At 52.0% G+C, this 115,343-nt stretch carries 107 protein-coding genes and 8 pseudogenes; 58 read left to right on the forward strand and 57 right to left on the reverse strand.

Features of this window, described 5'->3' with window-relative positions; genetic code table 11:
* The 9 genes from AB4Y96_RS15855 to AB4Y96_RS15895 form a co-directional block, all read right to left on the reverse strand.
* Positions 1-423: aldehyde dehydrogenase family protein (locus tag AB4Y96_RS15855; protein WP_441918405.1), on the reverse strand; the 423-nt coding region annotated here is incomplete at its 3' end.
* Positions 420-1,706, reverse strand: coding sequence for a 4-aminobutyrate--2-oxoglutarate transaminase (locus tag AB4Y96_RS15860; protein WP_441918406.1), 1,287 nt, complete (start codon positions 1,704-1,706; stop codon positions 420-422). The genes AB4Y96_RS15860 and AB4Y96_RS15855, both read right to left, overlap by 4 nt.
* 70 nt (positions 1,707-1,776) lie before the next feature.
* A complete protein-coding gene (locus tag AB4Y96_RS15865) occupies positions 1,777-2,379 on the reverse strand; it encodes a biotin transporter BioY (RefSeq protein ID WP_441918407.1) in 603 nt (200 codons plus the stop codon).
* Positions 2,380-2,487: 108 nt separating this feature from the next.
* On the reverse strand, positions 2,488-3,840 hold the full coding sequence (locus tag AB4Y96_RS15870; protein WP_441918408.1) for a purine-cytosine permease family protein: 1,353 nt from the start codon (positions 3,838-3,840) through the stop codon (positions 2,488-2,490).
* 68 nt (positions 3,841-3,908) lie between these two features.
* Positions 3,909-4,880, reverse strand: a complete 972-nt coding sequence (locus AB4Y96_RS15875) for a biotin-dependent carboxyltransferase family protein (protein WP_441918409.1) — start codon at positions 4,878-4,880, stop codon at positions 3,909-3,911.
* Positions 4,870-5,745 carry a 5-oxoprolinase subunit B family protein gene (locus AB4Y96_RS15880; RefSeq protein WP_441918410.1) on the reverse strand — a complete coding sequence of 292 codons (876 nt, stop codon included), beginning with the start codon at positions 5,743-5,745 and terminating at the stop codon, positions 4,870-4,872. Before AB4Y96_RS15880 ends, AB4Y96_RS15875 begins: the two co-directional genes overlap by 11 nt.
* On the reverse strand, positions 5,745-7,139 hold the full coding sequence (locus tag AB4Y96_RS15885) for an acetyl-CoA carboxylase biotin carboxylase subunit (protein WP_441918411.1): 1,395 nt from the start codon (positions 7,137-7,139) through the stop codon (positions 5,745-5,747). The genes AB4Y96_RS15880 and AB4Y96_RS15885 overlap by 1 nt, the downstream gene beginning before the upstream one ends.
* On the reverse strand, positions 7,136-7,378 hold the full coding sequence (locus tag AB4Y96_RS15890; protein ID WP_441918412.1) for an acetyl-CoA carboxylase: 243 nt from the start codon (positions 7,376-7,378) through the stop codon (positions 7,136-7,138). Before AB4Y96_RS15890 ends, AB4Y96_RS15885 begins: the two co-directional genes overlap by 4 nt.
* Positions 7,379-7,381: 3 nt before the next feature.
* Complete coding sequence (locus AB4Y96_RS15895; RefSeq protein WP_441918413.1) at positions 7,382-8,182, reverse strand: 5-oxoprolinase subunit PxpA; 801 nt, start codon at positions 8,180-8,182, stop codon at positions 7,382-7,384.
* Between the two features lie 280 nt (positions 8,183-8,462).
* Between AB4Y96_RS15895 and AB4Y96_RS15900 the strand changes: the two genes are divergently transcribed.
* From AB4Y96_RS15900 to AB4Y96_RS15910, 3 genes and pseudogenes are all read left to right on the forward strand, one after another.
* Positions 8,463-9,368, forward strand: a complete 906-nt coding sequence (locus AB4Y96_RS15900; protein ID WP_441918414.1) for a LysR family transcriptional regulator — start codon at positions 8,463-8,465, stop codon at positions 9,366-9,368.
* Between the two features lie 163 nt (positions 9,369-9,531).
* A pseudogene (locus AB4Y96_RS15905) lies at positions 9,532-10,728 on the forward strand (IS701 family transposase); the annotation flags it as partial.
* 237 nt (positions 10,729-10,965) lie between these two features.
* A pseudogene (locus AB4Y96_RS15910) lies at positions 10,966-11,663 on the forward strand (IS5 family transposase).
* A 177-nt stretch (positions 11,664-11,840) separates the two neighbouring features.
* Here the strand turns inward: AB4Y96_RS15910 and AB4Y96_RS15915 are convergent.
* Both AB4Y96_RS15915 and AB4Y96_RS15920 read right to left on the reverse strand, forming a co-directional pair.
* Positions 11,841-12,143, reverse strand: a complete 303-nt coding sequence (locus AB4Y96_RS15915) for a putative quinol monooxygenase (RefSeq protein ID WP_441918415.1) — start codon at positions 12,141-12,143, stop codon at positions 11,841-11,843.
* Between the two features lie 53 nt (positions 12,144-12,196).
* Positions 12,197-12,592 carry a helix-turn-helix transcriptional regulator gene (locus AB4Y96_RS15920; RefSeq protein ID WP_441918416.1) on the reverse strand — a complete coding sequence of 132 codons (396 nt, stop codon included), beginning with the start codon at positions 12,590-12,592 and terminating at the stop codon, positions 12,197-12,199.
* A 1,104-nt stretch (positions 12,593-13,696) separates the two neighbouring features.
* Between AB4Y96_RS15920 and AB4Y96_RS15925 the strand changes: the two genes are divergently transcribed.
* The 6 genes from AB4Y96_RS15925 to AB4Y96_RS15950 all read left to right on the forward strand — a co-directional run bounded on the left by AB4Y96_RS15925 (position 13,697) and on the right by AB4Y96_RS15950 (position 17,861).
* Positions 13,697-14,020 carry a DUF736 family protein gene (locus AB4Y96_RS15925; protein WP_441918417.1) on the forward strand — a complete coding sequence of 108 codons (324 nt, stop codon included), beginning with the start codon at positions 13,697-13,699 and terminating at the stop codon, positions 14,018-14,020.
* Between the two features lie 74 nt (positions 14,021-14,094).
* On the forward strand, positions 14,095-14,274 hold the full coding sequence (locus tag AB4Y96_RS15930; RefSeq protein WP_441918418.1) for a hypothetical protein: 180 nt from the start codon (positions 14,095-14,097) through the stop codon (positions 14,272-14,274).
* A 95-nt stretch (positions 14,275-14,369) separates the two neighbouring features.
* Positions 14,370-14,522, forward strand: coding sequence for a hypothetical protein (locus AB4Y96_RS15935; RefSeq protein ID WP_441918419.1), 153 nt, complete (start codon positions 14,370-14,372; stop codon positions 14,520-14,522).
* A 595-nt stretch (positions 14,523-15,117) separates the two neighbouring features.
* Positions 15,118-17,076: a ParB/RepB/Spo0J family partition protein gene (locus tag AB4Y96_RS15940; protein ID WP_441918420.1), complete on the forward strand. Its 1,959-nt coding sequence runs from the start codon at positions 15,118-15,120 to the stop codon at positions 17,074-17,076.
* Positions 17,051-17,440 carry a type II toxin-antitoxin system prevent-host-death family antitoxin gene (locus AB4Y96_RS15945; RefSeq protein WP_441918421.1) on the forward strand — a complete coding sequence of 130 codons (390 nt, stop codon included), beginning with the start codon at positions 17,051-17,053 and terminating at the stop codon, positions 17,438-17,440. The genes AB4Y96_RS15940 and AB4Y96_RS15945 overlap by 26 nt, the downstream gene beginning before the upstream one ends.
* Complete coding sequence (locus AB4Y96_RS15950; protein ID WP_441918422.1) at positions 17,433-17,861, forward strand: hypothetical protein; 429 nt, start codon at positions 17,433-17,435, stop codon at positions 17,859-17,861. The genes AB4Y96_RS15945 and AB4Y96_RS15950 overlap by 8 nt, the downstream gene beginning before the upstream one ends.
* 242 nt (positions 17,862-18,103) lie before the next feature.
* On the opposite strand, the gene AB4Y96_RS15955 is transcribed toward AB4Y96_RS15950, so the two are convergent.
* From AB4Y96_RS15955 to AB4Y96_RS15980, 6 genes are all read right to left on the reverse strand, one after another.
* The gene (locus AB4Y96_RS15955) at positions 18,104-18,496 is read right to left on the reverse strand and encodes a hypothetical protein (RefSeq protein WP_441918423.1); all 393 of its coding nucleotides are present in this window, start codon (positions 18,494-18,496) and stop codon (positions 18,104-18,106) included.
* Between the two features lies 1 nt (position 18,497).
* Positions 18,498-18,710 carry a hypothetical protein gene (locus tag AB4Y96_RS15960; RefSeq protein WP_441918424.1) on the reverse strand — a complete coding sequence of 71 codons (213 nt, stop codon included), beginning with the start codon at positions 18,708-18,710 and terminating at the stop codon, positions 18,498-18,500.
* Between the two features lies 1 nt (position 18,711).
* Positions 18,712-18,936: a DUF2312 domain-containing protein gene (locus tag AB4Y96_RS15965; RefSeq protein WP_441918425.1), complete on the reverse strand. Its 225-nt coding sequence runs from the start codon at positions 18,934-18,936 to the stop codon at positions 18,712-18,714.
* 70 nt (positions 18,937-19,006) lie between these two features.
* On the reverse strand, positions 19,007-19,333 hold the full coding sequence (locus tag AB4Y96_RS15970; protein ID WP_441918426.1) for a hypothetical protein: 327 nt from the start codon (positions 19,331-19,333) through the stop codon (positions 19,007-19,009).
* A gap of 57 nt (positions 19,334-19,390) precedes the next feature.
* Positions 19,391-19,756, reverse strand: coding sequence for a hypothetical protein (locus AB4Y96_RS15975; RefSeq protein WP_441918427.1), 366 nt, complete (start codon positions 19,754-19,756; stop codon positions 19,391-19,393).
* Entirely contained in the window at positions 19,753-20,514 is a 762-nt protein-coding gene (locus tag AB4Y96_RS15980; protein ID WP_441918428.1) for a ParA family protein, read from the reverse strand. Before AB4Y96_RS15980 ends, AB4Y96_RS15975 begins: the two co-directional genes overlap by 4 nt.
* 313 nt (positions 20,515-20,827) lie before the next feature.
* Here AB4Y96_RS15980 and mobC point away from each other — a divergent pair, with 313 nt between their 5' ends.
* Genes mobC through AB4Y96_RS15995 form a run of 3 tightly spaced genes read left to right on the forward strand, consistent with a single transcriptional unit; the run spans position 20,828 to position 25,874 of the window.
* On the forward strand, positions 20,828-21,247 hold the full coding sequence (mobC, locus tag AB4Y96_RS15985; protein ID WP_441918429.1) for a plasmid mobilization relaxosome protein MobC: 420 nt from the start codon (positions 20,828-20,830) through the stop codon (positions 21,245-21,247).
* Positions 21,244-22,398 carry a hypothetical protein gene (locus AB4Y96_RS15990; protein ID WP_441918430.1) on the forward strand — a complete coding sequence of 385 codons (1,155 nt, stop codon included), beginning with the start codon at positions 21,244-21,246 and terminating at the stop codon, positions 22,396-22,398. Before mobC ends, AB4Y96_RS15990 begins: the two co-directional genes overlap by 4 nt.
* Entirely contained in the window at positions 22,395-25,874 is a 3,480-nt protein-coding gene (locus AB4Y96_RS15995) for an LPD7 domain-containing protein (RefSeq protein ID WP_441918431.1), read from the forward strand. Before AB4Y96_RS15990 ends, AB4Y96_RS15995 begins: the two co-directional genes overlap by 4 nt.
* 119 nt (positions 25,875-25,993) lie before the next feature.
* On the opposite strand, the gene AB4Y96_RS16000 is transcribed toward AB4Y96_RS15995, so the two are convergent.
* From AB4Y96_RS16000 to AB4Y96_RS16090, 19 genes are all read right to left on the reverse strand, one after another.
* A complete protein-coding gene (locus AB4Y96_RS16000; RefSeq protein ID WP_441918432.1) occupies positions 25,994-26,371 on the reverse strand; it encodes a hypothetical protein in 378 nt (125 codons plus the stop codon).
* A 7-nt stretch (positions 26,372-26,378) separates the two neighbouring features.
* On the reverse strand, positions 26,379-26,846 hold the full coding sequence (locus AB4Y96_RS16005) for a DUF4189 domain-containing protein (protein WP_441918433.1): 468 nt from the start codon (positions 26,844-26,846) through the stop codon (positions 26,379-26,381).
* Positions 26,847-26,898: 52 nt separating this feature from the next.
* The gene (locus AB4Y96_RS16010; RefSeq protein ID WP_441918434.1) at positions 26,899-27,765 is read right to left on the reverse strand and encodes an invasion associated locus B family protein; all 867 of its coding nucleotides are present in this window, start codon (positions 27,763-27,765) and stop codon (positions 26,899-26,901) included.
* Positions 27,766-27,836: 71 nt separating this feature from the next.
* On the reverse strand, positions 27,837-29,552 hold the full coding sequence (locus AB4Y96_RS16015) for a YadA-like family protein (protein ID WP_441918435.1): 1,716 nt from the start codon (positions 29,550-29,552) through the stop codon (positions 27,837-27,839).
* 149 nt (positions 29,553-29,701) lie between these two features.
* On the reverse strand, positions 29,702-32,404 hold the full coding sequence (locus AB4Y96_RS16020) for a type IV secretory system conjugative DNA transfer family protein (RefSeq protein WP_441918436.1): 2,703 nt from the start codon (positions 32,402-32,404) through the stop codon (positions 29,702-29,704).
* The gene (locus AB4Y96_RS16025; RefSeq protein WP_441918437.1) at positions 32,395-32,913 is read right to left on the reverse strand and encodes a thermonuclease family protein; all 519 of its coding nucleotides are present in this window, start codon (positions 32,911-32,913) and stop codon (positions 32,395-32,397) included. Before AB4Y96_RS16025 ends, AB4Y96_RS16020 begins: the two co-directional genes overlap by 10 nt.
* Positions 32,895-33,959 (reverse strand): P-type DNA transfer ATPase VirB11, encoded by a 1,065-nt coding sequence (gene virB11, locus AB4Y96_RS16030; RefSeq protein ID WP_441918438.1) that lies wholly within the window; start codon positions 33,957-33,959, stop codon positions 32,895-32,897. The genes AB4Y96_RS16025 and virB11 overlap by 19 nt, the downstream gene beginning before the upstream one ends.
* 15 nt (positions 33,960-33,974) lie before the next feature.
* Positions 33,975-35,222 carry a type IV secretion system protein VirB10 gene (gene virB10 / locus AB4Y96_RS16035; RefSeq protein ID WP_441918439.1) on the reverse strand — a complete coding sequence of 416 codons (1,248 nt, stop codon included), beginning with the start codon at positions 35,220-35,222 and terminating at the stop codon, positions 33,975-33,977.
* On the reverse strand, positions 35,212-35,433 hold the full coding sequence (locus AB4Y96_RS16040) for a hypothetical protein (protein ID WP_441918440.1): 222 nt from the start codon (positions 35,431-35,433) through the stop codon (positions 35,212-35,214). Before AB4Y96_RS16040 ends, virB10 begins: the two co-directional genes overlap by 11 nt.
* Entirely contained in the window at positions 35,423-36,232 is an 810-nt protein-coding gene (gene virB9 / locus AB4Y96_RS16045) for a P-type conjugative transfer protein VirB9 (protein WP_441918441.1), read from the reverse strand. Before virB9 ends, AB4Y96_RS16040 begins: the two co-directional genes overlap by 11 nt.
* Positions 36,229-36,936 carry a virB8 family protein gene (locus AB4Y96_RS16050; RefSeq protein WP_441918442.1) on the reverse strand — a complete coding sequence of 236 codons (708 nt, stop codon included), beginning with the start codon at positions 36,934-36,936 and terminating at the stop codon, positions 36,229-36,231. Before AB4Y96_RS16050 ends, virB9 begins: the two co-directional genes overlap by 4 nt.
* A 38-nt stretch (positions 36,937-36,974) precedes the next feature.
* On the reverse strand, positions 36,975-37,994 hold the full coding sequence (locus AB4Y96_RS16055; protein WP_441918443.1) for a type IV secretion system protein: 1,020 nt from the start codon (positions 37,992-37,994) through the stop codon (positions 36,975-36,977).
* A 248-nt stretch (positions 37,995-38,242) separates the two neighbouring features.
* Positions 38,243-38,461 carry a hypothetical protein gene (locus AB4Y96_RS16060; RefSeq protein ID WP_441918444.1) on the reverse strand — a complete coding sequence of 73 codons (219 nt, stop codon included), beginning with the start codon at positions 38,459-38,461 and terminating at the stop codon, positions 38,243-38,245.
* Entirely contained in the window at positions 38,458-39,210 is a 753-nt protein-coding gene (locus tag AB4Y96_RS16065; RefSeq protein ID WP_441918445.1) for a type IV secretion system protein, read from the reverse strand. Before AB4Y96_RS16065 ends, AB4Y96_RS16060 begins: the two co-directional genes overlap by 4 nt.
* Positions 39,211-39,212: 2 nt before the next feature.
* Positions 39,213-39,986 (reverse strand): hypothetical protein, encoded by a 774-nt coding sequence (locus AB4Y96_RS16070; protein WP_441918446.1) that lies wholly within the window; start codon positions 39,984-39,986, stop codon positions 39,213-39,215.
* Positions 39,983-42,400 (reverse strand): VirB4 family type IV secretion/conjugal transfer ATPase, encoded by a 2,418-nt coding sequence (locus AB4Y96_RS16075; RefSeq protein WP_441918447.1) that lies wholly within the window; start codon positions 42,398-42,400, stop codon positions 39,983-39,985. Before AB4Y96_RS16075 ends, AB4Y96_RS16070 begins: the two co-directional genes overlap by 4 nt.
* An 8-nt stretch (positions 42,401-42,408) precedes the next feature.
* Entirely contained in the window at positions 42,409-42,714 is a 306-nt protein-coding gene (locus AB4Y96_RS16080; protein ID WP_441918448.1) for a type IV secretion system protein VirB3, read from the reverse strand.
* Positions 42,715-42,717: 3 nt separating this feature from the next.
* Positions 42,718-43,044, reverse strand: a complete 327-nt coding sequence (locus AB4Y96_RS16085) for a TrbC/VirB2 family protein (protein ID WP_441918449.1) — start codon at positions 43,042-43,044, stop codon at positions 42,718-42,720.
* A gap of 11 nt (positions 43,045-43,055) precedes the next feature.
* Complete coding sequence (locus AB4Y96_RS16090) at positions 43,056-43,787, reverse strand: lytic transglycosylase domain-containing protein (RefSeq protein ID WP_441918450.1); 732 nt, start codon at positions 43,785-43,787, stop codon at positions 43,056-43,058.
* A 402-nt stretch (positions 43,788-44,189) separates the two neighbouring features.
* Between AB4Y96_RS16090 and AB4Y96_RS16095 the strand changes: the two genes are divergently transcribed.
* The 6 genes from AB4Y96_RS16095 (at position 44,190) to AB4Y96_RS16120 (ending at position 47,562) form a co-directional block, all read left to right on the forward strand.
* Positions 44,190-44,756, forward strand: a complete 567-nt coding sequence (locus AB4Y96_RS16095; protein ID WP_441918451.1) for a hypothetical protein — start codon at positions 44,190-44,192, stop codon at positions 44,754-44,756.
* A gap of 119 nt (positions 44,757-44,875) precedes the next feature.
* On the forward strand, positions 44,876-45,217 hold the full coding sequence (locus AB4Y96_RS16100) for a hypothetical protein (RefSeq protein ID WP_441918452.1): 342 nt from the start codon (positions 44,876-44,878) through the stop codon (positions 45,215-45,217).
* Positions 45,214-45,666 carry a hypothetical protein gene (locus tag AB4Y96_RS16105; protein ID WP_441918453.1) on the forward strand — a complete coding sequence of 151 codons (453 nt, stop codon included), beginning with the start codon at positions 45,214-45,216 and terminating at the stop codon, positions 45,664-45,666. The genes AB4Y96_RS16100 and AB4Y96_RS16105 overlap by 4 nt, the downstream gene beginning before the upstream one ends.
* Positions 45,663-46,295: an acyltransferase gene (locus AB4Y96_RS16110; protein ID WP_441918454.1), complete on the forward strand. Its 633-nt coding sequence runs from the start codon at positions 45,663-45,665 to the stop codon at positions 46,293-46,295. The genes AB4Y96_RS16105 and AB4Y96_RS16110 overlap by 4 nt, the downstream gene beginning before the upstream one ends.
* A gap of 65 nt (positions 46,296-46,360) precedes the next feature.
* Positions 46,361-46,951, forward strand: coding sequence for a thermonuclease family protein (locus AB4Y96_RS16115; RefSeq protein WP_441918455.1), 591 nt, complete (start codon positions 46,361-46,363; stop codon positions 46,949-46,951).
* Positions 46,948-47,562, forward strand: coding sequence for a hypothetical protein (locus AB4Y96_RS16120; protein WP_441918456.1), 615 nt, complete (start codon positions 46,948-46,950; stop codon positions 47,560-47,562). Before AB4Y96_RS16115 ends, AB4Y96_RS16120 begins: the two co-directional genes overlap by 4 nt.
* A 17-nt stretch (positions 47,563-47,579) precedes the next feature.
* Here the strand turns inward: AB4Y96_RS16120 and topA are convergent, their stop codons facing one another.
* Positions 47,580-49,565, reverse strand: coding sequence for a type I DNA topoisomerase (gene topA, locus AB4Y96_RS16125; RefSeq protein WP_441918457.1), 1,986 nt, complete (start codon positions 49,563-49,565; stop codon positions 47,580-47,582).
* The gene (locus AB4Y96_RS16130) at positions 49,541-49,831 is read right to left on the reverse strand and encodes a hypothetical protein (RefSeq protein ID WP_441918458.1); all 291 of its coding nucleotides are present in this window, start codon (positions 49,829-49,831) and stop codon (positions 49,541-49,543) included. The genes topA and AB4Y96_RS16130 overlap by 25 nt, the downstream gene beginning before the upstream one ends.
* Before the next feature lie 475 nt (positions 49,832-50,306).
* Between AB4Y96_RS16130 and AB4Y96_RS16135 the strand changes: the two genes are divergently transcribed.
* The 4 genes from AB4Y96_RS16135 (at position 50,307) to repC (AB4Y96_RS16150) (ending at position 53,880) form a co-directional block, all read left to right on the forward strand.
* Complete coding sequence (locus AB4Y96_RS16135; RefSeq protein WP_441918459.1) at positions 50,307-50,957, forward strand: TetR/AcrR family transcriptional regulator; 651 nt, start codon at positions 50,307-50,309, stop codon at positions 50,955-50,957.
* A 193-nt stretch (positions 50,958-51,150) separates the two neighbouring features.
* Positions 51,151-52,236 (forward strand): extracellular solute-binding protein, encoded by a 1,086-nt coding sequence (locus AB4Y96_RS16140; protein ID WP_441918460.1) that lies wholly within the window; start codon positions 51,151-51,153, stop codon positions 52,234-52,236.
* Between the two features lie 269 nt (positions 52,237-52,505).
* On the forward strand, positions 52,506-53,684 hold the full coding sequence (gene repC, locus AB4Y96_RS16145; RefSeq protein WP_441918461.1) for a plasmid replication protein RepC: 1,179 nt from the start codon (positions 52,506-52,508) through the stop codon (positions 53,682-53,684).
* Positions 53,629-53,880: a replication initiation protein RepC gene (gene repC, locus AB4Y96_RS16150; RefSeq protein WP_441918462.1), complete on the forward strand. Its 252-nt coding sequence runs from the start codon at positions 53,629-53,631 to the stop codon at positions 53,878-53,880. Before repC (AB4Y96_RS16145) ends, repC (AB4Y96_RS16150) begins: the two co-directional genes overlap by 56 nt.
* A gap of 92 nt (positions 53,881-53,972) precedes the next feature.
* Here repC (AB4Y96_RS16150) and AB4Y96_RS16155 read toward each other — a convergent pair whose 3' ends face one another.
* Positions 53,973-54,446: a GNAT family N-acetyltransferase gene (locus tag AB4Y96_RS16155; protein ID WP_441918463.1), complete on the reverse strand. Its 474-nt coding sequence runs from the start codon at positions 54,444-54,446 to the stop codon at positions 53,973-53,975.
* 232 nt (positions 54,447-54,678) lie between these two features.
* Between AB4Y96_RS16155 and repA the strand changes: the two genes are divergently transcribed.
* From repA to AB4Y96_RS16185, 6 genes are all read left to right on the forward strand, one after another.
* Positions 54,679-55,890: a plasmid partitioning protein RepA gene (repA, locus tag AB4Y96_RS16160; protein WP_441918464.1), complete on the forward strand. Its 1,212-nt coding sequence runs from the start codon at positions 54,679-54,681 to the stop codon at positions 55,888-55,890.
* A gap of 70 nt (positions 55,891-55,960) precedes the next feature.
* On the forward strand, positions 55,961-56,983 hold the full coding sequence (repB, locus tag AB4Y96_RS16165) for a plasmid partitioning protein RepB (RefSeq protein WP_441918465.1): 1,023 nt from the start codon (positions 55,961-55,963) through the stop codon (positions 56,981-56,983).
* Between the two features lie 156 nt (positions 56,984-57,139).
* Positions 57,140-58,354, forward strand: coding sequence for a plasmid replication protein RepC (gene repC / locus AB4Y96_RS16170; protein ID WP_441918466.1), 1,215 nt, complete (start codon positions 57,140-57,142; stop codon positions 58,352-58,354).
* A 259-nt stretch (positions 58,355-58,613) separates the two neighbouring features.
* Positions 58,614-59,261 (forward strand): DUF3800 domain-containing protein, encoded by a 648-nt coding sequence (locus tag AB4Y96_RS16175; protein ID WP_441918467.1) that lies wholly within the window; start codon positions 58,614-58,616, stop codon positions 59,259-59,261.
* Between the two features lie 510 nt (positions 59,262-59,771).
* Positions 59,772-60,932, forward strand: a complete 1,161-nt coding sequence (locus AB4Y96_RS16180) for an abortive infection family protein (protein WP_441918468.1) — start codon at positions 59,772-59,774, stop codon at positions 60,930-60,932.
* A gap of 1,197 nt (positions 60,933-62,129) precedes the next feature.
* Positions 62,130-64,331, forward strand: coding sequence for a KAP family P-loop NTPase fold protein (locus AB4Y96_RS16185; RefSeq protein WP_441918469.1), 2,202 nt, complete (start codon positions 62,130-62,132; stop codon positions 64,329-64,331).
* 164 nt (positions 64,332-64,495) lie between these two features.
* Here AB4Y96_RS16185 and AB4Y96_RS16190 read toward each other — a convergent pair whose 3' ends face one another.
* The 5 genes from AB4Y96_RS16190 to AB4Y96_RS16210 all read right to left on the reverse strand — a co-directional run bounded on the left by AB4Y96_RS16190 (position 64,496) and on the right by AB4Y96_RS16210 (position 69,606).
* The gene (locus AB4Y96_RS16190) at positions 64,496-66,187 is read right to left on the reverse strand and encodes an ISL3 family transposase (RefSeq protein ID WP_441918470.1); all 1,692 of its coding nucleotides are present in this window, start codon (positions 66,185-66,187) and stop codon (positions 64,496-64,498) included.
* A gap of 237 nt (positions 66,188-66,424) precedes the next feature.
* The gene (locus AB4Y96_RS16195) at positions 66,425-67,414 is read right to left on the reverse strand and encodes a BMP family lipoprotein (protein ID WP_441918507.1); all 990 of its coding nucleotides are present in this window, start codon (positions 67,412-67,414) and stop codon (positions 66,425-66,427) included.
* 704 nt (positions 67,415-68,118) lie between these two features.
* A complete protein-coding gene (locus AB4Y96_RS16200) occupies positions 68,119-68,400 on the reverse strand; it encodes a hypothetical protein (protein WP_441918471.1) in 282 nt (93 codons plus the stop codon).
* A gap of 71 nt (positions 68,401-68,471) precedes the next feature.
* Positions 68,472-69,179: a L,D-transpeptidase gene (locus AB4Y96_RS16205; RefSeq protein ID WP_441918508.1), complete on the reverse strand. Its 708-nt coding sequence runs from the start codon at positions 69,177-69,179 to the stop codon at positions 68,472-68,474.
* Between the two features lie 94 nt (positions 69,180-69,273).
* Positions 69,274-69,606, reverse strand: a complete 333-nt coding sequence (locus tag AB4Y96_RS16210; RefSeq protein WP_441918472.1) for a hypothetical protein — start codon at positions 69,604-69,606, stop codon at positions 69,274-69,276.
* A 402-nt stretch (positions 69,607-70,008) separates the two neighbouring features.
* Between AB4Y96_RS16210 and AB4Y96_RS16215 the strand changes: the two genes are divergently transcribed.
* From AB4Y96_RS16215 to AB4Y96_RS16280, 14 genes are all read left to right on the forward strand, one after another.
* Positions 70,009-70,782, forward strand: coding sequence for an SDR family oxidoreductase (locus AB4Y96_RS16215; RefSeq protein WP_441918473.1), 774 nt, complete (start codon positions 70,009-70,011; stop codon positions 70,780-70,782).
* Positions 70,783-71,062: 280 nt separating this feature from the next.
* Entirely contained in the window at positions 71,063-72,136 is a 1,074-nt protein-coding gene (locus tag AB4Y96_RS16220) for a helix-turn-helix transcriptional regulator (RefSeq protein WP_441918474.1), read from the forward strand.
* A 1,071-nt stretch (positions 72,137-73,207) separates the two neighbouring features.
* Complete coding sequence (locus AB4Y96_RS16225; protein ID WP_441918475.1) at positions 73,208-73,384, forward strand: hypothetical protein; 177 nt, start codon at positions 73,208-73,210, stop codon at positions 73,382-73,384.
* Positions 73,385-73,590: 206 nt separating this feature from the next.
* Positions 73,591-75,630, forward strand: coding sequence for a DUF4139 domain-containing protein (locus AB4Y96_RS16230; protein ID WP_441918476.1), 2,040 nt, complete (start codon positions 73,591-73,593; stop codon positions 75,628-75,630).
* 220 nt (positions 75,631-75,850) lie between these two features.
* Positions 75,851-76,984 carry a vWA domain-containing protein gene (locus tag AB4Y96_RS16235; RefSeq protein WP_441918477.1) on the forward strand — a complete coding sequence of 378 codons (1,134 nt, stop codon included), beginning with the start codon at positions 75,851-75,853 and terminating at the stop codon, positions 76,982-76,984.
* A 322-nt stretch (positions 76,985-77,306) separates the two neighbouring features.
* On the forward strand, positions 77,307-77,570 hold the full coding sequence (locus AB4Y96_RS16240; protein ID WP_441918509.1) for a helix-turn-helix domain-containing protein: 264 nt from the start codon (positions 77,307-77,309) through the stop codon (positions 77,568-77,570).
* A gap of 817 nt (positions 77,571-78,387) precedes the next feature.
* Positions 78,388-79,077 carry an aquaporin Z gene (aqpZ, locus tag AB4Y96_RS16245; protein ID WP_441918478.1) on the forward strand — a complete coding sequence of 230 codons (690 nt, stop codon included), beginning with the start codon at positions 78,388-78,390 and terminating at the stop codon, positions 79,075-79,077.
* A 919-nt stretch (positions 79,078-79,996) separates the two neighbouring features.
* Positions 79,997-84,481: an autotransporter outer membrane beta-barrel domain-containing protein gene (locus AB4Y96_RS16250; protein ID WP_441918479.1), complete on the forward strand. Its 4,485-nt coding sequence runs from the start codon at positions 79,997-79,999 to the stop codon at positions 84,479-84,481.
* Between the two features lie 105 nt (positions 84,482-84,586).
* Positions 84,587-85,129, forward strand: a complete 543-nt coding sequence (locus AB4Y96_RS16255; protein WP_441918480.1) for an invasion associated locus B family protein — start codon at positions 84,587-84,589, stop codon at positions 85,127-85,129.
* 211 nt (positions 85,130-85,340) lie between these two features.
* Positions 85,341-86,144, forward strand: coding sequence for a M48 family metallopeptidase (locus AB4Y96_RS16260; protein ID WP_441918481.1), 804 nt, complete (start codon positions 85,341-85,343; stop codon positions 86,142-86,144).
* On the forward strand, positions 86,134-86,478 hold the full coding sequence (locus AB4Y96_RS16265) for a hypothetical protein (RefSeq protein ID WP_441918482.1): 345 nt from the start codon (positions 86,134-86,136) through the stop codon (positions 86,476-86,478). The genes AB4Y96_RS16260 and AB4Y96_RS16265 overlap by 11 nt, the downstream gene beginning before the upstream one ends.
* Positions 86,479-86,853 carry a hypothetical protein gene (locus tag AB4Y96_RS16270; protein WP_441918483.1) on the forward strand — a complete coding sequence of 125 codons (375 nt, stop codon included), beginning with the start codon at positions 86,479-86,481 and terminating at the stop codon, positions 86,851-86,853.
* A 500-nt stretch (positions 86,854-87,353) separates the two neighbouring features.
* Positions 87,354-88,475 (forward strand): helix-turn-helix transcriptional regulator, encoded by a 1,122-nt coding sequence (locus AB4Y96_RS16275; RefSeq protein ID WP_441918484.1) that lies wholly within the window; start codon positions 87,354-87,356, stop codon positions 88,473-88,475.
* Between the two features lie 296 nt (positions 88,476-88,771).
* Positions 88,772-89,098, forward strand: coding sequence for a hypothetical protein (locus AB4Y96_RS16280; protein WP_441918485.1), 327 nt, complete (start codon positions 88,772-88,774; stop codon positions 89,096-89,098).
* Positions 89,099-89,407: 309 nt separating this feature from the next.
* Here the strand turns inward: AB4Y96_RS16280 and AB4Y96_RS16285 are convergent, their stop codons facing one another.
* Positions 89,408-89,674: a hypothetical protein gene (locus AB4Y96_RS16285; protein WP_441918486.1), complete on the reverse strand. Its 267-nt coding sequence runs from the start codon at positions 89,672-89,674 to the stop codon at positions 89,408-89,410.
* A 751-nt stretch (positions 89,675-90,425) separates the two neighbouring features.
* On the opposite strand from AB4Y96_RS16285, the gene AB4Y96_RS16290 reads away from it, so the two are divergent.
* The 5 genes from AB4Y96_RS16290 (at position 90,426) to AB4Y96_RS16310 (ending at position 93,711) form a co-directional block, all read left to right on the forward strand.
* The gene (locus AB4Y96_RS16290) at positions 90,426-90,572 is read left to right on the forward strand and encodes a putative hemolysin (protein ID WP_441918510.1); all 147 of its coding nucleotides are present in this window, start codon (positions 90,426-90,428) and stop codon (positions 90,570-90,572) included.
* Positions 90,573-90,649: 77 nt separating this feature from the next.
* Positions 90,650-91,009 (forward strand): hypothetical protein, encoded by a 360-nt coding sequence (locus AB4Y96_RS16295; RefSeq protein ID WP_441918487.1) that lies wholly within the window; start codon positions 90,650-90,652, stop codon positions 91,007-91,009.
* A gap of 191 nt (positions 91,010-91,200) precedes the next feature.
* Positions 91,201-91,668 carry a hypothetical protein gene (locus tag AB4Y96_RS16300; RefSeq protein WP_441918488.1) on the forward strand — a complete coding sequence of 156 codons (468 nt, stop codon included), beginning with the start codon at positions 91,201-91,203 and terminating at the stop codon, positions 91,666-91,668.
* Positions 91,669-92,068: 400 nt separating this feature from the next.
* The gene (locus tag AB4Y96_RS16305; RefSeq protein ID WP_441918489.1) at positions 92,069-93,322 is read left to right on the forward strand and encodes a hypothetical protein; all 1,254 of its coding nucleotides are present in this window, start codon (positions 92,069-92,071) and stop codon (positions 93,320-93,322) included.
* Between the two features lie 116 nt (positions 93,323-93,438).
* Positions 93,439-93,711 (forward strand): hypothetical protein, encoded by a 273-nt coding sequence (locus tag AB4Y96_RS16310; protein WP_441918490.1) that lies wholly within the window; start codon positions 93,439-93,441, stop codon positions 93,709-93,711.
* Between the two features lie 530 nt (positions 93,712-94,241).
* Here AB4Y96_RS16310 and AB4Y96_RS16315 read toward each other — a convergent pair.
* Positions 94,242-95,273 (reverse strand): annotated as a pseudogene (locus AB4Y96_RS16315) (IS110 family transposase).
* Positions 95,274-95,546: 273 nt separating this feature from the next.
* Here AB4Y96_RS16315 and AB4Y96_RS16320 point away from each other — a divergent pair.
* Positions 95,547-96,194 carry a transcriptional regulator gene (locus tag AB4Y96_RS16320; protein ID WP_441918491.1) on the forward strand — a complete coding sequence of 216 codons (648 nt, stop codon included), beginning with the start codon at positions 95,547-95,549 and terminating at the stop codon, positions 96,192-96,194.
* 130 nt (positions 96,195-96,324) lie between these two features.
* Here the strand turns inward: AB4Y96_RS16320 and AB4Y96_RS16325 are convergent.
* From AB4Y96_RS16325 to AB4Y96_RS16335, 3 genes and pseudogenes are all read right to left on the reverse strand, one after another.
* Positions 96,325-97,271, reverse strand: a protein-coding gene (locus AB4Y96_RS16325) for an IS630 family transposase (protein ID WP_441918492.1) whose coding sequence is annotated in 2 segments (ribosomal slippage) — positions 96,325-96,932 and positions 96,932-97,271 — 948 coding nt in all. Because the reading frame shifts where the segments join, the coding sequence is not laid out codon by codon here.
* Positions 97,272-97,489: 218 nt separating this feature from the next.
* A pseudogene (locus AB4Y96_RS16330) lies at positions 97,490-97,642 on the reverse strand (ISKra4 family transposase); the annotation flags it as partial.
* Positions 97,643-97,756: 114 nt separating this feature from the next.
* Entirely contained in the window at positions 97,757-97,912 is a 156-nt protein-coding gene (locus AB4Y96_RS16335) for a hypothetical protein (protein WP_441918493.1), read from the reverse strand.
* A gap of 1,047 nt (positions 97,913-98,959) precedes the next feature.
* On the opposite strand from AB4Y96_RS16335, the pseudogene AB4Y96_RS16340 reads away from it, so the two are divergent.
* Positions 98,960-99,022 (forward strand): annotated as a pseudogene (locus AB4Y96_RS16340) (hypothetical protein); the annotation flags it as partial.
* 31 nt (positions 99,023-99,053) lie between these two features.
* Positions 99,054-99,206 (forward strand): hypothetical protein, encoded by a 153-nt coding sequence (locus tag AB4Y96_RS16345; RefSeq protein WP_441918494.1) that lies wholly within the window; start codon positions 99,054-99,056, stop codon positions 99,204-99,206.
* A gap of 411 nt (positions 99,207-99,617) precedes the next feature.
* On the opposite strand, the gene AB4Y96_RS16350 is transcribed toward AB4Y96_RS16345, so the two are convergent.
* Positions 99,618-100,148 (reverse strand): L,D-transpeptidase, encoded by a 531-nt coding sequence (locus tag AB4Y96_RS16350; protein ID WP_441918495.1) that lies wholly within the window; start codon positions 100,146-100,148, stop codon positions 99,618-99,620.
* A gap of 954 nt (positions 100,149-101,102) precedes the next feature.
* Here AB4Y96_RS16350 and AB4Y96_RS16355 point away from each other — a divergent pair.
* The 4 genes and pseudogenes from AB4Y96_RS16355 (at position 101,103) to AB4Y96_RS16370 (ending at position 102,654) form a co-directional block, all read left to right on the forward strand.
* Positions 101,103-101,477 carry a hypothetical protein gene (locus AB4Y96_RS16355; protein WP_441918496.1) on the forward strand — a complete coding sequence of 125 codons (375 nt, stop codon included), beginning with the start codon at positions 101,103-101,105 and terminating at the stop codon, positions 101,475-101,477.
* Between the two features lie 18 nt (positions 101,478-101,495).
* Positions 101,496-101,681, forward strand: a pseudogene (locus AB4Y96_RS16360) (hypothetical protein); the annotation flags it as partial.
* 76 nt (positions 101,682-101,757) lie between these two features.
* Entirely contained in the window at positions 101,758-102,066 is a 309-nt protein-coding gene (locus AB4Y96_RS16365; protein ID WP_441918497.1) for a hypothetical protein, read from the forward strand.
* 36 nt (positions 102,067-102,102) lie between these two features.
* A complete protein-coding gene (locus tag AB4Y96_RS16370; RefSeq protein ID WP_441918498.1) occupies positions 102,103-102,654 on the forward strand; it encodes an SLOG family protein in 552 nt (183 codons plus the stop codon).
* A 694-nt stretch (positions 102,655-103,348) separates the two neighbouring features.
* Here the strand turns inward: AB4Y96_RS16370 and AB4Y96_RS16375 are convergent.
* Complete coding sequence (locus AB4Y96_RS16375) at positions 103,349-103,612, reverse strand: putative hemolysin (RefSeq protein WP_441918499.1); 264 nt, start codon at positions 103,610-103,612, stop codon at positions 103,349-103,351.
* Between the two features lie 236 nt (positions 103,613-103,848).
* Entirely contained in the window at positions 103,849-108,291 is a 4,443-nt protein-coding gene (locus AB4Y96_RS16380) for an autotransporter outer membrane beta-barrel domain-containing protein (RefSeq protein WP_441918500.1), read from the reverse strand.
* 541 nt (positions 108,292-108,832) lie between these two features.
* Here AB4Y96_RS16380 and AB4Y96_RS16385 point away from each other — a divergent pair.
* On the forward strand, positions 108,833-109,426 hold the full coding sequence (locus AB4Y96_RS16385) for a helix-turn-helix transcriptional regulator (RefSeq protein WP_441918501.1): 594 nt from the start codon (positions 108,833-108,835) through the stop codon (positions 109,424-109,426).
* Between the two features lie 441 nt (positions 109,427-109,867).
* A complete protein-coding gene (locus AB4Y96_RS16390; RefSeq protein ID WP_441918502.1) occupies positions 109,868-110,230 on the forward strand; it encodes a hypothetical protein in 363 nt (120 codons plus the stop codon).
* A gap of 146 nt (positions 110,231-110,376) precedes the next feature.
* Here AB4Y96_RS16390 and AB4Y96_RS16395 read toward each other — a convergent pair.
* The 5 genes and pseudogenes from AB4Y96_RS16395 to AB4Y96_RS16415 form a co-directional block, all read right to left on the reverse strand.
* Positions 110,377-110,581: pseudogene (locus AB4Y96_RS16395) on the reverse strand (IS66 family transposase); the annotation flags it as partial.
* Positions 110,582-110,727: 146 nt separating this feature from the next.
* A complete protein-coding gene (locus AB4Y96_RS16400; protein ID WP_441918503.1) occupies positions 110,728-112,251 on the reverse strand; it encodes an undecaprenyl-phosphate glucose phosphotransferase in 1,524 nt (507 codons plus the stop codon).
* A 469-nt stretch (positions 112,252-112,720) separates the two neighbouring features.
* Positions 112,721-113,250, reverse strand: a pseudogene (locus tag AB4Y96_RS16405) (integrase core domain-containing protein); the annotation flags it as partial.
* Between the two features lie 117 nt (positions 113,251-113,367).
* Positions 113,368-113,604 carry a hypothetical protein gene (locus AB4Y96_RS16410; RefSeq protein WP_441918504.1) on the reverse strand — a complete coding sequence of 79 codons (237 nt, stop codon included), beginning with the start codon at positions 113,602-113,604 and terminating at the stop codon, positions 113,368-113,370.
* Positions 113,605-113,717: 113 nt separating this feature from the next.
* Positions 113,718-114,086 (reverse strand): hypothetical protein, encoded by a 369-nt coding sequence (locus AB4Y96_RS16415; RefSeq protein ID WP_441918505.1) that lies wholly within the window; start codon positions 114,084-114,086, stop codon positions 113,718-113,720.
* A 364-nt stretch (positions 114,087-114,450) separates the two neighbouring features.
* On the opposite strand from AB4Y96_RS16415, the gene AB4Y96_RS16420 reads away from it, so the two are divergent.
* Together AB4Y96_RS16420 and AB4Y96_RS16425 are read left to right on the forward strand one after the other, a co-directional pair.
* Positions 114,451-114,909 carry an IS5 family transposase gene (locus AB4Y96_RS16420; protein WP_441918506.1) on the forward strand — a complete coding sequence of 153 codons (459 nt, stop codon included), beginning with the start codon at positions 114,451-114,453 and terminating at the stop codon, positions 114,907-114,909.
* On the forward strand, positions 114,884-115,234 hold the full coding sequence (locus AB4Y96_RS16425) for an IS5 family transposase (protein ID WP_441918511.1): 351 nt from the start codon (positions 114,884-114,886) through the stop codon (positions 115,232-115,234). Before AB4Y96_RS16420 ends, AB4Y96_RS16425 begins: the two co-directional genes overlap by 26 nt.
* The last annotated feature ends 109 nt before the right edge of the window (positions 115,235-115,343 follow it).

A 115,343-nucleotide genomic window follows, 5' to 3' on the forward strand; every position in this document is an offset into this window, starting at 1 on the left:
CCCCGGAATTGTGTCTCCGTAGATTCTCTTTGCTTCTTCAGCGAACCATTCAACATAGGACGCTCCATAAAGAATTTCGCTCTTGGCTTCCAATAGAGGTTTTCCCATCTCCGCAGTCAGAATTGATGCTAAATCATCGGCGTTTTCAATGATGTGGTTAAACCACTGACGCAGCAAATGGCCGCGTTCTTTCCCGGTCATCGCCGCCCAAGTCCGTTGGGCAATGTACGCTGCATCGATAGCAGTTCTCGTGTGATCAGTCCCCAAATCTGGCAGAATTGTTATGGTGGCCCCGGAGGAGGGATTTATCACGGCAAAACTGGCAGCAGTTGCTGTGCAGTCTATCCAGGTGCCTCCGATGTACGAACTGGCGCGTATAAGCGACGGGTCTCTTAATTCAACGGGTAAATTGTGATGATTCATCGTGCAATCCCCGCACGCACGTCAAGGATTGCGCTTTCCAGAACGTCGAGAGCCTCTGCCATTACATTGTCCTGAATTGTGATTGGAGCGAGAAATCGGATGACATTCCCGTAGACACCGCAGGTCAAAAGGATGAGTCCCTTTTCAAGGGCCGTAGCTCGCACCGAGTTGGCAAAATTCGCGTCCGGCAGCCCGGTTTTGTTGCTGACGAATTCAACTGCGTTCATAAAACCGGGGCCACGAATTTCGGCAATCTCGGGAACCGATGCTCGCAACGATTCCAATCGCTGCTTCAACCTTGAGCCAAGTGCGTTTGCGCGCGCGCACAGTTGTTCCTCCTCAATGATGTCGAGCACGGCGTGAGCTGCGGCGACGCCGATCGGACTGCCGGCGTACGTTCCTCCAAGTCCGCCAGAAACCGGCGCATCCATTAAATCGGCTCGACCAGTAACCGCAGACAAGGGAAAACCTCCTGCAAGGCTTTTGGCCATGACAATCAAATCCGGTGCAACGTCATGCGCGTCCATGGCAAACATGCGTCCGGTGCGAGCGAATCCAGTCTGCACCTCATCCGCAATAAGTGTGATGCCATGGATGTCGCAAAGTTTACGCAAAGCCAAAAGCAGGTCTCGGGGAGCTTCATAAAAACCGCCTTCTCCCTGGACTGGCTCAATAATCAGTGCTGCAACGCGTGCGGGATCAACGCTGGCCTTGAACAGCTTTTCGATTGCTTCCAGTGAGTCGGCAACGGTCACACCGTGTAGTGCCATTGGATACGGAACATGATAGACATCGCCCATCATCGAGCCAAAACCGACCTTGTACGGCGTGACTTTACCAGTTAGCGACATACCCATGAAAGTCCGGCCGTGAAACCCGCCTCCGAAGGCGATAATGGCAGATCGACCGGTGGCGGCCCGAGCTATTTTGATGGCGTTCTCAACAGCCTCGGCGCCGGTCGTAACAAAGATAGTCTTTTTGGCAAAATCGCCGGGTGTCAACGCATTCAAGCGTTCCGCCAGGTGAACATAGTGCTCATAAGGGACAACCTGATGGCACGTGTGCGTAAAGCGATCGAGCTGTGCTTTGACAGCTGCGATGATTTTCGGATGGCGGTGACCAGTATTGACAACGGCAATACCAGACGCGAAATCGATATAGCGGCGACCTTCGACATCCCATATCTCGGAGTTTTCCGCCCTGTCTGCATAAATCTGGGTAGCCATAGCTACGCCACGGGATATCGCGTCATTTTTTCGAATAGAGATTGCAGAGTTGGTCATGATCCCTCGGTCAGCGTGGCTGGTGACGATAATTGATGTGGTGCAGGAAGCTTGGGTGATGGGTTGGCACTCAGCGCCGAACACTTTTGCCGACATAACCCTTGAGCAACGGGAGACTGACAGCGGCGAATACCAGTTTTGCAACATCGCCAGGAAGGAATGGCAGGAGCCCCCAGGCGAGAACGGGTTTGTCCCAGCCGACGGCGAACCCGAGCCAAACGAGCCCCGGAATGTAGATCATCGCGTTGCCTGCCAGCATGGCCAAGGCGGTCCAAAGAGGGTTGCGATCCCAGCCGCGCTTGGCAAGCCATCCGCAAATTGCAGCAGCGGGAAGATAACCAAGCAGGTATCCGCCTGTTGGGCCAAGAAGATAGGCGAGACCGATACCCTTCTCAGGAGTGCCCGCAAATACCGGCAGGCCAATGGCTCCTTCAAAAAGATACAGAGCAACAGCCGCAGGACCAAGACGGACACCCATTGTCATACCAATGAAGATCACCATTAATGTCTGCATTGTCAGTGGGACTGGATAAAATGGTATCTGGATTTTTGCAGAGGCCCACAGCGCGCCTGACGCCAGCATCACAAGTACTGCTTTTTGCAAAAGCGAAGCTCGGCGATTGAGAAGATTGCCGAGAAGAACAGTGCTGGGTGACGATGTGTTGATGGTCATAGTGTGAATCTCCAAATTGATGATCTGACTGGTGCGTTGAGAAGCCTACGGCATGTCACGCTAGATCTTCGATCTCCGGAGAGATCGAAGATTATCTTATGAAAAGCGTTATCTTGCGGAGAGAAACCATTCTCTTTTGGCAAAGGTCAGTCCAACAGCATAGATACCAAAGGCAATGCCAGCGGTGGCTGGTGCCGATAGATCGGCAAAGGAGCCTCCAGAAAGATGCAGGCTAATTCCAACCGCTGCCGCTATGAACCAGGCAGTGATGCCCAGAGGGTTGAAGGCGGGGACGTGGCTGGCACGATACTCAATCGTGTCGCCAACAATGCGCCTGTAATGATCGCTCAGAATGTGCGCCACAGCGATGCCAACCCATGCAACAACAAAGATGCCCTGATAAGCGAGCGCCTGAAGTAGATAAGTGAAGACGTCAGCGAGCATCAAAAGATAGACGATTGCACCCACAACGGTTGCCCACCCAATGCGCCCAAAAGGTAACCTGCCAAACAGCTGGACGAGTGCCTCCAAGTTGACGGCGGCGAGATAGTAGTTGGCAGTATTGATGCGGGTTTGCGTGATCCAGACAAACAATAATCCCCAGAACCCCATCAATTTGAGAAGGGCCAACAGCACTGTGACTTCAGTTACTTTGCCCAGATCCGGCACAGTTCCAATCATGAACATCCCGAACAGGCCGCTGACGAGAAACACCATGATATAGAATGGCATGCCAAAGTTGAACCAGGCATGATAGCCAGCATCTTCCTGACGCCCGAAACGGGCGTAGTCGAAGGTGAACATCATGAGGACCCAAACGCCCATATAATAGACGAAACAGGACCACCAGCCACCAGCCGGCTCTCCATTTGCAGGACCAAGATTGAGCCATTTGTCGGTGTATCCGTATTCACCAACGGCAAGCGCAACTACCACTATCAGGCCGAGAATGTAGAAGGGCAAAAGAACTCCGTTGAATTTATCCAGCCACGTCTGGATACTGCCGAAAATCAAGGGAACGCTGTAAAGCACTACAAGAAGCGCCGCGATTGGATATGATATCGAAGGGAAAATCGTGTTGATCCCCACAGCAATGACGGATCCTTCAAACACAGCGTAGTAGATAGCGGTTGCACAGAAGATCAGTGTGGCAAGGCCTGCTCCGACATTGCCGAACAGGACACGCGAGAATAGTGCAACTGATAAGCCCGAACGTATGGCAAAACGGCTGAGTACAGCGTTGATAAGACCATAAGTGATCACGGACAGGATCATGCCGATAATTGCGTTGCGTGTGCCAAAACTGATAGCCAGTGCCGCTCCAACAACGATATAGAACACGGCACTGCAAACTGCCCACCATGCCATTGTCAGTGCCATTTTTGGCATACGTGCATTGGGAGGGACGGCACTGTTGGAGTAGTCGAGATTGTCCGCTTCCGCGGCTGATATCTTTGCCATGGTAGTTCCCCTTTTTATATTTCTGGAATGGAGCGCACTGGCGATCCGGTTTCTGACCGGACGCACGTTTATTCTAGTGCATGGCGGATGCGCCGGAGCAGCACCGCGCGGTCGGCCCGCGCTGCAAGCGCCGTGTTCATGTCAACTTCGACAAACCTTGTTGGTGTATTGGGCTGCATCTGCCCGATGACATCCATATCCGCGGAAATAACAGTTCCGATCGTGCAGTAACCGCCGCCCGAAACCGCATCCCTGTGAAGGATGATCGGCTCGGTGCCGTTCGGTACCTGAATTGAACCATATGGATAGCAGCTGTCGACGATATTTGACGGGTCAGAGCCAGCTCCGAAAGGTGGCTCGCGATCAACGAACTGCAAAGCCCGCCCGCCCCGGAAGCGGTATCCCATGCGATCCGCTTCCGACGCAACTTTCCATTGATCTTCGAAGAAACTGCTCGTGGAAACCTTTTGTAACCGGTGCCAGTAAAGCCCTGGCAGGACGCGAAGCTCTACCGGTGTTGATGTGTTGGGCCTGAGTGAGCTTTCCAGCGCTAACCCTTCTCTCAATCGTCCGGAAGGACCAACTGGCAACTCGTCATTCTTGGCTATTGCCCTTCCTTGAAAACCTCCAAGTGCCCCTATGATGTAAGTCGACCGACTGCCGAGGACGATCGGCACATTGATGCCTCCTGCGACGGCGATGTAAATCCGAGCGCCCGTAGTCAGAAATTCAAAGCTGAGGGTTTGACCGGCCTTAACGTCGATTGCTGTCCAGCCCGGTTTTGCCTCACCATTGATCTGCATTGGCATGTCCGCGCCGGTAACTGCGATGAGCGTATCCTTGGTGAATTCCAATTCCGGGCCGACAAACACGGCTTCAAGGCAAGCTGCGCTCTCTTCATTGCCAACGAGGAGATTTGCCGCGCGCAATGCGAGGCGATCCATGGCGCCGCCGAGTGGAATGCCAAGATGGAAATAGCCAGGTCGGCCGAGATCCTGGATTGTGGTCGATAAACCTGGGCTGATGACCTTAATAACCATGGATCATTCCCTCCAGTTTACCATTGTAGCTATTGATGTCTTCCTGGAATTCCCTCAGATCGAAGGTAACGTCGCGTATTGTTGGAATGAATCGCTCTGTGGACACTTCACCGATCATCTCGTCGTATTCTTCGCGTCCTATCGGTTTGAATTTTACGATGTCACCTGGGCGGAAGAAAACCATGAAGTCTCGGAGGTAGCTTGTCTTTTGCTCGGGATCGAATATTGGCATGGGCGTAACGCCGAACATCTGATACCCCCCCGCACCACGGACGGAATAAATGCAGGAGAAGCAACCACCATGGCCAATGGTCAGCTTTGGTGTATCTGTGCGAGGTCGCAGGTACTTTGGCACCTGCAACTGCCTCGGTTTATCCACCATCTGATACATGAACGGCAGGCCGGCGACGAAGCCGACCATCGATACGAACCATGGCGATCCGCTGTGGGCCTCTATGAAGTCGTTCACGCTTCCAAGGTTATTGATGCGTGCAGCATATTCGAGATCTGTCGAGCTCGGATCCTGGTGCCGTTCTCGAAAGCGCATCAAGGTTTCGTGTGTCCAGGGATCCTCATAAAAAACGGGAATCTCAACGATGCGTGTTTTGATTGTCGGCTCTGCCTTTTCTGCCGCCTTCTCAACAGCTTGTACTTCGGCCAATATGTCGTCTGGCTTTATTTGATCCGGATTGAATTTGATCTGGAAGGAGGCATTGGCTGGACAGATTTCCGTCACACCTTTGATGCCACTTGCGCGGATGGCATTTGTTACCGAGAGGCTTTTGAAAAAGGCCCCGAGCGACATGCTCTCGTTGCATTCGACAAAGAGATGTTCGTCACCACCAAAAGAGTATCGGCTCTTCATCACACAGTCTCCTGGATTGCCTGATCAGATGACGCAGGTGGACTGAATTTGGTTTCAAGCCAGTTTTCGAGAAAACGCGTGTGGAAATTGCCAATGGCGATATTTGGATCGTTGGCAAGAGCAACATGCAGTGGGATCGTTGTTGGGATCCCTTCAATCCTCAATGAGCTCAAAGCCGCTTTCAACTTAACCAAACACTGGCTGCGGTCAGCACCGTGAACGATGAGTTTGCCTAAGAGAGAGTCATAGAATGGCGGAACCACATAGCCTGGATAAAGCATCGTGTCGAAGCGAACGTACTTGCCTTGCGGAACACTGATCCGGTCTATTGTGCCTGGAAATGGCATGAAGTCTTTTGACGGGTCTTCGGCGTTAATACGGCATTCGATTGCGTGGCCGGTGATTACAATATCTTCCTGGCGAACGGAAAGTGCCTCGCCTCCGGCAATTCGCAGCATCTCCTGAACAAGGTCGATACCAGTGATCATTTCCGTAACGGGATGTTCGACCTGAATGCGCGTGTTGACCTCGAGGAAATAAAACTCCTGACTGGCTTCATCGTAAAGATATTCAACGGTACCGGCACCGCTGTAACCGACCGAGCGTGCCAATGAGACTGCACTGTCACACAGGCGCTTTCGTACTAATTCCGGTAAACCAATTGCCGGTGCTTCTTCCCATACTTTTTGTCTGCGTCGCTGCAATGAGCACTCACGCTCAAAACAATGAACGAAATTCTTGCCATCACCGAGAATTTGCACTTCGATATGACGCGCGTTGGAAATTGCCTTTTCGATATAGAGGCCGCCGTCACCGAAGGCTGCTGCTGCCTCTGCCGAGGCCTGCGGGAAGTGCCGCTTGAAATCGTTGAGGTCTTGTGCGACGCGGATACCGCGCCCGCCGCCGCCGGCTGCAGCCTTGATCATTACCGGAAAACCAATAGTCGAGGCGATTGAAGCAGCTTCTTCGACATCAGCAATGCGTCCGCCACTGCCAGGAACGGTTGGTACGCCGGCTTTTGTCGCCTGTTCACGGGCCGCAACCTTGTCACCCAATAGCCGTATAGAAGCACCATCAGGTCCGACGAACTTCATATTGGCCTCTACAACGGCATCGGCAAAATCTGCGTTTTCAGCCAAAAATCCATAACCGGGATGAACCGCGTCAACTTTAGCCATTTTGGCTGCAGCAATGATCGCTTCAATATTCAGATAGGATTTCTTTGCGGCGGCCGGTCCAATCTCGATTGCTTCATCTGCAAGCTTTACTGCCAGAGAGTTTGCGTCGGCGGCGCTATAAACCTGGATAGTACGCAAACCTAGCGCTTTGGCAGCGCGATTAATACGAACCGCAATTTCTCCACGGTTGGCGATCAGAATGGAATTGATGTTCATGGCTCAACCTCTGAAAGAACTTGCCCTGCCATAACGGCATCACCATCATCGACCAGAAATCTGATTTTGCTTCCGCTGATGCGGGCCTTGATCTCGTGAAAAGATTTCATGACTTCAACGATGCCAATGACATCCGAAGCATCAACAGGATCGCCATCGCGCTTGAAAGGGTCGCTATCTGGCGATGGGCTGCGGAAGAATATGCCTGGAATGGGGGATTTGATTTCAAGTACGGACATCATTCATCCTCTCGCGGTCAACGTGGACGGGTGCGCCAATTCGGACGCCGGAACAATCTTGATACCGTTGGCGATCAGCGCATTGCGCATTGCCTCAGCAATCTCAAGGCAGCCAGGAGTGTCGGAATGAAAACAGATAGACTCGAACTTGATGTCGATATCATCGCCATGAATTGTCCTGGCTTTACCTTCTTTGCAGGCCCGAACTACTTTCTCGGCTATCGAGCCCGGATCGAGGTGAGCCGTCCGGCGGGTAAATACTATTGAACCGGTATGATCGTACTCCCTGTCCGCATAGAATTCGCGGATGGCTGGTTGGCCCGCTTCAACGGCGGCCCGATAAGTCTTTGAGATATCCATGCAATAAATGAATGCGTTAGGGGCAGTTGTCCGCATCGAGTTAACAAATAATCGCGACATTTCTTCATTGCCGGCCAGTTCCATGTATAGCGCTCCATGAGGTTTTACATGTTGAAGACAGGTATCGTGACGGCGCGCAAACTCACGCAACGCGCCAATCTGGTAGATGATGTCGTTGACGATTTCTTCGCTTGAGCCGTTAATTCGCCTTCTGCCGAAACCTTGCAAATCTCTGTAGCCTGGATGAGCGCCTATGCCGACGCCGTGTTGTGCCGCCAGTCGGACAGTTGCATCCATCAGGTTTGGATCGCCCGCATGAAAACCCGTTGCAATGTTGGCCGAGCTGATGATCGCCATCAAGTCCGTATCGTTGGCGTCGCCGACCCGCCAATGTCCGAAGCCTTCGCCCATATCGCAATTTAGATCGACAGCCGATAACGGCATTATGCCTCCATTTATTCATCACAGCCTTGAGGCTTTTGTGTTCCGTTTATTTTTTTTGAGGTTACGACAGTGAATGGTCTTTGAAAAATTCTTAAATGCGATAATGAATATAAAAATATCAGATAGTGAAGAATTGCCCTCGGATGGTTGAACATCCATAAATTTCAGTGAAAAAGGCAAATGTGAACGTATTTATATCGCATGTGAGCACTTGCCGTTTGCTGAACATCGCTTTTATAGATATTGCTAGTCTTAAAAATAGAAAAATGGTGGTAGTTCAATGCCTATGAGTCTGCGGCAAATCCGATATTTTGTGGCCACTGCGGAATATGGGCAGATATCGCAGGCTTCGGCCGAGCTTCGAATATCACAGTCCGCCATAACGACGGCCATCAAAGACCTTGAGCAGACAGTGGGCGTCGAGCTATTCAATCGATCGGCACAAGGGATGGAATTGACGACTGCCGGACGGCAGTTTCTTTTTCACGCGTATGACATCCTCAACAAGGTGAATGAAGCCACAAACCTGCTTTTACCTGCCAGTGACTTTTCCGGCGAACTGACTGTGGCCGCCTCTTACACGGTATTCGGTTACTTCCTGCCCCAGCATCTGGGCCGTTTGCGCCGAGCTTGGCCCAACCTCAGCATTCAATTGTTTGAGCTTAATCGTGAAGCAATTGAAGAGGGGTTGTTGGCAAATCGTTATGATATGGCCGTTCTGCTCACATCCAACGTCATCAACCCGGATCTGACGACGGAAACACTTATGAGCTCGCGCCGCCGGCTGTGGGTCCCTGCCAGACATCCGCTTTTATCAAAGGAAGCCGTTGGCCTGAGGCATATTGTCGAAGAACCGTACATTATGCTGACCGTAGATGAGGCAGCGCACACGTCGCTTCGATACTGGAGTACGACCTCATATCGACCAAACGTCACCTTACGTACGTCGTCAGTGGAGGCGGTACGTTCCTTGGTAGCAGACGGTCATGGCGTTACAATTTTATCTGACATGGTGCTGCGCCCATGGTCTTTGGAGGGCAAGCGCATCGAGACCATTGTACCTACGGAAGCTATTCCATCAATGGATGTCGGTTTAGCTTGGAGACGTAACGCTCAGTTTACACCAGCAATGGAAGCTTTCCGCACTTACTTTCACCAAACATTCTTTCTGCCATCAAATAGGTGAAGTGAACCTGGTCCTGCTTCGAACGTCAGGAAAAAAGGCGCGAAATTGCACCTTGATCATGACGGACATCCCCGATGTTGATTTCCACTAGCACTACTTTGGCAGATTAATCTTTGGTTAACGATGATCGTCCATTTTGGGCACTTCAACAGGGGTGCGCAGGATGGCGGAGCAGGATGTTGCACTGACGGATTGGCTTCAGCCATTCGTTGAGAAACTTGGTCACAAGAAGCGGCGGCAGATGTGTCCGGTGTATATTTCGGGTCTGATCGGACCTGGTGATCGCAAGAGTATCGAGCCGATGGCGGAACGCCTTGCGCCCGATCACTACGACCGCCTTCATCATTTCATCTCGGATGGTATTTGGGACGCCGGTCCTCTTGAGACGGAATTGGCGGTGCAGGGTGACAGATTGGTTGGAGCTTCTGATGCGTTTCTGGTGATCGACGATACTGGTCTGCCGAAGAAGGGGGACCATTCCGTTGGAGTCGCGCCGCAATATGCGTCGATGCTGGGTAAGCGCGCCAATTGCCAGACGTTGGTATCGTTGACGTTGGCGCGGGACGAGGTTTCTGTCCCGGTCGGCTTGCGGTTGTTCCTGCCCGAGAGTTGGACCAGTGATCGGGATCGCATGGCAAACGCTGGCGTTCCTGAGCTATCGCGCGTCTCCCGCACCAAACCTGAAATTGCTCTTGAAGAGATTGATCGGCTGATCACGACAGGCCTGCGGTTTGGCACAGTGCTGGCTGACGCAGGCTACGGTCTGTCGGCAGCGTTTCGCCAGGGGTTGAGCGCACGGGGGCTCACCTGGGCAGTCGGCATTCCCAAGCACCAGAAGGTCTATCCCGATGATGTCGCATTGATCTTTCCTGTCTCCGGTCATGGCCTGCCGCGTAAGCATTCCATCCCCGATACGCTATCGACAGCAGCCGAAACGATCCTTGCAGCTTCTGCGTGGAGGAAAGTCAGTTGGCGTCGTGGCACGAAAGGTCGATTGGCGGCGCGCTTTGCTGCTGTCCGCATTCGGATCGCTGATGGCAGCCCACAACGTATCCTCGACAAGGGACAACAGCATATGCCAGGCGAAGAGGCGTGGTTGGTCGGCGAGTGGCGCTCGAATGACGAACGCAAGTATTATCTCTCCAACCTGCCGGCCGAGACAACACTGAAAGAACTCGCGGCGACCATTAAAGCTCGATGGGTCTGCGAACAAGCCCATCAGCAGATGAAGGAAGAACTCGGCCTCGATCATTTCGAAGGCCGATCGTGGCAAGGCCTTCATCGACACGCGCTGATGACAATGATTGCATATGCCTTTCTGCAACATCAGCGCCTGCACAAGGCAACGCGGGAAAAAAAGGCAGCGACATGGCCCGCCTAAACCGACACTACCAGCCATTCGGCGCGCAGTCATAGCCGCGCTCTCAAACCATCATCCACTACAACGATGTCCACACTGCCGCGTCAGGTTCCAAATGAACCCAAAATCAATTCTGCCAAAGTAGTGCTAGGGTCAGGACCCATTAAATTGCTTGATTCAGTGGCGGCGCGAGGAGGCGCTGCCATGAGTGATCTGATCTGATTATCGCAGTCGCAGATGCGTCGGATCGAGCCATATTTTCCGCTGTCGCACGGCATGCCCCTGGTGGATGACCGTCAGGGTGTTAGCGGCATCATCTTCGTGATCAGGAACGGGCTGCGTTGGCGGGATGCTCCCGGATTACGGCCCCGAAGACGATCTACAACCGCTTCCTCCACGGAGCCGGCGGGCGCGTTCAACAAGATCTTCTCCGCGCTCTCGGCCAAAGGTGGCAAGCCTGACCAGCCCATGATCGACGCCACCCATCTCAAGGCGTATCGGACCGCAGCTAGCCTTTTAAAGAAGAGCCTGTTTCCCGACGTATCAGGCGCACCAAAGGTGGATTGAACTCAAAGCTCCACGCCGTGTGCGATGGCCAAGGGCTCAGCGAAGGCCAGATGAGTGATTACAAGTGCGCTGCCCTGATACTCAACGCCTTACCCAAAGCCCAATCGTTGCCCAGTGACAAAGATTACGCCGCCGACTGGTTCCGCACTGCGCTGGCCGAGCGCAACATCTCTGCCGGCGTCCTATCCAAGACCAACCACAAAGTGCCGATCTTCCATGACAAGGCGCTCTACCGCCAGAGGCACAAGATCGAGAACATGTTCGGCAGGCTCAAGGACTGGCGACGCATCTACACCCGCTACGATTGTTGCGCCCACACCTTCTTGTCCGCCATATGCATCGTCGCAACCGTCATATTCTGGCTCTAATCAAAGAGTCCTGAGCCTAATTTAGTTTGGAGACCATGAGGAAATGTGGGGCAGAATACGAAATTGGCATAGTGAGCCATAGTCTGGTCATTGCATTCTATAGAGACCATCATCACTTGAAAAACGCCGTGGGATTGGCAGTTATCTGCAATTAAGATCGCGGCATGACCCGGTTCCTCACGAACTGTGCTCAGGTGCCGTGATATTATAGTCCCGCGGGATAGTGGACGTAGCAGAGAACCACTTGGACGCGCGGGTTCGCTGCTGATGGAAATCGAAGGCAACACGATCTACAAAAAGCTCTTCCACTCGCCACACCAGAGCATCATCGGTCTGCGACACATTAAAGGAGATGCAACCAGGCTCCGCTCTAGTAAGGCGAAGATGATCCGGAAGATACTGCTTAACCAGTTCGATATCCTTTATCGAACCGCAACATAGGAAACCGGACAGTCTAACCGGACCTAATCTGTAATCCATACCTACACCATCTTATTTCGGGTTTTGGGCTTACAACCCCAGAAGCCTTTGTTTTATTGATGTATCACGCTGATTTGCGCTGTTGTTTTGAGAACGGCGACGAGTTCGCTCTGCTGATTGGTTTCCGTCTTGCGGAAAATGCGCACGAGATAGGAGCGCGCTGTTCCGTAACTGATGCCGAGAAGCAGCGCGCTGTCTTTTAGACTTCGTCCGGCCGCGAGCATCCTTGCCAGYCGTGCTTCAGAATCAGTTAACTGGTAGAGCCGCGTCAGGATTTCCTTGGATGGAACGAGGGCTGCCGCGTCGACTTTAGTCATAACAAGCAGAAGGCGCGCTTCGTAGAAGAAATTGCGTGTAGCGCCGCAAATTGGAATGACGTGGGCCAGCTGGCGATCAATTCCACACGAAACTGGAATAGTCTTGGCGCGGGGAGCCAGTCCCGCACGCATCTCCGTTATCCTTTTCCGGCTTCTCGGCGCGGCGCCAGGCTGCCAGGAGGCGTTCAAGATTGGAGAAGCTGCCGGTATATCCGCGGTGCTTGATGTCGTGAAACAGGTGCCGCCCACGGCGGTTGCCATCCGTCTAACCGGCTCAGTTCTGAGTGGAAACCAACACTGGTGGAGGCTGTGCGGGCGCAAAACCGCACGGATCAACCGGAATGACATTCTCTGTTGTCGTTCCGGGCGAGGGGAACCGTTCCTTTTCCCCTCGCGCACCCTTATCCCTGCGCTAGCCGCTAAACTGAAAGCGACCTTCGTCGCTTGGTCAGTCTTTTCCTTGGGACACAATTGTGTATTCGGCTTTGTTTGCAACATCTCGCGCGACTGTCCATCACCAAAACCGGCGCTGCTATGTTTGGCCTGTCCCCTGCATCCTTTCATTTTCGGTTGAACCCACCATGGAAAAGAGCCCTCGCGTGCTCGCCATACCGCGCTTCTCATCAAATGGATGAGTGCCATTCATGATGTTTAGTCCTGCCTTTCCGGGCAGCACGAGATCATGGCAAGCAACTTGCCTTGCCAGATGTTCGTGGGGGACTGGTGCAAGGGATCGTTCCCTTCGCTTGCAGATTGATATTCCGCTGCGCCAAATGTCCGATTGCTGGCCTCGCGATGTCCTGATGCGATCTTGTGATGATCTGTCTTCCGGGTTGCCTCTTCTTCCACCTCGCGTGAAAGCCGATGCTGAGCGGCTGCGTGGCATGAAAATGCCAGATATCACTGTGTCGCCCTCATTGCCCTGGATGAACTTAAGGTTAGCCGAAATCACGCTGCCTCGCTCTTTGTCCGGTGCGTTGTCTTGTAATGGATGACTAGGCCCGGCTGTYTCGGCAAGCAACGGCGGGTCCGAACGATTTTCCCCTTGGCTGCGCCAATTCCTCGCGACCGGCTTCGCCGTCAAAATCATCCGCTCAGTCCAAGAACCTCGCTTCGTCCCCGCCGTCCTCCACATGTGTTGCGGCCCTCTCGGGGTTTCACCCCTGCGGGTGCATCCCGGCCTTTTGCCGATCCTTAAACGTATCCATCGACAACGCGAACAAAGGAGCAAACGCGATGACCGACAACCTCGTAAACTTCATCCAGATCAACGAAAACGACACGATCACAGGCAACATTGCCACAGTCGCCTTCGACATCGACATCACAGGCGAGAAGCTGAACAGCGACAACCCGAAGGCTCCGGTCTTCAAGCTCTTCGCCAAGACACCCCGCGGCCGCAAGATCGAAATCGGCGGCATCTGGGAAAAGAAGGCCGCAAAGGGCACGACCTACTACACCCTGTCCGTCAACACCGGCTACGACAAGCTCAATGCCAACCTCGGCCGTTACCCCGGTCAGGACGACACAACCCTCATGGCGGTCATACCGTGGGATTGAACATCCAAGCAGAAGGGAGCCCGCAAGGGCTCTTTTCCGTTGAAAGCGACAACGAAAACCGAAAGGATGCTGATATGACCTATACAATCGAACGCGCAAAGAATGGTACATGGCAGGTGATAGACCTGCGCACCCGCGAAACCTACGGCTCCGATTGTTCTGATATCGAGGAAGCACAGAAGCGCTTGAGCCAGGCTGAAGCCGATGCCGCCATGAAAAAGATGTTCTGCCGCGCCGGATCCTGCTCGCTCTGACGACTGCAGGCCGCGGTGCGGTTGCTGTGCCGGTTTGGGTTCTTTTCGGCTGAAACGAACCAAGGAGAGGCGTGTCATAGGTCTCAAAATCGTGCATGATGCTTATGGATCGGGGGTTTGCCGGTTGCTGGCTGGCTGTGAAGGGTACTCCGGAGCCTTTCGTTTGTATGGACCTGAATGGTGCAGAACAGAACACGATGACGCCGCTGCAGCCCGAACCGGACCGCGTTGATCATGGGACGCTGTAGGGTAGGTGAGGGCTCTTGAAACTTTACTGTCATCTTGAGGGTTGAATGATCCATAAATATCAGGGCGATCCGCCTTGCGGCCGCGCTCTATGCCTGTGGCACCGAGCCAACTATGTTGTCTCGTCCGATACCGGTAACGATCGCTATCGCAGGCACGTTAGCCTTTGCGGTAAGGAGCGAAAAGACACTCCAAGGCAATGACGAGGATAAAGGACAGGCCCTCGGCAACCCTTCGGCGCCGTTTGGATTACGCGGTCCGCCTCGGGCCTGATCAAAGACGAGCGGCCGATACGCGGCCGCGCATTTTCATCGGTTGAGAAGAGGGGCCTAAAAGGGCGCTGCCCTTTTCCCCTCGCAAACGAAAAACAGGCATTCCCCAATCTTCCGCGCTGCGCTTGTGCAGACCTGCGGTGCGCTGCGCGCACCTCTGGTCCTCATCCCCGATGGGATTCGGATGGGGAGACCCCTTCCTGTTTTTGCGTTTGCCTCCCCGAAATCCCGGACTTCGCCAGTCGGTCAGGAGAGCAGGCGAGACCTGCTCTCGCTGCCTCAAACCAAGAGGCACGATCAACCGGAAATGGAGAGACTTTGTGAAATGACCGACACAACAATGATTGCACTCGACAAACTGGACCTCGATCCCAAGAACAGCCGCAAAACCATGACCAATGAAGCCATCGAAGAAATGGCGGCGAGCCTGAAAGCCAACGGACAGATTCAGAACCTTGTTGTCAGGCAGGGTGAAAAGAAGGGCTATTTTCTTGTCACAGCTGGCGGCACCCGATGGGCAGGCTTTAAGCTGCTTGCCGCCAATGGCGACATCAAGAAGAGCCACAGCATCCGTTGCATCGTGCGCAGCGAGGAAGAAGCCACGGAAATCAGTCTGGCAGAAAACTTGATCCGTTCGGATATGCATCCTGCCGATGCCTTTGCTGCCTATTTCAAATTAGTGGAAGAAGGCAAAAGCATTGCCGACATTGCCGCCCGTTTTGGCAAGACCGAACATCACGTCAAACAGCGTCTGGCACTGGCGCGCGTATCGCCCGTCATCATCCAGCTTTACCGTGATGAAGAAATCAGCTTCGAGCAGCTGCAAGCCTTTACCGTCAACGATGACCATGCCGAACAGGAGCGCGTCTGGAACGAGCTGCCAAGCTGGAACAGGGAGAGCTATACCATCAGGCGGACTCTCGCCAGTGCCGCAATTTCTGCAACTGACAAGCGCGTCCGCTTCATTGGCGGTCTTGAGGCATTCGAACAGGCTGGCGGGTCAGTGCGCCGTGATCTTTTCGACAAACCCGACAGCGGTTTCGTGCTTGATGCGGCCAAGCTGGAAAGCATGGTTGCCGAGAAACTGCAGGACGTCATGCAACAGGTGGAAGCCGAAGGCTGGGCCAATGTGGAAATCATTCCCGAATACGACCATGCAAATACCTGCCACTTGCAGCGTTTCTGGCCGGAAAAGCGATCACTTTCGGAGCAGGAGCAGGCCGAGCTTGATGCGCTCGAAGCGGAATCCGACGAACTGGAAGGCCTGATCGAGAACGGTGACGGTGACGAGGAAGAAACTGCGGAAGCGGAACGCAGGATCGAGGAAATCAACAAGCTTATGATGGCGGTTGAACATCGTGCGCAAACCTATGCGCCGGAAGTGATCGCGACAGGGACAGCATTCATATCGCTCGACTATCAGGGTAGACCATCCATCCAGCGGGGTTTCGCGCCACGTGTCGAACAGGCCAATGAAGGAGACAACGACAACGGAACGTCAATGGATGATGGCAAGACGGCTGCAAAAGCTGAAATCATCTATCCGGCGACTTTGATTGAAAGCCTCTCAGCACAGAAAACCGCGATCCTGCGGGCAGAGCTTATGAACAACAGCCATGTTGCACTTGCCGCTACGGTTCATGCCCTGCTGCTCAAAGTGAACGGTGCAACTCGATACGATGCGCAGACCTGCCTGAAACTCTCGGTCAGTGTTGAAGCCATTGACCGGCGCGTCGAAATGACAGGCGGCAGCATCGCACTGGATGAAGTCACACAGAGAGTAGAACAGATCGGTGAAACGATCCCGGGCAAACCTGCCGATCTGTGGGAGTGGTGCCTTGAGCAGTCAACGCAGCAATTGCTTGATCTGCTTGCCTTTGCCGCCGCGCAGTCCGTCAATGTTGTTGTACTCAAACATGACAGCAACAGCGAAGCCGTTCAGCACAGCCATCGTTTGGCCGAGGCTCTGAACATTGACATGACCGGCTCGTATCAGGCGACAGGAGAAAGCTGCTTCCAACACCTTAATCGCAACAGCATCCAGATTGCGGTTGAACAAGCAGCGGGATCACAGGCAGCGCTCGCAATTGCCAGTGCCAAGAAGAAGGCCGAAGCTGTTGTCATTGCCGAACGTCTGGTCAAAGACACCAACTGGTTGCCGGAGCCGATGCGGTTCGAACAGCCGACGGCAGCAATAGCGTCCGATCCAGAGAGTATTGACGACATCGAGAATGATGATGATGCGGACGTGGAGACGGATGATTTCGAAGAAGCCGCTGAGTAGCAAGGAGAGGGGCGGCGCAAGCCGCCCAATTCCTACCGAATATCATTGCAATAATCAGGATATTCTGTATTATACAGAAAATACAGAATACGAGGAAGCCATGGCCACCAAAGTATCAACTGCCGAATTCATCCGCCATTTTGGCCGGTTTCATGATCAGGCGCAAAAGGAACCTATAGTGCTGACAAAACACGGGCGCGATACGGTTGTTGTCCTGTCTAAGGAAGAATTTGAACGCATGCAAGGCAATGGTGATCCGCGCCGGGTTTTTGCAATGGGCGAGACACCTGCCGATCTGGCAGAAGTTTTGCTGAATGGACTGGACAGCCAGATTGCCGAACTGGAGGCTAAAGCGGATGAATAAGGAATCGCGCTTTAGCAGCGGAGCAATCGTTCGTTATCCCTACCTTTGGCGCTGGCAATCGGATAAGGGGCGAGAGCATGGCGAAAAAGATCGTCCGGTTTGCCTTGCAATGGCTCTTCCCGATCCACGCCAGAAGCTCACACATCTGGTCATCCTTGCTATATCGGGCACGTCACCGCTCGATGAGCAATCAGCTATCGAGATTCCATCGCTGGAAATCAGGCGGGCAGGGCTGCGTGAACATAAACGCGCTTGGCTGACAATCGGCGAATACAATTATGACGTGTTAGAGCGATCTTACAATTTTGATCCTGCGCAAGAGCCACAAGGTCGATTCAGTGACAAGTTTCTGCTCGAAATCCAGCGCACCTTGCGTCCATTGTTACAAGCAGCAAGAGGCAGGATTGATAGGACCAGGTAAGTAGCGACAAAACTAACGATATCGGCGCGCGCCCTCGTACAGTCCGCGGGCATCGAGCCCGATTCCTGCCCGTTTTCCTGAAGGCCGCGTCTCTCCCGCGCCTTCAGCCAAAAGCCTCGGTCAGCTTACGCTTGCCGAGGCTTTTTCGTGTTTTTGGAAAAATCAGATAAGAGTTCTTATGGAACTAACTAATTGATATAAAACAATAATTTATAATAATGCTAACGTAATGTTTGTAGAAGTCAATCTGCCGAAATTTCATCTGGGATTGCCGCCTGTACAGCTTCCTGATTGCTGGCATCGCTTTCGAGCCGATTGACCCCCAGGAGCCAGTCCCACGCGTCAGCGTCATTGGACAGATCCTCGCCCCATGCCTCGACTTCAGCCGGTGCCGGCACAAACAGAACCGGGCCAAGCTCCATCATCCGGCTTTTTGTAATGATGTGGTCAACGCTCAATGCGTGCACGATGCCGATGCCAGAATCCGGGGCACTCAAAAACAGTCTCAGTTCGGACGGCGACTTGATAATCGCGGGTTCACCCAGAATCGGATTGTCTCGCCGCAGTTGCAGGGCAAGCACGTATTTGCCACTACCCGGACCGCCATAGATGACGATTTTCGTCATCACTGACATTTCAGTGTTTCTTTCGTTTCGTCGGCGGAGCTTCCGGTGGCAGAAACAGGGGCGGGTTTGACAGGCGATACATTGCCATGGACACCATCGCCAATAAGTTAGCCATGGTCGTGGCGGCTGTCTGGAGCGCATATTCGTTCCCATGCTGTGCGGCCAGCTCCTGCAGGCCCTGCAGATACAGTTGACGTGCGTTCGGTTTTACATCTGTGGCCATGTCATCCAAGCTCCGCCAGATAGAGGCTGACCGTGTTCTCTTCCTCCTCGTGTTTGTCGAGGCCTTTGCGGCGGATTGTGATAACCTTACGCAAGGCCTTCACGTCATAGCCGTCGCCTTTGGCTTCCTTGTACACGTCCGATTTCTCAGCATTGTGCTCTTTGATCGTCTCATCAAGCCGCTCGATTTTGTCGACGAGCCGCTTTAATTTGCTGTTGCTGGTCATTTGCTGGTCTCTCTAACAAGGGGATTTTTCAGACAGGGCCTCGTGCGTGCACGTATGTGCACGCGAGAGACTACAATTTCAGGTAGGCGCGCAGCGCGTGTTCAGCGACGGCCGCTGCCGTTGTTTTGCGTTCCGCTGCCTTCACCTTCATTGCGATGATCAATCTGTCTTCGATGACTAGCTTCACCATCGATCGAGCGGGTTCACTGACCTTCAGCGCGACTGGTCTTCCCGACTTAGGAGCTGTCGAGTCGCTTGTCTGATTGTCCGGTACGGATGCCTGCGAGGTAGATAACAGCTCGTCGATTGCCAGATCAGGTTGTGTTTTTTGTGTATCGTTCGAAACGAATTGTTCAATTTTGTTCACGAACTTCTGCAGTGTTGTCTTTCGGGACATTGCTGTTTGCTCCAAAGAGAATTGTTTGTCTGCGCCTCGCGTGCGTGCATGTGAGGGCTAGAGTTTCAGGTAAGCACGTAAAGCTGCTTCCACGACTGCCGATGCCGTCGTGCGATCGTGTACTGCGCGGATCTTTGTTTCCGCTATGACTGTTAGATCCAGCTGGATCTGCAACCGCTCAATGGTACGTTCCGAAGACGGTGAGACGCGCTTCATCTCCAGATCAGGGATGGTTTGTTCATCCTGAACAACGGGCGGCTTTTGCGGGATCGGCGGCAAAATGGGCGAAGGTTGTTTGGATGCTTCGACCGTATCCACTTTATCGTTCCCGGCCGTCACGGCTTCGCCAATAAGCGAACTTATCTCGGTTGGACTGCGCCAGACCTGAGGGATGTCGAACTTGGTTGATGGTTTGTCTGTCATGCTGTACGCGCCAGAGCAACATCGTTCTCTTCCTTGATCGCATTCAAGATATCCTCGATCACGGCCCGAATATTCTGCCGGGCTTTTCCGACCTGGTCCTGTTTGGCTGGATCGTCGGAAATCTGAGAGAGAGTGCCTGCGTCTTTCGAAAACTGCTGATAGAGTTTTCGCAACCGGACAAAGTTTGGAAGGCATGGGAGCCTATTGTCGCGGATCAATGCGATAGCGTCATGAAATGCCGCCGTTTTCAAATCGATGCCGTCAACGCTATTTAAGACCAGACGCAAAGGAGCGCGCCTTAAGTTTTTCGACCATGCGAAGAGTTGCACCGCTTCTACCATTTCCATGACCGTCGCCTTGGTAGGCACGAGCGTCAGAGAGCTGGCGACAATGGCTGCAGTCAAAAGGTCGTTCATGGACCCTTGCACATCGACCAATACAATCTCGGCATCGCCCGGGTCCCCCAGTCGTGCTGTCAATTGTTCTATCGTAGCAGCTGGCTCTACAACCAAGCTTGGTGGCAGTGTTCCTACAAGGCGGCACCTCTCAGCCCACTTGAAACATGACTTCTGGGTATCGGCATCCAGAATGAGAACCTTGGTTCCATGTATCGCCAGTTCCGAGCCGATGAGCAGGCACAGGGTGGATTTTCCAACGCCGCCTTTTGAATTTGCAAATGTGATTACAGTCATGATGTGCTCCATAAAAGAGATTAGGAAAATGTATATAAGTAAATTACAAATGTCAAAGGTCGCCACTTATATAAGTTGTTACCTTCAAGCCTCTTGGTAGTGATTGTTGTGTCGTCGCTGCCATAAGTGTGGGCAGTTTTGGCGCTGTTCTTACTCTCACTGCTATACTCACCATTCCAACTTCTACCAATGATACCGCTTTACGCAGTGAGAACAGATATGGAAGTGATAGCCGTTTCTATAAAAGGGGACTGCGAGAAAAGTGATTATAAATCGATATATAGATGGCAGGAATGGCTAAACTGCGATACAGTTTATCCGTGTGCCCTCGCCGGACGGGCTAAACAGACATTCCGGCAGTCCTGCTTTGCAGTCCCGGATGTCGATGAAAGTCGGAGGATCGAACGAAGTGGTAAAGCCGCTTAAAACAAAGATGCTGCACCTGCGCCTTAGTGAGGCCGAACATGCCCGGTTTTTGGCAGCGATTGCGCCATTGGGCCACTCACAGAGCGAGGCTCTGAGGCGGTTCGTGCGTGCGACTGCGGGGCTTGGACCGACTTTTGACGATGATATTCGCTCGTCGATCCTGACAATGGTGCGCCAGATGCGTGGCATCGGCGTGAATATCAATCAGGTTGCGAGGTTGATGAACTCTGGCCGCGTACCACCCGACGGTGCACTTCAGCAATCATTCGGGCTCCTTCTGCAGCTGCTGGTGGATCAGGAAACATTGTATCTCGCCCTTTGCGGAAAAGCGGGGCGCCGCGCCAGATACATACTCGAGGGAACGACGGAATGACCGACAAACGCGCTGCGAGTGAAGAAGAAATTGCCGGTTTGTTTCAAGGTTTGGACGGGCTCACCGTTCGTCGCCGTTCTGTACGCAACGTGCCAGCAGCTGCGGCTGCACAGAATCCGAGCGTGAAAACTGCATCATCGAGAGCTGAACGCGGGCTGGTAGAGAGGACAGTTCTGAGCAAGAGCGGCCTCGCGGTCCAACAGGCAATTGTAAAGCTGACCCATCTCACACACGGCCGTCAGTCCATCGTGGCATTGTTCAAATCGATGTTTGGCGATGGAACTACGCTTGCATGTGACCACAGCGGCGTCACCTTCGGCACGCTTCAGGCCTTGAAGGTGGTGGTGGATACGTGGGTGGATGAAGCTGATTATCGGCGACCATCAAAAGATGTCTTTCGGTTCAGGCTTACCACCCCCGAAGGTCCGGAAATTAGAGAGCGATTGGAGAAATCTCTCCATGAAGTATTCGCGGGTCATTGCTACGCATGGACAAGCGGCTACGAGAATGATCGAGCTTGGTTACATGGAGTTGCCAGCACTTCCGCCCGTGATGCAGCCACGGGTAAAACACGCAGAATTGCAGATAAAGAGCTGGACATTGCCGTCATTCGCGAAAAATTGCAGGGGGCACTGAAGGCAGCCGTTCACTTCGAGCTTTATGGCTTTGACCATGGGTTGACCGGTTTGCGTCGTCAGGCAACCGCACTTACACGTGCAGGCACCATTGCTGCCAGGTCCGTGAGACCAGCCGAAGCGGGACAATCGGTCTCAGTAGTGACTTTCACGGACCGCGCCTCAATGTTTCGAGAGACCCGGCTCTGGCCGTTGCATTCCAGAACGCCGCGTGACGTGGCCCACATTCTCTTCTGTGCCAAAGAGGGAACGCCAGCTCTTGTGTATTATGAAGCAGTCCGCGAGATGCTCGCCATAGAATTCGCTTCATTCGACTACGTCTGCTCGCCGCACACGGATCACAGGAACATCTTCGCGCGTGCAACCGTGCGGATGGGATCGCGTGATGGCGAGCGGCTCAATCCGCGTGTGGCGGATCTGAAAAGATGGCGGCAAACTCTTTGCGCCGAGGCCACGGCGAGAGGCATACCGCTCCTTTCGAATATGCGTAAGGGAACACCGAGGCAAGAACCATGACCTATAGTCAGGAGTTACTTGCAGGGCTTGAGGGATTGAGCTTCCGCGTCCGTTCTCTTCGTCAGGCGGCGATCGACGCAAACCTTGTGCAGCAAGGTGTGTTCGATACTTCGAACAAAGGGAAGACAAGTCCGCCGGTAAAAGCCATCTCCCAAAGCGGCAAACCGCGCTCGGGCGTAGCCGTAAAGTCAGGTGCGCGGCTGATTGATACGTCAATTGAGGATGAGTGGAAAAAGCGCAGGCAAGTGTCAGCAGGTGGAGGTGGAGGATCAGTTGGCGCGCTCAAGAGTGGCAGACCAGCTGTACGAAACTCTCCTGTACCTGCGAAAAGCCCTGCGGATACAACTGCGTCTCGTGTGAAAATTGCCTCCGGATCACAAGCTGCTGTCGTGAAGATCGCAAGCTATGCGGGCGGTGCGGAACGTGTCGGGAAATTGCTGCAGTACCAGGGGCGTGAGGGGCAAATCGCGCTTGAGCGCGAAGATGGCAGCAAGATCGAAGGTGCACACGCGCTTGCCGGCCTTGCCCGGGAATGGACGGACGAAGAGTTGGAGCGTGAACCAAGCAAGGATGTGCTGCGACTGGTGCTCGACATCGAGGGCGTCGAATATAAGGGTAGAGGCGGACAGAGGCAGATCGCCTCAGCGCTATACCAGGCGTTACCCGGCCACCGATTCGCCTGGGCCGCAGAAGAAAGATCCGATGGTACCACCCGCGTCGAAATCGTCATGAGCGCGGCTGCTCGCCGTCAGGGTGATGATACGAAAGCCAATCGCATATTTGATAACCGCAAATCTCTTGCACAGCTGGAAGACAGGTTCGATCGAGCCTTTGGCGGCAATGCAAACCTCGATATCCGCGGCTTCGCACATGGCTATGACGGCACTTTGGGTTACCTCGCACAGCTGACAAGCGGAGGATCAAGACCAGCTCAATCCGTCCGACTGACACGGGACGGAAAATTCGCCGAACCCACCACGCTCATCGGTTTCAGCGCGAACAAATTGGAAGCCAAGGACTGGAAGCGGGATCTTCGATCGCGTGAACAGCGTGACGTCGCCCATATCATTCTCAGTGCCAAAGCCGGTACAAACAAGGATGCCTTTGTCGATGCTGCCCGGGCCACGCTGGCAACTGAGTTTGCCGGCCATCAGTATGGTTTTCTTCTGCATGAAGACAAAGCGCACGTACACGTTCACGCCGTCGTCAAGATGCGAGCGGAAACCGGCGAGAGGATCAACCCATACACCGGCGACTTCCAAAGGTGGCGTGAAACGCTCGCGAAGGAAGCAGGCGAACGGAACATTCCGATGGATGCGGTAAGCCGGTTCGAACGGTCTAATCCGCCTGCTTATAAACTGAAAGATATTCGCCGTGTCGAGCGGGGCGTTGCTTCCGATAATGTGCGCCGCCGTGTCGATGCGGTTCGATCAGGCAAGCCGCACATTCCTGTCCGTGAGGAAGGTAAAAAACGCGCCAATGAAGTTCTGCTGGGTTGGCGGGCAGTTGAGGCTATAGCTGCGTCAAGGACATTTGAACCGTCTCTTGCAGAAGGAGCAACGCGGCTTTATCGCGCCGATCGGCCGGGGGCGGCGCTCACAAGTGCGCCGCTGTTTACGCGCGATCGCCAAGCCGCAACGCGCATGGCAGAGCGATCAGGAGGAAGTGTCTCCTACATTGATGTGTCACCGGCCGAGCTGGCAGCGCTCAAGCCGTCGCGCGCAGATGTGCTCAATCAATTCGTGGTCAGTCCGGAGCTCGCAGCCGGTCGCAAACCGCTCGATCAGCCGACCACTGCAACCATTCTCGCATTCAAGAACCGCGCTGAACAGGCAGTGGCGGGAGCAGCATTGCGTGAAGTGGCCCAGCAATCCCCAAAATCAGGAGTGAATATCGACATGCCCAATCTTGAAACAATGCAATCCGCTTTCGATGACATCAACACACAGATGAAAGTGGTCGAAGACACCCTGCCCGTCGAGCTCTTGCCTCAGGTGGAAACCGTGCGCAAGAAGATGGACGTGACGCAGCGCGATATGCTGGATGCCCAGAAAAATATCGAACGCAAGCGCGGCGCCGTGGAAGGCGGACGTTACGTCGAACCAGTCCCTACGGATATCGGCGGCTTCATCTCGGAGAAACGCGGCGAAACCATCCGCTATTCCCATCTCAAGGATGACGGCGAGATTGGTAAGGTGGCATTCATTGATAACGGCAAGAAGGTCGAGATCCACGACTGGAAGAACCGTGATGCCGTGCTTGCCGCCATGCAGCTTTCGTCACAAAAGTGGGGCAACCTCACTGTCACCGGCACCCTCAACTACAAGGCGCTTGTTGTTGAACTGGCGGCCGAGCACGGTTTCCAGATTGCCAACCCCGAGCTGCAGGGTCAGCTAGCCCGCGAAACTGCCCGTCTTGAGCGGTTGAAGGAAGCACGTCCCGGCTTTGCAGCGGGTAACGCCGAAAAAACTGCATCGCCATCTCAGGATACGGTTATTCCATCACCACAGGTTCCACTGGCCGCTGCCGAAGTACCGACCAGTGGAGCTACCGATCGGGCCACGGCACAATCGCCAGCATTCATCGATACCGGCGCTCTGGTCAAAATCAATGACAGGGCCGATCGCGAGGCTGTACGAACCGCGATGGAAGCAGCCTTGAAGAAATGGGGCGAAATCTCTGTAACTGGCACAGCCCGCGACAAAGATCAGGCAGTCAGTATTGCCGCCGAACATGGCTATAAGCTTGCTAACCCAGAGCTGCAGGAAAAGCTCGCCAAAGAAACCGCACGATTTGAACGCGAGCGTGAGAAGGAAGCCACCAGGGTCGTCCGCGAAACCGCCAAGGCACCCGGTTTCATTGATGCGAGCATCGCACGCAACCAAGGCATTGAAGCATGGGACAAGGTTATGAAAGCCTCTGCTGCCCAGATCGATGCGATCAGCACGACGCCGGCACAATGGCAAGGAGCTGAACAAGACTACCGCGAAGCCCTTAACCAGGCGGCACAGCTTGCACGCACCGGAAACGCTTACCTGATGGAGAAAGCGGGACAAGAGAAGGTATTGAAGGAAACCATCGACGCTCAGGACAAGCAGGCGGCAAATGAAAAGGCCGAGCAGGCCAAACCTGTGCGCACGGAAGGCGAGATCAGCATTGCGCTTGATACCGTGCGCGTCAAAGTCGAAAACGAAGCTGCTCGCGAAACACGGCAGGCACACACGTCATCCGCCACACAGGAAACACCTTATGAAGGTGGCGGAAGTGACCATGCCTACCGCACACAAGCCGAGGCTGGAGCGGCAACACGAGCGTCAAATGCCGTGGAGCAGGATCCGAAGCGTCAAATGCCCGTTGATGTCAATCAATCGCCGCAGGTTGAAAAGCTCGCCCATGAACAGCTGGAACTCCTGCAGCAAAAGCAGGCGGCGGAACGAGCGCAATCGGAAAACAGCAAGCCCAAACAGAAGCAATAACCTAAGCAGAAGAGAGCTGATAATTAAACAGTTGTCAGCTCTCGTTTCATTCCCAATATGAACCCAATTTCATAATCATTCCGATCATCTAATTTGGGATGCATGGGCCACCTGTTTCTTCAGGCGGCCAGATCAAGGTGCGAGCGCATCGATTTGACCGATTGCTTCATCAGCACATGGTCGCCGGCATCAGTCCGGAAACAGTGCCGCGATTTTTCGCTCATCTCTCCAGTATCGGTATGTATGAGTTGCTTTTCGCACAGTCGAGCGAGGACATGGTATGTCGCACCTTCGGTCGCTCGCAGAAGTTCCGCCAGCACCGCGATCGCAACGCCCTGCTCCTCGTTACCGGAAGGGATGCGACGTAGTACCATCAATTCCTGTTTGGTTGCTGTCTTTATCATCTCTGCAACTTTACCTTTCACATGTTCCCTGGATGATCGAAAGCTGCGGCTCACTTTGTCGAGCCGCAGCTTGTCGATGTCCCGTTTGACCAAGTCGTGCTTAAGTGCAGACCTTTTCGACGATTTTGCAGTCCGATGAGCCACATTGCGCCAGCGCGGCGGCTGTGGCGTTATTGCCTTTGATATTGGTCGCAACGCCCCACTTTGCAATAGAAGATGCTGAGACCGCCAGCGTGGCGCACGGCTCGTAAGGAAAACCACTGCCGTCATTATCAGACCAACGGCGATGATTGCGGAATGTCGTGACGACTTTGCATGCCGCGCCGCCAGCCTTATCGCAGTACTTCTGCGCATTGGCGTCTGCTTCAGCACGGGTATCCGCACCCCAGAAGATACCGCGCTTGCCGTCAGTTTCTGAATAGGCAATTGCGCCCCAAATTCCCCGTTCAGCCAGATCAATGGCTGGCGGTTCCGGAGGCAGGTCATTGATGATGGGATCGGCTGCGATGGCCGGGTGGGTAAGGATAAAAACTGCCAAGGCAGCGTGTGTAAGCTTCCTGATAACCATTTGTGGTTCTCCTCGTGGAGTGAGAATTGGGAAAAGGCAGAGCGCCATCGATCTAATAGAGGCTATCGCGAGGCGTTATGTTTTGCGTCGGTGTCGACTCTTTCCGCTTTTGTTTCTGCCGAGTACCCGCTGATGACTTTGCAGGCGACTTCGCCACTGGTTCAGCCTTGTCCTTTCTGGCGACAGAGGCGGTTTCGCTTGCGTCCACAGCGGACTGCTCTGTCTTGTCGGCCACTGGTTTGACTGCAACTGGCTTGGTCTGGGCCTGTTGCACCGGCTTGACCGGAACTGTCTTGCCAAACGGATCTGTTGCTGCTGCATCCAGCGCAGCTGTCAAACCCGCCATGGGTGCACTCATGGAGATGTCCTGCAGTGCGCCGTCGTTTGCGCTGCTCTTTACCGAAAAGCGAAACTTCATGTCCGCCGTGTTCAATATTGCTGATTGAACAAAGCCGGAAAACGCAAAGGCGGCGGTGCAGTTGTCCGGACCGCACGTCCACTCGCTGCCAATGATCGTCTTTTCCAGTCCGGAAAAACCAAGCCGCAGTCCCGATTGAACGTCCAATGTCGGTGGCAGATAGAAAAGAACGACCGGTTTCTTTTCGATGGACATGGCGATACGCCACACCAGGGCATTGCCCGCCGCCGTGATAATCTGCTGGGCGGTGCAGTTGCGCCTGTTTAACGATGGCCGGAAGTCGCATTTCAGGTTCCATGTCCCGAACGGTCGCTCGATGCGGACCAGGTCACCCCATTCGATCTTCTCACCCGGCTCGATGACCGAGGTGAGTTTGAGGACTTCGGTTTCCACTCCAAGCCGTTCATCCAGATTGGCCGGACTTGATGCCGGACTGGGTTCGGCTGCATATAAAGGTCCCGTCAGTGCCAGAAGCCCAAGGACCGGGATAATTGTTCGCATAGGGAAAATTCCTTTCTCGATTGGCGCAGCAACGGCGTTTTTGCCGCCGTTGCTGACACCAGCCCCTGCGGCTAATTGAAGGTCCAACTCGCACCGGCATTCCATGCCGCGCTCGAATCCTCAAAACCGTAGCCAAGCGAGGCATTGAGGCGGAAGCGGCCGTTTTCTGTGGTGTATCCGACGCCGGCTGCAATGCTTGTTGCAGATTTGAAGCCGCCGAGACCTGCAGCAATGCTGCCCTTGCCCGGACGGTCATCATATCTGAGGCCCGCCATGGCTGTGGCCGAAGCAATGCCGCTGCGCGCTTCCTTGCGCACCGAGCGAATGTCTCCGGACAGGTTGCTCAACCGATTGTCGGTGTAGTTCTTGATCTGAGAAATACTGTTATCGGTATAGGCAAAAGATTCCGACCGGACGTCCTTGAGCTGCCTGACATTAACGCCATCCGTATCGGCTGTGCCGGCGGCGACATTACCGAGTTTGACGGGTTTGCCGGAACCGTCATTGAAGGTAACGCCTCCGGTTTTGACACCGTTCGCGTCCCGGTTGTAAAACACGGCACCATCCTGAATACCGGCTATGTCACCTTCATTTTTGGTAATGCGCACCTCGTGATTATTGAGGGTCGTATCTTGCCGTATATTCACATTCTTGATGTCAACAATGTCGCCTTCGTTCTTGGTGATCCGCACTTCATGATCATTCAGAGTCTGATCCTGGCGGATGTTGACGTTCTGAATGTCAGTGATGTCGCCCTTGATGTTGACGATATCACCCTCATTCTTCGTGATGCGAACCTCATGATTGTTGAGGGTCTGGTCCTGACGGATATTGACATTTTTGATGTCGGTAACATCGGTCTGAATGTTGGTGATTGCACCCTGCTGATTGGTGATCTGGGTCTGTAGCTGGTCCACCTGCACATCCGTGTAGTTGATTCCGGCCTGCAACGACTGTTGCAGCTGGCGAACATTGACAGCGTCGGTTGCAGCACTGCCATCAGCCAGATTGGTCAGCTGGCGATAGGTATCTCCATCGCCGATCGACACCGCACCAGCCAGCTTTTTGTCTGTGGTGTTGTACTTGATATCGACGGCTCCATGCGCACCGGTCACCGTTGCCGCGTTCCCGGTCGATGGTGCAAGCGCACGATCGGACACAGAGCCATTGCCCAATGCCACGGATCCATTGGTCACAGCATTTGAGTTCTGGCCGAGTGCTATGGACTGGTCTCCTGCGGATTTTGCCTCGGAGCCAATCGCAACGGACGCCGCTCCGCTTTTATGTTGTGTCACAATCAACCCACCGGTAACCGGATCAATGGTTCCGGTCGCGTTGGCAAAATGGCCAATAGCGACCGAACCTGTTGAATCCGCGTTTGCCCCAAAGCCGATTGCGGTCGAGACAGCGCCTGAAGCTGTAGTACCATTGCCGATTGCCGTGCTGCCATCACCGGTTGCCTTGGCAATGCTTCCAATTGCTGTTGCACTTGAATCAAAAATACCCGTTGCGTTCGGATCGCCAGCTACGGCTCCATATCCGACCGCCGTGGATGCGCCGCCATTGGCCTGCGCATGGTTGCCCAATGCCGTCGCGGGACCACCGCCAACGGTCTGACCGGTCGGTCCTACCTTGGCGCCGACATTGTTTGCACTGGCTCCGTTGCCAATGACGACGTTCTCAGCTGGTGCAACCGGCGTCACCGTGTATTGCTGGGCCGATGCCGGTGCACAGAGATACAATCCGCTTATCACGGATGTAGACAGTAGAATTTTCAGGTTTCTCATTTATGTTGCCTTTGGTTCCTGGTGTTGTTGCCTGCCCCTTGTGGACAGGCATGTGCGATTGCTTGATTGGTTTTTGCTTCACATCAGAGCCGGGACCGGTGCGGTTGCAACGCGCCGGTCCACTGCATCAGAGCGCAGTCATCGCGGGGTCATCCGCCACGTCTCCCTTCCGAATTCCCATGCTGAGGCTTGTTCATCTGAATTGACGCCATGGTCCATGGTTCGTCCGACATGACGACACTCAGACTGGCATTCATGCGTGATAGCGCTCCGGAAAGCTTTGCGATGTCGGCAACACGTCCAGATCCGATAGCTTCCTGCGCGATCGTTGTGAGCGTTGCGACATGATCAGTGGCATTTATAAAGCCATAGTCGATCCGGGTATCATCTTCGCCTTCGTCGTCATCCGTTGGTATGATTGCGCTCGTCGCGGAAAGTGTCGGGATCTCGACCACAAGCTGATCTTCGATCAAAGGATGCTCGGAAAACGGATCGTTTGGATCGCCTGCTTCCGCTCCGGTATCAGTTCCAGCCTCGACGGCAATGATAGAGACGGACGCCGCACTCGGTTGAGCGGTACTGGCCGGTGTCGCGGCTGCTGAAAAGTCCGCAACGACACCCGCATCAGTCGTTAAATCCTCACCCGTCGCTTGCGTTACCACCTCCGCGGACACAGCATCAGCCTGTGTGATTTGCGGTTGCTGTGTCTGAGCATACATTCGCGACCTGCCCTCAGTCACATCACGCCTGACTTCGATCACCGCTGCACGCAACGGTGCTATTGCTGCGATCGCGCGTTTGCGCGCCTGCTTGCCTCTCATATTGAACGATCCATCTTCACCGAGCAGCGGACCGTAATAGTCAGGACTAAGCCGCAGGTTCTGCAACAGATATGCCGCAGCATCACTATCGCGTGCTGACACTGCGTAACGATAAGCCTGGGTGAACCGGTCAACATTGCGATAAACGGAACGTGCCAGATCGATAATAGTACCGGCTTCATCGTCCATAGAACGCTCGTTCGTCTCAGCAACGTCCGATAACTTGAATAGCGCTGGATGCTGCAATGCCACCTGCTGATGACTATCGGGGCCTTGTTCGACGGCTTGTGGTGGTCGCTCCATGAACAGCGGCCATTCCGCTGATATGACAAGCTCCGGCTTTGGCATTCTGGCCGCATAGGAAGCCACCTGTTTGCGCCGTTCGACAAACTTGGCATCGGTGTAAAAGTTCAATTTATTCAGAACCGCGCCGAACGTGCCGCGGATCTGCAGGATCGTGAAATTGTCATCGAGGCGCAAAACGGCATCAGGGTCCATCAGCGGAATGAGTTCAAACCGGCCTTGCGATGCCTGTTTGCTCATCAGCAATCCGCCTGATTTGCCCCACCCTTCCCGCTCGACATATTGGCGGCCGAGATTGATCGATATGATCTTGGCCGTCGTATCGTCGCCAACGGCAATGTTCAGCTTGATATCCATATTGCCGAGCAGCGCATCGCGGGTCTTTGGTCCGTAGCGCTCATCAATCTGCGGAATGTTTTGCGCGATAAGTGCGATGGTCATGCCATAGCCGGCAACAAGCGGTGCACGCTTGATGATCTCCGGAAGACGTTCAAACTGATAGAACTCGTCGAGCATCATCAAAATCTTGTGCGGCTCGTCTTCACCGGGAAGATTACGCAACATGACGTCGTGGATCTGCTGGATCAACAGACGCAATAGTGGTTCAACTGTGCCGAAGTCAGATACGGGGCTCGCAATGAACAGGGAAAACGGATTGCGGCGCAGCTCGCGTATATCGAAATCACTGGCGCTCGTGGCTTCTGCCATCAACAGATTGTTGAATGGAGCCAGCGCCGTGACCACATTGCCCTCGAATGACGGCCGTTGTTCTTCATCCCGCCCGAGATGTTGTTTGAAGCTGTCGATGATGAACTGGTTAAGGTCAGGTTCCGTCCGAAGGATAAGCGCGATGACCGAGGAAAAGGAAACGCCTGTCGAAAACAGCCGCAACACGGAACGCAGGTTGCGCCGGTTTTCCATGGTTTCCGACTCGAGCACATAACCAAGAACACCGGCACACAAGCTGCGCGCCGTTTCCTTCCAGATCGATGTTTCCTTGGTATCGAGCGGAATGAGGCTCGCCGCAAGATTGAGCAGATCGGTGGATCGTTCCGGCCAGCTGCGAACGAAATCAAGCGGGTTCCAGCGATGGGTAAATTTTGAACCCGGCGCGAACACAAAGCACTTTTGCCCCATGGCGAGCCGGGCTGGACCGGTCTTTTCCCAGTTCTCCAGCTTCACATCGAGAACAATGGTGCTGCCCTGATATTCGAGCAGATTGGTCATGACGAAGCCCCGGCCTTTACCTGAGCGCGACGGACCATTGACGAAGAAATGGCTGTCGCCGCTATAGCGGACTTCAGGCGCATTTTTGCCTTTGCCAAAAGTGCCAAGCAGGATTGATTTGCCGGGTATTCCATCCAGCAGTCCGGCTTTCTTCAGGTCTGCAAGAGTTGCAAAGCGCGAACCGTCTGCAGGAGGCTTGACCGCCCATGGCCGCTTTGCCAGAAGAAAACCGCCGAGGCCCAACGCTCCGGCCTGGGCAAAAGTTAAACCAGCTGCAATTGTCCCAATGCGGCTGATACGGGCATCACCCGCAAAGGCTGCAAACTGCTTTGCAGGCATCAAAAAGTCGCCGCCAAAAAAGGCTTTCCACATCGCTGTTGATTTTAAGACGAAGAAGCTCGCACCCGCATAGTTGGCGGACCAGCCAAGGAAAAGGCCGGCAGCGGCGACACAGGGACCAGCTGTAATCAAAGCGATCTTTTCGTATCTCTTCAGCGCCATTGGGAAACCGCTCCACACCAGAAGGAAATTCTTGATGATTTGGCCCTTGCACCTGGCATCCATTTCAGTGCCAGTTTCTCCTGCAGAAGGATCGAACCAATGTCGGAACCATCAGACAGAACAAGCCATCCCAAGGTGCGGCCGTAGCGATCGATCTCTCCCGATCGTTTGACGCTGATAACCTCATCGCTCATGAGCTCACGCAAACGCGCCTTGGCTTCGAGACCCTTTTGCAACTCAAACTCGCAAGTCGGATGCGAAACCTCAGGCGTATCAATATCCTTCAGGCGCACCTTTTCGGCACACCCGCGCGCAAAGCCGGATTCCGGCTGACAGGGTAGTGCCACGGTGTCACCGTCGATCACAATAATCCGATCGCCGTTCAGATTGATCTGGCTTGCACCCCGATCACGGGCGAACGCTGCATAAGTCAGGATGACGGCGCCGAGTATTCCGGCTGTTACGATCAGGATAGCGAGCTTGGCGGCATTCATGAGGATGGCTGCCATTTGTTGAAAAAAATCTCCGTTACACCGCGCCGCATGGTCTCTGGATCGCGGGCAATCTGAATAATGACGGGTACTGCCAGGCGCACGAAGTCGAGCAACTCTCCTTTGGTCATGCCAAGACCCGCCTGCATCGTCATCATGGCAAGACGCTCGTATGCACCGTGCGGATTGTCAGCATGCAGTGTGGACATGGAGCCGGGATGACCGGTATTGATGGCCTGCAGGAATGAAAACGCCTCGGCGCCGCGCACTTCGCCCATAAAAATCCTGTCCGGACGCATACGCAGTGCGGCTTCAAGGCAGTCCTGGATTGTGGTCTTTGCCCTGCCCTGCCCGCCTTTGGAAGCAACAAGAGCAACGCGGTTTGGCTGCCCGGGTTTCAGCTCCGGCGTGTCTTCCACCGTTACGAACCGTTCCCATTGCGGTACGTCCTTCAGAAGACCATTGAAGAATGTGGTTTTGCCCGAGGACGTTCCGCCAGAAATCAGCATGGTCACGCGGTTGACGACGGCAAAGCGCAGGAATTCGCGCAATGATTCAGGTGACGGATCGCGTAGCCTCTCGATCAGTTCCCGGTCGAAATCAGATACGGATTCCTGATCAACGTGCCTTGGGCCGCTGATCTTGACGCGATCAAGACCGCCCATGACCCTGTACTGATCAATGCTCATATCAGTAATGGCCTGCTTTCGGATCGAAAATGCCCCGCCTTGAATAGCGACCGGAGCAAGCACGGCCTGAAAGCGTTCGCCATTCGGCATGGCCGCGGACAGGAGCGGTGTTTCCTCATTGACGTTCTGGCTGGCATTGCCGGCAATCATGCGGGCGAGATTGACAATCGCCTTGGCGGTCAACTCAGGCACTTCGTGCCTGATCATATGTGGCACGCCGCGCTCCTCCACCCAGATTTCACCGGGCCGGTTGCACATGATCTCGATCACATCAGGGCTTTGCAGCCATTGCTTCAAGGGTGCAGCGGCCTGACGCATATAAGTGGACATGCCTGCCCATGTTGCTTCCTGCTCAACATTTGACGATGGCGTCATCCCGCTATCCATTGTTTACTTCACCTCCCACAGGCGCTTTGAAGATCCGGGATGACGAAGCTCATAAAGTGCCTCCTTCACCGGATCCGGATAAAGCTTTGCGAAATTGAGATCGCGGCGGACGAACACCATAATCTGAGTGCCCTGGTCGATATGGATCGTCGGTGGAATGTTGATGGAATCTTTCAGGGCCTGATTGGCCATATCTGACATCGTTTGCGATATCGTCTGCTGCGCCTGCGTTGCTCCATTATTATTGTTGTTGGATCCAGAGCCGGCATTCGAAGATCCGTTCGAATTCAGACCAGCAACAAATGAGGAAACGCCGCCCACAAGCGAAAGCACGGCTGAAGCACCAAAGCGCTCGAGATAGTGCTTGTCGACAATCCCGGCGACACCAGAGCGGCCGAGATCATCAGTGCCGTAAGAACCGAGGGAAACGGACGTTCCGTCAGACCGCAGCGCCCGCGTCCACACGATCAGGACACGTGTTTGTCCGCGCGAAAGACCGCTGCGGTATTCGCCGGTCAGCATCGTGCCTTTCGGTAGAAGGACACGGCGTCCGTCAAACGAATAGATGTCAGACGAAATCACCGCCCGGACCATGCCCGGCAGGTCCGATTGGATAGTTGTTTCCAGAATGCCTCTGATAAGTGTCCCTTGCGGTATGAGCGCATCAATCCGGTGGTTCTGCGTGGCATCCACCATCTCGACATCCTGCGCCGCGGTTCGGCCGAGGAAACGGCGGTTGGCGTCTTCTTCGGGTTCCATACCTGCAGACGATCCTTGCGCACTGTCGCCGCCAAGCGAACCGGCTCCCTGCCCGACAGCACCATCCAAGACGAGCATATTGGAACGCAGTCGTTCCAGTTTGCGCGCCTCTTCCTCACGGCGAAGGCGCTCCGCCTCTTCAGCTGCACGGCGCGCTGCACCATCATCAATCTGTACCACGGGCGGCGCGACGACCGGAGCCACACCCGGCTCAGGTGCAGGTGGCGGCGGTTCGATGACCAGCCGGTTGTCCGCTGGCTCTGATGGTGCGCTGAAGGAAAGGTTCGGTGCCGAGCTTGCCGTGCGAAATTCCTCATCCGAAGTCAGCGCCGTTTTCGCGGACGGTTTCAGATAAGAGGTATAGGCGGCATAGCCAAGCGCGCCGATCGCCACCGTCACAAGTAAACCTGCAACGAGCGGGTTTGACCGCCCGGTACTCTTGATTGCAACCGTATCGCCAATGCTTGCTTCGCGTTCAAAATCAATTGTCATGGCCCAAGTCCCCGCTTGTGACATCCAGTGTTTCGGAATTTAGTGCCTGTACATTTCTTGTCGGCACTGGCCCGCAAGCCACGGGGTGGAGTGCTTCGGGCCAGTGCCGGTCCCCTCGCCGCCGCTTCATCTCGACGGCAAGGAAATAGCTGTCATGTGCATCACGGGTTGCGTCATAGGTTTCTTCAATGGGCTTGAGATCACCGGTCATAGGCGCGGCCCCCAAAACTGTTGCCTGGAACAGCCCGTTTGCCGGTCAATTTCATATTGAACACACAGGTTGCGACCTTGCCGCTACGGAGCGTCCATTGCCTGGCGACCTTATCAACGACGATATAATTGCCCTCGCGGCGATAATTGACGAGGGTTTCACTTCCGTCTGACTTGACGGCGAAGATGCCGGGCACTTCGCCCGTGAACTCAAAAAACGTTTTGGTCCCGTCATCGGCTACCGACGTTGGCTTGTTTTCCTTATCGCCCTTGTAGCCATAATCGTAATTGACCTTGAGAGGATCCGAGAGCGCAGCCCGCACGTTGGGCATGGCCGCATTCAGCTTTGCCTGTGCCATCAGTTTTGCATCCGCTTCATCGTCGGGGTAGGAAAAGCGAAGTTTGATCACAGCGCTTCGCGAATTGCCGACAGGAGCGCCTTTCATCATGAAGTTGTAGACACGTTTTGACGTGACAACGTTCATGTTGGTCACGGCATTCGGTTCCAGCGGCTTGATGAACAGGAACTTCTTCGATTGATCGGGAACCGCCTGCCAGCTCTGGCTGTCACCCATGGCGACGGTTGCAATCTGCTCATCATCGTTGAAGACGACCATTGTCGAAACGCCCATCATTCCCGACAGGAAAATGATGTTGTCCTTCTGGTAGGTCACGGTGCGGATACGCTCGTCGGCCTTGACTGATTTTGGCGTACTTTCGGCATAAGCCGTGCTTGCCGAATATCCCATCACCGCGCAAAAGGCGCTGCACAGGAATGCAGTGCGAACGCGAGGTATCATGGTTTTACCTCGCGAACTTCGGGTGTAATCGTTTCCTGATCGCGGCGGTATTCGGTCACCTGAAACCCGAGCGGGTTATCAAACCGCCAGTCATTGCGCATGGGCTCCGATGTGTAACGGAATCGCACATTGGCGACCCAATGTTCAATGACAGTCCCCTGCACGCTCGTGCGTGTTGTGGAGAAGCGTGCAGCCGCCGTCTTGTCATTCAGAAAGATAATGCTCTTGATCTGCACCGAAACAATTGCATTCGGCCCGAACGTTTTCATTGGATTGTTGGGGTTTGATCCGGCGTAAAGCCCCGCCAGATCCGCAGCAGCCTTGCCGGTAGAATAGAGTGACGCGAGCTCAAAATTATCGCGCAAACCTTTCGGATCATAGGTTTCGCGGGCTCGGATAAAACGAACGATGTTTGCCCTGGTCACTGCTTCGTTTTGCGTAAGATCACCGCCTGCATGAAGCGGCTGGCTTGCTTCGACATAGCCGGTCGTCTTGTCTACCTGCAGGACAACGACGTCGAATGATTTTAGTGGAAGCATCACCCAGAGCAGGCCGATTGCGGCTACTGATGTTGCGCCCATGCAGATTGCGACAGTACGCCAGACACCGCGCGAAATCGCGACGGAACGGTATACCGATTTCTCCCAACGCTCGCCGTCGGCATAATACTTTTGGTCAATAACAGCTGGTTTGCTCAAAGACATAGTTTCCCCGTTCAATTCACTGGCTCCTTCGATAGATGTCATCGACGTGCATTCCTCGCGGCTGCTTCAACCTGGGCGAGCTGTGCATTTGCACCGTGCATACTTGCGGACGATCCACTATCCCCGTTAAGGCGACCCTGCAGGGCATCAACGCGATTGCTTCCGAAGCGGCCTATTGCTCTTGCGGCATCTCGGATGCCCGTATTGCCGCGGTCCAGGCGCGCACCACCGGAAATGCCGTGAGCCAGATGCAGTGATTGCTTCAACACCAACGCTGTAATGACGCACATCAATAGGAATGGAGCGATAACAGTCATGGCGGTGTCGGCGGTCATCCCCTGAACACCAGACAATGTGTCCTGCAAAAGGAGCAGCATCACGCCGAGTAGCGCGTAAACGATGATGGGTAACAGCGCGTATTGTGCGAGCGATCGCATCCAGCCGTCAGTGATGTGCGACGTAAAATTGAACATAGCAAAACAAAGAATAATCGGCCCGATCGCCAGCAAAGTGAACATCGTCATCTTGCCAATCATCAGCAGCACGACTGCGATAGCAATCAGTGCGCCGACGACAGCCATGACGAAGATTGCAAGGATCATCAGGCCAACACCTGTCCAGCCCCCGGCTGACGAGATAGTCTTTGACGCTTCCAGTCCTGCCGTCCAGATATCGGTCAAGCCTTGGCTCATGGATGAGCTACTGGAGCCGCACGTTGTTCCGCCCGCCGCCTGACACACCAGTGTCGCCATCGCATTGGGAGCTTCTATTAACGGTGTGACAATCAGAGGTTGATAAGTTCCCCAGGAAAAGATGAAAGCATAGATAAAAATGAGCTTGCCAAACCGCCAGACAAAGGCACCTGCGGTCATCTGTGCCCGGCCGAATAGCATTTCATAGCCCCACCAAACGACAAAGCAGGTCATCCCGGCAAGATATACAGGCAACAGAGCTGTACTCAGTGTATTGTAGAGGTTCTGCACCATTGCGGTGCCCATGCTATCGACCTTGCCGAAGAGACTCGCAAAGATGTCGTTGTTGAGTGCCGGTCCAGCCATTTTTCAATTCTCCAGAATGTCCGAAACATGTGGAAGCGGTGCAACTGGTGTTGCTGGGAGTAAATTGACCTCAAGCATTGGTCCGCAATCAATCGACGCGTAAGCGGAACCGGACCAATAAGAGGAAGGCCGCAACGCCGCCGAACAAGGAGCCTTTAACTCCTTGTGACCTGCACATGCTGGCAGAACCAGCAATACGAGACCGACAATGAGTACCGCGACGAGCTGATCTGGACGGCAGATTTTTGTCATGGCTTCACCAGACGTGCCTTTGACGGATCATAATCCATGATCTTCTTCGTCTTCTCGGCAACTGCCTTGTCAGCGTCCAAAGACTGCTGACGTAGCGATACGTCGTCTTGAATCACGCCGGAGAGATCAGAAAGGGCATAGCCGAAAAACAGCAATGCCCCGGCGAGGAGCAGGATCATTTTCCACTGACCCAAAAGCCCAAGGAAATGCATCATGGTGCTACAAACCTCGCCTTGGATGGATCGTAGCTCATGACTTTCGCCGCCTGCGCCTGTGCAGCCAGCTCCTGCATCTGTTGTGCATTCAACGCCGCATTGCCGGCATTCATGACGCCGATCAGCTCGTTGACGGTTTGCGCAGTCTGCGTCTGCAACTGCGAATTCTGGTCAATCGATCCTTTGATATCCGGTGCTGTTCCAATCAGCTGCCCGGCCTGCTGAAATGCCTGGGTCCGTTGCTGCGCACTGGACTGCGTGCCCGAAATCATCCCCTGCAAAGCGGTCGCGGTGTTCACCGCACTCTGATACGCCTTGTCTGATCCGGAGAGGCTTTCAGAATCTGTCTTACCCGAAAGCGATTTCACCAGATTGAGCGCGTTCAAGATGGTGGCGGCGGTTTTGCCGAACTCACCCAGATTGCCCCAGGACATCTGTCCACCCATGAGCGAACCAAAATCCGGAGCGCCGCCCATCGAAAAACCCGAACCGAGGGCTGCATTTGCAATATTGGAAGTTGAGCGGTTTCCCGTTACAGCTTCCAGCGTCTTGTTGACCGTATCGAGAATATTGCTGTTTGATTTCATAATCTCGGACGTATGTGCGGCTGTCTTGGTAGCCTGTTCGAGTGTCGCATCGTCCTTGACAGGCACTTGAGCATTGGCACTACCGGCAAAGGTCAGCGCTCCGATGATAAGGCCGGCACCAATGCCGATGCTGCGGCAAAGAGTAGTTGTCCTGAGTTGCATGATCAGTTTCCTTGGCTCGGGGTTACAGTTGGGTTGGTCAGCGCGTTCTTGGCTGCTTCTGCCTGAAGCCGCGCCAATTCCTTTTGAATTGCTTCAAGGCTTGTTGTGTCAGTCGAAACCGTCTGCGAATTGTCGGACTTTGCCTTGTCGTCATCGACGATTTTGGCTTTGGAGCTGTCGTAATCCATGATGTTGGCTGCTGCACTGGCAGCTGCAGTCTGATCGAGCAGCTGCTGGTTCTGTAGCTGCAACCGAGTTGTCCCGCCCTGCACCGCCTGCCCCCACAACCCCGCCTCTGACAGTCGGCCGGATGAATTTTGTTCGAACGCGCCCTGGATAGAATTGACCGAACCGATGGCCTGACCCTGACCAGCCAAGCCACTCTTGTTCTGCTCAATGGCAGCACTCACTGCACTCAAGGCATTCAGGACCTGTCCGGCATTATTTGACTTGAGTGACGCAACGCCGCCTACAACAGCCATGATGCCGGCAAGATCCACACCGCCAACGTTCGTGCCGCTGAGTGCGCCACCCATAATGTTACCGTTGCCCGATTGCGACAGCGATCCGCCGCCGCCCTGATCGGCAAAGCTTCCGCGAACGCCATTGGTGGGGCTTTCGGTCCGCTGTTTGTACGTGCGCGCCCGCTCCATACAGGTGCGTGTATTGGTTTCCTTGACGGTGCGTTCCGCATCATTGGTCGGAACCTGTGCAATCGCCGGAAATGACAATCCAGCAATAAGACATGCAGCACCTGCTCGCAGGATCATGGTCATGCTTCAGTCCTCCATCCGCAAAAGAAAGGCAGCCAGTTTTCAGGGTTGTCGCCATGGCGTTCGCGTAAGTCAGCACACTCGGTAACGCTGGCTTCGTTACCGGAAAGCACCTTGACGAAATCGAGCATCCTGGAGAGATCAAGAGTGGCGATCACACTGTCGTGGTCATGCTTGATGAGGAATTGGCGGGCTTCCTGCGGTGTATTCAGCACCCAGTCGAATTCGGCCCGGGAGAGCTTGAAGCCGCGCATATAGCTTTCTTCATCGGCCTTCTGATTTGGAAAGAAGATATTTGTCGGCGTCTGCTCAAGCAGCGTGTGTGCCATCTTGGATGACACAATGTCCTTGGCTGATTGCGTACCGAAGCCGACAATACCGTTGAGCTTGCGGATGGTTTTTAGCTTGTCAGTGACGAACCCGGAGAACTTGTCGTCATTAAGGATCTTCCAGCCCTCGTCGATAAACAGCATCATCGGCGTCTTGCCGTCGAGCATGCCTTCGATGCGATGGAAGATATAACCAAGCGCCGCGGTCCGGATATCCGGATCGTCAAGCACCTTGGTCAGATCAAAGCCAAAGATACCTTTTTCGTCATCCCACACATCAACCGGATTGTTGAACAGCCAGCCGCGGGTATCGCACCAGACATCAAAGCGGGATGCGAGATCGTCATGCCCTGCCTGTTCGCCGCCCCGCAGAAGATGCGAGACTTCAGCAAACTTCCGCTCGTGCACCGGGATCTGGAAAATCTGGTGAACGGCAGATTCCAGAATTTTCTCCTGCTCGGCCGACAGGTCTTGCCGTCCATCCCGTGGCCGAACAAGAAAGCGCAGGAGATCGAGCACAAATGCCCGATCGCTCGTACTTCCAGCCAGTTGCAACGGATTGAACCCAGTAGGTACGCCCGGTTCCAGGACTTCGTACTGGCCACCCATGGCGCGAATAAAGACGTCGGCGCCGCGGTCCTTGTCGAAGAAGGCGCAGCGAGGTTGCGGGTGTATCCGCATGGCTTGCGCCATGAGAAACGAAAGTCCGACCGTCTTACCGGATCCTGTAGGGCCGGTTACGGTGAAGTTGCCGACCTGACGCCGATGGAAATTGAAGAAGTACGGTGTCATCGAAGTCGTCTGCAGCAACGAGATCGCCGGTCCCCAATGATTGCCGGATGGTTTGCCGACCGCAAAGTTGTGGAAGGACGCGAGGCCGCAAAAGTTGCGCGATGAAATCATGGCGCGGCGGGCAATGTAGGCAAAGTTGCCCGGCAATTGCGCCCAGAAAGCCGGTTCAGCGTTCAAGTCTTCACGAACTGAAACCATGCCTGTGTTCTGGATTTCTTTGGTGACCGCCTGGACGCAGGTTTCCAGCTCCTTCAAACTGTCGCCTATCGCCATGACAGTCAGGTGGTGATATCCCATGACAGCGCGGCCGTTGACGATCTCATCCCGTGCCGTGTTAATGGCTTGTTCGAGTGATGTACCCGCCTCGTCAGATGCGGAAATCTGGCGCTCGATCTTGGCAATTTCAGCCATGACGGGTGCGCGGTCCTGCAGGGCGAATGACTGCGTTGCGATAAACTCACCCGGTATCTTCAACAGGCCGTCGAGAACACCTGACACAGTCCACGAAGTATATTCGCGCACGGAAATCATGGACGCAAACCGCGTTTCGCGATCCACAGCCCCGCGCAACTCCAGTTGTTTTTTGCCGAAAGTAATGCGGCGCGTCGGCAAATACTCATCAAGCCCCATGCGCGGCAGGAGCATCGGTATTTCCTGTGCGCCGTTCAGCAGCTGTGCCAGAAACTCCAGCGGTTCGGAAAACACGCTGCCACTGCGTTCCACGACTGTCAGAATGCGCGATCCATATTCGGCCATATCCTTTTGAATATTGGCGACCTGTTCCCGTAGCTCCTGCCTTGCTTCGTGATCAAGCACTTCGGACGAAGCACCGGCCGCCTTGCGAAAGCGCGATACGAACGAATCTGCCAGGCCGACCTTGCCCTGAAACCCCCGACGAATGACTGTCAGGTAGAGGTCATTCACATACATGCGCTTTTCAGCCAGACCTTGCATGTAACGTTCATTCAGGTCGCGGCAGAACGGATTGGAGAACGATCCCGTTGTATGGGGAATGATCCTCCGCCGAATGATATGGCTGTAAACAGCATACCTGGAGTCGCTGAGTGATCGCATCAGCGTGTTGCGCACATTGGCTTTCATGTCGATTTCGGATTGATCAGCTGTCTGATGACAAAAACCATCAATCTTGATGATCGACAGGATCATGCCATCCTTGGTGCGCAGCGTGTTTTCGTCAACGTGCCGTACATAAGGCACGTGAGAAGAAATCTTCTTCTCACGTGCTGCAATCGCACCAAATTCCAGAGATCCACGAACTGCCCGCTGTATGGCCATTATTTCCCTTAATGCGTGTATGAGTTGCCGCCCCAGAAGCGGCGGTTACGGGTGCCTGCACATTTCGAAAGACGGACGCGAATAATATCGACCAGACGGACGTCCTTGATCGTCAGCACGTAAGAAGCCGCGTGCATCGGAAGGATCAGCAGGAACATCAGAAGGTTTTTGGTGTTGAGAAAGATCATCAACACCAGAACGATTTCCGCCACGAACAGGCCCCATGGAATGCCCCACAACATGCGCGGGCGGGTAAGCCCGAGCACGAGCGGGACCGCCTGCGGCTTTTCCCGATCTGTAGCTTCAGTGCTCATGTCTTAGTTCCCGATCCCGCCAGAGATCGAAGAAACGAGCTGTGCACCGCCGAAAATGAAGGCGACGCCCACAACGATCGAAAACAACCATGACCATGGAACGCGGCTGGTCAGGGCGAGATACCCGACAGCACCAACCGCAATTGTTGCAGCCGTTGTTGCAAATGTGCCGGTCATGAATGTGAGGACTTGCTGGAATACATTGTTGATCGGCTGGAACACATCCCCGCCGGCAGCGGCCGAAATTTCCGGATTACCGGCAACGGCAAAAGCGATCATAAGCGCAGTACAGCTTACGTTCATAACGCGGGTTTTATTGATGAACTTCATGCTTTTCTCTCCTATTGAACATAGAGAACCGAACCGCTAATCCATTGCTGGCGATCGGCCAGCCCCCCGGATTTGGTGGTTGTGGTTTTGGGTTGGTTGATGGGGATGGGAGATCCGTCGCTGACATCCTGAACAGGTAGTTCAGTGACACCGGATGACTGCGGGGCCATGTTGTTGGCCGCAACATTTGCCTTGGTGCGTTTGCCGCCCTTCAGCGAATTGTCAAAGCCATAATAGGCATTGGTAACGCGCGCCGTATAATTGACTGTTTCGGATATAGACGGGATACCGCCTGATTTAAGCACACGGTCTTCGCCGGAATTATAGGCAGCAATCATCAGCATGATATTGCCGCCGAACGTCGCGTTAAGGTCCTTCAGGAAAGCGATGCCACCGCGAATGTTCTGAACAGCATCGCAGATATTGGTGACGCCATACTGCGCTGCTGTTGCGGGCATCAACTGCATGATGCCGCGAGCGCCTGCGCTTGAATTCACATTGGCACCAAATCCGGATTCCTGATCTGCGATCGCCAGAGCGAGCTTTGCGTCGGCATTTTGCCGCTGCGCCTCGACCTCAATCATGGATTTGACAGCAACCGGATCAATTTCGCCGTCCCGGCAGCGCACGCTTGATCTGGCCGGTATGTTTGAAGTGCCAGAATTAAATGAACGGACAGCTGGAGCGGGCACGACATTGCCAGCCTGTCCCGCAACTGCGACGGAAACAGGCGGTATTGGCATAAACATATCCGCACGCGGTTGAGGAGCGTCGGGAGTGCTGAGGGCTGAAGCCTCTATAACCCTCTTCGTAATGAGGTCCGAAGTGTGGTCTTGAATAACAGTAACCTCGACCGGAAAGCCATTCGCAACGACTTCTGAGGAGCCCGCTAAAACCGAGCCATTCAACGTCAGGATTGTCGCGCCAATAATGGAAGCTCGCCGAGTCATTTTGCCTTCCTTGCTCTTTAAAYACGCAAATAAGTGATATATAAGCCTAATTGAACTTTCGATACGAGCCGCCAATATCTTTAGCCGTTGACTGAAAAAGCATGGTGTTTGTCGAGATTGACGGGCCGTATCATCATATATATACTGAAATATAATCCTATCAACTGATATTTTTGGCAAGAGATGAGGCGCAACATGAAAAAACGGGTGAGTGGCTTTTTGGCATCGATAGGTGCAGCGGGATTATCCCTGGCAGCTGTATCTCCATCGCAAGCGGCAGATGCTTCGTGGGGATGTCAGGTTCTACTGTGCGCCGCTTCGGAGAGCCCCTCATGGCATGGCGTACCCTATTGCGTCCCGCCCATGCAGAAGCTGATTGCAGCCATGTCGCTTCCCGGCTTTTCCTGGCCCATCTGTAAGGAGGGTAACGCTGGTAAACCCGGTCTTGAGCCTTATGAGCCCTGCCCTGCAGGATGGACAGCAACAAGTTCAGACTCTTCATCGGGCCATGGATCGAGCAGTGCACAGAACGTGTGCACCCGCTCTTTAGGGCGTTGCAACAGCAAGGCTGCGCGTAACACCGTTAGGGGTGCGGGGACAAGCATCGAGACAAAGGAAGTCTATGCCGAGTCCGGGCACAATGGTTCTTCCTGTCAGATCGTTCAGACCCAGCCACGCAAATTGCGGGCCAAGCCATACTTCTTCGACATCCCCAATAGCAAGGGCGTGAAGCAGCGCTTCTGGTTCGATTTGAACAAGTAGACTCTTCGGCTTACGAAAGTTCTAAAAATCCAAGAAAAACAGAGACATGAACACAGTGGTAGATTCCACCTCCATCGTAAAATTGCTATACTGGCCTTGCGAAAAAGGAGCTATCCACCATGCGTAATGATGAAATACAGGAACAGGTACGACAGGTATACTATCTTGATCCTGTAAAGCCTGAAGGGGCCGGATCGATTGGACCGGCCATACTGGTCTTAGGGGCACTTGCGACAGCAGGACTTTGGGTAAATGCTTTAGCCCAGTGGGTCCTGACTGTCTCTGCAAACCCACTCTCTCGACCCTATGAAACAGTCATCATCGTCGTAATGGGCTGCGTCGCGGCTTACTACGCCTGGCGAACCGTGCGCATGGCTTATCTCATGTTCTGCGCGCTTTGTTTTCTCTCTTATGACAGCGGGCGAAACATCCTGCTTTATCTCCAAAGGAAATGCCGATGAAACCCAAGTACCGATTTTTAATGTCTGCTATCTCAATCTGGGTGTGCCTGCCATCACTAACGGCTCAGGCCGAGGATGGCTATAAATTCAACCTTCAGCTGACGACTAAGAATGCCAGCGAGGATCCCGACAAGGTTTGGGATGAGAAAACTCTCACCGGATATGGTGAGCCCCCCGTTCACCCGGACATCTACACTGCCCGTATTACCACGCCGGCTGGAGAGTGGCTGCTGTCGCAAACAAGCGGCGATTGCAATATGCAAACCGTATGCACCACAGTACTTGTCCTGAAAACACCGGATGGCAAATCCAAGATCGTTGCTTATCCGCGGGTGTCACTTGGTGCAAGTGCGACGCTTTCGCTCAACTATCGCAGGATTACTACCGAGGAACTTGACGAGGCTGCCAAAGCATTCACAGGCTCTTACGACGTGGAACCTGTGAAATGAGAAAAGTCAGCTCCTTTTTCGCAAATGCTGGTTTCCTCTTAACGTTCACAAGTTCGATCGCGATGGCAGGGCAAAATGCCGTTAGCCTCATGGCAGCGGGCTTTCCCTCTCAGTGTGCCGAATATGGTGCGAACGTTTCCTCCAGTGAAGGTAATTGGAACAGTGTCGGCACCAGTAACGGCTTTAGTTGTTATGGCGCGTTTCAGTTTTGCAGCGCCAAGAATAATGCTGGCGGAGGGACATTCGGCAAATACTATAACGGCACTCCAGAACAATTTTTGAACGATCCGTCTGCACAAGTGAATGCATGGCTGCGATACCAGAAAAACGAATGGGCTACCGCGCAAAGTAATGGTCTGACTTCCGCTATCGGTAAACAGGTCTGCTACAACGGCACTTGTGCTACTCTCACTCAGTCCTCAATTCTGAAGGCATGTCAGTTCGGCTGTGGCAAGAATGGCAAGCTGGATAATCTCGTTGATGCCGGGATGGACTGTAATGCTGCCAGTACCAAGGACAGCAAGGGCACCAGTGTTTGCAAGTACCTGATTTCAGGCGCAGGCTATGACGTGAGTTGCATCACCAGCTCTAATGACGGCGTGAATTGTGCTGGCCCGGCTAAACCGTAGGGCCGAGCGGACGAAGCCGCCAGTTCAGCCGACTAATCATCAAACCAAAATGTGGAGTAAGCCAATTGACACGGTCGCTTACAATTGCTGCCTTGTGCGCGGTGCTCATCCCTCTACCTTCTTATGCTCAGGAGAGCGAGGGACCAAAGACGAGCGCCGCCGCACAGGTGTTTCGAATTCCTGAAAACAACGTATCTTTTCTAACCGGCGATACATGGCAGCAAGGTAGCCAGAAACTTCGCCTCTATGGCATCCAATCCTGTATCCGTGGAACCACCTACACAGACAAGTCTGGTCTGAAGCAGGATTGCGGAACAGTCTCTCTTGCCATGCTCGCTGCTATCATCCGTGATACCAAGCCGACCTGCTCGCCCATTGCGCAGCTGCCGGCAACTAAGTCAGGCGAAAAACCAACAATACTTGTCGTTTGTTCCTCACATGTCGGCGATCAGTCGCTCGATCTTGGTACGGTACTCATCACCCAAGGTTTTGCATTCGCGGCCTTTTCAAACGATGCCAAACCTGTCTACATGCCCTACCTTGTGGCAGAAGCCACAGCAAAGCAGTCCAAGGCGGGATTGTGGGCATATTCTGATATGCCCCATCCTAACCTGGTCCTATTTGAAGCGATGCAGAGCAAGACACAAAAACCATGACCAAATCGAAGTATCCGGAATATCTTGAAAAATGGCGGGCGGAATCCCTGGAGCCCGGATATATGGAAACCAAATTGTTCATGCCTCGCGAAGATCATGAAAAAGTGGTCGTGATGGCGCAAATGTTGGGAGCGCGCATTCCTGTTGTTCTCGGACACCTTGTTCTTGCCGGAATGGCAGCTATGGCCGGTAAATCAACAAAGCCAATGGAACCCATTGCGACGCCTGAACCTCCTCAGCCAACAGAACTTGCAGTATTGATTGAGATGATCGACAAATCCCGGTTTCAAAAGGATACGGGCGCCGCCCGTTATCGACAAATCGCCTTCCTCAACCGCCTGTCTGACGCAATATCGCACGGACGAAGACCGACGATTCAGAGCCTGGCAAGCAGTGTCGATTCACATTATTCCCAACTCGAAATATTGTCGAAGGCGTTGGAAAAGCGCGGGATAATCGTTCGTCAACATGTTCCCGGATTGGCCAAAAGCCGTTCCGGCAAAGTCCTTTACATTCGCGAAGACGCTGTAGAGGCGTTCAACCAAGCCCACATCGATGAGGTGGGGTATCCGTTGCTGCCACTCGATATCGATGAGCCTGACACGATATAAAACAAAATTGAAATTGTTTAGGATCGGCGTTTCTTCAGCGCCGTTTTGATTGCTCCCGAAGCAATCCAGGCTGTCATGTTATCCGGGTAACCATCAGGAGCAGCAATCTTGCCCTGCTCGACATACCGGCGTATCAAATCAATCTGCTTATCCGAAGCAAGAGGCGCAACATACACCCCACCCTCGCCCGTCTCTCTTGGTCCGAGAAAAACCCTGCAGGCATCGGCTGACAAGAGCATGGCGTCGTCAATTGGTACGCAATCGCGTTTAGCCTTGGCGCGCACGGCATGTATCATGTTTTCTGATGGCTTTACGGGCACCGCTGAAGCCAAGTCGGATAATTCGCGGGTGAGCTGTTCATAGAATGCTGCAACAGCCGGCCGATAATGTTGCCGTCCATTGGCAATCAGATCCAGCTCAGCCTCGACATGCCGGGTGAAGTCCAATTCCATGAAGGAAAAGCGATCAGCCATCATGTCCACGACAGTTTCGCCTTTGTCAGTGGGAACCAGCATCCTTTGCCTGACCTTGACGTATTCGCGATTCATGATTGTGTTCATGATCGTAGCGTAGGTCGACGGTCGGCCGATGCCCTCCGCCTCCATTTTCTTGATGAGTGACGCCTGCGTGTATCGTTTTGGGGGTTTCGTATCCGATAGAATTAGTTTCCCGGCCGCTACGGATAATTCTTGTCCTACGACAAGCTCGGGGATGGGATTAACAGGGTCGCTTGTACACTCGTCCTCCTCATCCTCACTCTCGTCATCCGCATGCAGACTTGTCCAGCCGGGTGCGATGAGCGCTCGGCCGCGTGCTTCGAACATCAGCGTTTTACCGTCCAGCGCCGATCCGCATAGTGTCACTACCCGAACGACATATCGTGCGTCCTGCAGCTGCGATGCTATTGCTCGAATCCGTATCAATTTATAAAGCGCCTGCTGCGACGCGGACTCACCGGCTACTGCAACTTCCCAATGTGTAGGTGTCACGCCTGGATGCCCAGCTTGGGCTCCATCCTTGGCAGGCCATTTCCGGCGCCGCTCGACAACCTCCAATCCAAGCTTTTCGGCCTCGATCTGGATCAATGGAAAATCGTCGTCGGTGATGTTGGGATTATCCGTCCGGTGGTAGGTAATATGACCCTGCTCGTAAAGAGCTTGTGCAGCTGCCATCGATGTCTCCGGATCCATGTCCAGATGCACACTTGCCGCCTGTTGCATTGTCGATGTCATGAATGGCGGATATGGTGACCGCCTCGTCTCTCCCGATTGGCAGGACTGCACGCGCACAATTACGCATCCCGCAACAGCCTGCGCATAAGCTTTATCAAGAAAATACGGGTTCTCTTCTGTCACGAAACCGGGCCTAAGTTGCCATTTGGCAGACCAAGGCATATCCAATGTTTCGAATTTCAGTTCGACTCCGTAGTGACTAATTTTCCGGAATCCACGAATAGCGCGTTCGCGATCAACAACGATACGCACTGCGAGGCTTTGAACACGTCCAGCTGTGAGCTTCGATCCACTCCGCTTGCTGATCTCAGGACTGACCATATATCCGACCAGCCTATCCAGCACGCGCCGTGCTTCCTGTGCTGCCACAACCCGCACATCGATCAAACGCGGAGCTGCGACTGCCACACGTACTGCTTCTGGTGTGATAGCATTGAACGTAACCCGTTTTGGGTCCTTCAGCCCAAGCACCTCTTTAAGATGCCAGCTGATGCTCTCCCCTTCCCGGTCCGGATCCGTGGCGAGCAAGACTTCATCGGCGGAAGCCACAAGAGACTTGATGCGGTCAACGACGATTTGACCGCGCTCGGATAGAACGTAAGTGGGACGGAAGTCTGGTGATGAAACTGCTATCTCTTTTGCAGGTAAGTCGCGGACATGGCCAATACTGGCAACGATTTTATATTCCGACCCGAGTATGGAAGAAAGCTTCTTCACTTTGCCAGGGGACTCAATGATCAGCAGCTTCATTGATTTTTGGCCGCTGCCCATTCAGCGAGCTTCTCGTCGATCATCACCCGGAACAAGCGTTTGATTTCGACAGCATCTTCGTCGACCAGCTTTTCCCAACGCAAGAACCGCTCCAAGAGTGCCAGTTTGTGATGCTCGTTTAATTCACCCAATGCGAACATTACGTCGGAAAATGCAATCAATGCCTCGCTGGAAACAAAAGACAAATGATTGGCTGCTAGCCAAGCAGGCTTATGTTTCTCATGGTGTGCATTCGCAGAATTGTTCAAAGGATTTGCGCGTTTCATTGGTCTTTCCCAGAATCAAATCGCTGTTTGGTAACCGCCATGCTGAAATGGCGGAAGCAATTAAATCCAGAAAATTGACTTGAAAAGTTGTCTAGAAATTTGTTACATATGCGTGGCTTTCGATTCAAGTGTTTCATAATCGCCTTGAGACTTCTCGTGTTGAAAGTTGCCGCCGGACTGTTGTTACAGCAACAGCCCGGCATTTTTTTAATTCATCTATCGTTTTCGTGGAGTATCTATGTATCTCATCCGTCAATATGTGGCGTTACACGCCACGTGTCATGATTGCGTCATGTGCATCCAGCCTGATTTTATCTGGTGCCACTGCTTGGACCGCTTAGACTCGTCACGGAACTGATGCTACTTATGCTGCATGAATGCGAATCAAGGAGCAGCCCGCACAAATGTGTGCATGGATGCGTCTTGCAAACAATCTACTGTCAACACACTTTTGTCAAGCCGAAAGGCTTATGTTATGGATAAGCAACGCAAGCCTCAAAAACAGTCCGTGAAACAATTGCATAAGATGCGCAGGCAAAGGGAAGCGTTCATTGATGCCGCCTTTCTCTTGTTCCGAGCTAAGGGTGTCTCAAGTACAAGCATGAGTGAGATTGCTCATCATGTGGGGTTTGCTGAGAAAACCATTTTTTCGTATTTTCCGACTAAGCAATTAATTTTATTGGCAATACTGGAACGCTATAATGATGATATATTGGCTGATTTGGACGAATATCTTAAAATAACACCAAATGACCCGATAGAATATATAGTCAACTTCATTGATATTCACGTCCAATACGCCGCCACATTCGATGATATTAAATTATGGCGCGAGCTAGAATCTGCGAGAATATTAATAAACAATGATAAGGAAATCGATACGAGAGAGTTTGTTATTTTGAATCAGTTGAATAAATACTATGAAGTACTAGTATCATACCTAATAAATCTAAAATTAATTGAGAATGTGCCATCGCCAACAAGGTTGGCAAAGCTTATTCACTGCACAATTGCTTTTACCTATAACATGACATTGTTCAATGCTTATAAGAATGCTGACGCCGCGRAAGATGATCTTCGTGAATTGATTGTGGATATTCTTGCACCGCACATAGTCAAAGGTTAGAGCTGTGTGAACTCCGTTCATGCGTGCATATACAAAAATACAGCTCACTAACCACGATAGTGCCGTTATTATAATCTCCCAGCTCTATTTCGCATGCGATTCTACGCCGTATCCCACCTAGGGAAGCCAACTACCACACTTGACAAATTACAGTCGAGTGCATCAACTATGCCAAATTTGCGAGGCAAGGCTGATGACAGCATATGATTCGGCAACATTATCGGTTGCATTTGGTATTTTGGTGGCGACTACGCTTAGCCCGCATACGTCATGTGCTCAAGAAAAGACTGTGAACATACTTGCATGGGCAGACGTCTTCAGTCCGCGAATGTTAGAGAAATTCACGGAAGATACGGGCATCAGGGTCATCTATGATTCTACGCCGAGTGATGAATTCACGGAAACCAAGATCCTAGCTGGTAAATCAGGCTATGACGTCATTGGCATTACCACGGAGCCTTATATTGGGCATCTTGTTGCAGCAAACGCATTAGCAGCCCTTGAGATATCAGACATACCTCGCCTTTCTGATCAAGATAGTGGTTTGCTTGAGCACATTGCAGATGCTGGGGTAAAGAGGGCTGTTGGTTTGTATTATTGGGGCACTACAGGTTTTGGGTTAACTGGGCGAGCCAAAGAGATACTCCCTTCTGATGCTCCCCTGGACAGTCTAGCCCTAATTTTCGAACCAAAGTATGCACAACTACTCAATAGGTGTGGGCTTTCGTTCTTGGACAGCCCGGTAGACATGATCCCGCTAGCCCTTCTCTATCTGGGCATTAATCCTGAAAGCACTGATACAGAAGACCTTCTCCGGGTCGAACGGCTATTTGCAGGGATCAGGCCCTTTGTTACCAAATTCGACAACGTCAACTATCGCCAGGCGCTGGCTAACGGCGACATCTGTGCAGCAGTTGGTTGGGGCGGAGATATTATTCTGGCTAGGGACGATGCAGATGCAGCCAAACAGGACCGGGGGATCCAGTATATAATTCCGAAAGAAGGCGGAATGCTCTGGATGTCGGGTTTGGCTATGCTGAAAGATGCGCCGAACAGCGAGAATGCTCGAATATTTATAAACTACATGCTGTCCAGCGAAGCCGGTGCAGATCTCGCAATACGAGGCTACTCTCCGGCCATACAAACCACACTACTTGCCGATGAATCAAGGTATCCAAATGCTTCCGAGCGTTTACGCCTACACTATTATGCTGGTTCCGCCATGAGAGATGCTGAAAGGAGATTAAACACCACCTGGACGCGCATAAAATACCGATAATTGCTGTTACGGCGCCATGTGGCAAACGACCAAGAAACATCTCAGTCATTCAAAATAGCTGCAGACGTAGATTTACTATAGCAGGAGAAAACCCATGACGTAAAAAAACCGGCACGAGGCCGGTCTTTATGAAGTTAGTACTACAAAGGAATTACCAGTTCCTGAGAGACTCAAATCGTTATCTCAATGTAGCGCCAACTTTCAATTAGTTCAAGAGACAAATGCGCTTTCGTGCCACGGGTTTTTGCGTCCTTTTTAAGGATACACTTATGACCTTACAGCAACAGATTTCAACTGGCGGATTGCGCAGAACGACGCGCAGCTCTCGCTCGGCACAGCAACTTTCTCGTGCGTATGAATCTCGTTCCGTTCGATCGAAAATATTGGAAGGAATCTGCCGCACCAAAGCACTCCAGATTGCTAAACGAGCGGCCGCCGCTTTAGGTTTGAAATCAACCAAGATTGCGCTCATCGATCAGCTCTTCGCCTTTTCCAAACCTTGTGATTGGAAAGGATGTGGTGGTGCGCCTGTTGTTTGGCCGTCCAACGCTCTCCTGGCAAGACGTATGGGGATAGCAGTGTCAACGGTTCGCTATCATTTGCGTGGTCTTACTGACGCTGGTTTGATTGCTTACAATGACCATCCGACTTATCAACGATCGGGACGTCGAGATGCCGAGGGCAGCATAATACAGGCTTTTGGTATTAACCTCGCCCCGATCGCCATGCGGTTTGATGAACTGACGGAACTTGTAGACCGCGTCGAAAACGAGGCGATCGTCTGGCGATCCCTTTCTCATCGACGAACGGTCTTACGCAAAGAAATCACTTCAATGCTAGTCAGCCCAAGTGATTGGGATATCTATCATACGCATGCTTCAGCATTTATTGCACGGCTCGACGGTTTGAGGGAAGCGCAACCCAATGATGTGGAGGAATTCTACGGCGTCATCCGATCATTCGAGAAACTTCGCGATGATATTGAGATACTCATAGACGGTACTGAGGGGTGTCAGGATTTGAGCACCACGGTATCAAGTTTTGAGCAACATACAACTACAGACATACCTACAACACCTGTAAGTGGTAGTAAAAAACGGTATCAAGTAAACGCACAATCTGATGATTCACAAGACGGCTTCTCCAAAGAGGCTTTTGAGACTAAGCTTGGCGGTACCAGCTCCCCATCATCATCACGCCTACCGATATATAAACAAAGACATTTAACTGCGCGGCATTCAACCGAGATGGAGGATGTTGGTCTATCGCTCAGTGCAGGTTTGAATCCGCAAACAGATCTTAGGAGTGTTTCACTATCCTTGGTAAGAGCGGCGTGCACGGATATTTTTCACCTAATGCCCGAAGCCTTTGTGTCCTGGCGGGCATTACGCAATGCCGGACCTACAATTATGCCGATTATCGTCGATCAATCCCCAGGTCTTCAATGAGGCCAGGAGCCAGCTCGGACCGGATGTGGCAATAGCCGCACTTGCAATTACCGTTGAGCGTGCTGCTCAGGGCAGCGTACTCAATCCGGGTGCTTATTTACGTTCGCTGACAAAACGCGGGCATATGGGCAATCTCCATCTCACGCGATCACTATTCGCGTTGGCAGAGAAAAATTGTGAACAAGGCACCCAATAGATGGGACCAATCAATTATACGCGCGAGCCACTCCTCCTTTTTAAACACAGTAAAGTAACATGGAGACGCAAGGGTCGATGTCCAGACCACCGTCAGAGGATACTGATGGGACGTATCAAGAAGAGGCACGGCCAGTTTTCTCCCCAATATAGTTCAGATTCTTCGAGGGGTAAAAACCCCAGAGATTCATAGAATTTTCTCGTATCCTGATATCCGGCGGAAGGATGTGTAGTCCCGATGGTTTTCACCGTAATGAATTTGGCATTCAGGCTTATAGCGAAGTTTTCTGCTGCTTGAATCAAAGCGCGGCCTGCTCCGGCGCGGTGCCAACGTCTCTTCACACCCATGAGGTAGATTTCAACGGCATAATCGGAGGTAGGTTTGACTGTTATGAAGCCCATGACGGATCCGTCTACAGCATAACAAGCGAACATTGGGAGAGTTTCTGCGCTTTCCGCAAAGGAAGCCCTGTATTCTGGATTCCAGAACCACTCCTGTAAATCGTCCAACACTTCGCGCACGATAGCCTCACGATGATTCACAACGCTCTCTACCATCAGATTCATCTGAACTCTCCACCCGATTACATTTTGATCCGGAGATGTGTAGCATCAGATTCTTGGATTTGTCATCGCAGGGCGCAGCTTTGGGACGGTAGGGCCTGCTAGCAGTACGTCTTAGATAGATAGTTGTTAACCTTTCGTTAACTTAAAATTTCTTGCGTGACTTATCGAATCGGCGCTAAATGCGATTTCTAGGCGAATATGTATCAAAATTCGCATAATGGAAACGAAGCCGATGAATATCGCATCTCCAATAGTTAACTCATTGTCCGACTTTGATGAGCTTATTCTCAAACAAGGCGGTGATCTTTCCAAACGATTGCAAAAGCACCGCTTGGAGAGCTTTCCACCCAACGCAAAAAAAACTTTGCGATCGTTCTCATTAGCAGAAGCTGCTGGATATTTGGGAATAAGCGCGGGCCATTTGAAAAACCTGTCACTTGAAGGTAAGGGCCCAGAACCGGCGCTTACCACCACAGGCCGCCGATCTTATACGGCTGAACAGATGCTTAGCATGCGGCATTATCTCGATAAGCATGGTCGCGCCGATCTGAAAAAATATGTGCCGCATCGCCGGGGAGATGAACATCTGCAGATCATCTCCGTCGTGAATTTTAAAGGTGGCAGCGGCAAGACAACAACTACTGCGCACCTGGCGCAACATCTGGCACTCACTGGACACCGCGTGTTAGCGATTGATCTCGATCCGCAGGCCTCGCTATCCGCGTTGCATGGGTTTCAGCCGGAAATTGACAAGGACGACAGCCTTTATGAGGCTCTTCGCTATGATAGCGATAAGAAGCCTTTGTCCCAACTTATCAAACCAACAAACTTCCCTGGTCTGCACATCGTGCCCGCTGCTCTTGAACTGCAGGAGTTTGAATACGACACTCCATTGATCCTTGCCGAGAAGGGTACAAGGGCAATGGGTCAGGTTTTCTTTACCAGACTTGACGCAGCTTTAAGCGAAGTGGCGCATGACTATGATGTCGTGGTTCTGGATTGTCCTCCCCAACTCGGATATCTCACCCTAACCGCCCTCTCCTCCTCGACATCAGTGTTGATTACCGTACATCCCCAGATGCTGGACGTAATGTCGATGTGTCAGTTTCTTTTGATGTTGGGTGAAATTCTCAATCCCATCAAACGCGGTGGCGGCAACATGAACTTAGATTGGTTTCGCTATCTTGTAACGAGGTACGAACCGGGTGATGCGCCTCAATCGCAGATGGTGCATTTTATGCGCTCTATGTTCCGAGATTTCGTTCTGAAGGCGGAAATGCTCAAGAGCACCGCAATATCGGACGCCGGCATCACCAAGCAAAGTCTCTATGAAGTAGAGCGAAATCAAATGACTCGATCTACCTATGATCGGGCGATTGAATCGCTGACTGCTGTGAATGGAGAGATTACGTCTCTTATTCATCAGGCTTGGGGCCGGTCATGAAACCGCACTCGTCAGATAGACAGTTTACAGCTGTAAACTCCAAGCCATCGTTTCAATGGAGTTTAAGGTAATGGCTCGAAAAGGACTGATGAGCGGATTGCTCGAAGATGACGAGTTTACAGCTGTAAACTCCACGGATGATGCCGCGCCAGCCCCGCGCTCAGGTCGTGGAGCATTTGGTATGATGAGCCGCGCTGCCGATGAAATGGCGACGAAAGTGGAAGCAGCGGAGGAAATAGAAAAGCAGCTGCTGATCGGCGATACCATCATAGAGGTTGATCCAAATGATCTCGAAGGATCATTTGTCTCAGATCGAATTTCCGATGACCGGTTTGACGAATTGGTTGAGGCCATTCGTGAAAGAGGCCAGGACTCACCCATCCTCGTAAGGCCACATCCGTCAATTCACGGGCGATACCAAATCGTATTCGGACATCGTCGGACCAGAGCAGCGAAAGAACTTGGGATAAAGGTACGCGCTGTTGTTAAAGAACTCGGCGACCGAGAACATGTCATTGCTCAAGGGCAGGAAAACACCGCGCGAGAGGATCTCTCATTTATCGAGCGAACCCTGTTTGCTGCTCGTTTGAATAAATTGGGCTTCGACAATCCAACAGTCATGTCCGCGCTGGCGATCAACAAGACCATTCTTTCCAAAATGACGTCTGTCATCGACCAAGTGCCGGAATCAGTCATACTCTCCATGGGAGCGGCAAAGGGTATTGGCCGCGAAAAATGGTACGATTTGTCAGTAAAATGCAGAGACAGAGAATACCTGCAACAAGTGCAAACGGCGATTGCCGGCGACACATTTGCGGAATTATCGGTAGCGGCGCGGTTCGCGGCGCTAATGAACCTTCAAAAGTTACCTGTCCAGAAAAGTTCAATCGATAAAAAGGTGGAACCCACTCCTACGCAAACATGGGTTGCGCCGGACAAATCAGTGCAGGCCGTAGTCCAGCACAAGGGTCATAATTTAAAACTCTCGTTGAAAGCAGGCGCTGATAAAGGATTTGGCCAATATCTTTCCGAGAACCTCGATCAGATATTTGAAGCTTACGTCGCTTCAAAAACAGAACCAAACAGGAGTTAAACCACAAAAGAAAAAGGCCCCCAAACGTTACCGTCGTGGAAGCCCTTCTCGAAGTCTCGACACCTTCAGAATCGCATTTCCTCGAATCACTGTCAATAGTTTTGAACGTCAGTTTGGCGGCTGGATTTCTTTTGCCTAGTTGAAAGGCGAACGAACATGCAAGGAAATGTAATCACGACGCCCTTCGGGCGGCGAGCGATGTCGCTCGTTCAGTTGAAATCACAGACACAGGCCAAGGATCTGCCGGCCGGCAAATCTGCCGACAAATGGCAGGTCTATCGCTGGCTGTGCGAAGGCAAGGAAATCATCGGGGTAGGGGATCGCTCACTAGCTGTTCTCAATGCGCTCCTGTCTTTTCTTCCGGACAGTGATCTTTGCGAAGAAAACGGCCTCATCGTTTTCCCATCGAATGCCCAATTGTCACTGCGCGCGCACGGTATGGCCAATGCAACACTGCGTCGGCATCTGTCAGCGCTCATCGAGTGCGGTCTGATTACCCGCAAGGATAGCCCCAACGGCAAGCGATATTCCCACAAGGATAGGGGAGGGGAGATTACCGACGCATTCGGCTTCTCTCTCGCTCCGCTGCTCGTACGCACTGAGGAGCTTCAGGTCGCAGCTGAGAGCGTTCGAGCATCTGCTAGGGCACTCAGGCTTGTTCGCGAGCGTATGACACTCCACAGGCGCGATATCGTCAAATTGATAGAAGTAGGACTTGCAGAAGAGGTTCCGGCCGACTGGAAGGGCATCTGGGCGCGTTTCCGCGCTATCGTTGACACAATCCCGCGCAAAGCCACGCTTGGCGCCCTGGAGCCAATTCTGGGTTATTTGGCTGCGTTGCATGACGAAGTGGCTATCTTGCTGGAAAATCACGTTAAAGAGACAAATACGAGCGCCAGTGAGTCTCAGATTGAGCCGCAGCAACAGAATTCAAAACCAGACTCCAATTCTGATCTTGAACCTGGCTTTAGAAAAGACCCTGGGGCAAATCCGGTACTCAAATCACCAAGCACGGCAGATGCCAGAAAGACCTATCCGCTGGGATTGGTGCTGAAGGCTTGTCCTGAAATAGCCGATTATGCCCCAGCCGGCATTTCGAGCTGGCAGGACATGATGCGAACCGCGGCGCAGGTGAGGGGTATGCTCGGCATTTCACCTTCAGCCTACGAGGAGGCGCTTGATGCTCTCGGTCAGGAGAACACGGCGATCGTCCTTGCCTGCATCCTGCAAAGATCGCAGCATATCAGCTCGGCCGGTGGATATTTGCGGGTTTTGACCATGAAGGCTAGGGCAGAGGAGTTTTCCGTCGGGCCAATGCTGATGGCTTCACTCAGATCTGCGGTCAGTGCTTCGGAGTTGCTAGCTGTATAGGTAAACAACTACAATAGCGTGTATGTATGTGTTTATTGTGGAGAGAGAGACATTGTTAAAAACGATGACCGGAAATGTGATAAAATGAAGATGAGTTTGCGGAAAAGACCGTCATGAACGGAACAAAATTAAAACGCTCAAAGGAGCAACCGCATGCGCATACCATCTCCCGAATACTCCACCTGTGACAAATTTTCTGAGATTTCTAACATGAGCGCTGAACGACTTGTTTGCGTCGGTAGGGAAGGGGGCAGTTAGCGTGGAGATTTATTGTGACGAGAGTGGCGGCCCAGATAGAGGTGTTTTCTTAACATCGGCCGTGCTCATCGATGCAACCGAAGCAACAAGATTGTTGAAGGATTTCCGGCGGCTCCACAAACTTCCAAGAGAAATCAAAGGTACAGGACTACCTGATGCGGCCCGACACGACTTCTTTGAACTGCTGAGCCGTAAAGAAGACGTTTGCACAACTGTCGTGGCCTGTACACGTGTGACCAAACTTGGCGGGTGGGCCTTGAAAGAGCTTGAGGCTAATATCATCTATGAAAATCTCATTTTTGAATCCTGTCGCGCCATACCCTATTCGGGACAACCTAACATCACGGTTAGGCCAGATCACGGAACCTATAAGAAAGGCATCATGAAAGAGATCGGCTCCAGACTTGCCGTTTCTATTTCTGATCATTTTGGTGCAGAGACTTTCGTGACGTTCGCCGAAAGCCATTTAACACCTGGCGTTCAAATTGCAGACGTGATCGCAAACACCGTGTTTCGCATCCTCAAGGAAGGCGCGGCGCTAAGTGATGATCCATTTTGCAAGACTATGCACAAGGCGGGTAAATTGAAACTACTGGACATCGAACTTGGCAAAATCCGGCCTGAATGGTTGACTAAAGCCGCAGAATGAAAAAGGCCGCCCGAAGGCAGCCTTTAAAAATGAGCGTCGGCACTTTACCGTATTCCTGCTTCGAGTTACTAACGGTGTCGCTAGGACCCCTCCTGGGCAGGCAGTAGGTGCGGTTCCATCATTTTGGAAGCACTTTCCATGACGCTTGGTGAATATGTGCCGGATGTGCGTGTTTGTCAATATCGGCACATAAATTGTGTCGTCTCAAGTTCGAAACGGGCTTGCAGCCACGCCCACTTGTCGGGCTGCAGTTAACCTTAGAATTCTGCATTACCATGTTCGCATTTACGCGTCGATCAATTGATAGAACCGGAATTCGAATTTAGCGTTTAGGTTCTTGCCTTTAACGGAGATGAACCAACCTAATTCCTGCAGCAAATCTCACGCTCTTGACCGAAAAGTCCAATGTTTAACTACAACAGGATTGTTCCGATGCCGCATTCTTACGATAAAGCACAACACGACATGAGTCTTGATGAATTCGATAAGATTCTGATCTAAGGTTGCGGCATGACCCCCATCCCTCCGTCGCTTACCCAGGACTTGCGTACCAAGCTCGCCGATGCAATTGCGGGCTTTAAAGCTTATGACGTTCCCGGTGTGTGCATACGTCTCGGTTTGGCTGAGGGATCTGGCGAAGAAGCTTTCAACTCCAAATTCAAATATGCCAATACACGACTGGCACAGGTTGATGCGCAGGCCGTTCTTGGAATGGCACGGAAGCTCCTTGAGGAGGTCGATAGCTTCGAGCTAGCTGAGCTCGCGGCCAAGATCGACGAGCTGGGGACACCTTCGGTTTCGGAAGTCACACGCCGTCGGATTATGGCCGTGTTCGAGGGGCAGCCCCTTGCTTCTCAAATCGACGACCTCGAATTGATTGGCAGGGTATGGCCGGCCGAGGTAATGCGCCACACGACGATCGGGAGAAATCTAACACTAAGTTCGGTTTTTTCCAATTCTGCGGTCGATAGGGACTGGAACAATAGTGATCTGCTTACCCAGCTCGGCATACTCACATGTTCTCGTGCGCAGCTGTTCAGGTTCCTTATTGAAGTGACCGGGCCCGTGGCCCAGAAACCCGGTGCCCAGTCAGCGCTTGTTACCCAGCTCAACCGCCATATCGAGCACGATGGCTACCAGCTGGTGGCCGCGGGCAAGGTATCGGGCTCTCCTATTTACGAAGTACGCGTAATAGGTGCCGGCAGCCCTGCCGATCGGGGTATCTCGGATTCACTGAAGGCATTCGATCCCAATGATGTACACAATCGATGGGAGGCTGCGGTTGAGCGGCGGACCGATGATCCGGGCGGGGCGATCACACTAGCCCGGACGTTGCTCGAAGATGTCTGCAAGTGGATCCTGCACGAGGCCGGCGAAGCCTATCTAGATAAGGACGACCTGCCAGTGCTTTATAAGAAGTTGGCAAAGGTTTTGCGGCTTGCCCCCGACGATCATACAGAGCAAACTTTCAAACAATTGTTAGGCAGCTGCCAACAGATCGTTGAACTTCTAGGTTCGCTTCGGAACAAGCTAGGGGACGCGCATAGTAGCGGTCCCCTGAAGGCTAAACCGAAGCCCCGCCATGCGGAGCTGGCCGTCAACCTCTCCGGAACTATGGCGACTTTTCTGGTCGACACATGGAAAGCCAGACAGTCGGAGGTGAAGAATTAGGTGTCGATTACTGGCTAACGACTTCAACTTGTTTTTTTAGTCAGAAGCCAGAAACTGTGTACCCGATTTTGAATCTCATTGACCAACGTTTCGCGAACCGTCGTACATTGTTTTTGCTTAATAATTGCTTCTTTCCCGCATCTAAATCCTGATTCCCTTCATCTCGTATGACTATATAATGAAGAATTCCCAGTCGACCGTGGATTGTTCCTCTACCTGTCCCGCAAACGAAAGTCTATGCGTCTCTGTGGTCGTACCAACCCCAATTTTCCTTGTGTTTCGTGGGTATGGGCGGCTATAGCGACGCTCATTTTCCTATTATCGGCGTGTACAAATGATCGTTTTCTAACAACTTACAACTTTGAACAAAGCAGTGGTCTAAGCCCGGGAATATTAATCAGGCACGGGATACACGGTTGCGTGTCTGGGCGAATAGCTCTTGTTCTCCCCCTTGGGGCGAGCGTACGAGCATGCGGCAAGCAATTTGTTCACATCGCTGTCTGATTTATCAATTGGCGGAGTATCGAATTTAGTGCCTCTGGTCGTTCCATTGGCACATAGTGCCCGCATTCGGGGATGACATGCAGGCGACCATTTGGGGCTATATCGGCTTGCCGGGAGCTGGTCTCCAGTCCAGGTAGGACGTCGTCTGCGCCCGTGACCACATGCACTGGCCCCTGAAATGTCGAAAGTACATCACCTCGGCTTTGGCGTTTGTGGAATGCCTCAACGCCAAGCACCACATCCTCAAGCAGCCGGCGCATGAGAATGGCCCTACCGGCCCGAAGCTGCGAAAATGGCCATTTGAAAGAACGGATAGGGCACATAAGTTAAATATGGCAGTTGTATCAATGGCTTATTGGTCGTAGATATCTTCGCTCGAAACAAGCGAGAAATAGCCGTACAGATTGGGTTTAGACCAATCATAAGGGCTAAAGACGGCAGATTCGACAGTGTTTTGCCACATATTCTGGTTCTGTTCTCCGAGTTGGCCGTTTTCGCAGCTTCGGGCGGGTAGGGCCTATCACGCAGAAAATAAGGCTCTCGAATAGTTGTTATTTAGACTGAGTCATGGTGATAATATTGGAATATTTATTGCATGTCGCTTGCATTATTGAAACTCCAAGAAAAACATAAATTACTCTTTCCTGTTCTGTAACAGCTCGAATACACAAGTAAAAAATTTAAGGGTAGATAGTGACCACCACTGAAAAACTTCACAAGCTAGGAGATGATCTGCCAAAGTCTAATCCTTGGCGTGACGACCGCCTAGGGTACGCACCTTTTGCGAAGAGGATCGCATCAGTTATCATTAAAATGGCTGCGCCAAATGGATACGTAATCGGCGTTCATGGGCCGTGGGGCAGTGGAAAGTCCACGGCCTTAAACTTCACTCTGGAATATTTGAAAAAGCACAACGCAGAGCACGAGAACGAACAGATTATTCACATCGATTTTCGACCTTGGATGGTGGCGGGTCATCAAGATTTAATTGTAGCGTTCTTCAAATTGCTTTCCGAAAAACTTGGTCCAAAAGGCACTCGTTGGATACGATTTACAAAAAGAGTAGCTTCTTACATCTCAGGCACAACCGATAATCTCGTCGACGCAGCGGCTACAGTCGCTCTGACTATCGACCCAAGTGGAGGGGCCGCCTCCGGCTTTGCTGGCAACTTAGCAAAGAAATCCGTTAATGCAGTGTTGAGCAGGTACCTTGATAATCCCTCTCTTCAAACGGCGTATGAAGAACTGAAAACTCAGCTTGATCGAAGCGGCAAACGCTTCCTGATCACTATTGATGATATCGATCGACTGGAAGACAAAGACGTAAAATCTATCATGCAGATGGTTAAGAGCACGGGCCAATTGCCCAATGTCATTTACCTCTTGGCCTACGACCGCAATATCGTGAATGCAGCACTAGACCAATCTACAGATAGAACACGACCGCGCTTCTCCGAGAAAATCGTCCAACAAGAGATTGAACTACCTCAGCCGTCAAAGAATTCACTTCTTTCAATCCTCGATAGGGAAATTGCTTTTTTGATTGAAACTGCTGAGGACAACATGCGCTGGCACTACATCGTGCGGGACGGGATTCGGCGATGGGTCAATTCACCCCGTGATGTAGTCAAGCTATCAAACGCCGTAAAATTCTCTTGGCCAGCGCTCGAAAACGAAATTGATGTTCAAGACCTCTTGGCGATGGAAGGTATCCGACTCTTTGACCAGGGGGCGTTCAGCTGGATTAAGGATAATCGGGACTTTCTGTTGACTGATGGGCGTTTCATAATGGCCCAAGACGAACTGAAAACGGCAGCGGTCAATAATTTAAAAAGACGTATTCAAGATGAAGATGTGCAACCTCAAGTCTTGCGAGTCTTGTCAGTATTGTTCCCACAATCTGTAAAGTGGTTCGAAGGAGGTATTGGAAATGAAGAGGCATTCGACGAGGTCGTGAAACGTCGAGGCATCGGATGTCAGGCCGGCTTTGATACCTACTTTGGACTCCATCCGTCAGCAGATTTTATTCCGAAGGCATCAATCGACAACCTCATGTCGCAGCTTGACGATGTTGATGCCATTGTAGCTATCATTCGAAGTTATCTTGGCAAAACAAATAGTCGCGGTGAACCAATGATCGGGAAGCTTCTCGATGAGCTGCGGGCAAGATATCGTGGAAATAACCCGGCACCACCTACTCAGTCTCTGTTAGATGGGCTGTTTCGCGTTGGCGAAAATGTCATTGGAATACAATGGGACGGTGGGATGTTTAGTTTCTCCCCTCGCACCCAGCTTAGTTTCCTTGTTCGAAACATGCTTGAACGTTGGGGGGAACACGATGCAGGTGCCCATCTAATCACAGCTTTTAATAGGGCCACCTCAGTGGCAATGCTATCTGAGGTATATGTTGATCGTGGTCGCGAGTTGGGTACTTTTCCATCGAGTTCGAGCGAACGGCCGCTCATAGATTTGGAAAGTTTCGGCGCTTTAGGACGGATTCTCCTCAGTAAAATTCTTGCATCGGTATCTGATGGTTCTTTGGGAAACGCACCATTCTTCTTTGATATTGTCCGAGCTTGGTCACATCTTGGAAATCCAGAAGAGGTTAAGGGGTGGCTGTCTGCTGGCATGCTCCAAAGCGCCGACTTTATGGTCAAGGTTGGACAAGGCTTAGTTAGCTACAGTGTTGGAACACACTATCGACGATACACTATGCGGGATACTCCAGATGTTCAGCTTTATAATCTGGAAGTACTAGTTGAAGCAGGGACAAAGCATCTGTCAGCCACATTAACGGATGACCAACGAAATTTGCTGAGTGAGATCGTTCGACGAGTAACGCAGATCTTAAGCGGCAACACGTCTGTACAGACGCAAGAGTTCGACGACGATTGAATCAGAGTGCCGGTAGGGCCTAAGTGCTCATTATCAAATTAACTGCGGCGCTAACATATTGAGATCATTGGACGCCGATTCTTATGATTAACGGGTCTTCCTCACTTTGTGTGGAGATTTGCGGGGCGACAATCAGGATGAGCCCTTTCGTCCAGATCACCGCGCTATAGGAGATCGGCCGATTTGATTGGCATCATCCGCGCTCTGAGAAGCTCTGAGCCCGCTCGGCCATACATTGCACGCTTAATCGTCAGTCGGTTGATCTGACCTTCTGCCTGACCGTTGCTCCAGGGCAGGTCAATGGCGTTACAGACGGCGTCGATATCCCGGCGAAGAACGCGGGCAAAACGGGCCAAGAAGGCGAGGCCAGAATGAATGGCATCGTCGATCCATTGTGCGAGTTTCGTCGACGCTCGGCCACGGAATATGCCGCGAAATCGCATGGAAAAGCTGCGCAAAACAGCAAACGTTCGTGACCACTGCTTCAGGGCATCCACTTTCCGTGCTTGATTGATGGTCAGCGCGCCGCGCGGCTTTATGCAAAGAGTAGCGGCGACAACGGGTGAGATCAAATGGCCGGTTTGCGGATCGCGCACAGGCACATTGTCGTATGTTCTGTCGGTGAGCTCAATCCGAGCCGACGCCGCATTTCCGTTATCCTTTTCCGGCTTCTCGGCGCGGCGCCAGGCTGCCAGGAGGCGTTCAAGATTGGAGAAGCTGCCGGTATATCCGCGGTGCTTGATGTCGTGAAACAGGTGCCGCCCACGGCGGTTGCCATCCTTCCAACACTGGGTGAGGAACGCTTCGAAATAGAGAGGAGACGTCGGCTGCAGCGCGCCCCTGCGTCGATCGGGTGGAGTTTCGAACGTCAGCCATTTCGTGATGCTGCGGCGGCCATATCCTGTACGACGTGCAATTTCCGAGCACGAAAGACCTTCTTTGCTCAATGCATGCACCGTCTCGAACACATCCTTCCGGGATTGCCGATGTGCCCGGCGAAGCTGATTGCGCCACGGCGTCTCAGGGAGTTGGTTACACGGAACTCGATCGTCATGATCAATCTCGATGTCCGCGTCAGGCAGCAGTGCCCTGCCTGTAGCGCGGCCGGAGAGGCTTATCTGTTCCTCAATGGCGAGACGCAGATTTTGCATGAGATGAAAGCGATCCGCCACCTGAGACGCTTGCGGCGCACCTTGACGAGCGGCCTGCGCGTAAACTCCGCATCGATCTCGGCTGACGACCTCAATAGACGGGTGCTGCTTCAACCATCGTGCAACACTTACCACGCTCCGGTCTTCGAGAATGTCCATGACCTCTCGGCGTTCGAGATCGACAATGATCGTGCCGTAGCGCCACGATTTCCTCCAACTCCAGTCATCGATACCGACGATCCGAGCCGAGGGTTGGTCGTGGACCCGTGAAGCATTGCGTTTCAAGTGCCGAAGGATGGTGTCGTCGCTGATTGGCATTCCGAGCCGCTCCATCAAGCGTTCTCCTGGCCGCCCGCCTGTACTGTGACCGAGCAGGCCCACTATTTCGGCGACCCTGGTTGTCCTGCGGGCATAGGGAGAGGCAACCGATGGGACCCGGTCAGTAAACGTTTGCCGTCTGCACTGCCGATATGTGCAACGCCAGCGGCTCATTTGAAGCCTTACCGTCACTTCATTACCTTGGATCGGCAGGTCCTGAAGACTGCGGTACGACCAGCCGTGGCGACTTCTGCTCTGATGTCGGCAATCTGGGCATATGCCAGATGTTGGCCCGCAAGCGGACACAACCCAATCACCTTCGTCGTTGTAGACGACACTTTGCACTTTAATGCCCGGACCGGGCGACCATTTCGATTTCGTTCGCATGCCAGCCCATAGCGTCGTCACTGCTAACGATCTGTTAACCACACAAAGTGAGGAAGACCCAGATTAAGTGCCAACCAACAGGCTAAGGACGGCAGATTCAACACTCTTTTGCCACCTATTCTGGTTCTGTTCTCCGAGTTGGCCGTTTTCGCAGCTTCGGGCCGGTAGGGCCTTGCAAACAGGGCGGGCCATACGCTTCCACCGGCTCAGTTCCGGGTGGAAGCCAACAATCACCTATTAATACGGGCACATATTATCTGATAAATAGTCATGCACGTGAAGCGCGCCGGAAATAATATCAGTTTTGGCTTTCTCGACCTTTGCTTTTATTTCCTCGGTTATGAGAGCTTTGTTGTTATCATCGAGCGCATAATCGACACCACCCTCCTTTAAGCCTAGATTGCTTTTGCCAGCGGTGAACTCTCCATTCATTCCCTCAATAAATGCGTCGTACACTGCCACATCGACACGCTTAACCATTGACGTCAATATATGACCGGGGTGTAGGCCGTTCTGGTTTGAGTCAACACCAATTCCAAATTTTCCTCTGTCTGCTGCTGCCTGCAACGCACCAATTCCCGTACCTGCCGCCGCTGCAAATATAACATCTGCACCTTGATCCATCTGTGACTTTGCTATTTCGCCACCTCTGGCCGGATCGCTCCATGCTGCTGGCGTATCGCCAGTCATGTTATAAATGACGTCTATTGCCCCGGCCATCTTTGCTCCGCCAACGTAACCACAGCCGAATCTACGAATCTGAGGTACATCCATTCCACCAATGAAGCCGACCCTTTTTGATTTGGAGGCCATAGCGGCTAGCATGCCAACAATGTAAGCCCCTTCTTGCTCATTGAAAGTCACCGATTTTACATTTGACCGTTCAATGGGGACATCAATGATCATGAAATGCACATCCGGAAATTCATCGGCGACTGTTTCTAACGCCTTCGCCCACCCGATGCCAGCAACTACAATTGGATTATTTCCGTCAATTGAAAATTTACGCAGAGACTGTTCACGTTGGTCCGTATTTTGAATTTCGAAACTACGATAAGCAATCCCAGTTTGGATTTTGAACTTCTCGGCGCCAGCATAGGCAGCCTCGCTATATGATTTGTCGAATTTTCCTCCAACATCGTAGATAATTGCCGGTTTGAAACCGCTTGCCCAGGACGAGTGTATGAACAGTAGTACCACAAGAATAGAAATTGAAATCTGCCTCATTATCAATACAAACTTTGATGTTATATCCATCTGAACCCCTATTCGATGATTACGCAGCTGCAACTCGTCGAGCTTCACGTCTGGAGATTTCGCACTCAGTTCACACGGGCCATATCGACTGGCCCGCAGCCCAAATCAAAACAGAAGAACACTTTCCCAACTCGTGGTAATCTGGAATCCACCATCGCAATTCCCGTAGCGTCATATTGACTGGCACCTATACGCGTCGGCAATCATAGCCACCCCTAACGCGTCTTGTACATTGGCTTGTCGGACGGCAGTTAATCAGGGTCTTCCTCACTTTGTGTGACGGTGGAATTTGCTGTGGTCGAAACGCTCGACGCCGTGCGGGCCGAGGGGAATTCCCGAGAAGTAGCGGCCATGTGGAGATCAGATCGGCCGATTGTAGACGATCAAGTGTGTGCTTTATGGCAAAATTGGCCCGGAGAATGCATGTTACGGCTCGATTGACGAGGTCACCACACAAAGTGAGGAAGACCCTGATTAACTGCCGTCCGACAGCTGATAGCCGCCATCCTCGCGCGCCGCATCAATCTTGTTCAAGCATTCCTTTAGAAAGATATAGCTAGAGAAATTTGCTGAAGAGTACGGAATCCCGCGCAGAGGGTTGTCGAATAACCTATCGCGCGAATCTCGACTTCTCCGCGTCTTTTGTGCTGATTATCATGGAGTAGACACCTATGTTATGACAACTGTGGCTTTCCTTTTACGAGCATACGTAGACCAAATAGTATGATAGCTACAGCAAGAATTGCATGGAGCGCCACGGAAGGCAAAAAGCCTAATTTGTCATAACTCCACTCCAATATCCGGGGTATACGGATATAGGTGCCAATGGTAGCATTCGTTACTTTGATATAGTTTTCTATCGCGAAAAAAAGCAACGTGCCACCAACCAAAACCAAAGCCGCGCCTTTGAACCGCGTTGTGATATCGGTAACTTTATTTGAGTCAAATGATTTCATTTCTCACCTGTTATTTATCCATACTAGCCTATGTTGATGGCCGTGAATGAACGAACGTCTTCTATCAAGTTCTACATCACGAGGATCGGCGTCTTGTTAGGCACGCGATCATAGAGATCGATAATGTCCTGGTTGATCAGACGGACGCAGCCGGACGATACGGCCTTGCCAATGGATCCCCATTCCGGCGAGCCGTGCAGGCGGTAGAGGGTGTCCTGGCCATTCTGGAAGATGTAAAGGGCGCGGGCACCGAGCGGATTGGTCAGGCCTGGCTGCATGCCACCGTTACGGGCACTATACTTCACCAACTCCGGCTGACGGGCAACCATCTCATCCGGCGGAGTCCAGGTCGGCCAATGGCGCTTCCACTGGATGACCGCGCGTCCCGACCAGGCAAAACCTTCGCGGCCGATACCGACGCCGTAACGCATCGCCTGACCGCCTTCGCGCACCAGATAGAGGAATTTGTTCTGGGTATCGACGACGAGGGTGCCAGGCAGTTCGCCGGTCGGATCCTGCACAACCTGACGCAGATAGCGCTTGTCCATTTTCTTAATTGGTATCGCGGGCAGCTGATAGCCGCCATCCTCGCGCGCCGCATACATGGCATCATAGGAACCAAAGGCAGGATCGACAACAGCMTGCGGCGCAAGCGGCCTGCCATTGTCGCCCACCTGAATCACCGGCATATCCGGAATGGCGGCACATCCGGCAAGGCCTGCGGCGGCTGTTGCGGTCAATGCAGTTAGGAAACCGCGGCGGGAAATCGTGTTTTGCATCATGGAATCAGTTTCAATGGAGGAAGATTGATTGCGAGGGTAGGGTGGACCAGGCTTATTGGCCAAGGAATACTAGTAATATCAATGGTTTAACTCAAGAGATGCGCATTGCCTGCACGATGCTAGTCACACCGATTGCCGTGGCAACGATTCCAATTCCCAACAAATAATAGCTGAGTCTATTATGGCTGAGGTTAGTCTTGTTTGCGGCTGATACTGCTTGAGCAGCCTCTACTGCAGAGGCATCATTGGCTTTTGCAACGATCACAGCGACCATGCCCGGTTCACGACACCTTGGCAGTACTGTCGTCTTGACATCATCGCTGTCACCGTAAAATTCCTGCACCAATTGTTCGCATTGCTGCGTTTCGGATTTTGAGGAATAACCGGTAAGTGCCTGAAAATAGACCCCTGCAATTATTACCAAGACACCTATCCCAGACAAAATGAGGGAGCGTGTAAGAGCATTATTTTTTAGCATCCGATGCGTATTCCTAAAGATCGATTCAATTTGGCGACCTGCGTCCTGTCACAAGACCAAAGGTCACCATCAGCCGTGAATCTCAACATCATGAATTTCCCCCTAATTGGCACTACCACGGCAGGGGCTGCCTTCGACTTTTGGAGCAGCTTTACAAACGGCGAGTGCTTACAGAAGCATGGAATGAGATTTTAAGGAGAAGTACTGAGGTCGAAGCAGCAGAGATACTGCCAATTGGCATCTTTATTAAACCGCGATAGCCGAACCATAGTGCAGGTGAAAGACGAGACTTAGCGTCTGGTCTCACCACAGCGAGCACTTGCTCGCATTTTGCGACGGAGAAGACAAATGGTTGATCACAGGATCAAGGGAAAGACCGTGCTTATCGGTGGCGGTGCCAAAAATCTCGGTGGGCTGATCGCCCGCGATCTGGCGGCACAAGGTGCAAAGGCTATCGCCATTCACTATAACAGTGCGGCGACGCAGGCCGCAGCTGACGAGACCGTTGCGGCGGTCAAGGCCGCAGGTGCCGATGCCATAAGCTTTCAGCGCGATTTGACGACTGCAGCAGCCGTTGAAAAACTCTTCGAAGATACAAAGGCAAAATTTGGTGCCATCGACATTGCAATCAACACAACCGGCAAGGTCTTGAAGAAGCCTTTCACTGAGATCACCGAGGCAGAATATGATGAGATGTTCGCTATCAACTCCAAGGCGGCCTTCTTTTTCATCAAGGAAGCGGGTAAACACCTCAGCGATAATGGTAAGCTGGTCACGCTGGTGACCTCGCTGCTGGGCGCCTTCACACCGTTCTACGCAGCCTATGCTGGGGCCAAGGCGCCGATCGAGCATTTCACCCGTGCAGCCTCAAAAGAATATGGCGAACGCGGCATATCCGTCAGCGCTATCGGGCCCGGCCCGATGGATACCCCTTTCTTCTATCCTGCTGAAGGGGCCGATGCTGTCGCATATCACAAAACGGCTGCAGCACTTTCCGCATTCACGAAGACAGGCCTCACGGATATTCAGGATATTGTTCCCTTTATCCGTTTCCTTGTCACTGATGGCTGGTGGATCACAGGGCAAACCATTCTCATCAACGGTGGATACACAACGAAGTAAAAGTCCGTATGGAATTGTGGGGCAAATGCCTGTCTTTATTCAGCATTAACATAGGGATGAATAATTCCAATGTGGATGCCCCACATATCTTTATAGGTTGACATCAGCTTCTCCATCCAAATTCAAGAGCAATTATTTGGACGAAGTTTGGTGAATGCGTGTATTCCTGCATTGCGATCATGTCGCGTGGATCGTCATTTTATTGATTTAGTGTTCCGTTGTTCTACCAGTCACATGAATATACTATCACCGATAATTCATTGATCCTGTGAGCAATTTTATGCAGTTTTTCGATGCCATCAATGCCAAGCTTAATGAGGCCGCCTTTGTGCCGGAACGCTGGGTAGAGGCAATTGACACATTGACATCGTTCACAACAGCGGCGTCTGGTGGTGTTGGCATATATTGGCCGCACCAACGCGGTTTTACCGGCACATCCAAAATCGAAGCTCGAACTATGGAATTTTGGGATCAGCCTGCCAAGTTGACCCGGACGTTATTCAATTATCTGCGCACGAAAAACATGATCGGAAATGGCTTTATCCCCGGATCCACGGATAGCTTTAGCGATCTCCCGGATATTGATGAACGAATTGCACTCGTTGATGCACACGGTGTCGGCCCAGAACTCGCAACGTTCGTGGAGCTGTTTAATGGTGAAATCATATCGCTCGAGGTTGCAAGAAGAACCGGGGGAGAGGAATTTTCCCTCGCGTTCGCGAATTCATTAAAACCAGTCAGTGATACGTTTGCAATCTCAGCACTGTTTGCCTCACGCCTTTACTTTGAACAGGCGAAAGGCACTGTGGAGGTATTGGCGACGGTTGGTATCCCGGCGGCATTGATTGGCATTGGTAATAGGATGCTTCATTGCAATAGCGAATTCCAACAGGTCGCTGATATGTTCATAAGCTTGCCTAAGGAACGGGTGGTGCTCGCTGGCGATGAGACGAAGAGGGCAGAATTCAACAAAGCACTCTCAGAGCAAAGCCAAACAAGTACCCAGATCGTTTTACCTCCCAATCTGGAAACACCAGCCGCTGTAATAAACATCATCCCGTTGCAGGGTGTTGCCCGTGATATTTTCGCATCATCATACAAAATGGTGCTTGTCACACCGGTTACCAACAGCCAACGCGTGCCTGAATTTGGTACCATCAAGCAGATGTTTGATTTGACACCGGCGGAGGCGCGGCTGGCCATAGCTTTAGCGTCTGGTCTATCTCTGCGTGACAGCGCTGCAAAATGTTCGATACAATTTGGTACTGCAAGGTCCTATCTGCTTCGTGTTTTCATAAAGACGGGCACCTCCAGACAAGGAGAACTCATTGGGTTACTCAAAACAATTGTCTAGCTCTATCTCTCGGTGACAACCGCTGTGTCCAGTAAGACCAATGTGCGGCTAGCTGTGCTAGCCCAGGCAGAACTTCACTCGAATCTTTAGCGTATGCGCAGTCGGGCTCGCGGTGGCGTATAACAGATAGTTGTTCTTCATACCCATTTTGCGCTTTAGCCAACGATGTTTTTGCCATTGCCGGGCGTGGTTCTGTTGGATTGGGTTATCTGAATACTGGCGCGAACAATTATAGCGCCTGCAAGATCCTACAGTAGCTTTGAAGCCATAGTTGGGAGAAATTTCCAACCCAACATTTGCCTGTCTCGCCGTGGTAGAATCGGCAGACCGCCGATTGAGCAACTGCCAACTACACGAACAGAACTCCATCGTTCAACGGTTTTTACAGAATATTCGAGATTTTTATTAGCTTGCTGCCAAATGGTGGTTGGAGACGGCCACCTATCTCGATACCTCAGATTATAGCGCGCAATACAACAATGAGTTAAGAGGTCACCATGCATGGACTAGCCAAAGTTGGCAAACATCCGCCCATTGTTTTCAGCAGTCCGCTGTGGGCGAGTGATTTCCAGCGCTTTGCTTTGGCAGTGCTGTGGTACGCCATGTCTGTGTTTGGAGTATGCTTCTGGATTGTTCTGTTTATTTGCCTTGCCAGATTATCGGGCTGCATCGGATAGGCGCCCACCAAGAATATCCGTCGCGAGACTTTCTGCCAAATAGCGCTGTTACCGACACGATACGGGAGTACCAAGCTCTTAGCTGTACGATCTATTGCCGAGCCACCGTCCCGTATCGGACCGCCGGTTGCCTCGGATACCCTTCGATGAGTAAACCCACAAACGCGAAACCCGGCGGTTCATTTCTATTGTTTTGCTCACCGTCCTTCTACACACCGGTTTGAGCAAAATGAGCGGAGGGAGTGGTCCTGCTTCCTCCGCTTCATTGCGAGTGGCCTTTGTCACAGCCTGGAGGGTAAAAATACATGGTGTTCGGGCAGGGCATTCTTACGGACAGACAGAATTTCGATGGCCAACATTCATGAATCTGCTCAAGACCTTTTTGGAGTACATTTTGCGCCGCCCTACAAACTACCATCCGCTGACAGCTTCTGATTTCGTCATTCTGATCGTGCTTATATTTGGCGCTCTCGGCGTTGCATGGTGCATTGGTTCATATCTTTTGCGCCATCAGCCAATCAAGAACACCAGTTCCGTCGTGCAAACAGGGAGCGAGGTTGCAAACGAGTAGGATCAGATCTGTCATAATGGTGTATGCCTTAAGAACGGAGTGTTGAAATGCACAGATGCGCTAAATTTCCAACCCTTGGCGATCATCCAGACGCCAAGCAGTTCCGGGCAACATCTATTCCATCAGTTTCGTTAAAAAGAATTAGAGACGCAAAATGTCTGGTTCGACTGCTTGTATCCAATGTAGCTCAATCCTGTAGGTCAAATATGCTTTTCCGAACTCTGTTTGTTGTTATGAATCTCATCACATTTACAGGTACAACAGAGGCAGCCGAGCTTGTTCTCAAGCGCGCTGTCCTTGGTACGGGAGGCATGGGGTATTTTGAGTATAGTGCCGAAGTGACCGGAAAGGAAAAGTTGACCTTGCGGGCACGGCTTGATCAAGTCGACGACATCCTAAAAAGCATGCTGATTCTGGATCCTGCAGGTGCCGGCTCGGCGACCCTGCCGGGTAAGACGGGTGCAGAGGAGACTTTTGCATCGCTCCCCTTCACCAGCACAGACCTCGTTTCCATGCCAGCACTGATATCGGCCCTAAAAGGCGCTGAGATCAAGCTTGCCGGTCCGCGCAAGCTTGAGGGCCGCATCCTCAGCATTCAAATGGAAATGCCTACCGCCAAAGTCGCAGAGATTAGCATGCGCACCAGGGTTGCGGTGTTCTCAGGTAGTACCATTGAGCAATTCATACTGGAGGAAGCCGAAGGGCTTGAGTTTAAGGATGCGCGCATGGCGCAACAAGTCGAAACTGCGCTCAAGGCATTGCATACGGCACAGGACCGCTCCAGTCGAGACATCACCATTCAGCTCGCTGAAGGCGGAAAGCGCACGGTGCGTGTCGGATACGTGACCGAAGCGCCCGTTTGGAAGGCCGCGTATCGACTGACCCTTCCCAAGCCCGGCGAAGACAGTGCAAAACTGCAAGGCTGGGTGGTTTTAGAAAACATGACGGGCAATCCCTGGAAGGATGTGGCTGTAACCTTATCTTCTGCTTCTCCCGTTACATTCCGGCAGGCCCTGTACGATCCCTATTATGTTTCCCGCCCCGAGATAGCGCCACCGGTAAGCCGCGTCGCACTCCCGCGTGTTGATCCAGGTCAAAATGCTATGGGACAGAATGTCTCGCAATTACGCGAAACTGCACCTCAACTCGAACTGAACAAGGCCATTGCGTCATCGACTACTGATGCACCATCATTGCAAAGTGCACGTCAATATGACGAGAAAGCCAGTTCTACAGAAGCAAGAAAAGGAGATTTCTCGCAACCGCAGAAATCAGGAAATGACTCTGAGGAAAATGCTGCGGGCGCCAGTTTCATTCTTTCCCAAACAGTGAGTGCCGGATCAGGTGAGAGCTTGACGATCCCTTTCGTTGATATCCAGCTGCCATCGCAAGCCGTAACCTGGTACCAAGGTATCTCGCGGAATCCCTGGTCAGCCATGACCATAAAGAACAATGGTCCAACCTCTTTGCCTGCTGGTTCAGCCACAATTTATGAAATGACAGAAGCAGGACCTTTATTTTCTGGAGAGGCCCAGTTTCCGCTCCTACCCAAGGATGATTTTCGGTTGATAGGTTTCGGTTCCGATCAAAAGGTGATCGTTGATAGTCAACATGATTCGACCTCAGCTATTACCAGCTTCAAGGCTATCCGCGGTGCTCTTCATATAGAAAGTCGTTTGCGGCAAACCACGACCTACATTATTAAGAATGGGGCGTCCGAGCTGCGGCATCTTGTGATCGAACAGCCACGCGAAACTGATTGGCAATTGGTCGAACCCAAGGCGGACAGCGCCACCATCGCCGGTCCGGTCTACCGTTTACGCTTGGATATCAATGCGGGAATTTCGAAGCAGTTTAAAGTGGTGATGGAGCGTCAGGTAATAGACGCAATCGAAATCGGGAGCTTATCAAGCGAACGGATTCGAGCACTGATGGCTGCGCCGGAATTGGATGCCGAAACCAAAGCGCGCTTGGCTCCCGTTATGGACGCGGCACGAATTAGCGATGAAGCGCAAGCTGAAGTCACGCGCCTTGAAGATCAACGTGAGGGCATCACTACAGATCAAGAGCGTATACGCGAGAACCTGAATTCAGCACCGCAAGGCTCAAATCTTGCCAGATTATATTCACAGAAGATGGTCGATCAGGAGAAAGCACTCGACAAGCTCAATCTTACGCTCAATAAGGCCCGGGACAAACTAGACGCTGCTGCCAAGACGCTGACCGAGCGGGTCTCATCGTTATAAGCAGTCATGATTATCATTACATCGGTCGATTTTGTCACTGCGATGTTAGTCAAGTGTCCTCGTCTAAGATCGTGAAAAACAGCGCCAAGCTGCCAAATGGCAATAGCGTCCAAATTGGCAGCTCCGTAATAGAATTCCCTTTGCGCCGCTATCCTGCGTGAAGCCGCCATCAACTAAGCCCGTATCTGAAAGTGATGGTACCTTAACGGGACTTGAGGAAATGATGAATCGTATGCCAAGATCTATTCTGTCCAGACTTGCAGTCGTCTTTTTCATGGCTGCCTTTGCCATGCCGGCTCTTGCTGAGTCTACGGTGGACGGCAGCAAGAGCCAGCGGATCGAAGTAGCCTTTGTGCTCGACGTGAATGGCTCCATGTCTGATCTGATTGATGGCGCCAAGCGAAAGATCTGGTCGATTGTCAATACGATCATCGACATCAATCCAGAGGCAGACATCCGAATAGCACTTATCACGTATCGCGATTGGGGTGCGGGAAGTTATGAAATTAACTCTGTTGATATGACTGAAGATGTACAAGGCCTCTACAGTAAACTAGTCAAGTTTGGCGACCGTGAGCGGCCGAAATCCTTCAATCAAGCGCTTGATAGATCTGTGCAAGAACTGGAATGGACCAAAGGAAAAAATGCGAAGCGCATCGCTTTTCTTGTCGGCGACGCACCGTTCCAAACGGATGATCCCAATGACCCGCCTTACCCGCAAGTGTTGAAACGGGCGCAGGATGAAAAGATTACATTCAACACTGTGCAAGTAGGTGAAAATCCTGACACGGCCAAACTCTGGCAGAAGATTGCGCAGATGGGCCAAGGACATTACTTTACCATTCCACAGGATGGCGGTCGTGTCACTGTCATCGAAACGCCCCTTGATCACGATATTCTTGTTCTCCAACAAATGATTGACAAGACAATCATTCCCTATGGCAGCAGCTTGAAACAGGCTGAGCTACGCACGAAGCTGGAAACAAAAGCTAAGGCGCCTGCCTCCGTGCAAGTCGACAATTCCCGTTACTATTCAAAAAAGGGTGGCTCGAAAGAGGCCATTACCGGCGGCGGCGATCTTGTGGCCGACGTGAAGAATGGAGTGCGGAAACTCGACCTCATCAAGGACTTCGATCTGCCGGAAAACCTGCGTGGCAAATCCATAGACGAGAAGCAGGTTTTTCTCGACCAGCAATCGCAGAAGCGGGGAAAGCTCGAGATTGCCATGACTGAACTCATCAAGGAGCGCGACATCTACTTGGCCGACCAGGCAACCACACAGCCTCGCAAGGAGAATGACACTCAATCCCTGGACAAGGTGGTAACGGAAACGCTGCGCGACCAGCTGAAATAATGCCGTCTTTATGAATTGGCCGATGCGCTTGACCTTGCCATTGCCGTTTTGAATGACAACGGTGCGGTGGCTGGAATCGAAGGGCACAGTTATGGCAATCGAACTTCACAAGCCGAACACCGGTACGTGAATCGAATGCATCTTCAGGCAAAAACCGCCGTCAAATACGAAGATGATCGTTCTGCACGTCTAAAATTTTACTAGGTCTGGCGCCTGCTGAAGGATGAATCGGAAAACTTCTGGGGCCGTGTCAATTGGCAGTATCAAGCCTCACTGAAGCATCTTAAAGCCTATGAAAATGGGCTCGATGGTGATCTTCAATATGCATACAAATAAGCGTTCTTTGGTCACTAATCACTTGAAGTCGAAAGATATTGCCCAAAGATTTAGCGAGCGCTTAAAAATGGCAAGACATCAGCGAGGATTGACTCTATCACGGCTTGCGCAGTTGGCGGGCATATCACTGGCATCTGTGGAATATTATCATAGCGGCACGCACCGCCCATCGTTGGAGCTATTCATTTCTCTGTGCCTTACACTTGAAATTTCGCCCAATGAACTCCTTGATTGGGATGATCATGTATGATTTCGCAATGAGGTACATCTGGATGAAAGTGACAGAGGCAGGATCTTCCTTGTTGCACTTTATTCAATCAGAGGCCGAATTCGAGCCATATCCAATTGACATGTGTTGAAGCACGTTGCCACCTCACAGCAAACGGTGATCGTGCCGGAAATGTAATTCCATGGTGCGGTAGCTATGCTTGTTTGCAAGCACAAGAGGGGCGCTGCAAAGAGGACACCATGCGGAGAGGTGTTCACCAGTCAATCCTCTTGCCTCTCTGGACCCGTTAAGGAACTCCTCAGCGGTCACCACAGGACCTTCAGGTCTATCCAGATTGGCAATGCTGGTATTGCTGCAGGTTTTGGGCATGGCGGCTCTCAACAGGATCATTTGCCCCCTCGAGATAGGCAACCAGTGTGCTGTCGACAATTTCCAAATGGCAGTACCGGATGTATTTCCAAAGCAGGTCGCTGAGGCAACCATACAACGGGAGCATGCGACAGAACCCGCGCGAAACGCTTACGCTCGATCAACAATCTTGTGAGATAGAGAGCCGTGCATTCTCGAGCGAGACTTCCCAGCAAATTGGACTCATCAAAAGATGATCGCACCCATATTCGTGGATTTTGCGAGAACGCGTCGCTTCAAAAGCTTGATCATGTTTACAGCTTTAATCAAACCTACCTGCCAATTGATAGTAGATCGGCATAAGCTTTCGTTGGATAGCCCCACCTAAGACGCAGCCTGGGTCCAGCCAAATGATTCTGGTGTTTATTCGCTCTTCATTGCATTCACACGTGCCCAGGTGATCAGGCACATTACTGGAATAGGGGTTTCCATGCTCAATAAACTGTCAGCCGAATTCTTCGGTACATTCTGGCTCGTCCTTGGCGGTTGCGGCAGTGCCGTGCTCGCCGCTGCGTTTCCTGGCGTCGGTATCGGTTTGCTTGGTGTTTCCTTTGCGTTTGGTCTTACGGTTCTAACCATGGCTTATGCGGTCGGCGGAATTTCCGGCGGCCACTTCAATCCTGCTGTTTCGCTTGGCCTTGCCGTAGCGGGACGGTTCGACTTCAAGGATCTTATCCCTTACTGGATAGCACAGGTAATCGGCGCTATTGCCGCTGCGGCTGTGCTCTATCTGATTGCCTCGGGCAAGGCGGATTTCGCCGGTGTCAAAGGTTTTGCTTCCAACGGCTATGGTGAGCTTTCTCCAGGTGGCTTCGGACTGACCGCTGCTCTTGTTGCAGAAGTTGTCTTCACTGCCTTCTTCATCATCATCATACTTGGAGCAACGTCATCGTCGGTTCCGGCAGGCTTTGCGCCAATCGCGATTGGTCTGGGACTGACCCTGATCCATCTCGTGTCGATCCCGGTAACGAACACCTCTGTCAATCCGGCCCGTTCCACTGGCGTTGCCTTGTTTGCTCAGACAGCCGCACTCAGTCAGCTTTGGCTGTTCTGGGTTGCTCCACTTGTTGGTGCCGTGATTGGTGCCATCATCTGGAAGGCGCTTCTCGGGAAGGACTGAGTTGGTATGTCAGCAGGATTGATCTCTTGTTATTACAAACGTACCACTCAAGACCGATGGATAGCTATTTGCAGGCAAACTAGGAAAGCGGCGGAAGGTGCAACCCAAGCAGATGCACTAAAGAAGCTGATCGACCAGTTGTACTTGGAAAAAGTCACAACCTCATAAGGTGTAAGTCTATGGAGTGTCGATGGTTGTTTCGGGAGCAATGCTTCCAAATGGCCATCGCCATGTTCCTCAAATTTGATCTGGATTGTTCCATTCTCCCGAGTAGATGGGTGCTGTGGATTATTGATGCCATTTGGCAGGTGCTGACGATAGCGTTGTTAGGTATATGGTGCGCAAGATAATTAATTCGTCTGTGGGTTTAAATTGTTGTCGGGATCCAAAATCTTTGGATATTTGATTTCCAGCCTGAACCTAAGGATAGGTAATAAGGCATGCATTTCAAATGGCGGCAACACACAGAAACCCATGCTGCTTTAGGGACTCTGAACACATGACTGTGATGACCATTCACTATTCAAATCCGGTGCGAGAGACATTTCGGATCAAATCCATACAACCAATTTTGCGGCACATGCTTGCAACGACAATCCTGGCTGCTGGTGTCTCGCCTTTTGTAGTTCTGGCACCAAGCGCTGAGGCTGCTTGCATTTCTTCTGGTGGAAGCAATTTTACATGCTCGGGAACTAATGCCAGTACACAGACCGTAAATGCAAACAACGCCTCCGTCACAACGACGCCTGGCTTCAGCGTTGATCCGGGATTCTCTGGCAGCCATGGACTCGCTATTCAAGGTTTTGGTTCGCTAAGCTATATCGACAATAATGCCTCTTCACTTAAGTCATCTATTACGGCTCAGGGCGTGGGTGGTCTGTCAGTCTTTGCTAGAGGCGGCGGCACTTTACCCAATTCCGTGACCGTTCAAACAGACGGGGCCATCAGCGGCATCAACGGCGTTATTGTCAATAATTCTGGCAATGGCGCAGCAGTTATTAATACCACCGGATTGATTTCCGCCATTAATGGTGCAGGCATAAGCGTCTTCAACGCCAATACGGCAACCGACATTACCGTCACGACAACCAACACGGTGAAGGGCAATAGTCCAAGCGGCGGCGGCTTTGGTATCTCCACCAATAACAATGGTACTGGGGCGACGCTCGTTGACGCTAAGGGATCTGTGGACGCCGGTTATATGGGCATTTCCGCTCAAAACGCAAGTACAGCGACGAACCTAACGGTCAACGCGGCGAGTGTGGCAAGTACACAGTATGGTATCCAGGCGCAGAATTATGGCACGGGCGCAACGTCCGTCACTGCCACCGGGACAGTGACAGGTTCGAATACATTCGGGATTGATGCTATCAATGGAGCCACTGCAACGGACCTTACTATCCATTCAGCTTCTGTTATAGGCGCATTAAGGGGCATCTCTGCTCTGAATCAGGGCAAAGGTAGCACCAGCATTGTCGCTTCAGGTCCGGTTATTGCGACTGGTGGCACTGGAATCAATGCAGCAAACGGTACGGCAGCGTCTAACCTAACGATTGAAGCTGCAGATGTTACCGGCAGTAAATTTGGTATCGTTTCGGAACACAAGGGCAATGGTGCGCACAGTGTCACGGCTACTGGCAATGTGACATCAGGCAGCGGTTACGGAGTTGTGGCCGCCAACGGTGCAATAACATTCGACGCCAGCTCCAATATCTCAGGGGTTCAGGCCGCATCGTTTGGCAGCCCCGCCTACGGCACCTCGCTGAAGGTTGAAATAGATGGTAATGTACAATCGGCCAAGGGAGGCGTTGTCGCCGTCAATACAGGTACTGGTGATACCTCGGTGTTAACGAAAGGAAACGTGACGGCTACCTCCGGGAACGGAATCCTTGCGGTTAATGGTTCAATCACTGTCGATCAGAATGGTAGATGGCAGTCTCTTGGTATCGCCAACACGACCGGCCTCGCAGTTGATGCGAAAGGCAATGTATCGGGTACAAATTCCGGCATCACCGCAATTAATTATGGGTTTGGACCGATTTCGGTCAAGGCATCCGGCACAGTGACCGCAACGACAGGCGAAGGTATCTATGCGCTCAATAGCAATGGGACTACCCTATCGGTTGAAGCGGATCAGGCTGTCACGGGTGGCTCGGCGGGACTGTATGTCAATAACAGCAATGGAACGAGTGCTACGACCGTCCTGGCGAAAGGCGATGTAACGGCGACCACTGTTGGCGGTGTCGGGATATATGCACAAAATGGGCCTCGCGCCACCGACCTGACTGTCAACGCTGCAAATGCCATTGGTAGCTATGCCGGTATAGCGGCCGCAAATTCTGGCACAGGCAAGACATTGCTCACAGACACAGGAATTGTGACAGGTCAGGAATACGGTATCCTGACTGGGAACGAAACTACCGCTACGGACCTGATTGTTGACGTTAATAATGTTTCAGGTGGCCATTATGGTGTTTTTGCCAACAATCAAGGCACCGGTGTTACGTCGGTCACGACCAATGGAACTGTTACGTCAACCGGGACAACTCACAGCATTCCCTCTGGCTCGAATCCACCCGTCAATTCCATCCAGATCGACTCCGGAATTTTTGCCGCCGCCGGCCCTTCATCAAAGAGCCTAACTGTTAATTCCAATGGCGTGGTGAACGGTGGGACGGCCGGTATCTTTGTTGTCAATGAGGGCAGCGGACCAGTTAATGTCAATGCAGCCGGAGCAGTTTCGGCGAGTGCAGGGATGGGTATTGGAGTTCTGAACGAGGGCTCTGGCGATACGCAAATAACAACTGCAGCCGTTTCGGCGTCATCAGCCAACGGCACAGGAGATGTGGCGGGCTATGGCATTCAGGCGACCAACGGCAAAAATACAGGCAATCTGGCGATCATTACCAAAGGTGATGTCAACGCAACTGCGAATGGGATCAGAGCATTAAGCAAATCGATAACTGGCGATGTTTCTGTAACAACCAATGCAGCCGTCACGTCTTCTCAAGGCGTCGGCATTGATGCCGGACTGGATTTGGATACAGAAGGAAATGTGAGAGTTGTCTCCAACGGCAACGTGACTGGTGTTAATGGCGGGATCATCGCTCAAAACGGTGGAACCGGAAACACGTCGGTGATAACAAGTGGCGTAGTTCAAGCCTCTGGGTCGCAGTCGGTCGGAATTGGCGCAAGTTCTTTTGCCGACACTATCGTCCATGCGAAAAATACCGTGACTGGTGGTTTATTCGGTATTCAGGCTCAATCAGGTGCCGGAACCTTGCTCAATGGATCGAGCATCGGAACGACTGGGACTATCGATGTTATAGCGGAAAAAGACGTGACGGCGAACGGCCCTTCAGTGGCAGGTTCAAGCTCCCTGCTCACGTCCGGAATCCTGGCTTTTGCTCAGGGTAACATCTCGACGATCGATATAACGACGTCAGGGGCAATTACCGGAACTGATGCCGGTATCAGTGTGTACAATGTGGGCAACACTGGAGCCGGTCTGACCAATATCGACGTCAATGCGGGTAGCATCGTGCAGGGTGGCGTGAGTGGTGTTGCACTCTACTCATCAAGCCCTCAATCGGTGAACGTCGACAATGCCGGCATAATCAGGAATATTTCCGGTGCGAGTGATGCGCTGGCAATTACTTCCTTAAAGTTCACTGACCCACTGCCAGCAAACCAGACGTCAACTGTCATTAAAAACACTGGTCTGGTTTTTGGCGCGGTTAAACTTGCCGATGCGGATGATGTGTTCACTAACAAAAACGGTGGTGTCTGGAACACGGCTGGTGGCACGAATGAGTTTGGCGGGGGCGTCAACAGTGTAATGAATGAGGCTGGCGGTACGATCATCGCAGCTGCTCAGGGCGCTTCGGCTCCGGTTACCACGACTTTCAATGGCCTGGGAACGTTTGGCAATGCGGGCTTGTTGACGATGCAGAACGGCATTGCGGGCGACCGGACGATCATTTCCGGCAACTATATTGGCAATAGCGGAACAGTTGTACTCGACACCTATCTTGGCGGTGATAATTCAGCGACAGACCGTCTTGTTGTAAATGGCGACACGTCAGGTTCAAGCCTGCTGAAGGTGAAGAATGCAGGTGGTCCGGGTGCTCCAACGCTCGAGGGTATCAAGGTTATTGACGTAGGCGGTTTGTCAGGTGGAGCATTCAGTCTCATTGGTGACTTTACGACACAGGATAATCAACAGGCCGTTGTCGGCGGTGCCTATGCCTATACGCTTCACAAGAACGGCGTCTCGACACCAACAGACGGCGACTGGTATCTGCGTTCGCAGTTCAAGGACCCTAAGCCGGATCCCAAACCAGACCCTAAGCCGGAGCCTAAACCGGAACCGCGGCCCCAGCCATTTGTGCCGGACTATGAAGCCTATCCGCAGGTTCTGCAGAGCCTGAATGGTCTGCCGACACTGCAGCAGCGTGTTGGTAACCGTTACTGGAGTGCTGCCGGCAATATGCTGATTGAACAGGGTGATGGTCCAGGCGTTGCCGAGGCAACACCGGCTCCAGGCGGATCGGTCTATACGGATGGCCGTGGTATCTGGGGTCGAATTGAAGGAGCGCACAGCCGGTTTAATCCAAAGGTATCGAGCAGTTCTACAGACTATGACATCGATACATTCAAGATGCAGGCTGGCCTCGATGGACAGTTCTACGAGAGTGATGCCGGAAAGCTGATCGGTGGGATCACGGTGCATTATGGACATGCTTCGGCGGATACAATGTCAAGAGCAGGCAATGGCGATATCAGCACGGATGGATATGGCTTTGGCGGTACGCTGACCTGGTATGGCACAAACGGTTTTTATGTTGATGGTCAGGCACAAGTCACCTGGTATGACAGCGATCTGAGATCAAGCCTTGCCAAGCGCAGTGCTGTTGAAGGCAATAATGGTTTTGGCTATGCCCTGTCGGCTGAAGTCGGCCAGAGGATCGAGCTTGGCAATCGCTGGACTGTGACACCGCAGGCACAGCTCACCTATTCCTCGGTGGACTTTGACAGCTTCACGGATCCGTTCGGTGCACGTATTTCGCTTGATAATGGCGACAGCCTGAGAGGTCGCCTTGGCATCTCGGTTGACCGGGAGAATTCCTGGTACGGTTCGGACAGCAAGATCAGCCGTTCGCACGTCTACGGCATTGCCAATCTCTATTACGAATTTCTCGACGGCAGCAAGGTCAATGTATCGGGGACGAAGTTCACCAGTCGTGATGATCGGCTTTGGGGCGGAGTTGGTTTCGGTGGTTCCTACAGCTGGGCTGGCGACAAGTATTCGATCTACGGCGAGGGCTCGGTCAATACCTCCCTTACAAGCTTTGGTGACAGCTACGCGCTCAAAGGTACCGCTGGCTTCAGGGTGAAGTGGTGACAAATTTCATCTGAACATCGAAAGCCCGGCCGGTAAACCTTCAAACTGGTCGGGCTTTTGAGTACGAGGCACTTACCCAAAAGCAGACCGAGGAAATTGTTGCTAATGAAACCGTTTACAATGTGGGCAGGAACAATTCTGGCCGTTGGAGTTGCACACGCCGCCGTGGCCCAAAACACTGCCGAAACGCAAGCCTCCCCTTTGCCGGGAGGAGCCTCCTCAATTGTTGAAACCTTTGAAGACTGGCAGGTTTCCTGCATCGCTGTCGATGCAAAACCAGCTTGTGTTTTGTCACAGACCCAAAACCAGCAGAACGGTCAACGGCTGCTCGATGTTCGTTTGAACCCAGTTGCAAAAAGTGGAGCAGCCAATGGCACTCTCACCCTGCCTTTTGGCCTGGCGCTTGGTCGCGGTGTCACTGTGCAGGTCGATGATGGCGGCCTCGGGCAGCCGAATGGTTTCGTAACCTGTCTGCCGGGCGGATGTCTGGTTCCGCTTAGCCTCGATGCGAAATCGCTCGCAGCCTGGCGCAAGGGAACAAACATCAAGCTCATGGCCGTATCACATCAAGGACAAAGTGCTCCATTCCTCATCTCTTTGAAGGGTTTTGGAGCGGCGTTCGATCGGGGCGCCACTCTGGGACAATGATCCCGAGCTCGTAACCTGTACGACTTGAGTATTCACGGGTTCCTAGTGACCAGCATCGGCTCCCAAAAATAATGGATCGCGGCGGCTGCGCAAAATTTATGACATGCGACCGTGGACTGATACCCGTCAGAGCGCACTGCAACAACGCAAAGAACCGGTCCAATGCGAGACCAAGCAAACCAACCCATCAATAGATTCCGGGAAGAATTTCATGGATTTCAAAATAGCTAAGTTTCGCCATCCAAAAGAAAAACTCTATGGAACAATCATGCTCGCGGCGGGCCTGATGATCTGGATCGTCCTTCTGCTGGCGATCGCCATCTCGGTGCTGAAGGGCTCTATCCTGACAATCGTTCCAATGCTCGCGGTGGGACTACTTATCTGGTTTGCCTCGTTTGTCGTACGCTCTTTGATCCGGGCTCACATGCTCGGTCATTATGTCCTTGTCAGCCCGAACCAGTTTCCGCAGTTGCATCGGATGATAGAGGTTTCAGCGCAAGCTGTTGGACTTAAGGAGGCGCCGGAAACATTTATCTATAATTCCCACGGTGTCATGAATGCTTTCGCTGTCCGCCTCGTTGGACGCAAACGTTATATTTGGCTGACCTCTGCTTTGATCGATGCAGATAACGGAGACCAGATCCGGTTCGTCGTTGGTCATGAGCTCGGTCACCATGTTGCCGGACACCTCAACGACTTTTCGAGTTTCCTGCGTTATCCTGCCTATCTCGTACCGTTTCTCGGGCAGGCCTATTCTAGGGCACGGGAACTAACCTGCGATCGCGTTGGGCATTATCTTGCCCGCGATGTTGATGCAGCCCGGACCGCATTACAGATGTTGGCCTGCGGTAGTGCCAAACTAAACAAGGTCATGAATCCTCAAGCATTTCAGGATCAGGAAGCTATGGTCCCCTCCTTCTGGGGATTTATCCTTCATATTTTTTCCTACTATCCACGCCTGACCAAGCGCGTGCAGGAAGTGGCAAACTGGGGCGCTTTGAAGAATGCGGGCTGAGTTTCCAAATACTGTGATCGAAACCGGTCCAGTAAAGAGGAATGAGTGTCATTCGGATTCAAACAGCCGCAACGCGGCTGCAATCCAATTGCTTTGCGAGAATTATGTGGAGGCAAAAATCCGTATGGCCAAAACTCTCGGACAGCTTGAAGCGTTGGCTGGAATTAAGACCAATGAGGATCGGCGCGCATTCTGGCTACAATTTTCGCACTTGAGAAACCGGGCGAGAAAAGCTGGTGAAATCGAGCTTAAATCCATTATCCGAGCAAAATTGACAGCTGCTGCTGAAGGCAATCAAACACCACTGGTATCGCCCTTGAAACGGGTCAAGTGAATGATCAGTGATACGTACGGCTACGATGTGCGCCTCGCATTGGTTCAGTCGCTATATGAGGCATTGGCCGCAGGTATTCCAGCCGCGACTTACCAGATTTTTGCCGACCATTTCGAAGCAGAAATACAACCATTGGATTCGAGCACTCGTTGGAATGGATGGTTTGCCGGCCCCGGTGAGTTCATTGAGCAGAGCTTGACACCATTCTGTCACTCACTTGATCGAACAAGCATCAGCTGTCAGGCTCACGTTTCCGGACGCGATTTGGTCCATGTGCTTGTACGAGCCCGCCTGCTGGAAAGTGGACGCTGGATTGCGTGCCATCAACAATGGACAGTAGAGGGTAACAAGCTGGCTCATCTCCAGTCCCTGTAGCAATATTTTACCTCCATCATCCCGGAGCGATGAAAGCGGCGCTAGCGGCTTTTTTGATATGTTGAACGCGGTCATCCCAAACGTCGATAGTTGTTCCAGGATCCCGCAATTACAGGCAAATTGGACCGGCATTTACAAGCAATCCAGCACAATCCAATTTTACATATTCACGTGGGTTAGTGCTTGATCCTTGCGCCTTCAACGGATTGTACCCCACAAACAGCTTGAACATACACATCTTCGCTGCCCATAAACTTACTACCATATGGTGGGAGTTTTGCGGGAAGCTAACTGCTAGTCCCTCGGTATCGTGTTTGATTGCCGATGCGCGATGTTAGGCATGGCTGTCGGAAAACTGACATAAAAGTTTGTGACAGCCGAACCCGTCGAAGATAGGCTGAATTATGTGTTAGTATTCCACTGGTTTAAGTGCGCGGACGATGTGCAACATTTTGAATGTGCAAGCGAATTGTGTCTGACTATGCAGAATATTACGCAACGTGGATGATGCATTTCTGATGGTATCAAAGTTTCCGATCGAACAAATTCTAGATGCGATTTACGAGGCAGCATTTGACCCCGACCGCTGGCTCGTTGTCTTGCGATATCTAACTGTCGCCAGTGAATCAGCGTCTACCGGCATAGGTATCCTGGACGAGCGTCAAGGCATGGGTCTCATGGATGAGTATAACACTCGTCAGCCCGACGAAGGTTTCTGGTTAAAATCAGATATGGAAAGACGTAATTTCATAGAATATGCACGCCGTCACGCCCCCCTCGATTTTACCAATCGTGAATCATATTTTCCCAAGGATTATCCCAATCTGGCCGAAATTAACGAAAGGCTCAGATCAAAGAACATTGCCGATCAACTTGGCGCCACAATCAATTTGCCAACTGGGCAAGTGGTTTCCATTACATCGGAACGGTGGCTCAGGGATGGCGTGTATCCTGATGCGCTCGGCGCCAGACTTGACATGTTTCGTCCGCACCTTGCCCGCGCGGCCTTGCTTTCCGCCAATATGGGGATGCAACGGGCAACGGGCACAATGGCGGCACTCAACGCGCTCGGATTGCCTGCGGCCATGCTTTCATTGACTGGCAAGGTGCTTGAGACGAACGAGCTGATGGCTCAGACCTCAGAAAATGTACGCCCGGTTGCATGGGGTATGCTGCGATTGACGCAAGCAGGGGCCGACAAAGAGCTGCAGCAGATCATCGCCGAGATGCGTGCGGGATTAGCTCCCCGCGCCAAGACGATTCCAGTTACGTCTGGAGAGGATCGTCAACTGGTCCACGTTATCCCGATTTCCGGTGCCACCCGCAATCTCTTCTACGAAGCGCGTCTCCTGCTTGTCATTACCAAAGTTGGGGCGGCATCCATTGTCCCATCAAGGGAAATTCTGATGAGACTATATCAATTGACAGAGGCTGAAGTGCGGCTGGCAAGGGTGCTTGCAGCCGGACAGAGTCTGCAAGACTGCGCGCTGTTTCTCGGTGTCAGTTATGGAACGGCCCGCTCCTATCTCCTGCGTATTTTCCGCAAGACGGAAACCAACCAGCAGAGCGAACTCGTCGCTGTTCTTAAATCAATAGCTCAAATTGGCGTGGTACCGCGATAAGATAGAGGACGCACGTAGGAACGAAGAATGATTTGATCTGCCAGCAAAGTTGGCATCGAGACCCAAATTCTGACGATGATATTCAAGGAACGCTGTCAAGTGGAAGTATGCATACCGCTTGCAGCAGGATATTTTATTGCACACTACAATGTTTTAAATTTGAAGGCGGGAACACCAGGTTACTCAGACCACTTGTTATCGATCTGCCTTAAGAAAGGTCGCCTCCAAACCTCTTGCTTATGTTAGGTAGCGCGTTGTCCATGAATTAGAGCAATCGACGGCGATTCGAGATGTAAATGGTAGTCAACAATTCCGATATCATCAAATTTCTGGATAAGGCTGCAATGCACCCAAACCAACTAGATATCGATCGCAAACGCGAACTGCTTTCTCAGGCCGTCGCACAAATTCGTGGCCTCCATGGTCAGGTGGGAAAAGGACGCGCTGAAATGTCCTACATACCCTACTTTGCAGAAGACCTGGAGATTAGTGCAAGATCGCTCGAGAACCTGCCAGATCAACTCACCAACAATTTATTTTTTCGTGCCGCCAGCTTGATTCGTTCGTTACGATCAAAAAAACGCGTGTCCAAAGACAGTTCACCATTTGAGCAGAACGAATAATTGCTCTCCACGCGAGAGTTTTCGCCTTATTGTCGGGCCAAAAGAAAGCTGGCCCTAACGAAAGCAATGGCGCAGGAAGGGGCAGCTGTCGCTCGAGTAATACACAATACGGGGCTAGAGTCGCTCAGGCACTTGCCATAATGTGCAGGCATCCAACCGCAATTGTGAACCAGTGTTCGATGATGCCGCCGAAACGAGGCGGAACGTCCACATCAAGAACGACCCCTTGATGTGGAAGGTCCTAGGCTGTCGCGGCACCATGTCTGATATGCAAGCGCAGACTACTCAGGCGGGCGACACTTGTGAACGTCAGCTTTTGATAGAGGTCAATACCTCGTCAAATGCCTTGCAGGCATCCTTCATATCAGTTTGTCCCTGGTACTTAACGGCGAGATCTTGCATCTTTTTGAGAATCTCTTGAGCTTTGGAAGGATCCTTAGTCAATACTTCCTGCACAGCCGCCTGAACCTGGGCAGTTTTTTTGGTTACATCTTCCGCCGTGCAAACAGGGGTTTTTGAGCATCCAGCGAGCGCAGCAGCCATCAGCATTGTGCCAGAAAGTACTTTCAGTTTCATGTTCCGTATCCCTTGATGTGATAAGTCAATTGGTAGATTGTTCTACAGAGTATTCAGCATCATCGACGCGAGAACCTCGCGAACAAACCACTTTTCTCTCATTGAGTTAATTGCATAATCCCCAATCACCTTGTGTGATTGAAGTGCTCGGATTGAGATGTCCAAGGGTGCAGAAATTTCAAATACTCATATGATACGCAACTGCCAAATGGCAGTTCAATAATCTCATCAAGGCTGTGACTGTACGCAACTGCCATATTCCAAACAGATTGTGTGGAATGGATTTCCCCCAGCAATTGCCTCAATGACCGCTTTCATTACTGACACCTGACTCTGCCACCATCCGTGAATATTGCCTAGCAACCAGCTGCCTTGAAACCAATCCATCTGTTTTCAGCAGGCGCAAGCGTCTGATGGATACTCGCTCGGACAGTGTCGGGTTCTCGTATGATTTATGCAGGCATTGATGGATGCGGGTTTATCTCCATTTACACCTTCCAAATGGCAGTATCGCACTTAACAAGCTGACGGCTAACACATCGACAAAGTAAATAATTCGAATTCAAAAGACGGCTATCCAAAAACCCGCTGCTAGTAGCGTTGTATTGCGGCGTTAGCGGACATGTTCAACCTCATAGTCAGGAGATAAACAACCATGCGCGTGACGGTTCTTGTCGTCTCATTTGCTGCCCTTGTGTTGTGTGCTTGCACGTCTGCGGAAGATAAGGCAGATCAGACAAAATCGATAGGAATGGCCAATCCAGCTTCTGTCTACTGCCAGACTCTTGGCGGAAAGCTCCTCGCGGTTATGTCAGCAGACGGGATATCCAACGATTGTATCCTCCCGAATGGTAAACGTATCGATGAATGGAAGCTATTTAGGCGTGCTCACAAGTAATCTTATTATAGATCTACAGTTCGCTTGGCATTGCACTATTCTATTTGAAAATATCTCTTGGCGAATGGGTAAGGAAAATGAAAAAGACCATCTATCTCTGTTTAGCAGCTGCTTTAATTGGCGGCGGATATTATCTTGAGTATGTCTACACTGCTGTTTCAGATACCGATCGTGAAGTCTGCGAAGCGGCTTATCGGGAGCAACTAGCCAATCAGCCGGATATACTTGAGGCATTTTTGAAGCAATGCAGAAACCCGGCCACATTAATCGCGATGAGGGCCAATGGCGGTCAGCTTGGTGCAAAGGAAGCGGCCCAACAGATGTCTGCAGCCAATCGCACCAATATCATTAAGACGATCATAGCTTTTGGCTTGATGGGTGGTGGCATCGGCGCAATTGGCGCAACTTTCGCCCGAAAGAAGAAAACAGCGATCTGAACTCAAGCGTCGTTATACCCGAGACATTGAATGACACAATCAGATGTTTTCCAGTTCTTTGGTATCTGGTGGCCGGCCCCTTTTCAGGATGCGTCCATGCCATCAGAGCCTTTAGTCACGCGATCTCATCACGCTTGCCAATCAACATGGCCGGTGTAATTGCCGGCGGATCAAAGCCCCAGGATAAAAGTATGAAACTTTCATCTCGAATGATTAAAGACTATCCAAATGTATCAAAATGGATATCCGAAAACATCCCGAAAACAAAGTATAACGCAAAGATATTCAAGGCGTTCATGCGACACGCTGAGCTAAGCGAGGCGGCCGCCAACTCGGCTCTGACACTCGGCAGCCTGCCGACGATAGACTGTCGGATTATGGTTCCAACTCGCGGCCAAAGAGCAGTTGGCCGACCAGCAGGTGGCCAGTTTGACCACAGATTCAAGGATACCGTTTTTATCGCAATGAGTGTTTGTGATAGTCTCGAGAAATCGGGCATGTATAAAGACACAGAAACAATGCGCCTTTTGATTGAACGCACGGTTCTGCATGAGATGGTTCATTGGGGCGATTTCAAGGATGGCAAGTCTCTTCCGGGGGAAGCAGGTGAGGAATTCGAGAAAGAGGCTTATGCAGGCCGGTTAGTTGCCATAGTTTGACCCAGTGAGTGACACCTTTATGCCGTCAGGACATCCACAAAGGCGTAGGGCGAGCGAATGTAGTGTGTTGAGTTTCATCAGCAATTGATCCATTGGGTAAAGTAAGGTTTGGGATGGCACTAACTATTGAATTTGCAACGTTGACCCGTCCAACGGCCGTACAGGCCCGAAGCCTTTGGGATCCGCCACCCATTCTGGGGGACCTACGAACGGTATGGGTTAATCGCTTACATTCAATTGATCATCCTGGCGATTCAAAAATTTGCAATATGACTGCCAAATGAGGGTGGTTTACCGTCGGCACCTCGGCTAGCAAAGCAAATTGGCCGATAACGGTGGCGGCACCTGTAGCATTATCACCCCAACGGCTATTCGGTATCAATGACCACGGAAAATCTGCGTGAAAAAACTCATTTCTCTCCTGTTGGCAGCCAGTTTCGCTTGCTTCAATCTTTCAACAATAGCCCGGGCAGACAGTGCCGCCACCGAACTCTTCCAAAAATACCTTGGCAATGGCCGTATCGGCGAGGCGGACGAGCAATTATTGGCTCTGACAACAAAAGCCACCAACAATGCCGATGCGCAGCTCGGCCTTGGTCTGGTACGCTCGGCACGGGCCTTCGAAAAACTGTCGCAGTCGTTGTACCGTTACGGATTTGGCTCAAAATCCGATGGCTATGAGATGTTTCTTGGCCGGGGTGCGAGCGAAGTCGCCAAAAACTTCAATCCGGAACCGATCACCTATGAACAGTTTCGCGGTATTCTCACCACGTTCGTTGCCGATCTCGATTCAGCAGACAAGGCGCTTGCCGCTGTCGGTGACAAGCCGGCGAAGCTTAAAGTTGATCTGTCCGTCACCCGCTTCGACTGGAACGGCGACGGACAGGTGGGCCCGGAAGATCATTTCGGTTTGGCCATCTCGGACCATAATGAGGATGGCAAGGCGAAGCCATTCATTGTGGGCTTCGATACTGCTGATGCCAAGTGGTTGCAGGGCTATTGCAACCTCATGATGGCCGTCGCCAAAGCGTGGTTGTCACATGACTTTTCCGAAAGCTGGAACGGCAGTTTCAGCGTGGTCTTCCCGAAAGCTGTCTCCACCATGGCGGATGCCAATGGCAAAGGCAGCGAGGATTACACGATGTTCGGTGTGAACAAGGCACAGGCCGATGATATCGCTGACTTCGTGACGCTTATTCATACGATGCGCTGGCCAGTAGCAGACAAGGTGATGTGGAGTGAAGTGCGTGACCATCTGAAAAAGGTCATCGTGCTGAATCGCGAGACGTGGGCCTTGATTGACAAGGAAACCGACGATGATCACGAGTGGCTGCCCGGTCCGAAGCAGAAGAGCGGCGTGCTGCCATCATTCGATGTCACGCCGGAGCGGATTCAGGTGTGGCTCGGTGTGCTGTCGCAGTTTGAAGCCGCTCTCGATGGCAAGATTCTGATTCCGCATTGGCGCTTTGACAAGGGTATCAACCTCGCCAAGGTTTTTGATGATCCGAAACCTTTCGATTTTGTGCTTTGGGTAACGGGTCCTGCCGCGGTGCCTTATCTTCAGGACGGTCCGGCGATGAGCAGCGGTGAATGGAACCAGATCACATCCATCTTTGAGGGAAACTTTGCTTCTTACGCCTTCTATTTCAACTAGGTTGAAGAACCGAAAAACACGGTTGCCATCGCCGTGTTGGTACGCCGAACTTTGATCGCTTCGCTGTACGACATTGCGACGGCTCATTCTGCTATTTAAATATACGAGAAATAATAATGGGGAAACGTTTCTCACAAGGTTTGACATTCGAGCAATTTATCAGCAAATCTCCCTTTTGCGCATGCCACTGGGCGGTCTATTCTAACGACGTCGGGGTGGAAGAAGAACGTTTTGCCGGGCTGATCAATGGGAAACCATACGGAAAACCAACGGTTCACCTTTTGGCTCATTCGACAGAAGAACTCGACCGCCAAATGATCTCAAAGGTACGCAAATGGCTGAGCTGGCCCCAATGGTTGTCAATGTTCTTGCGAGGTGATCTTTTTTAGCAGCTGTGTTTGCAATGCTCCGCCTGTGTCGATTTATAGGGGTCTTCCTCACTTTGTGTGGAGATCTGCGGTGCGACAATCAGGATGAGCCCTCTCGTCCAGATCGCCGCGCTATAGGAGATCGGCCGATTTGATTGGCAATATCCGCGCTCTGTGATCTGTTTGATCGCATCCCGCCTGAATTCGTCTGTGAAATTACCCTTGCCCATCAATAGCTCCTTGCCTCGGGACAAGATGTCTACAAATCTAGGGGACTTCTGTGGTTGCCGCTCTTAATGCAAGAAGTTTTTGACCCTTCTGGGATGTGATCGAGTGCGGTCTTCTGTCAGGCTTTTAACGCGGCACTTTGGAAGCCGCTGGCCGATATGGTGATCAGCGGATCAGGTCCAAATCTATTCAGCGAGCTGAATGGCTCCTAGCCCCTAACTGGTTTTCCTGATCCAGATCTGTTCGATCATTTTGCCCATATGGGTCGTCGACGTTCTCACACCTCCATAACCGGCGCTAAACCGCCTCGCGCTGCACCTCTGTCATGCAGCCGCAGCCTGCGCCGGATTCTGATAATCCTCCATTTTCGTCACCATAGCCCATATCGCGCGGGCCATCTTGTTTGCCAGCGCAATGGCCACAAGCATTCTCGGCTTCCTGGTCAACATCCGAGATAACCATGACCTCTCGGATATCGTCTTTCGCCCCAACCAATTCAAAGGAGACATTGCGCCCATGATCAAGAGCTTCCTGATGTTGGCTTGCCCGGCCTTCGATACCCGCCCAAGCCGCTCTTTTCCTCCCGACGAATGCTGCCGCGGAACCAACCCCAACCATGCGGCGAAGTCTCGCCACGTCGAAAGCTCTCCATTGGTGGTGCGAAGGCCTCAACAGCCAACGCACTCATTGGTCCGATGCCCGGCATGGTTTGCAAGCGACGCGCTGTGTCGGTCTGTGTTGCCAGAGCGCCGATCTGTTTGGTTTTTGTCTCTATTCGTTGCGTCTTCTCAGAGACTTGCAGCAGAAGATCACGGCATTCCTCACGAACCAGTTCGGGCAAATCGCTGTTCCCATCTTCGACGACCGCTTCAACCCGTGTCAGATGGCCGATACCTGCCGGGGTCGGGTAGCCGAATTCATAAAGGGCCGATCGTAGCGCATTCACCAGCTCTGTGCGCTGACGGACAAGCCGCTCTCTTGCACGGAAAACAAGCGCCTGGGCTTGCTGCTCCTCCGCCTTCGGAGTGATGAAGCGCATCTCGGATCGCTGCGCGGCTATTACAATCGCTTCGGCATCCGCAGCATCGTTTTTTTGACGCTTCACGAACGGGCGCACATACTGCGGTGCGATCAGTTTTACTTCATGGCCATGTTTGGCCATTTCCCGTGCCCAATAATGCGCGCTGCCGCAGGCCTCCATCACCACTGTCGCTGCCGGATATTCCGCCATGAACTTGCGAAAGCCGTAGCCGAGATAGCTTTTTGCGGAATTTAAGCTCTCCGGTCATGGAGGCTCCGTGCACCTTGAAAACACTCTTCGCCAGATCGATCCCGATCATTGTTTGTGTTGTCATTCCTGCCGTCCTTCCCATCCATTGGATTAAACGCCACAATCATCAAACAAGAATTGTCGCGTGGGTAGAGCGGCAACCACTCCATCTATTCAAGCATCGTGGAATAGGATGTGCCGACTCTGCATGAAAAATTTTCTTTAAGTGGCTACAAGTCATCGATGCTCTCAGAAAATGTTGGGTGTGGACCGAGAGCACGGCAGTTGTTATCAGCACGTCTTGTTGCCATGTCGAAGACCTCGCTAACACATCACTATACACCCAAGGTTTCCTAAAGTGAAAAAAGTCCAACGTAATTTTACCGTCGAATACAGATCTGATCGGCGAAAACTTAGTTCCAGATCAAACTCGATTTGGGGAGACGTGGATCTGAAATCCGTTGCGCGAGAAGTGCAGGGCGAGGCAATGCCGCCTATTTCTGTAGGCTCTGAGGTTAACCGCAGCGAGATGCGTTTGGTGGGAGAAGATCAGCCGGTATTGTTGACACTGCCGATTGAGCAGGAGACAACTGCACCAGATTTAGAGGAGATCATTATGGCCGACGGCAACGAAACGACTACTAATACTGACACGCCACTCCCAGTGGTACCCGCTGTACTGAAGAAGGAGCGCAAAGCTCGCGCCAAAAAGGTCGTGCCTGAAACGGTTTCGGCGCAACCGGCATCGGCCGCAAACGTCACAGCTGGAAAGCAGAAAAGAGGACGTAAACCGAAATCTGTTGAAGGCGCGACAAGTACCAGGCGTATACCGGTCAAACGTGCGCCGAAGATAATGAAACTAGCGACTGCTTCTTCAACTGCGGCAGTAGATGAAATCTCGGATATTCTGAAACTGGAAGAGGAAAACCAAAGACTGCGCAAGCTTTTGGCCGAGAAGCTTCGTGCTGAAAATGCCGATCTTCGAAAGCGACTAAACCTCGATTGACCGGCAGCAGCAGGCATAAAGCGGGCCGCGTTCCGGAACTTGTCGAGTGGACACTTTGGCTGCGAGCAGTCCTGCCGCCAACGCGTTCCTCCTATGAATGCAAATAGACGCGCATTAGAGCGTTTTCCGATCAGTCTGGTTCATATCCGCAGGAGCTGAAGTAGTTTGCACATTCTTGGGGTTGAAAGATGTGGATGAGCTTGCCGATCAAGTCCCAGAGACCACTGACGGTCCGTTCTCCGATTTTTCGCAGCATGGCCTTAAGTTTTGAGAAGGCCTTTTCGATCGGATTGAAGTCTGGGCTGTAGGGCGGCAAGAAGCGCAGTGTCGCGCCCGCTGTTTCGATCCGTTCGCGCACCGAAGCCCGCTTGTGGCTGGATAGATTATCCATGATGACGACATCGCCAGGGCGCAATTCAGGCACGAGTACCTGGGTGACATAGGCCTCGAACCAGTCGCCGTTGATGGGGCCATCGAGCACCATTGGGGCGACCATGCCACTCATGCGAAGACCGGCTACAAGCGTGGTCGTCTTGCGGTGAGCGTGAGGGAAGCCCATGCGCAATCGCTCACCCTTGGCGCAGCGACCGTGGCTGCGGGTCATGTTGGTGGCTGTCCACGTTTCATCGATGAACACAAGGCGTTCCGGTTCCAGATCGATCTGGCCGTCAAACCAGTCCCGGCGCTGCTTCAGCACATCGGGACGGTCCTGTTCGATAGCATGGCCAGTCTTTTTTTACGCGTCATCCCCCGGCGCGCGAAGAAGCGGTGAAGTCCGGCAACTGAGACCTGCAAACCGATTGCCAGCAGCGCCAGCCGTAACTCATCAAGCGAGATGTCCTTGCGTGCTTCCCAGATGGCGAGGATCTCCTCCCCACGCTCCTCGACCCGGCGTGATCGCATGTCCCCGCCCTGTGGCTTGGGAGAAACGTTACCCGTTTGCCGGCGCCGTGCCTGCCAGCGGATTGCCGTCGATGGCGCAACACCAAACCGAGCGGCGGCGGCCCGGCAGCTCATTCCATCATCAACCGCTGCCAGAAGCCGCGAACGCAAATCCATCGTTAGTGGTTGACCCATCCATACCGGCCTCTTTCACCAGCATGAACTCTCAATCACAAATGAACTCCGATGGGAATCCCGCTCGATTCATGACGGTCGAAAATTGCTCTAATAACTCTCTTGAGCAAAGCTCAAGAGTTTCGAATGTGCTAGTCACCTTTTTCGGCCATCACGGTAACAGTCTTTCGATAACGAATAGCAACGGAGCGTATCGTTGGCCAATTTGCTCTAATGTGCTGCTGGAGCTTGGCCAACAGCGCCTTGCCTTCCGACAGGGGTAGACCAAGATCCTCTGCGCCCTTGGTCTTTTTGTTGAGATCCGCTTCCTGATTCATGGCAATCAGTTCGCCGTTGTCGTCAATGATTTCCATGATTAATCGCATACGCATGCCTTGCTCTGCTTCTCATGAGTTTTCCGGCCGATTTGACCGAGAAGCATATTGAAGTTGATGAGTTAGCAATCAGGAACCCCATTTGCTTCATGCTCACGTAGACAAGATCATTCACAACTGCTGATGCATGAGCATCAAGTGATCACCTTGTCGAAGACAGCCATTCACTGACTTGCATTCGAATGGAATGCCCAGCATGGAAAACCCGCCATTCAAACGATCTACCGGAGCTTTGATATCCTCAACCTGTTGTTTGTCTTTCAGCATTTCGAAGTTACCTTGGAAAACCGGCTCAGTCCCGCATGAAAATCAACACCAATGTTCCATCTGCAGTTGATCATTACGGATACCTCTCCTGCGAGGCCGAATGTCGATTGAACATAGTCTCCTGTTTGTAACTGCAAGCACGCCTCCGTTTCCTTGACCACGCGTGCTGCATGCTGCGCAGAGGCGGGAAGTGAGATGCCCGTAAAAGAACGAGCAGATGTAAGGCGTCCTATCATATTTCTGCCCCTTTCCTGATGAATGTCGAAACCTTGGGGTCCTCGTTGCCAATATCTGTTTTGCCGGTAACAGTGTGTTGAACCGGGCGAGAGATTTTACCATGACACGATGCCCCAACTCCCATATTGCCCATATCGACAAGCCTGACGGTCCTGTTGTCGATGCGCAGGATTTTCTGACTGCTTCGAAGGAGAGAAGAAGCCTTACGGGTAAACAGCTGGTCGCCTGGTGCCCGGTCTGCAAGAGACGGCTTGCCCTAGCCAACCGTCACAGTCATCGTACCTTGAGGCTGCATTTCCGGCATGATCCACGTTTTGACATTAAGAGTAATGATCGTTGAAGCAGCATTTTTGATAGATCATGCCTGCGCCTCTCAGCCGCAAAAGAAAGGTATCCGCCGGGCGAACCGCAAGCAGTATGGTGGAGTAATTATCCCTGACGTCGCTATATCGATCGTCGAGATATTACCCTGAGCAAAGGCCATAATTCCGGATGTAAGCAGGGGACTCGAATCTGCCACTGAAGAGCCATTCGCTATTACGTCTATTTCCGCTATCACATTGATCGTGCCAGTCGTTCCGATGCTCGCTCCATTGAGCAAAACTCCAGCACCCGATTGAGCCTAAATACCGAATAGACTACCAGTCACAGTATTTTTCGCATGGACGAGGGAGTCGGCAAAAGAACTTGCGCCAATTCCGACCGACTGCGGCCCTGAGGCTTGAACTACACCGCTTGCTATCACTGACGTGTTTCCGGTTCCACCGCTTTGCGCAATAATCCCGCCATTGACGCCAGTCACACGGGGTCATTTTCACGACCGCTCCCATACGCAAGGAAACCGAAATTACGGGGCCAATTACGCTGCGGCTATGGGTGGCGGTCGTCGACTGCCGATGCCGATTTGTTCGCAACTCTTCGAGCTTTGGGCCCCGACGGGCAGGAAGTGATCTTCGTTGGCGCCAACGATCTGGCTGTACCGATTACGCACGGTGCCGCTGAGCCGCTCACGCTCGGCGAGCCGGTTGCGCTGGATGTAGAAGCTTTGGCCCACTAGCATCTTATTTCCCATCAGCTACCGGCTCGTATTACTGATTACCGGATGTGATTTTCAACATGCGAGCGGAGCAGGGCCGTTTTTGCATAACGATCCGGATGATCGGAACCCTGCTCTGCTTTCTGGACAGACCACGATTCTGACTGGCGGCAATCATGACGGACATCTAGTTATTCCAATCATTCCTGCAGTGTGATGCGCGTGTCGGGTAAATGCGAGACAAATTCAGAATGAAAGCAAAGCAAGATGGAATCTTGGACATAGAAAATATGGCAACAGCGCCGTGGAGATATCTTCAGGCAAAGCTCAGTTGGCCCAAAAATACCATCCATTTGCCTTTGAGGGCGTTCAGGGTCCGCCTTGCAACCCACTGGTATTCTTAATCTTTAATGTGTGCAGATTGCAGCACAACTATCGCACCACGACGTTTGCTCCATTCTGGACCCGATCGAAAAGATCAATGATGTCTTCGTTGAGCATTCGGATGCAGCCTGACGAGGCAGTTGTGCCGATGGTCCATGGTTCGGAAGTGCCGTGAATACGATAGAGCGTGTCCCGTCCATTCTTGTAAAGATACAATGCCCGAGCGCCGAGCGGGTTATGGGTTCCGGGTTCGATTCGCTTGGGTATACCGGGAGACTTTTGCCGCATGTCATCTGTCGGGTACCAGGCCGGCCACATTGCCTTGCGTTCAATGACTGCCTGGCCCRACCAAGCATAGCCGCTTGCGCCGACCGCTATTCCATAGCGGCGTGCCGTACCATCAGTCTGGTAGAAATACAGAACCCGTTCATTGGTATCGACGATGATCGTGCCCTGCGCTGCTTCAAAAGGCGGCTTGACGATTGCCGGCCAGAACCGACGATCGAATTTGGAGCGATTGACGATCAACACTTCATATGCTTCCCCGGTATAGGCGGATTTTCTCTGTTCAAGATCCACTCGAGATATCACCCCGTCCCTCCCGGTGGTGCATCCAGCCAGAAAGGCGATAGAGATCAGCAGAGAACCACACCAACGTACTGTCATCGCCGTGCGCCCGATCATTTGGTGAGGGAGGGCTTGCCAGCGCGGTCAAGCGCAACGGCAAACCTCTTCGGGGAGACCTGAAAATCAACCAGCTGATCACTGGTATTTGCTTTCGCGCGAATCCTCAGAGCGGTGTCCTTGCGCAAAGGAAATAAATTTGGAATGGCTTGAAATACCGGTTCCATGCATATCGGAAACCACCGGTCGGGAGATACACAAATCCTATTCAATTATTCTCTCATTCATACGAGCTGCCAGCGCTATCTACGCTATTCAGTTACTGAATCATTGTTTTACTGGCTACCGCCATTTGGCATGGGTAGGCTATTGATTTTGATTTAGGAATTGCCAGTGCTTAATTAGTCGTCATTTGGCACATCGAAGCTTCATACGCTGACTATGGGTAGTCTGCTTTTTGAGAATGTGAATATTAATGTCCCTGTTCCTAACGACTCATAACCTTGGCTCTTGTAGGGCTTATTGTAGTGTGTTGGTTTATCGCCATGCCCATATCGATGTTGTGAATGCTACTACGTTTATTACAGCTTCGGGCACTCGACGATATACGAGGGGAGGGAAACCGAAACCGGCCAGTATCATGAGCGAAGCGACATTTATTTAGCAAACATTAACACATGGAGGAGGGGCGATTGCCGCGTTTAGTGCAGGATGGTACCTCTGTTTCAAATCGAAACTAGCCATAATAGGCGCTCACCTCATTCAATTATCAAGGCGGAGACCGTGTCTTGAGATAACGGCCATTACAAACTCTAGTCATGAAAAGACATTTCTACACGGCAACGTGATTTGCACCTCTAGTGACTAGAGATGGCATTTTTTTCCGTGTGAAATACTGGAGACTATCTGATGTCCAACGTTATCGGGAAAGGCAAACCATATCGGCGACGGATTTGGTTTCTCATGGCAGTAGCCATCCTCATCTGGTCATTGCTGGTAGTCGTGCTTCATGGTTTGGCCAATGAATTCATTACCTGGAGCATCACAAATAGCGGTGTGCTGGCCGATACAGGAAAAGGTCTGGTAGGCAAGGATATCGGCTCGGCTGTGGACGCACTAAATCTGAAAGGCCTTTCGTTGTCACAGCTGTATTTTATCCAGTCGATACTGGAACCTGCTTCCGTCTTGCTCTGGGCCGTCGGCGTGGTTGCGATAATTGCAGCCCCATCGCTGGGAGCCAGAATCATAAAGATGTTTTCAACGCGGTCCCAAACAGATGTCTGATGCTTGCTATGCCTGTTCTTGATGCAGAGACTGGTAATAGAGCTCGGAATTTACGTTCCCTTCTCGCCGCTCGGCACTCTGGTTGGATTACAGCCTTTGCCCTGGAGCTACTTCCCATGGCTGGTGGCCACGCTGTTCAGCTACTGCGTCGTCGCCCAGACCATGAAGACGGTCTACATCCGCCGCTTCGGCCAGTGGTTCTAAGCTCCAACCGGCGGGCGGCGGAAGCCGCCCACTATCTCCCATTTCCACGGATAATTGCTGTCAGAGGAGATCTGATATGGTCGCACATGTTTTCGTCTTTCAGTTCCAGTCGGGAACATCACCCCAAGGCCCATGGGGCGGTCTACCCAAACGCCAATCCCGTCGCGTATTCCGTCACCCCGAACCACGCCGTTCCTGGCTAAGGGATCAGTTGTTGCGCTGGGTCTGCTGGCTTCTGGCGGTCACGGGGCAGGGGCTGTTCTGGCTTGCCGCGCGGCTTTATCGCCGGGGTTTCCTGAGCCGCAAGCACAGTTGGCGGCTGATCCAATGGTCATCATCCTGCAACCATGCAGCCATCCGTATTTTGCGCCGCGCGCGCTGGTAGCTGGCTTTCAATACACAACAGGCAAGGAGCACAATCATGCGCCTTTTAATTTCAGGTGGCCGGCATTTCGATGACGCTGCCTCCATTTTGAGTGAACTCAACCGCATCCATGCGGAATATCCGGTCACGGTTCTCATTCATGGCGGCCTGCCCGCACTTGGCTCGACCGCTGAAGACTGGGCGCGGCAGAACGATGTTCATATTGTTCGTTATCCCGCCAACTGGTCTTTGCTTGGCAAACAGGCTGATGCAAACCGCAACCGCTTTATGCTGGAAGACAGCCGGCCGGATGCCCTGTTGGCTTTTCCCGGCGGAAGGCACGTTCAGGAACTCGTACAACAGGCGCGCGCGAACAACATTCCTGTCGTCACTGCGCGGGTCACCGGGCGCTCGTCACAGGGTGAGGCCAGATCCATTCCTGCGGATTATTGCGCCGATAGTCCGGAGGGCGACATGTTATGCCAAACGGTCTGTTTTGCCATAGCGGTCGGCGCTTCCTCTGCTCTGCCTGATCGGATCAGGGCGGGAAACAACAACTCTCAATCCCACTACCAAATGGTGATAGTGGGGCATTCAAGTCCATGTTAATTCGAGCATACAAACTATAAAGCAGGGATGAGTTGATAAGTATGACATTTGTATCAAGCGAGGAACGGTTGGATTCACCACGTGTCGCTGATGGCCCGCAAGGGCGAAGTTTATATGAAAGCCGCGCATCAAGCTTGATATTGTATCCTCTGGCCGTTGGTGGAGTCGCATTCTGGATTGTATTCATTTTACAGCTTACGACTTAACTGTGCTTTATGAGTAGATCCTCGCTATGATCGACCTGCCGCTAGTGTGCCATCTCACTGTGGTTGCTTGCCATATACACTTTCAGATACGATGCGGGAGTACAAAGCTATAAGTGTTGTACGATCTATTGCCGAGCCATCGTCCCGTATCGGGCCGCCGGTTGTCTCGGATGCGCTTCGATTACCCTTCGATGAGTAACCCAAAACGCGAAAGCCGGCGGCTATTTTTTTTGTTTGCCTTTCTATTCTTGCATGCGTGTTCTTCTCGAACGGCACTTGGGAATGCAGTACGAAGGATCGGTTGCGAAGCTAATGCAAATGCGTCAAATTTACATAAAAAATGAGCTTGGCAGTCATTCAGCAATACCGATGACGAGAGCAATGGACGGCTCGCACTAGCTCTTAAAAGAGTGGGCTATCGCTGATGGATTTAGTGGATCACAGAAGCCGTAAAGCTCCTAAAAACTCGAACGATTAATCAACACGACCTATTTATGATTCTGCCTGAAGAGTTTCCATTCATCAATACGTCGTCCGTTTGGAAGTATACAATCATTCGATGAGCCGTCCTTAGTAAAGACTGCTAAAAGTGTTCCACCCAATGATTGACAGTATACTGACGCGGGATTTGCCAATCCAACGGATCGCGGTTGAATATCTTCTTCATTCGCAGTACAGGCAGACAGCGCAAACACGGTAAATGCGATAGCGGACACTACTTTATTGGTCATATTCTTTAATTTCCAAATCATCAGGATTGGGTTTCAGTTTGGGGCTTGCACTACCCGTTTGATAGATCTCCTTCCGTCGCCAAATGGAGTGATATCAGGTTGATTTTGGCGAGCTCTGTCCCGGCCCGGAGTTTGTTATGATCGAACAGATTCGAGACGAAACCGGCCCCTTCAAAGGGGCCGGACAGCGCTAGTCTGGAGATCGCCTTATCTACATTTGAACTAAGGCAAAACAAGCAGAATGAAATACGGCGCCTCTACCACTTCACCCTGAAGCCAGCGGTACCCTTGAGCGCATAGCTGTCGGCAAAGTTCTGCAGGCTGGTGTTGATGGAAGCCTCGCCATAGACCGAATACTTGTCATCCGCCCAGTTGTACGAGCCGCCGATGCCAACCCCGCCCGTCAGCCGGTCCTCCCGGCTGGTAAACTTCGTTCCCGATACGTCAACTTTGCTGCCGTCGAGGAACTCGTAATAGACATTGGCGATCCCGTAGACATTGCTGCGCATTGTCAGCCCGTTATCACCCTTCCAGCTGCTCTGCCGCTCAAACGCCACGCCCAGTCGCCCTTTCAGGCTATCACCGCGGTCCAGCGACACACGAGCACCGAAAGGATCGGTAAAGCTGTCAAAATCAACCGCTGAATATACAAGTTGCGTCTGTGGCGTGACCGTCCAGGTCTCGTTAAGCTCGATCCGCTTGCCCGTCTCCAGCGACAGCGCATAGCCAACGCCATTATTGCCGCTCGCTATGCTGCGCCCGGTGAGGTTCGACGACAGATCGCTGTCATACCAGCTTATCTGCGCCTGACCATCAAGATAGAAGCCGTTGGCCCCATACCAGGTCAGCGTCCCGCCAAAGCCATAGCCGTCCGTAGCGATATCGCCATTGCCATAGGAGGAAGAGATATCCGCCCACGCATGACCGTAATGGGCGGTGATCCCGCCGATCAATTTGCCGGCATCGCTCTCATAGAATTGGCCATCAAGGCCCGCCTGCATCTTGAACGTGTCGATGTCATAATCCGTCGAGCTGGTCGAAACCCGCGGATCCGTTCGGCTATGGGTTCCCTCAATACGGCCCCAGATGCCGTTCTGTTCGACCACCGTGCCCTGACCGGCATAGTAGCTTGCCTGATCACCGGTTACCGCACAGCGGAAGTTCTGCGCCGGGTCCTTGCAATAGACTGTCGGAGTCACGGCCGGTTCCCCCAGCCAATAGCGGTTGCCGACACGCTGCTGCAGCGTTGGCAGGCCGTTCAAACTCTGCAGAACCTGCGGATAGGCCTCCACGACTGGAACGTCCGGCTGATAATCCGGTACTGGTGGTACTGGTGGCACCGGTGGCACCGGTGGTACTGGTGGTACTGGTGGTACGGGGTTTTTCAAGGTCGAGCGCAGATACCAGTTGCCATCCGCCGGGTTCGTCACACCGTTCTGCCACAGTGTATAGGCATAGGCACCACCAACAATGGCTTGCCGATTATCTTTTGTAACGTAATCGCCAATGAGATTGAATGCGCCATTCGATAGGCCTCCAACCTCGATGATCTTGATCCCTTCGACAGTTGGAGCGCCTGGTCCAACGGTATTCTTGACCTTTAAAAACGTTGATCCTGAGGTGTCTCCGGCAACAATCAAACGATCTGTGGCGGAAGCATCACCTCCCAAATAGGTATTCAAATTAACGGTGCCATTAATGCCGTCGTATTTGTTAACAGACAACGTTTTGTAGCTGGAAAACAAATTTGGATTACCAGTCGGCGCAACAAAATTAATGAGGCTTGCATTGTTGACCAATTCGCTAACATTGGAATTGCCTGACATGTTCCAAACCGAACTTTTAGCTAATGACAAGTAAGACGAGCTGCCGGTTTCTGTTAAAATACGTCCGTCAAGATTTGACATATCTGCCACAAAAGTCGTCTTGGCTTGTCGGGACACGTTGAGCAATCCATCAGTGCCGAGCAAATTGGCGTCAGTAAGCTTGATCGAATCGGCGCCCCCTTGCGCTTGAATGGCCCAACCATCCACTGCAATCTGTGAACCGCTAATCAGGATATTCCCACTGTCTTTCGCTAATACGCCGGTGCTAGCTGCTCCGGAAAGGCTTATATCCCCGGTAAGATTGAGAGTGCCAAGATTGCTTGCAATGTATCCCGACACTCCTGCCTGGTTGGAAATGACATTTGCAGATGCTGTTAACAAAGTTGATGCATTTGGGTTGCCCATCGGGGCGCCGGTTAGATCATGTTTTTGACCATCGACAATCCCAGCAACAGTATTGGGCGCAAGCAAATTAATCCGTGACCCAACGCCCACGTCTCCCGTTGCTCCACCTTCAATGAGGACACCGGTCGCACCATTGCCGGTCAGATTGAAAATACCTGTGCCAGTCGCGATGTTGGTTCCTAGCCCTGTACCCACAATACCATAGGAATCGGTGCCACTGGCTGTAATAGTGAGACCGGTCGCATTAAGGTCAGCACCATCAGCCAAACGAAAGAGCGTCGAGCGGTCGGTTGCCACATCCATGATCGAAGAGCCGACATTGATCAAAGCATCTGGGCCATAGATAAAGAAGCCAATCTGGTCGCTTCCACTAGCAAAGGTTGGCACTGCAGATGCAGATACGTCGACCGTAGAGACACCTCGCGCGTGAACACCAATCCCACCAATACCGGTCAGATTAATCGCTCCGTCGATAGATGCCGATGCACGCGTTCCCGCGCCTTCTGCCCATACGCCGTAATTGCGTGTACCAGAGGAAGGATCTATTCCACCAGCAACGTTGACTGTGCCGGTGCTAGTCGCGTGAGTGACTTCTGTCGTACTGAGCACTTTAATGCCGGTTCCATTCGTTCCATCAACGTTAATAGTCCCCGAATTGACAACGGTTGCTGATGTGTCGGAGGCTAGCATTGCAACGTTTGCCAACGGTGTTGCTGGTGCAGCACCGTTAATATCTATCGTTCCCTGGTTTACCAACGCTGATCCAGCCAAGGCGCCAACAGCAGACATCGCGACCGCATTTTGCGTTTGCGTGCCTATTACTATATGACCTTGGTTGAGCGCCTGACCGTCTATGAGACGAATACCATACTGTGGTAACGTGTTAGTGGTGTCGTTGGTGTTCTCCGGGTTGTTGACATCATATTGTGCTGCTCTGCCCACGTAGATGGTGCCATTAGTGCTATTGGTAAAGGTGCTGTTGCCCATGACAATTACACCATTTATCGTACCATTTATCGCGTTGTTATTAACTCCAACATTGATAATTCCATTATTGATTGCCCTAGCGCCATCTTGAGTTTGAATGCCGTATTGGTCGGGTTTGTCATTCTGTGTATAGGTCCAACCGGCGACGTTGATGATACCGTTGTTTTTAAAATCTGCACCGTTCCCGGCAACGGTGACTGCGAAAGATTCTACATATTTATCACCATAGTTACCCGCGCCATTGAAAGTATCGTAGTTATTTTCAGCAAAATACCCTCCGGAAATAACGCCATTGTTGATGGCTGAACTCCCTTGCCGAACTACCAAGCTATTGAAATGACCGGAAAGGCCACCACCTGCCTCGATTTCAATATAGCCACCATTAACAGCAGCGACGGTTGCGCCACGTTGATCAATCTGGGCGCCGTTCTTTATGATACCTTTCGAGCCTGCACCATCTGCATATATCGAATAGTTAACATCAGTCACGGGCACTGCGACGTCATCGCCGGCATTAATTGTCGTGCTGAAAACAGCGTTTTGAGAGGTAAATGATAAAGCTCTATTAAAAGCAGCATCGTAATCCGCTTGCGATTTCAACCTTCCGTTCTGCAATGCGATGATAAGAAGATCATTGTATGCTTTCAATTCTGCTGCATTGGACACTGTGTGAGTCTGGCCGTCAAATCCCACAAATGATCCGGCATAACTCGGAATATTCATAGCAATTGCTTGTGATGTCGTCCCGGCGGGTGCAGTAATGGCATCGGCCATCAAAATACGATTGCGCGATCTCCATTCAACGGAACCGCCAGTATTAGCTTCTGTCAATTTGGTCTGTTTAGCAGCCATGTCAATAAGATTGACAGAATCTGACGGAGCCAAAGTGGCGTTGCCGATATTTACAATAAGCTTTCCGGCAGCCGCAGCCGTGCCTAGTCGCGCATCAATATACTGATTATCACCCACATTTTTAGCCGTTTGTACAACAAAATCGCCCCAACTCGTGCTGACCATATTGCTCGAATTGTAGGTGGCAACGGAAATATTTCCACCCGTAACGGGATCAGGAGTTGTCACGCCCTGTGTTTGTGTGCCCAAGAGCAGGCGTTCTCGTCCATTCGCATTAAGATCGAGATCACCGAGGCGGTTAAATTGAAGGCCGCGATCTCCCGATTGAATATTCGTTGCGTTCCCTGTTAGCGTAACGGTGTCACTATTGTTAACGATCGCCGCGCCAGCCTTATCGTCATTGTCAATTGGAGAATAAACAGGAAGTGCGCATGTTCCGTTGGTAGTTACCACTGTCCCACCAGTGGAGCCGTTGGCAGTCTTACATTCCGACGCCTCCGTCGACGACAACGGGAACAGGGTGGCACCGAAAAACAAACTCAAAGCCGTTGATGCAAGAAGTGTTGAATTGCCCTTTTTCCGGCTCTCTCGACCACGTTCTTTGTCTTGTAGAATCTGCGCAATACTCATGTTGATATTCACCTAAATTTAAGATTTCGCGAATGCCACACTCTCTCATAGCCTCGATATCGCGTTTGAGATTCAATGGATGAACCTATCGACGGCGAGCTGCTCAATGGTGGCAAAGAGACCGCGTCTACACAATAAAGAAACACCTGTGCGACCTGATGCCATCTTTGCAGTGCGGTTCACAGATTGCCGCCTTATTTCAGAGTTTGTTGTTACTCTCTACCACCATATGGTAGTATCATTTTGAGCCAAGTTTTGGATATTTCCCTTTGCGATCCCAATACGCATCACTGCCATTTGGCTAGGTAGGTTCATTATCGGCGTTTTTACGTATAAATCTTATGACATTCTGTTCTGCTTGTACGTTTTTACGTGGGTTCTTTTAATCCATTATCTCACGCGCCGCAGCCCAACTTACATTAACCATAAGATTAGGATCATAGGTCTTGCTTGGTATAACGCCATCAGACGGAATGTTTCGTATGTCTAGCATAAAAGTGGTTAGTCATGTATAATAATATGTCAATATTCGAGGCGACCTGTGGAGATTAAAGGAGATATCCATCTCTTAAAATATTTAAAGGTTCCGGCAGCCTTGCTCTCGTGGGACGGGGGTATATTAGACTCTAACTTCCTATTTTCCGAAATGTCAGAGATATTTATTTCACCTCATGCCGAAAAAATCAAACTAGCCAGCAGGTCAACACAAGAGTATTTTCTAAACATACTTGAGAAAAATAGAGATGCTATTCCTACATCTGCAACCTCAATTTGTTACAGCGCGCAAGATCGTCATTTTGTCTTGCATTTAGTGCCCTTCAGTATGCTGGCAAGAGGTGTCGGAACAGAGGCCACAATGTTGTTGTTTGTTATTGAAATAAAAAAAATGTCATTATCCATTACACAAGACATCATTAAAAGTGTGTTCAGCTTAACAAGTTCGGAAGCAAAACTGGCCTCATGTTTGATGAGATTCCTGTCTCTTAGGAAGGCGTCGGAATTCATGGGTATAAAGCATAGCACGGCTCGCGCATATATGATCCAGGTATTTCGCAAGACCGACACTCAAAACCAGTTGGAGCTATATTCATTGTTGAGCAAAATTAGTTATATGGACCGGCAAAGCGATAACTAAGCGATACCAACACCACAACAAGGGCGCGTCAAGTTGACCGATAACATGGCGAACGAGGGAATGCGGCTTGGAGAAAAGGTCGCCATAGAGACGCAGCTGCCAAGTGTCACATTGAGCATTGCTTATTTCTTATTCAGCTTCTGTGTGGCATGTTTGATAATCGTCGGCTTATCGATAGGATATCTCTCGACACTGTCAAATCCCGCATTAAACCGAATCGTGATTGACAACTCTATAATTGTTCCTTTCTTGGCATGCGTGTCGTTGATGACAGTGTTCTGGTTTGCATATTTTCCACTCCGACAGCACTTGGTTGCTTTACGAGTTGTCACCGTTGCGTTGAGCCTGATCCCCTACTCTCCACAGCATTCATTATGATGCTCGATTGGGGATGAAAGACGAGTGTATCTTACAGTCGGTGTATCTAGAAAGTGCGACATCATGAAAATTCTCTTCAGCATAGCCAGCTTCATATCTTTCGTTACAAGTGCTGCTTTGGCTGCTCCATGTGCGCCAGTTGGAACGGGACTGGTTGGTCATTACTATCTAGAAGGCGTTTTAGAGGTAGGATCGGAACTGTTGCTTCGACCTGATGGCAGCTTTGAGTACATGCTGTCATACGGGAATGTGGATCAAGTCGCCAATGGTTGCTGGAGCCAAAATGGGGAAGTCGTTTCGCTGACCTCCTCTGGCACCTTCTTCAAGCCTCAGGCATTTAAGCAACAAGACCTCAAGGTGAATACTGCCAATGGACTTGTGGTTGACATGGGAAATGGCATCGAAGGCATTTATGCAATCCATTGAGCACTATAGGAGAGTACGATGTTGAGTTTCATCATCAATTGGCTCTGACTCATATGTGGAATGGCCCGGTAAGCAAGGTATTTTTCGCATGATCCACCAACTCAGAAAAAGCACATATTTATCATCATTCTATCCTAATCGACTATAGATAATAGCGCATTCTTTCTTGTGATTGTTTGGAGTCGGATTGCTCGCTTAACAATGTTGGTGTCCATGTCGATGTGCCCATCCTCCAAAAAGCGTTCCAGTGCAGTTTGACGGCTAACTGCATAGCGGATTGCATCTGCAACTTTTGATTTGGTGGGGTTTGCGCCTCCACAGGTCAGACAGGCTTGCGACAACAGGAGCAGATCGTTCCTAACGGACAGCCTGTCGAGTGTAAGCGCCAAGCTGACCCCATCTAGCGAGTTCAGGGGCTCAGGTCACTTACAATTCAACAGCATCGCTTTAACGATATAATGCTTTGGCAAACCAGCTCATTAATTCTGGCACAGATCCTAATAAACATTCTTAATCTTGAGCAGACGGACCGGTGTGAGAAACAGAATTTTCAGATCGAACCACAATGACCAGTTCTCAATGTAGTACAGATCAAACTCCGTCCGCATTTTTATCTTGTCTGCCGTATCGATTTCGCCGCGCCAGCCATTGATCTGCGCCCAGCCTGTTACACCGGGTTTAACGCGATGGCGGGCAAAATAGCCGTCCACAACCTCGATGTAGACGAGGTCATGCGTATGAGCCGAGATGGCGTGAGGCCGGGGACCAACAAGCGAAAGCGTTCCCATGAGCGAATTGAAGAATTGCGGTAATTCATCGAGCGATGTCTTGCGGATGAAGCGTCCCACACGTGTCACGCGCGGGTCATTCTTCACCACTGCATTACGCGCCGTCGGATCGCACATTTCCGTATACATGGAGCGGAATTTCCAGACTTCGATGATCTCATTGTTGAAGCCATGCCGCTGCTGCTTGAAAATGACCGAGCCCTTGCTTTCCAGCCGGATGGCAATGGCGGTTGCCAGCATGAACGGGCTGAAAACGACAATGCCGAACAGACTGAAGAATATGTCGAAGGCCCGCTTTGCAACCGAATCCCAATCGTTGATCGGCTTGTCGAACAGGTCGATCATGGCAATCGAGCCAATATAGGAATAGGCGCGCGGGCGGAACTGCAGATGATTGTTATGCGCCGACAGCCGGATATCAACGGGCAGGACCCAAAGCTTCTTCAAAAGCGCCAGAACGCGTTCTTCCGCCGTGATGGGCAAGGAGACGATGAGCATGTCAATATGGGCGATCCGTGCGAACTCAATGAGCTCTGAAATATTTCCAAGCTTGGGATATCCCGCAACGACAGGGGGCGAACGCTTGGCATCGCGGTCGTCAAATACGCCGCAGATACGGATATCGTTATAGGGCTGCTRTTCGATCGACCGGATCAGGTCTTCCGCAGGTTTGCCACCGCCGACGATCACGGCGCGGCGCTCCATCTTGCCGTTGCGCGCCCAGCGGCGAATGAGCCGCGACATGATCACGCGAAACGCGATGAAAAGTACAAGGCCGGAAACAAACCAGGCGCTGAGCCAGACGCGCGAATAATTTTCTGAAATCTTCAGGAAAAATGCCGCCAGTGCCATCACGGCAAATGTGCCCGACCATGCGATCAACAGACGCCCGAACCGGGTGAATGGATTGCGCATGACAGACAGCTGGTAACTGTCCGTCAGCTCCAGTACCAGCACACCAATGATAGCCGTTGCCAGGACGGCAAAGAAATAACTCAATACGGTCTCTGGCGAGAGACCAATATACATGAGAAAGACGGTGATTCCGCTCAAAAGGATGATCAGAAATTCGACGATCCGCATGATTCCGCTGATCATGACAGGCGAATTGCTGTTGCGCGCATACTGCGAGGCTATCTGATAGGCAACGGGGCTGAGCGTGGCATTTTGCGTGGGTAACCAATCTGTAGCGGCAACAGGGCTCGGAACGGCTTCTCTTCTTTTGCTATTCATGTCACTTTCAAAAGTTCAACATAAACTTCGGATACAAAATCGCTGAACTGCTACTGATTAAGAATGTATATAATCAAATTATTCTCACTGATCCGACCTATATTATAGGCATAGAATAGATCGCTTCAATACCACCAAACGGTGGCATGCCAAAAATTAGATAATGGTGGTTCTTTTAATAATCTAAGAGCGAACTTATTTCAGTTCAAACCCTTATACGCACTCATAATTCTTTGATGCTAGTTAGTAGAAGGCCAGTTACGCATCGTCGAAGTTTCGGGCATTTGGTGATAATATTACCGCACCTGCCAAAATGACCCAGACCGAGCGGTCCCAAAACATTTGTATAACTCAAAGCCACTAGGCGCGTATGGGGCATCTCTAGCGAAAATTGATAGGTAAATTTTTAAAGTACCAAAAGTGTACTCGTCCTCTTGGACTGCCCCCGTGAGGCGATCCGAGTTCAACGTTAGTGCAGACTTGGTCTGATTGCCATCACTGATGTTGAGGCTGGCTCATTTTGAGATGGCCAGACGATTGCCTCGGGTGCAGGTGATCTGTAACCCAAAGATGAGTGGGGTCGGATGGTATTGTAGTATCGTCGGCAATTCTCGATGACGATTTGGTTACGCGGACAATCGATCCACTGGATCGATTGCTTTTCCGCTACACCCTTCAGTGTGTAGAAGTTCTCCCCGTTTCAGCTTGTCCCGGAGCTTTGGGTTGAAACTTTCACAATAGCCGTTCGACCTGCAATCGATTCACTGGATCGATTGTTTAACGGTCTCACCCCAACGGGCTGCCCGGCATGATGTAAGCTGTCTGTGCACCGACGGCAGCATTCCAATCCCTCAAGGCCTTTGCGATGAATTCGGGACCATTGTCGGACCGGATGTGTCCAGGAATGCCGTGCAGGATAAACAGATCAGGCAGAACGTCTATGACATCCGTCACCTTCAGCTTTCTGTCGACCCTGATAGCAATGCATTCCCGTGTGAACCCCATCTGCGACGTTCATTGTGACGCATAGCTTCCACGAGAAGTCATTCCCAGCACCGTTATCAAGCCCTGATTGGACTAATGGCCGCTTGTGTTGCCGAAATGGCATTAATAACTTCACCAACTTTTTTGCTTCAAGCGCGGAGGCAGTCCGACAACCAGCGTGATCGACGAAAAATCATCGCCACTAACCGTCGTGCCATTGAATGCGCCGCCACCGACTGATTCCCCGCCGTCCAGCCCCGAAGCGCCAGCGCTTCCCGCAGTTGTCGCACCGCCGGTGCTCGCAAAACTGTCCCAAACATCGTTGCTCGGTGCCTCAGTGCGGTGCTTGTAGCTTCGTGCCCGTTCCATACATGCGCGTGACTCCGTTTCTTGACTACGTCTGCTGCATGGTATCTTCGATACCTGCGCAGAGGCGGGAAGTGAGATACCCGCAAAAGGACAAGCAGATGTAAGGCGTCCTATCATATTTCTGCCCCTTTCCTGATGAATGTCGGAACTTTGGGGTCATCGTTGCGAGTATCTGTTCTGCCGGTAACAGTGTGTTTAACCGGATGAGAGACTTTCACATGACACGATGCCCCAACTCCCATATTGCCCATATCGACAAGCCTGACGGCCCTGTTGTCGATGCACAGGATTTTCTGGCTGCTTCGAAGGAGACAAGAATCCTTACGGGTAAACAGCTGGTCGCTTGGTGCCCGGTCTGCAAGAGACGACTTGCCCTCGCCAACCGCCATAGTCATCGCACTTTGAAGCTGCATTTCCGGCATGATCCACGTTTTGATGTTAAGAGTAGTGATCGTTGAAGCAGCCTTGTTTTGATGGATCATGCCTGCGCCCCCCAGACGCTTCGAAACATCAGAGACTGAATAGCCGCGCTCGGTAATCTGTTTGATTGCATCCGACCACACTCATTCTTGGGTTACAGATCACCTGCACCTGAGGCTGTTGACTGGCCATCTCAAAATGGGCCAGCGCTAACGCCGATGATGGCAATCAGACCAAGTCTGCACTAACATTGAACCTGGATAGCCTCTTGGGGGCCGGAAAGATCCTTCACCAAAGCACGCCGGGCCTAGCAATTCCCGCATCTCGTCAGAGGTTTGGTTCACAGGCTCGTGCAGATTAGGTTTCGTGGACAAAGGTTGACAGAAGGTTTGAGTATTGATTCAACGCTGCCTTTTGGAGGCAGTATTGGGCGAGCGGATCGGTCTTTCAGACGAGGAATGGTTTGTCATCGGCACGCGGCTACCACCTGAGCACGGTCGTGGTTGCCGACCTGCACAGGATAATCGGCTGTATTTTGAAGGCATGATGTGGATTGCCTGGACAGGTTCGCAGTGGCGGCATCTTCCGGACGAATACGGCAAGTGGAACAGCGTTTTCCGCCGATATCGGCGCTGGGTTACAACTGGCGTGTTTGACGCGATGCTCGAGACGCTGGCTGAAATGGTTGAGCGCGATGCCACCGCCGACATGATCGATAGCACCGTGGTCCGGGCACATCACTGTGCTGTCGGCATAAAAAGGGGACTCAGGAAGCCGAGGCTCTCGGTAGATCAAGGGGCGGCTTCAGCACCAAACTCCATGCCCAAGCGATGCCAAAGGCCGCCTGATCGGGTTTATCCTGACGCCAGGCCAGACGCACGATAGCCAGGGCTTCGACCCGCTATTGCGCATGGTCAGCGAAAAGATCGACGCGTTGCCGGCCGACAAAGGCTATGACGCAGATGCCATTCGTGAAGAGCTGTCGAAAGCTGCAATTGAGGCCGTCATCCCAGCTAAGAGCAATCGCCGAAACCCTATCGCGCACGATCGCAAAAAATATCGACTGCGAAATCTCGTTGAGCGCCTATTCAATAAGCTCAAGAACTGGCGATGTGTCGCCACCCGATATGACAAAACCAAGAAATCTTACCTCGGCTTTGTCAGCCTCGTTTCAGTCCTGCACTGGATACCCTTTGTCCACGGTACCTAGCACTACTTTGGCAGATTAATCTTTGGTTAACGATGATCGTCCATTTTAGGCACTTCAACAGGGGTGCGCAGGATGGCGGAGCAGGATGTTGCACTGACGGATTGGCTTC

It is taken from the genome of Phyllobacterium sp. TAF24 (genome assembly GCF_052113785.1).
Taxonomy (GTDB): domain Bacteria; phylum Pseudomonadota; class Alphaproteobacteria; order Rhizobiales; family Rhizobiaceae; genus Phyllobacterium.

Coding starts and splice junctions, on each gene's coding strand:
- virB10 (WP_441918439.1), bottom strand. CDS start 35,222: ATGACAATTGATTTTGAACGCGAAGCAAGCATTGGCGATACGGTTGCA.
- AB4Y96_RS16180 (WP_441918468.1), top strand. CDS start 59,772: ATGACCCCCATCCCTCCGTCGCTTACCCAGGACTTGCGTACCAAGCTC.
- AB4Y96_RS15925 (WP_441918417.1), top strand. CDS start 13,697: ATGACCGACAACCTCGTAAACTTCATCCAGATCAACGAAAACGACACG.
- aqpZ (WP_441918478.1), top strand. CDS start 78,388: ATGCTCAATAAACTGTCAGCCGAATTCTTCGGTACATTCTGGCTCGTC.
- virB11 (WP_441918438.1), bottom strand. CDS start 33,959: ATGACGCCATCGTCAAATGTTGAGCAGGAAGCAACATGGGCAGGCATG.
- AB4Y96_RS15875 (WP_441918409.1), bottom strand. CDS start 4,880: ATGGTTATTAAGGTCATCAGCCCAGGTTTATCGACCACAATCCAGGAT.
- AB4Y96_RS16260 (WP_441918481.1), top strand. CDS start 85,341: ATGGATTTCAAAATAGCTAAGTTTCGCCATCCAAAAGAAAAACTCTAT.
- AB4Y96_RS16050 (WP_441918442.1), bottom strand. CDS start 36,936: ATGTCTTTGAGCAAACCAGCTGTTATTGACCAAAAGTATTATGCCGAC.
- topA (WP_441918457.1), bottom strand. CDS start 49,565: ATGGGCAGCGGCCAAAAATCAATGAAGCTGCTGATCATTGAGTCCCCT.
- AB4Y96_RS15995 (WP_441918431.1), top strand. CDS start 22,395: ATGACCTATAGTCAGGAGTTACTTGCAGGGCTTGAGGGATTGAGCTTC.
- AB4Y96_RS16410 (WP_441918504.1), bottom strand. CDS start 113,604: ATGGAACGGGCACGAAGCTACAAGCACCGCACTGAGGCACCGAGCAAC.
- repC (WP_441918462.1), top strand. CDS start 53,629: ATGCCGGACCTACAATTATGCCGATTATCGTCGATCAATCCCCAGGTC.
- virB9 (WP_441918441.1), bottom strand. CDS start 36,232: ATGATACCTCGCGTTCGCACTGCATTCCTGTGCAGCGCCTTTTGCGCG.
- AB4Y96_RS16095 (WP_441918451.1), top strand. CDS start 44,190: ATGAAAAAACGGGTGAGTGGCTTTTTGGCATCGATAGGTGCAGCGGGA.
- AB4Y96_RS15870 (WP_441918408.1), bottom strand. CDS start 3,840: ATGGCAAAGATATCAGCCGCGGAAGCGGACAATCTCGACTACTCCAAC.
- AB4Y96_RS15880 (WP_441918410.1), bottom strand. CDS start 5,745: ATGAAGAGCCGATACTCTTTTGGTGGTGACGAACATCTCTTTGTCGAA.
- AB4Y96_RS16265 (WP_441918482.1), top strand. CDS start 86,134: ATGCGGGCTGAGTTTCCAAATACTGTGATCGAAACCGGTCCAGTAAAG.
- AB4Y96_RS16005 (WP_441918433.1), bottom strand. CDS start 26,846: ATGGTTATCAGGAAGCTTACACACGCTGCCTTGGCAGTTTTTATCCTT.
- AB4Y96_RS15865 (WP_441918407.1), bottom strand. CDS start 2,379: ATGACCATCAACACATCGTCACCCAGCACTGTTCTTCTCGGCAATCTT.
- AB4Y96_RS15970 (WP_441918426.1), bottom strand. CDS start 19,333: ATGTCCCGAAAGACAACACTGCAGAAGTTCGTGAACAAAATTGAACAA.
- repC (WP_441918466.1), top strand. CDS start 57,140: ATGCAAGGAAATGTAATCACGACGCCCTTCGGGCGGCGAGCGATGTCG.
- AB4Y96_RS15930 (WP_441918418.1), top strand. CDS start 14,095: ATGACCTATACAATCGAACGCGCAAAGAATGGTACATGGCAGGTGATA.
- AB4Y96_RS16195 (WP_441918507.1), bottom strand. CDS start 67,414: ATGAGGCAGATTTCAATTTCTATTCTTGTGGTACTACTGTTCATACAC.
- AB4Y96_RS16240 (WP_441918509.1), top strand. CDS start 77,307: ATGCATACAAATAAGCGTTCTTTGGTCACTAATCACTTGAAGTCGAAA.
- AB4Y96_RS16375 (WP_441918499.1), bottom strand. CDS start 103,612: ATGATTTGGAAATTAAAGAATATGACCAATAAAGTAGTGTCCGCTATC.
- repB (WP_441918465.1), top strand. CDS start 55,961: ATGGCTCGAAAAGGACTGATGAGCGGATTGCTCGAAGATGACGAGTTT.
- AB4Y96_RS15890 (WP_441918412.1), bottom strand. CDS start 7,378: ATGTCCGTACTTGAAATCAAATCCCCCATTCCAGGCATATTCTTCCGC.
- AB4Y96_RS15955 (WP_441918423.1), bottom strand. CDS start 18,496: ATGTCAGTGATGACGAAAATCGTCATCTATGGCGGTCCGGGTAGTGGC.
- AB4Y96_RS16415 (WP_441918505.1), bottom strand. CDS start 114,086: ATGATCCATCAAAACAAGGCTGCTTCAACGATCACTACTCTTAACATC.
- AB4Y96_RS16010 (WP_441918434.1), bottom strand. CDS start 27,765: ATGCGAACAATTATCCCGGTCCTTGGGCTTCTGGCACTGACGGGACCT.
- AB4Y96_RS15945 (WP_441918421.1), top strand. CDS start 17,051: ATGATTTCGAAGAAGCCGCTGAGTAGCAAGGAGAGGGGCGGCGCAAGC.
- repC (WP_441918461.1), top strand. CDS start 52,506: ATGACCTTACAGCAACAGATTTCAACTGGCGGATTGCGCAGAACGACG.
- AB4Y96_RS16280 (WP_441918485.1), top strand. CDS start 88,772: ATGGTAGTCAACAATTCCGATATCATCAAATTTCTGGATAAGGCTGCA.
- AB4Y96_RS15960 (WP_441918424.1), bottom strand. CDS start 18,710: ATGGCCACAGATGTAAAACCGAACGCACGTCAACTGTATCTGCAGGGC.
- AB4Y96_RS16380 (WP_441918500.1), bottom strand. CDS start 108,291: ATGAGTATTGCGCAGATTCTACAAGACAAAGAACGTGGTCGAGAGAGC.
- AB4Y96_RS15885 (WP_441918411.1), bottom strand. CDS start 7,139: ATGAACATCAATTCCATTCTGATCGCCAACCGTGGAGAAATTGCGGTT.
- AB4Y96_RS15950 (WP_441918422.1), top strand. CDS start 17,433: ATGAATAAGGAATCGCGCTTTAGCAGCGGAGCAATCGTTCGTTATCCC.
- AB4Y96_RS16155 (WP_441918463.1), bottom strand. CDS start 54,446: ATGAATCTGATGGTAGAGAGCGTTGTGAATCATCGTGAGGCTATCGTG.
- AB4Y96_RS16090 (WP_441918450.1), bottom strand. CDS start 43,787: ATGCCAATACCGCCTGTTTCCGTCGCAGTTGCGGGACAGGCTGGCAAT.
- AB4Y96_RS16220 (WP_441918474.1), top strand. CDS start 71,063: ATGCAGTTTTTCGATGCCATCAATGCCAAGCTTAATGAGGCCGCCTTT.
- AB4Y96_RS16200 (WP_441918471.1), bottom strand. CDS start 68,400: ATGAAATCATTTGACTCAAATAAAGTTACCGATATCACAACGCGGTTC.
- AB4Y96_RS16355 (WP_441918496.1), top strand. CDS start 101,103: ATGTCCAACGTTATCGGGAAAGGCAAACCATATCGGCGACGGATTTGG.
- AB4Y96_RS16110 (WP_441918454.1), top strand. CDS start 45,663: ATGAGAAAAGTCAGCTCCTTTTTCGCAAATGCTGGTTTCCTCTTAACG.
- AB4Y96_RS16215 (WP_441918473.1), top strand. CDS start 70,009: ATGGTTGATCACAGGATCAAGGGAAAGACCGTGCTTATCGGTGGCGGT.
- AB4Y96_RS16120 (WP_441918456.1), top strand. CDS start 46,948: ATGACCAAATCGAAGTATCCGGAATATCTTGAAAAATGGCGGGCGGAA.
- AB4Y96_RS16080 (WP_441918448.1), bottom strand. CDS start 42,714: ATGAGCACTGAAGCTACAGATCGGGAAAAGCCGCAGGCGGTCCCGCTC.
- AB4Y96_RS16105 (WP_441918453.1), top strand. CDS start 45,214: ATGAAACCCAAGTACCGATTTTTAATGTCTGCTATCTCAATCTGGGTG.
- AB4Y96_RS16060 (WP_441918444.1), bottom strand. CDS start 38,461: ATGATGCATTTCCTTGGGCTTTTGGGTCAGTGGAAAATGATCCTGCTC.
- AB4Y96_RS15900 (WP_441918414.1), top strand. CDS start 8,463: ATGCCTATGAGTCTGCGGCAAATCCGATATTTTGTGGCCACTGCGGAA.
- AB4Y96_RS16075 (WP_441918447.1), bottom strand. CDS start 42,400: ATGGCCATACAGCGGGCAGTTCGTGGATCTCTGGAATTTGGTGCGATT.
- repA (WP_441918464.1), top strand. CDS start 54,679: ATGAATATCGCATCTCCAATAGTTAACTCATTGTCCGACTTTGATGAG.
- AB4Y96_RS16335 (WP_441918493.1), bottom strand. CDS start 97,912: ATGCTGAAAGACAAACAACAGGTTGAGGATATCAAAGCTCCGGTAGAT.
- AB4Y96_RS16285 (WP_441918486.1), bottom strand. CDS start 89,674: ATGAAACTGAAAGTACTTTCTGGCACAATGCTGATGGCTGCTGCGCTC.
- AB4Y96_RS16255 (WP_441918480.1), top strand. CDS start 84,587: ATGAAACCGTTTACAATGTGGGCAGGAACAATTCTGGCCGTTGGAGTT.
- AB4Y96_RS16015 (WP_441918435.1), bottom strand. CDS start 29,552: ATGAGAAACCTGAAAATTCTACTGTCTACATCCGTGATAAGCGGATTG.
- AB4Y96_RS16130 (WP_441918458.1), bottom strand. CDS start 49,831: ATGAAACGCGCAAATCCTTTGAACAATTCTGCGAATGCACACCATGAG.
- AB4Y96_RS15975 (WP_441918427.1), bottom strand. CDS start 19,756: ATGACAGACAAACCATCAACCAAGTTCGACATCCCTCAGGTCTGGCGC.
- AB4Y96_RS16065 (WP_441918445.1), bottom strand. CDS start 39,210: ATGCAACTCAGGACAACTACTCTTTGCCGCAGCATCGGCATTGGTGCC.
- AB4Y96_RS16025 (WP_441918437.1), bottom strand. CDS start 32,913: ATGGCAGCCATCCTCATGAATGCCGCCAAGCTCGCTATCCTGATCGTA.
- AB4Y96_RS16055 (WP_441918443.1), bottom strand. CDS start 37,994: ATGGCTGGACCGGCACTCAACAACGACATCTTTGCGAGTCTCTTCGGC.
- AB4Y96_RS16020 (WP_441918436.1), bottom strand. CDS start 32,404: ATGGCGCTGAAGAGATACGAAAAGATCGCTTTGATTACAGCTGGTCCC.
- AB4Y96_RS15940 (WP_441918420.1), top strand. CDS start 15,118: ATGACCGACACAACAATGATTGCACTCGACAAACTGGACCTCGATCCC.
- mobC (WP_441918429.1), top strand. CDS start 20,828: ATGTCGATGAAAGTCGGAGGATCGAACGAAGTGGTAAAGCCGCTTAAA.
- AB4Y96_RS16295 (WP_441918487.1), top strand. CDS start 90,650: ATGAAAAAGACCATCTATCTCTGTTTAGCAGCTGCTTTAATTGGCGGC.
- AB4Y96_RS15935 (WP_441918419.1), top strand. CDS start 14,370: ATGATGCTTATGGATCGGGGGTTTGCCGGTTGCTGGCTGGCTGTGAAG.
- AB4Y96_RS16235 (WP_441918477.1), top strand. CDS start 75,851: ATGATGAATCGTATGCCAAGATCTATTCTGTCCAGACTTGCAGTCGTC.
- AB4Y96_RS16390 (WP_441918502.1), top strand. CDS start 109,868: ATGAAAATTCTCTTCAGCATAGCCAGCTTCATATCTTTCGTTACAAGT.
- AB4Y96_RS16290 (WP_441918510.1), top strand. CDS start 90,426: ATGGCCAATCCAGCTTCTGTCTACTGCCAGACTCTTGGCGGAAAGCTC.
- AB4Y96_RS16270 (WP_441918483.1), top strand. CDS start 86,479: ATGATCAGTGATACGTACGGCTACGATGTGCGCCTCGCATTGGTTCAG.
- AB4Y96_RS16230 (WP_441918476.1), top strand. CDS start 73,591: ATGCTTTTCCGAACTCTGTTTGTTGTTATGAATCTCATCACATTTACA.
- AB4Y96_RS15965 (WP_441918425.1), bottom strand. CDS start 18,936: ATGACCAGCAACAGCAAATTAAAGCGGCTCGTCGACAAAATCGAGCGG.
- AB4Y96_RS16300 (WP_441918488.1), top strand. CDS start 91,201: ATGAAACTTTCATCTCGAATGATTAAAGACTATCCAAATGTATCAAAA.
- AB4Y96_RS15895 (WP_441918413.1), bottom strand. CDS start 8,182: ATGCCGTTATCGGCTGTCGATCTAAATTGCGATATGGGCGAAGGCTTC.
- AB4Y96_RS16370 (WP_441918498.1), top strand. CDS start 102,103: ATGCGCCTTTTAATTTCAGGTGGCCGGCATTTCGATGACGCTGCCTCC.
- AB4Y96_RS16140 (WP_441918460.1), top strand. CDS start 51,151: ATGACAGCATATGATTCGGCAACATTATCGGTTGCATTTGGTATTTTG.
- AB4Y96_RS16190 (WP_441918470.1), bottom strand. CDS start 66,187: ATGCGAACGAAATCGAAATGGTCGCCCGGTCCGGGCATTAAAGTGCAA.
- AB4Y96_RS16100 (WP_441918452.1), top strand. CDS start 44,876: ATGCGTAATGATGAAATACAGGAACAGGTACGACAGGTATACTATCTT.
- AB4Y96_RS15915 (WP_441918415.1), bottom strand. CDS start 12,143: ATGGATTACAGATTAGGTCCGGTTAGACTGTCCGGTTTCCTATGTTGC.
- AB4Y96_RS16365 (WP_441918497.1), top strand. CDS start 101,758: ATGGTCGCACATGTTTTCGTCTTTCAGTTCCAGTCGGGAACATCACCC.
- AB4Y96_RS15860 (WP_441918406.1), bottom strand. CDS start 1,706: ATGACCAACTCTGCAATCTCTATTCGAAAAAATGACGCGATATCCCGT.
- AB4Y96_RS16040 (WP_441918440.1), bottom strand. CDS start 35,433: ATGACCGGTGATCTCAAGCCCATTGAAGAAACCTATGACGCAACCCGT.
- AB4Y96_RS15990 (WP_441918430.1), top strand. CDS start 21,244: ATGACCGACAAACGCGCTGCGAGTGAAGAAGAAATTGCCGGTTTGTTT.
- AB4Y96_RS16085 (WP_441918449.1), bottom strand. CDS start 43,044: ATGAAGTTCATCAATAAAACCCGCGTTATGAACGTAAGCTGTACTGCG.
- AB4Y96_RS16070 (WP_441918446.1), bottom strand. CDS start 39,986: ATGACCATGATCCTGCGAGCAGGTGCTGCATGTCTTATTGCTGGATTG.
- AB4Y96_RS16310 (WP_441918490.1), top strand. CDS start 93,439: ATGGGGAAACGTTTCTCACAAGGTTTGACATTCGAGCAATTTATCAGC.